This is a genomic window from Enterococcus sp. AZ128, from assembly GCF_051714485.1.
Classification (GTDB): domain Bacteria; phylum Bacillota; class Bacilli; order Lactobacillales; family Enterococcaceae; genus Enterococcus_A.
In genome coordinates this window covers 95,172-210,514 of the sequence record NZ_JBIORZ010000004.1, presented here as the reverse complement: position 1 = coordinate 210,514, position 115,343 = coordinate 95,172, and the positions used below count along the sequence as shown (strand labels likewise).

The 115,343-nt window shown below is 40.9% G+C and carries 113 protein-coding genes and 1 pseudogene (1 of these 114 only partly in view); 95 read left to right on the top strand and 19 right to left on the bottom strand.

What is annotated here, in order from left to right; genetic code table 11:
- From IGI38_RS22240 to IGI38_RS22185, 12 genes are all read left to right on the top strand, one after another.
- A protein-coding gene (locus tag IGI38_RS22240; RefSeq protein ID WP_438734077.1) for a GrpB family protein crosses the window boundary here: on the top strand, window positions 1-166 show its 3' portion. 413 nt of this gene lie to the left of the window's left edge; the window shows 166 of its 579 coding nt (coding positions 414-579); its start codon lies beyond the left edge, outside the window; its stop codon occupies window positions 164-166.
- Between the two features lie 55 nt (window positions 167-221).
- Entirely contained in the window at window positions 222-803 is a 582-nt protein-coding gene (locus tag IGI38_RS22235) for an SGNH/GDSL hydrolase family protein (RefSeq protein ID WP_438734076.1), read from the top strand.
- Between the two features lie 4 nt (window positions 804-807).
- Window positions 808-1,407: a class I SAM-dependent methyltransferase gene (locus IGI38_RS22230; RefSeq protein WP_438734075.1), complete on the top strand. Its 600-nt coding sequence runs from the start codon at window positions 808-810 to the stop codon at window positions 1,405-1,407.
- Window positions 1,408-1,542: 135 nt separating this feature from the next.
- A complete protein-coding gene (locus IGI38_RS22225; RefSeq protein WP_438734074.1) occupies window positions 1,543-2,490 on the top strand; it encodes a sugar-binding transcriptional regulator in 948 nt (315 codons plus the stop codon).
- 83 nt (window positions 2,491-2,573) lie between these two features.
- A complete protein-coding gene (locus IGI38_RS22220) occupies window positions 2,574-3,440 on the top strand; it encodes a helix-turn-helix transcriptional regulator (protein WP_438734073.1) in 867 nt (288 codons plus the stop codon).
- Window positions 3,441-3,561: 121 nt separating this feature from the next.
- On the top strand, window positions 3,562-4,035 hold the full coding sequence (locus IGI38_RS22215; RefSeq protein ID WP_438734072.1) for a hypothetical protein: 474 nt from the start codon (window positions 3,562-3,564) through the stop codon (window positions 4,033-4,035).
- Window positions 4,036-4,309: 274 nt separating this feature from the next.
- The gene (locus IGI38_RS22210; protein WP_438734071.1) at window positions 4,310-5,110 is read left to right on the top strand and encodes an SDR family oxidoreductase; all 801 of its coding nucleotides are present in this window, start codon (window positions 4,310-4,312) and stop codon (window positions 5,108-5,110) included.
- 67 nt (window positions 5,111-5,177) lie between these two features.
- Window positions 5,178-5,591, top strand: a complete 414-nt coding sequence (locus tag IGI38_RS22205) for a PTS sugar transporter subunit IIA (RefSeq protein WP_438734070.1) — start codon at window positions 5,178-5,180, stop codon at window positions 5,589-5,591.
- 1 nt (window position 5,592) lies between these two features.
- Entirely contained in the window at window positions 5,593-6,081 is a 489-nt protein-coding gene (locus tag IGI38_RS22200; protein ID WP_438734069.1) for a mannose/fructose/sorbose PTS transporter subunit IIB, read from the top strand.
- A gap of 102 nt (window positions 6,082-6,183) precedes the next feature.
- Window positions 6,184-6,996 carry a PTS mannose/fructose/sorbose transporter subunit IIC gene (locus IGI38_RS22195; protein ID WP_438734068.1) on the top strand — a complete coding sequence of 271 codons (813 nt, stop codon included), beginning with the start codon at window positions 6,184-6,186 and terminating at the stop codon, window positions 6,994-6,996.
- 12 nt (window positions 6,997-7,008) lie between these two features.
- A complete protein-coding gene (locus tag IGI38_RS22190) occupies window positions 7,009-7,872 on the top strand; it encodes a PTS system mannose/fructose/sorbose family transporter subunit IID (protein ID WP_438734067.1) in 864 nt (287 codons plus the stop codon).
- A 115-nt stretch (window positions 7,873-7,987) separates the two neighbouring features.
- The gene (locus tag IGI38_RS22185; RefSeq protein WP_438734066.1) at window positions 7,988-9,214 is read left to right on the top strand and encodes a zinc-binding dehydrogenase; all 1,227 of its coding nucleotides are present in this window, start codon (window positions 7,988-7,990) and stop codon (window positions 9,212-9,214) included.
- Between the two features lie 124 nt (window positions 9,215-9,338).
- Here the strand turns inward: IGI38_RS22185 and IGI38_RS22180 are convergent, their stop codons facing one another.
- The gene (locus tag IGI38_RS22180; RefSeq protein ID WP_438734065.1) at window positions 9,339-10,106 is read right to left on the bottom strand and encodes an alpha/beta hydrolase; all 768 of its coding nucleotides are present in this window, start codon (window positions 10,104-10,106) and stop codon (window positions 9,339-9,341) included.
- A gap of 195 nt (window positions 10,107-10,301) precedes the next feature.
- Between IGI38_RS22180 and IGI38_RS22175 the strand changes: the two genes are divergently transcribed.
- The 20 genes from IGI38_RS22175 to IGI38_RS22080 all read left to right on the top strand — a co-directional run bounded on the left by IGI38_RS22175 (window position 10,302) and on the right by IGI38_RS22080 (window position 29,103).
- Window positions 10,302-11,318, top strand: coding sequence for a LacI family DNA-binding transcriptional regulator (locus tag IGI38_RS22175; protein ID WP_438734064.1), 1,017 nt, complete (start codon window positions 10,302-10,304; stop codon window positions 11,316-11,318).
- A gap of 139 nt (window positions 11,319-11,457) precedes the next feature.
- Window positions 11,458-12,759 (top strand): pyrimidine-nucleoside phosphorylase, encoded by a 1,302-nt coding sequence (locus IGI38_RS22170; protein ID WP_438734063.1) that lies wholly within the window; start codon window positions 11,458-11,460, stop codon window positions 12,757-12,759.
- Window positions 12,760-12,823: 64 nt separating this feature from the next.
- On the top strand, window positions 12,824-13,486 hold the full coding sequence (deoC, locus tag IGI38_RS22165; RefSeq protein ID WP_438734062.1) for a deoxyribose-phosphate aldolase: 663 nt from the start codon (window positions 12,824-12,826) through the stop codon (window positions 13,484-13,486).
- A gap of 17 nt (window positions 13,487-13,503) precedes the next feature.
- Window positions 13,504-13,896, top strand: a complete 393-nt coding sequence (locus IGI38_RS22160; RefSeq protein ID WP_438734061.1) for a cytidine deaminase — start codon at window positions 13,504-13,506, stop codon at window positions 13,894-13,896.
- A 59-nt stretch (window positions 13,897-13,955) separates the two neighbouring features.
- Window positions 13,956-15,050: a BMP family lipoprotein gene (locus IGI38_RS22155; RefSeq protein WP_438734060.1), complete on the top strand. Its 1,095-nt coding sequence runs from the start codon at window positions 13,956-13,958 to the stop codon at window positions 15,048-15,050.
- 199 nt (window positions 15,051-15,249) lie between these two features.
- Window positions 15,250-16,785, top strand: coding sequence for an ABC transporter ATP-binding protein (locus tag IGI38_RS22150; RefSeq protein ID WP_438734387.1), 1,536 nt, complete (start codon window positions 15,250-15,252; stop codon window positions 16,783-16,785).
- Window positions 16,778-17,908, top strand: a complete 1,131-nt coding sequence (locus tag IGI38_RS22145; RefSeq protein WP_438734059.1) for an ABC transporter permease — start codon at window positions 16,778-16,780, stop codon at window positions 17,906-17,908. The genes IGI38_RS22150 and IGI38_RS22145 overlap by 8 nt, the downstream gene beginning before the upstream one ends.
- Entirely contained in the window at window positions 17,908-18,861 is a 954-nt protein-coding gene (locus IGI38_RS22140; RefSeq protein WP_438734058.1) for an ABC transporter permease, read from the top strand. The genes IGI38_RS22145 and IGI38_RS22140 overlap by 1 nt, the downstream gene beginning before the upstream one ends.
- Window positions 18,862-19,354: 493 nt before the next feature.
- Window positions 19,355-20,527: a phosphopentomutase gene (gene deoB / locus IGI38_RS22135; protein ID WP_438734057.1), complete on the top strand. Its 1,173-nt coding sequence runs from the start codon at window positions 19,355-19,357 to the stop codon at window positions 20,525-20,527.
- A gap of 26 nt (window positions 20,528-20,553) precedes the next feature.
- Window positions 20,554-21,372, top strand: coding sequence for a purine-nucleoside phosphorylase (locus IGI38_RS22130; protein ID WP_438734056.1), 819 nt, complete (start codon window positions 20,554-20,556; stop codon window positions 21,370-21,372).
- 156 nt (window positions 21,373-21,528) lie between these two features.
- Complete coding sequence (gene deoD / locus IGI38_RS22125; protein ID WP_438734055.1) at window positions 21,529-22,233, top strand: purine-nucleoside phosphorylase; 705 nt, start codon at window positions 21,529-21,531, stop codon at window positions 22,231-22,233.
- Window positions 22,234-22,454: 221 nt separating this feature from the next.
- Window positions 22,455-23,081 (top strand): ketohydroxyglutarate aldolase, encoded by a 627-nt coding sequence (locus tag IGI38_RS22120; protein WP_438734054.1) that lies wholly within the window; start codon window positions 22,455-22,457, stop codon window positions 23,079-23,081.
- Between the two features lie 15 nt (window positions 23,082-23,096).
- On the top strand, window positions 23,097-23,576 hold the full coding sequence (locus IGI38_RS22115) for a PTS system mannose/fructose/N-acetylgalactosamine-transporter subunit IIB (protein WP_438734053.1): 480 nt from the start codon (window positions 23,097-23,099) through the stop codon (window positions 23,574-23,576).
- A 19-nt stretch (window positions 23,577-23,595) separates the two neighbouring features.
- Window positions 23,596-24,345 carry a PTS mannose/fructose/sorbose/N-acetylgalactosamine transporter subunit IIC gene (locus IGI38_RS22110; protein WP_438734052.1) on the top strand — a complete coding sequence of 250 codons (750 nt, stop codon included), beginning with the start codon at window positions 23,596-23,598 and terminating at the stop codon, window positions 24,343-24,345.
- A complete protein-coding gene (locus IGI38_RS22105; protein ID WP_438734051.1) occupies window positions 24,342-25,178 on the top strand; it encodes a PTS system mannose/fructose/sorbose family transporter subunit IID in 837 nt (278 codons plus the stop codon). Before IGI38_RS22110 ends, IGI38_RS22105 begins: the two co-directional genes overlap by 4 nt.
- Before the next feature lie 12 nt (window positions 25,179-25,190).
- Window positions 25,191-26,132: a phosphoglycerate dehydrogenase gene (locus tag IGI38_RS22100; RefSeq protein WP_438734050.1), complete on the top strand. Its 942-nt coding sequence runs from the start codon at window positions 25,191-25,193 to the stop codon at window positions 26,130-26,132.
- 14 nt (window positions 26,133-26,146) lie between these two features.
- The gene (locus IGI38_RS22095; RefSeq protein WP_438734049.1) at window positions 26,147-26,554 is read left to right on the top strand and encodes a PTS sugar transporter subunit IIA; all 408 of its coding nucleotides are present in this window, start codon (window positions 26,147-26,149) and stop codon (window positions 26,552-26,554) included.
- Window positions 26,555-26,572: 18 nt separating this feature from the next.
- Window positions 26,573-27,457 carry a 4-hydroxy-tetrahydrodipicolinate synthase gene (gene dapA / locus IGI38_RS22090; protein WP_438734048.1) on the top strand — a complete coding sequence of 295 codons (885 nt, stop codon included), beginning with the start codon at window positions 26,573-26,575 and terminating at the stop codon, window positions 27,455-27,457.
- Between the two features lie 96 nt (window positions 27,458-27,553).
- Window positions 27,554-28,627, top strand: coding sequence for a PucR family transcriptional regulator (locus IGI38_RS22085; protein ID WP_438734047.1), 1,074 nt, complete (start codon window positions 27,554-27,556; stop codon window positions 28,625-28,627).
- Window positions 28,627-29,103, top strand: a complete 477-nt coding sequence (locus tag IGI38_RS22080; protein ID WP_438734046.1) for a PTS sugar transporter subunit IIB — start codon at window positions 28,627-28,629, stop codon at window positions 29,101-29,103. The genes IGI38_RS22085 and IGI38_RS22080 overlap by 1 nt, the downstream gene beginning before the upstream one ends.
- Before the next feature lie 4 nt (window positions 29,104-29,107).
- On the opposite strand, the gene IGI38_RS22075 is transcribed toward IGI38_RS22080, so the two are convergent.
- The gene (locus tag IGI38_RS22075; protein WP_438728510.1) at window positions 29,108-30,055 is read right to left on the bottom strand and encodes an IS30 family transposase; all 948 of its coding nucleotides are present in this window, start codon (window positions 30,053-30,055) and stop codon (window positions 29,108-29,110) included.
- A 113-nt stretch (window positions 30,056-30,168) separates the two neighbouring features.
- Between IGI38_RS22075 and IGI38_RS22070 the strand changes: the two genes are divergently transcribed.
- The 4 genes from IGI38_RS22070 (at window position 30,169) to IGI38_RS22055 (ending at window position 33,816) form a co-directional block, all read left to right on the top strand.
- The gene (locus IGI38_RS22070) at window positions 30,169-30,753 is read left to right on the top strand and encodes an SIS domain-containing protein (RefSeq protein ID WP_438734045.1); all 585 of its coding nucleotides are present in this window, start codon (window positions 30,169-30,171) and stop codon (window positions 30,751-30,753) included.
- Window positions 30,754-30,807: 54 nt separating this feature from the next.
- Window positions 30,808-31,521 carry an HAD family hydrolase gene (locus IGI38_RS22065; RefSeq protein ID WP_438734044.1) on the top strand — a complete coding sequence of 238 codons (714 nt, stop codon included), beginning with the start codon at window positions 30,808-30,810 and terminating at the stop codon, window positions 31,519-31,521.
- 153 nt (window positions 31,522-31,674) lie between these two features.
- The gene (locus IGI38_RS22060) at window positions 31,675-32,415 is read left to right on the top strand and encodes an alpha/beta fold hydrolase (RefSeq protein WP_438734043.1); all 741 of its coding nucleotides are present in this window, start codon (window positions 31,675-31,677) and stop codon (window positions 32,413-32,415) included.
- A gap of 213 nt (window positions 32,416-32,628) precedes the next feature.
- Window positions 32,629-33,816 carry an iron-containing alcohol dehydrogenase gene (locus IGI38_RS22055; RefSeq protein WP_438734042.1) on the top strand — a complete coding sequence of 396 codons (1,188 nt, stop codon included), beginning with the start codon at window positions 32,629-32,631 and terminating at the stop codon, window positions 33,814-33,816.
- A 67-nt stretch (window positions 33,817-33,883) separates the two neighbouring features.
- On the opposite strand, the gene IGI38_RS22050 is transcribed toward IGI38_RS22055, so the two are convergent.
- Window positions 33,884-34,894 (bottom strand): acyltransferase family protein, encoded by a 1,011-nt coding sequence (locus tag IGI38_RS22050; protein WP_438734041.1) that lies wholly within the window; start codon window positions 34,892-34,894, stop codon window positions 33,884-33,886.
- A 115-nt stretch (window positions 34,895-35,009) separates the two neighbouring features.
- Between IGI38_RS22050 and IGI38_RS22045 the strand changes: the two genes are divergently transcribed.
- From IGI38_RS22045 to IGI38_RS22035, 3 genes are all read left to right on the top strand, one after another.
- Window positions 35,010-35,882 carry an alpha/beta hydrolase fold domain-containing protein gene (locus IGI38_RS22045; RefSeq protein WP_438734040.1) on the top strand — a complete coding sequence of 291 codons (873 nt, stop codon included), beginning with the start codon at window positions 35,010-35,012 and terminating at the stop codon, window positions 35,880-35,882.
- A gap of 67 nt (window positions 35,883-35,949) precedes the next feature.
- On the top strand, window positions 35,950-36,564 hold the full coding sequence (locus tag IGI38_RS22040) for a TVP38/TMEM64 family protein (RefSeq protein WP_438734039.1): 615 nt from the start codon (window positions 35,950-35,952) through the stop codon (window positions 36,562-36,564).
- Between the two features lie 74 nt (window positions 36,565-36,638).
- On the top strand, window positions 36,639-37,592 hold the full coding sequence (locus tag IGI38_RS22035; RefSeq protein WP_438734038.1) for a Gfo/Idh/MocA family protein: 954 nt from the start codon (window positions 36,639-36,641) through the stop codon (window positions 37,590-37,592).
- Window positions 37,593-38,028: 436 nt separating this feature from the next.
- On the opposite strand, the gene IGI38_RS22030 is transcribed toward IGI38_RS22035, so the two are convergent.
- Window positions 38,029-39,537 (bottom strand): helix-turn-helix domain-containing protein, encoded by a 1,509-nt coding sequence (locus IGI38_RS22030; protein WP_438734037.1) that lies wholly within the window; start codon window positions 39,535-39,537, stop codon window positions 38,029-38,031.
- A gap of 421 nt (window positions 39,538-39,958) precedes the next feature.
- Here IGI38_RS22030 and IGI38_RS22025 point away from each other — a divergent pair, with 421 nt between their 5' ends.
- The 3 genes from IGI38_RS22025 to gltX all read left to right on the top strand — a co-directional run bounded on the left by IGI38_RS22025 (window position 39,959) and on the right by gltX (window position 44,937).
- Window positions 39,959-41,437, top strand: a complete 1,479-nt coding sequence (locus IGI38_RS22025) for an amino acid permease (protein ID WP_438734036.1) — start codon at window positions 39,959-39,961, stop codon at window positions 41,435-41,437.
- A 535-nt stretch (window positions 41,438-41,972) separates the two neighbouring features.
- A complete protein-coding gene (locus IGI38_RS22020) occupies window positions 41,973-43,349 on the top strand; it encodes a glutamate decarboxylase (protein ID WP_438734035.1) in 1,377 nt (458 codons plus the stop codon).
- A gap of 76 nt (window positions 43,350-43,425) precedes the next feature.
- On the top strand, window positions 43,426-44,937 hold the full coding sequence (gene gltX, locus IGI38_RS22015) for a glutamate--tRNA ligase (RefSeq protein ID WP_438734034.1): 1,512 nt from the start codon (window positions 43,426-43,428) through the stop codon (window positions 44,935-44,937).
- Between the two features lie 54 nt (window positions 44,938-44,991).
- On the opposite strand, the gene IGI38_RS22010 is transcribed toward gltX, so the two are convergent.
- On the bottom strand, window positions 44,992-45,312 hold the full coding sequence (locus IGI38_RS22010; protein ID WP_438734033.1) for a type II toxin-antitoxin system RelE/ParE family toxin: 321 nt from the start codon (window positions 45,310-45,312) through the stop codon (window positions 44,992-44,994).
- Window positions 45,309-45,560: an AbrB/MazE/SpoVT family DNA-binding domain-containing protein gene (locus tag IGI38_RS22005; RefSeq protein WP_438734032.1), complete on the bottom strand. Its 252-nt coding sequence runs from the start codon at window positions 45,558-45,560 to the stop codon at window positions 45,309-45,311. The genes IGI38_RS22010 and IGI38_RS22005 overlap by 4 nt, the downstream gene beginning before the upstream one ends.
- A gap of 431 nt (window positions 45,561-45,991) precedes the next feature.
- On the opposite strand from IGI38_RS22005, the gene IGI38_RS22000 reads away from it, so the two are divergent.
- From IGI38_RS22000 to IGI38_RS21990, 3 genes are all read left to right on the top strand, one after another.
- Window positions 45,992-46,825, top strand: coding sequence for a helix-turn-helix domain-containing protein (locus IGI38_RS22000; protein ID WP_438734031.1), 834 nt, complete (start codon window positions 45,992-45,994; stop codon window positions 46,823-46,825).
- Between the two features lie 57 nt (window positions 46,826-46,882).
- Complete coding sequence (locus IGI38_RS21995; protein WP_438734030.1) at window positions 46,883-47,347, top strand: VOC family protein; 465 nt, start codon at window positions 46,883-46,885, stop codon at window positions 47,345-47,347.
- Between the two features lie 124 nt (window positions 47,348-47,471).
- Window positions 47,472-47,693: a hypothetical protein gene (locus IGI38_RS21990; RefSeq protein WP_438734029.1), complete on the top strand. Its 222-nt coding sequence runs from the start codon at window positions 47,472-47,474 to the stop codon at window positions 47,691-47,693.
- A 60-nt stretch (window positions 47,694-47,753) separates the two neighbouring features.
- Here the strand turns inward: IGI38_RS21990 and IGI38_RS21985 are convergent, their stop codons facing one another.
- Both IGI38_RS21985 and IGI38_RS21980 read right to left on the bottom strand, forming a co-directional pair.
- The gene (locus IGI38_RS21985) at window positions 47,754-48,485 is read right to left on the bottom strand and encodes an MIP/aquaporin family protein (RefSeq protein WP_438734028.1); all 732 of its coding nucleotides are present in this window, start codon (window positions 48,483-48,485) and stop codon (window positions 47,754-47,756) included.
- Between the two features lie 217 nt (window positions 48,486-48,702).
- Window positions 48,703-49,710: an alcohol dehydrogenase catalytic domain-containing protein gene (locus IGI38_RS21980; protein ID WP_438734027.1), complete on the bottom strand. Its 1,008-nt coding sequence runs from the start codon at window positions 49,708-49,710 to the stop codon at window positions 48,703-48,705.
- A 313-nt stretch (window positions 49,711-50,023) separates the two neighbouring features.
- Here IGI38_RS21980 and IGI38_RS21975 point away from each other — a divergent pair, with 313 nt between their 5' ends.
- The 24 genes and pseudogenes from IGI38_RS21975 to IGI38_RS21860 all read left to right on the top strand — a co-directional run bounded on the left by IGI38_RS21975 (window position 50,024) and on the right by IGI38_RS21860 (window position 80,391).
- Window positions 50,024-50,650: a DUF1054 domain-containing protein gene (locus tag IGI38_RS21975; RefSeq protein WP_438734026.1), complete on the top strand. Its 627-nt coding sequence runs from the start codon at window positions 50,024-50,026 to the stop codon at window positions 50,648-50,650.
- A gap of 346 nt (window positions 50,651-50,996) precedes the next feature.
- Entirely contained in the window at window positions 50,997-52,466 is a 1,470-nt protein-coding gene (locus IGI38_RS21970) for a BglG family transcription antiterminator (protein ID WP_438734025.1), read from the top strand.
- Window position 52,467: 1 nt separating this feature from the next.
- The gene (locus tag IGI38_RS21965) at window positions 52,468-52,962 is read left to right on the top strand and encodes a PTS sugar transporter subunit IIA (RefSeq protein ID WP_438734024.1); all 495 of its coding nucleotides are present in this window, start codon (window positions 52,468-52,470) and stop codon (window positions 52,960-52,962) included.
- 22 nt (window positions 52,963-52,984) lie between these two features.
- Entirely contained in the window at window positions 52,985-53,299 is a 315-nt protein-coding gene (locus tag IGI38_RS21960) for a PTS fructose transporter subunit IIB (protein WP_438734023.1), read from the top strand.
- 347 nt (window positions 53,300-53,646) lie between these two features.
- Window positions 53,647-54,732: a PTS fructose transporter subunit IIC gene (locus IGI38_RS21955; protein ID WP_438734022.1), complete on the top strand. Its 1,086-nt coding sequence runs from the start codon at window positions 53,647-53,649 to the stop codon at window positions 54,730-54,732.
- Between the two features lie 42 nt (window positions 54,733-54,774).
- Window positions 54,775-55,626: a class II fructose-bisphosphate aldolase gene (locus IGI38_RS21950; RefSeq protein ID WP_438734021.1), complete on the top strand. Its 852-nt coding sequence runs from the start codon at window positions 54,775-54,777 to the stop codon at window positions 55,624-55,626.
- Window positions 55,627-55,650: 24 nt separating this feature from the next.
- Window positions 55,651-56,550 (top strand): ketose-bisphosphate aldolase, encoded by a 900-nt coding sequence (locus tag IGI38_RS21945; RefSeq protein ID WP_438734020.1) that lies wholly within the window; start codon window positions 55,651-55,653, stop codon window positions 56,548-56,550.
- Between the two features lie 129 nt (window positions 56,551-56,679).
- A complete protein-coding gene (locus IGI38_RS21940) occupies window positions 56,680-57,540 on the top strand; it encodes an ROK family protein (protein ID WP_438734019.1) in 861 nt (286 codons plus the stop codon).
- 151 nt (window positions 57,541-57,691) lie between these two features.
- Window positions 57,692-59,722, top strand: coding sequence for a BglG family transcription antiterminator (locus tag IGI38_RS21935; protein WP_438734018.1), 2,031 nt, complete (start codon window positions 57,692-57,694; stop codon window positions 59,720-59,722).
- Between the two features lie 15 nt (window positions 59,723-59,737).
- Window positions 59,738-60,370: a bifunctional 4-hydroxy-2-oxoglutarate aldolase/2-dehydro-3-deoxy-phosphogluconate aldolase gene (locus IGI38_RS21930; protein ID WP_438734017.1), complete on the top strand. Its 633-nt coding sequence runs from the start codon at window positions 59,738-59,740 to the stop codon at window positions 60,368-60,370.
- Window positions 60,370-60,828, top strand: coding sequence for a PTS sugar transporter subunit IIA (locus IGI38_RS21925; RefSeq protein WP_438734016.1), 459 nt, complete (start codon window positions 60,370-60,372; stop codon window positions 60,826-60,828). Before IGI38_RS21930 ends, IGI38_RS21925 begins: the two co-directional genes overlap by 1 nt.
- Before the next feature lie 18 nt (window positions 60,829-60,846).
- On the top strand, window positions 60,847-61,125 hold the full coding sequence (locus IGI38_RS21920) for a PTS sugar transporter subunit IIB (protein WP_438734015.1): 279 nt from the start codon (window positions 60,847-60,849) through the stop codon (window positions 61,123-61,125).
- Between the two features lie 24 nt (window positions 61,126-61,149).
- The gene (locus IGI38_RS21915) at window positions 61,150-62,517 is read left to right on the top strand and encodes a PTS galactitol transporter subunit IIC (protein WP_438734014.1); all 1,368 of its coding nucleotides are present in this window, start codon (window positions 61,150-61,152) and stop codon (window positions 62,515-62,517) included.
- Between the two features lie 44 nt (window positions 62,518-62,561).
- Window positions 62,562-63,707 carry a galactonate dehydratase gene (gene dgoD, locus IGI38_RS21910; protein ID WP_438734013.1) on the top strand — a complete coding sequence of 382 codons (1,146 nt, stop codon included), beginning with the start codon at window positions 62,562-62,564 and terminating at the stop codon, window positions 63,705-63,707.
- Between the two features lie 16 nt (window positions 63,708-63,723).
- Window positions 63,724-64,191: a hypothetical protein gene (locus IGI38_RS21905; protein ID WP_438734012.1), complete on the top strand. Its 468-nt coding sequence runs from the start codon at window positions 63,724-63,726 to the stop codon at window positions 64,189-64,191.
- Between the two features lie 1,064 nt (window positions 64,192-65,255).
- Window positions 65,256-66,358 (top strand): annotated as a pseudogene (locus IGI38_RS21900) (tyrosine-type recombinase/integrase).
- A gap of 514 nt (window positions 66,359-66,872) precedes the next feature.
- The gene (locus IGI38_RS21895; RefSeq protein WP_438734011.1) at window positions 66,873-68,681 is read left to right on the top strand and encodes a SpaH/EbpB family LPXTG-anchored major pilin; all 1,809 of its coding nucleotides are present in this window, start codon (window positions 66,873-66,875) and stop codon (window positions 68,679-68,681) included.
- Between the two features lie 26 nt (window positions 68,682-68,707).
- Entirely contained in the window at window positions 68,708-73,576 is a 4,869-nt protein-coding gene (locus IGI38_RS21890) for a SpaA isopeptide-forming pilin-related protein (RefSeq protein ID WP_438734010.1), read from the top strand.
- A 1-nt stretch (window position 73,577) separates the two neighbouring features.
- Window positions 73,578-74,294, top strand: a complete 717-nt coding sequence (locus IGI38_RS21885; protein ID WP_438734009.1) for a pilin N-terminal domain-containing protein — start codon at window positions 73,578-73,580, stop codon at window positions 74,292-74,294.
- Window positions 74,295-74,404: 110 nt separating this feature from the next.
- Window positions 74,405-76,168: a class C sortase gene (locus IGI38_RS21880; protein ID WP_438734008.1), complete on the top strand. Its 1,764-nt coding sequence runs from the start codon at window positions 74,405-74,407 to the stop codon at window positions 76,166-76,168.
- 13 nt (window positions 76,169-76,181) lie between these two features.
- Entirely contained in the window at window positions 76,182-78,365 is a 2,184-nt protein-coding gene (locus IGI38_RS21875; protein ID WP_438734007.1) for a glucosaminidase domain-containing protein, read from the top strand.
- Window positions 78,366-78,480: 115 nt separating this feature from the next.
- On the top strand, window positions 78,481-79,059 hold the full coding sequence (gene lepB / locus IGI38_RS21870; protein ID WP_438734006.1) for a signal peptidase I: 579 nt from the start codon (window positions 78,481-78,483) through the stop codon (window positions 79,057-79,059).
- A gap of 31 nt (window positions 79,060-79,090) precedes the next feature.
- Window positions 79,091-79,864, top strand: a complete 774-nt coding sequence (locus tag IGI38_RS21865; RefSeq protein ID WP_438734005.1) for a hypothetical protein — start codon at window positions 79,091-79,093, stop codon at window positions 79,862-79,864.
- Entirely contained in the window at window positions 79,864-80,391 is a 528-nt protein-coding gene (locus IGI38_RS21860) for a hypothetical protein (protein WP_438734004.1), read from the top strand. Before IGI38_RS21865 ends, IGI38_RS21860 begins: the two co-directional genes overlap by 1 nt.
- On the opposite strand, the gene IGI38_RS21855 is transcribed toward IGI38_RS21860, so the two are convergent.
- Complete coding sequence (locus tag IGI38_RS21855) at window positions 80,383-81,330, bottom strand: IS30 family transposase (protein ID WP_438728510.1); 948 nt, start codon at window positions 81,328-81,330, stop codon at window positions 80,383-80,385. The two genes, IGI38_RS21860 and IGI38_RS21855, sit on opposite strands and share 9 nt — an antisense overlap.
- Window positions 81,331-81,517: 187 nt before the next feature.
- Here IGI38_RS21855 and IGI38_RS21850 point away from each other — a divergent pair, with 187 nt between their 5' ends.
- From IGI38_RS21850 to IGI38_RS21835, 4 genes are all read left to right on the top strand, one after another.
- The gene (locus tag IGI38_RS21850) at window positions 81,518-82,510 is read left to right on the top strand and encodes a hypothetical protein (protein WP_438734003.1); all 993 of its coding nucleotides are present in this window, start codon (window positions 81,518-81,520) and stop codon (window positions 82,508-82,510) included.
- Between the two features lie 36 nt (window positions 82,511-82,546).
- Window positions 82,547-83,287 carry a hypothetical protein gene (locus tag IGI38_RS21845; protein ID WP_438734002.1) on the top strand — a complete coding sequence of 247 codons (741 nt, stop codon included), beginning with the start codon at window positions 82,547-82,549 and terminating at the stop codon, window positions 83,285-83,287.
- Between the two features lie 22 nt (window positions 83,288-83,309).
- Window positions 83,310-84,416, top strand: coding sequence for a hypothetical protein (locus IGI38_RS21840; protein ID WP_438734001.1), 1,107 nt, complete (start codon window positions 83,310-83,312; stop codon window positions 84,414-84,416).
- 89 nt (window positions 84,417-84,505) lie between these two features.
- Complete coding sequence (locus IGI38_RS21835; RefSeq protein WP_438734000.1) at window positions 84,506-85,267, top strand: helix-turn-helix domain-containing protein; 762 nt, start codon at window positions 84,506-84,508, stop codon at window positions 85,265-85,267.
- Between the two features lie 97 nt (window positions 85,268-85,364).
- On the opposite strand, the gene IGI38_RS21830 is transcribed toward IGI38_RS21835, so the two are convergent.
- Together IGI38_RS21830 and IGI38_RS21825 are read right to left on the bottom strand one after the other, a co-directional pair.
- Window positions 85,365-86,486, bottom strand: coding sequence for a nucleotide disphospho-sugar-binding domain-containing protein (locus tag IGI38_RS21830; RefSeq protein WP_438733999.1), 1,122 nt, complete (start codon window positions 86,484-86,486; stop codon window positions 85,365-85,367).
- A gap of 104 nt (window positions 86,487-86,590) precedes the next feature.
- A complete protein-coding gene (locus tag IGI38_RS21825; protein WP_438734386.1) occupies window positions 86,591-87,133 on the bottom strand; it encodes a biotin transporter BioY in 543 nt (180 codons plus the stop codon).
- A 212-nt stretch (window positions 87,134-87,345) separates the two neighbouring features.
- On the opposite strand from IGI38_RS21825, the gene IGI38_RS21820 reads away from it, so the two are divergent.
- From IGI38_RS21820 to IGI38_RS21790, 7 genes are all read left to right on the top strand, one after another.
- The gene (locus tag IGI38_RS21820; RefSeq protein ID WP_438733998.1) at window positions 87,346-88,272 is read left to right on the top strand and encodes an ATP-binding cassette domain-containing protein; all 927 of its coding nucleotides are present in this window, start codon (window positions 87,346-87,348) and stop codon (window positions 88,270-88,272) included.
- Complete coding sequence (locus IGI38_RS21815; RefSeq protein ID WP_438733997.1) at window positions 88,269-89,024, top strand: ABC transporter permease; 756 nt, start codon at window positions 88,269-88,271, stop codon at window positions 89,022-89,024. Before IGI38_RS21820 ends, IGI38_RS21815 begins: the two co-directional genes overlap by 4 nt.
- Window positions 89,025-89,048: 24 nt before the next feature.
- Window positions 89,049-89,381: a PadR family transcriptional regulator gene (locus IGI38_RS21810; protein WP_438733996.1), complete on the top strand. Its 333-nt coding sequence runs from the start codon at window positions 89,049-89,051 to the stop codon at window positions 89,379-89,381.
- Window positions 89,374-89,739 (top strand): DUF1048 domain-containing protein, encoded by a 366-nt coding sequence (locus tag IGI38_RS21805; protein WP_438733995.1) that lies wholly within the window; start codon window positions 89,374-89,376, stop codon window positions 89,737-89,739. Before IGI38_RS21810 ends, IGI38_RS21805 begins: the two co-directional genes overlap by 8 nt.
- A gap of 385 nt (window positions 89,740-90,124) precedes the next feature.
- Window positions 90,125-90,943 carry an efflux RND transporter periplasmic adaptor subunit gene (locus IGI38_RS21800; protein WP_438733994.1) on the top strand — a complete coding sequence of 273 codons (819 nt, stop codon included), beginning with the start codon at window positions 90,125-90,127 and terminating at the stop codon, window positions 90,941-90,943.
- Complete coding sequence (locus tag IGI38_RS21795; RefSeq protein WP_438733993.1) at window positions 90,940-91,626, top strand: ABC transporter ATP-binding protein; 687 nt, start codon at window positions 90,940-90,942, stop codon at window positions 91,624-91,626. The genes IGI38_RS21800 and IGI38_RS21795 overlap by 4 nt, the downstream gene beginning before the upstream one ends.
- Window positions 91,616-92,830 (top strand): ABC transporter permease, encoded by a 1,215-nt coding sequence (locus IGI38_RS21790; RefSeq protein WP_438733992.1) that lies wholly within the window; start codon window positions 91,616-91,618, stop codon window positions 92,828-92,830. The genes IGI38_RS21795 and IGI38_RS21790 overlap by 11 nt, the downstream gene beginning before the upstream one ends.
- A gap of 99 nt (window positions 92,831-92,929) precedes the next feature.
- Here IGI38_RS21790 and IGI38_RS21785 read toward each other — a convergent pair whose 3' ends face one another.
- Window positions 92,930-93,958 (bottom strand): NAD(P)H-dependent amine dehydrogenase family protein, encoded by a 1,029-nt coding sequence (locus IGI38_RS21785; protein WP_438733991.1) that lies wholly within the window; start codon window positions 93,956-93,958, stop codon window positions 92,930-92,932.
- An 88-nt stretch (window positions 93,959-94,046) separates the two neighbouring features.
- Here IGI38_RS21785 and IGI38_RS21780 point away from each other — a divergent pair, with 88 nt between their 5' ends.
- The 5 genes from IGI38_RS21780 to IGI38_RS21760 all read left to right on the top strand — a co-directional run bounded on the left by IGI38_RS21780 (window position 94,047) and on the right by IGI38_RS21760 (window position 98,760).
- On the top strand, window positions 94,047-94,895 hold the full coding sequence (locus tag IGI38_RS21780) for a MerR family transcriptional regulator (RefSeq protein ID WP_438733990.1): 849 nt from the start codon (window positions 94,047-94,049) through the stop codon (window positions 94,893-94,895).
- 338 nt (window positions 94,896-95,233) lie between these two features.
- Entirely contained in the window at window positions 95,234-96,271 is a 1,038-nt protein-coding gene (locus IGI38_RS21775; RefSeq protein ID WP_438733989.1) for a hypothetical protein, read from the top strand.
- Window positions 96,272-96,314: 43 nt separating this feature from the next.
- Window positions 96,315-96,764 carry a hypothetical protein gene (locus IGI38_RS21770; RefSeq protein WP_438733988.1) on the top strand — a complete coding sequence of 150 codons (450 nt, stop codon included), beginning with the start codon at window positions 96,315-96,317 and terminating at the stop codon, window positions 96,762-96,764.
- Between the two features lie 365 nt (window positions 96,765-97,129).
- Complete coding sequence (locus IGI38_RS21765; protein WP_438733987.1) at window positions 97,130-98,056, top strand: sulfurtransferase; 927 nt, start codon at window positions 97,130-97,132, stop codon at window positions 98,054-98,056.
- Window positions 98,056-98,760 (top strand): TVP38/TMEM64 family protein, encoded by a 705-nt coding sequence (locus IGI38_RS21760; protein WP_438733986.1) that lies wholly within the window; start codon window positions 98,056-98,058, stop codon window positions 98,758-98,760. The genes IGI38_RS21765 and IGI38_RS21760 overlap by 1 nt, the downstream gene beginning before the upstream one ends.
- Window positions 98,761-98,895: 135 nt before the next feature.
- Here the strand turns inward: IGI38_RS21760 and IGI38_RS21755 are convergent, their stop codons facing one another.
- Both IGI38_RS21755 and IGI38_RS21750 read right to left on the bottom strand, forming a co-directional pair.
- Window positions 98,896-99,819 (bottom strand): DUF975 family protein, encoded by a 924-nt coding sequence (locus tag IGI38_RS21755; RefSeq protein ID WP_438734385.1) that lies wholly within the window; start codon window positions 99,817-99,819, stop codon window positions 98,896-98,898.
- Between the two features lie 277 nt (window positions 99,820-100,096).
- Window positions 100,097-101,044, bottom strand: a complete 948-nt coding sequence (locus IGI38_RS21750; protein WP_438725454.1) for an IS30 family transposase — start codon at window positions 101,042-101,044, stop codon at window positions 100,097-100,099.
- 190 nt (window positions 101,045-101,234) lie between these two features.
- Here IGI38_RS21750 and IGI38_RS21745 point away from each other — a divergent pair, with 190 nt between their 5' ends.
- Complete coding sequence (locus IGI38_RS21745) at window positions 101,235-101,939, top strand: FadR/GntR family transcriptional regulator (RefSeq protein WP_438733985.1); 705 nt, start codon at window positions 101,235-101,237, stop codon at window positions 101,937-101,939.
- A 9-nt stretch (window positions 101,940-101,948) separates the two neighbouring features.
- A complete protein-coding gene (locus IGI38_RS21740) occupies window positions 101,949-102,704 on the top strand; it encodes an IclR family transcriptional regulator (protein WP_438733984.1) in 756 nt (251 codons plus the stop codon).
- Between the two features lie 74 nt (window positions 102,705-102,778).
- Here IGI38_RS21740 and IGI38_RS21735 read toward each other — a convergent pair whose 3' ends face one another.
- The 4 genes from IGI38_RS21735 to IGI38_RS21720 are packed head-to-tail and all read right to left on the bottom strand — an operon-like array spanning window position 102,779 to window position 106,656.
- Window positions 102,779-103,222 (bottom strand): MaoC/PaaZ C-terminal domain-containing protein, encoded by a 444-nt coding sequence (locus IGI38_RS21735; RefSeq protein WP_438733983.1) that lies wholly within the window; start codon window positions 103,220-103,222, stop codon window positions 102,779-102,781.
- Window positions 103,222-104,367 (bottom strand): CaiB/BaiF CoA transferase family protein, encoded by a 1,146-nt coding sequence (locus tag IGI38_RS21730; protein WP_438733982.1) that lies wholly within the window; start codon window positions 104,365-104,367, stop codon window positions 103,222-103,224. The genes IGI38_RS21735 and IGI38_RS21730 overlap by 1 nt, the downstream gene beginning before the upstream one ends.
- Window positions 104,360-105,511 (bottom strand): CaiB/BaiF CoA transferase family protein, encoded by a 1,152-nt coding sequence (locus IGI38_RS21725; RefSeq protein WP_438733981.1) that lies wholly within the window; start codon window positions 105,509-105,511, stop codon window positions 104,360-104,362. Before IGI38_RS21725 ends, IGI38_RS21730 begins: the two co-directional genes overlap by 8 nt.
- Window positions 105,512-105,516: 5 nt before the next feature.
- Window positions 105,517-106,656, bottom strand: a complete 1,140-nt coding sequence (locus tag IGI38_RS21720; RefSeq protein WP_438733980.1) for an ABC transporter substrate-binding protein — start codon at window positions 106,654-106,656, stop codon at window positions 105,517-105,519.
- Window positions 106,657-106,945: 289 nt separating this feature from the next.
- Here IGI38_RS21720 and IGI38_RS21715 point away from each other — a divergent pair, with 289 nt between their 5' ends.
- From IGI38_RS21715 to fucO, 6 genes are all read left to right on the top strand, one after another.
- Window positions 106,946-107,857: a dihydrodipicolinate synthase family protein gene (locus IGI38_RS21715; protein WP_438734384.1), complete on the top strand. Its 912-nt coding sequence runs from the start codon at window positions 106,946-106,948 to the stop codon at window positions 107,855-107,857.
- Window positions 107,858-107,878: 21 nt separating this feature from the next.
- On the top strand, window positions 107,879-108,904 hold the full coding sequence (locus IGI38_RS21710; protein WP_438733979.1) for an L-rhamnose/proton symporter RhaT: 1,026 nt from the start codon (window positions 107,879-107,881) through the stop codon (window positions 108,902-108,904).
- A gap of 24 nt (window positions 108,905-108,928) precedes the next feature.
- The gene (locus tag IGI38_RS21705) at window positions 108,929-110,005 is read left to right on the top strand and encodes a Gfo/Idh/MocA family protein (protein ID WP_438733978.1); all 1,077 of its coding nucleotides are present in this window, start codon (window positions 108,929-108,931) and stop codon (window positions 110,003-110,005) included.
- A gap of 13 nt (window positions 110,006-110,018) precedes the next feature.
- On the top strand, window positions 110,019-110,894 hold the full coding sequence (locus IGI38_RS21700; protein WP_438733977.1) for an amidohydrolase family protein: 876 nt from the start codon (window positions 110,019-110,021) through the stop codon (window positions 110,892-110,894).
- Window positions 110,895-110,908: 14 nt separating this feature from the next.
- On the top strand, window positions 110,909-111,238 hold the full coding sequence (locus IGI38_RS21695) for an L-rhamnose mutarotase (RefSeq protein ID WP_438733976.1): 330 nt from the start codon (window positions 110,909-110,911) through the stop codon (window positions 111,236-111,238).
- Window positions 111,239-111,533: 295 nt separating this feature from the next.
- Window positions 111,534-112,685, top strand: a complete 1,152-nt coding sequence (gene fucO / locus IGI38_RS21690; RefSeq protein ID WP_438733975.1) for a lactaldehyde reductase — start codon at window positions 111,534-111,536, stop codon at window positions 112,683-112,685.
- Window positions 112,686-112,802: 117 nt separating this feature from the next.
- Here fucO and rpsD read toward each other — a convergent pair whose 3' ends face one another.
- On the bottom strand, window positions 112,803-113,414 hold the full coding sequence (gene rpsD / locus IGI38_RS21685) for a 30S ribosomal protein S4 (protein ID WP_438733974.1): 612 nt from the start codon (window positions 113,412-113,414) through the stop codon (window positions 112,803-112,805).
- Window positions 113,415-113,791: 377 nt separating this feature from the next.
- Between rpsD and IGI38_RS21680 the strand changes: the two genes are divergently transcribed.
- Together IGI38_RS21680 and IGI38_RS21675 are read left to right on the top strand one after the other, a co-directional pair.
- Window positions 113,792-114,430 carry a DNA alkylation repair protein gene (locus IGI38_RS21680; protein ID WP_438733973.1) on the top strand — a complete coding sequence of 213 codons (639 nt, stop codon included), beginning with the start codon at window positions 113,792-113,794 and terminating at the stop codon, window positions 114,428-114,430.
- A 15-nt stretch (window positions 114,431-114,445) separates the two neighbouring features.
- Window positions 114,446-115,225 (top strand): Cof-type HAD-IIB family hydrolase, encoded by a 780-nt coding sequence (locus IGI38_RS21675; protein WP_438733972.1) that lies wholly within the window; start codon window positions 114,446-114,448, stop codon window positions 115,223-115,225.
- The last annotated feature ends 118 nt before the right edge of the window (window positions 115,226-115,343 follow it).

Here is a 115,343-nt window from a genome sequence, read left to right as displayed (position 1 = left end):
ACGAGAGCATCGAGGGGTCGCGCGGGAATATGAAGAATTGAAATTGTCCTTAAAAGAAAAGTATGAACACAATCGTGATGCGTATACAGAAGCAAAAACGGCCTTTGTCCAGAAGTACAGTCGAAAAGCACGGGAAGAATTCAGTGGACGCTATTTGATTAAATAAATCCTGTGTTTCGTGCTATGATAGGAAAGACTATTAGTAAGAAGGGATGACAATCATGAAGAAAATCGTTTTATTTAGCGACAGCTTACTAGCTGGTGTGATGAATGGCGAGATCAGCGATATTTTAGATAACTATATCCTTGATGAACTAACGGAGATGGGCTTTCCCGGCTATGGATTAGTGAAGTTGGGAAAACGTGGCGAGTCTTCTTCAGATGGTTTAGCTCGGGTGAATGAGGCGGTGGAAGCAGAGGGCGATTTTGTAGTAATCTCCTTTGGAACCAACGATTCATTGAAGCAAAAAAACACTGTCGAAACATTCGGTGAAAATATCAAAGAGATCGTCGAGTCTTTTGATGCATCGAAAGTTGTTTTACTGACGACTGGCTATATCAATACGGCTATTTTCCCAAATGGTGATAACGAGCGTCAACAGCTTTATGCTGAAAAAGCGAAGCAAGTCGCCGAAGAAGTCGGAGTGAATGTGATTGATCTTTATCATCACATGACCGTCTATCCAAAACCAAATGAGTTCGTACAAACATTCGATGGTATCCATCCTTCAAAAGAAGGCTACCATTTCTTGGGTGCTTTGATCGCACGAGATATTAAAGAAAAATTATTAGCAGAAGGGTAAGTTTATGGCAAATCATTATTATTCCGAAAATCCTGAGACAGCTCACGATCTGCATCAATGGTCATTTGAGTTGGCAGGAAAAACATTTCAGTTCGTTACCGACAGCGGCGTCTTTTCTCGCGATACAGTCGATTTTGGCTCGCGGGTTTTGATCGAACAATTTGAATCCGAAGAGTTACCAGAAGGAACGCTATTAGATGTGGGCTGCGGGTATGGGCCGATTGGTATGGCCTTGGCCTATCAAACGCAACGGCCAGTGGAGATGATCGATGTGAACAATCGGGCGGTCGAACTGGCACAAGGCAATGCGAAGCGCAACGGCATTGAGGCAGACATTCATCAATCGAATATTTACGAGACGCTGCATCAAAAAGAGTATGCGGCAATTATCAGTAATCCGCCGATTCGTGCTGGAAAGAAAGTCGTTCATCAAATTTTGAGTGATGCAGAACCCCTATTGAAAGTTGGCGGTTCATTGACGATCGTGATCCAAAAGAAACAAGGGGCGCCGAGTGCGAAAAGCAAGATGGAAGAAGTTTTCGGCAACGCGGAGATCGTGGCGAAAGACAAAGGCTACTATATTATTCGCAGTGTGAAGGAATAAAAGCAACCCGTTAGTTCATAATTTGAGCTGACGGGATTTTTTTCGTGATGGAAAAGGCTTGCAAGTCGAGGGAAAGAAACGCTATAATCACATTGACTCACGTTTTTCACAAATGTGATAAAAAGGAGCGAGTTTATGCAAAAAGAAGAAGATAAATTATTGGTGCGCATTGCCGAAATGTATTATCAAGAAGATAAAAATCAAAGTCAGATTTCTAAAGAGTTAAATATTCATCGCAGCACGATCAGCCGCTTGTTGAAACGGTCCCGCAATGAAGGAATCGTGAACATTTCTATCAATTATGACAAAGCAGGAACCTACAGTATCGAAAAGGAGCTGCAGGAAAAATTTGATTTAGAAAAAGCGATCATCGTTCAAGCTGGAGCGGATCTAAGTCGGACTCAAAAGGATAAAATGTTGGCACAAGGTGTGGGTGAATACCTGACAGAGATCATCAAGGATGATATGATCTTTGGTTTTTCATGGGGAGAAACAATGGCCGCGATTCCTGAAGGGCTGACAAATTATGATGTGGAAAATATTCTATGTGTTCCGATGATCGGTGGGCCTTCTGGCCGTTTGATCAGTGATTATCACGTTAATACGATTACTTATGAAGCATCGAAAAAGCTGAACGGACGCGCATTATTGATCGATTCGCCGGCTTTTCCTGAAACAGTCGCGTTGAAGAAGGCATTGATGGAAAATGAATTCAATCAAGAATTGATCGATTATTGGCGCAAGATCGATATCGCCATTCTTGGGATTGGTTCGCCGACCTTGAAGGCCAGTGAAAGCTGGAAACAGTTCTATGGCGAAGATGTCTTGGCTTATTTAGAAGGGAAAAAAGTCGTTGGGGATGTGGTATCGCGTTTCTACAATATCGAGGGTGAGCACATCGATAATACATTGGATGATCGTTTGATCGGTATCGATATTGCTGATTTGAAACGGACCCCTCATCGAATCGGTGTGGCCGAGGCCACTGATAAAGCAGATGCGATTGCCAGTGCACTAAAAGGACATTACATCAATGTCTTAGTCACGACAGAAGAAACTGCACGAGAAGTATTGAAAAGATAAGAGTGCCTGCGAATGGTAAGCGGATTGTCTAAGTGGAAATTGCTTACGTGGATAGGAGCTGGATATGACTAAAGGAGGAGTCCATGCAAGTTATTCGTTTGCTTCAAACAACGTTGATTTTATTGAGCCGCAAGCAAGTGACCGCAAAAGAGCTGGCGGAGCGATTCCAGGTTTCTGTCCGCACGATCTATCGGGATGTGGATGCGTTGAGTTTGGCTGGGATTCCTGTTTATGCTAATAAAGGCCGCAACGGCGGAATTTTTTTGGACGATTCCTATCATGTTAGTAATGCTTTGATTGAAAAAGAAGAGCAGGATGATCTGTTCTTGGCGCTGCATTTGTTGCAGTCAGTGGGATTGGCCGATACAGAGGATCTGTTGAAAAAAATGGGGACAGTTTACGATTGGAGCGAGTGGCTGGAAGTCGATCTGAGTCAGACAGAGATCACCAGCCAAACTTTTGAACAGATCAAAAAAGCGTTATTCAATCACTGTGAGATCATCTGTGTCTATCATACCGAATATGGCCAAACGCGTTTGGTGTCTTTGGCGCCGAAAAGAGTGCTGTACAAGTATCAAACTTGGTATTTGCTTGCTTGGGAATTGACTAAAGAAGACTGGCAATTATTTCCTTTAAAACAACTCAGAAATGTTGTTTTAAAGGGGCCGATCGACTATCCATTGCCCGATGAGGTCTTGGATTTCCCGCAGTTAACTGTTCATCTACGTTTTAGTAAGCGGATCGCCTATAAAAAATATGCGGAGTTCATGGACTTTGATTGGAAGGACAATGAGGACAGCAGTTTTGATGCGTCATTGACCTTTGCGGAGTTCGACGACCTGTATCGCTTCTTGATTCCATTGGGGAAAAATGTCGAAATTCTTGAACCTAGCTGGATTCGCGAAAAAGTATTGAATTATGTTGCTGCTTTTTATGAAAACCATTTTTAATATGACATGTTCTGGCATTCTCTTCCGTTACACTTGAAAAAAGGATGCCCGTTCACTATAAAAAAAGAACACTTTGGTTGAATGATCTACGGCATTCGAATTGAATATGGAGGAGATAACTATGAAATTTGAACAAATCGTTAAACCGGATCAGTGGATTCTTTCCCAAAGTTTCACTGTGAAAGTTGAAGAGATTCCACAGGTGATTGGACCGACCTTTATGAAATTAGGTGGATTTATCCAAGAGCAGGGCATAACTATTTTGAGTACACCATTCGTATCCTTTAAGAACATGGACGAGAATGGCGGATTGGATGAATCAGCTATAGAGATGGAAGTTGGTTTTCCTGTTGCTTCAGAAGTTAAGGACGCGGATAAGATCGATTGCGACAGCTATTTTTTGTCATCTTACAAGGCGCTATCTGGACTTTATGTCGGTAAATACGATGACATGACCGATCCCTATTTCGCTATGATGGACGAGATCAAGAGAATCGGCGGGAAATTTCGCGGGATTTCTTACGAATATTACCTCAGTGATGAAGAAATACCTGAAGAACAACAAGAGACAATTATGGAGTTAGTTTACGAATAAGAGTAGAACCAATCAGACAAGTTGAAAAACTTGTCTTTTTTTTTGCATTTTTTTATTTTTCAGACTCTATTTAGCTAATTAGCTACGAAACACTCGATATTTCTTTAAAAGAGCGGACATAGTCAAATTTGATAGTGCTGCTCTTTTTTTGCACTTTTGTGATTTAGTTTTAAAAAAGTTGCATAAAGTTGTTGACAACGTTTTCTTGCGCAGTTAATATAAAGGTGCAACAAATGTTAAAAAGAAATCACAAATGTTAAAAGGGGCGTTTGCAATGGATTGGTTAGATGTACAAGGAAAAACAGTGATTGTCACAGGAGGCTCATCAGGAATTGGAGCGGCCATTGTCAAAGAATTATGTGAATTAGGAATCAATGTCGTAAATGCAGATTTACGAGAAGGTGCCTTTACTCATGAAAACTTATTTTTTAGTCAAACAGATGTTACTTCACCTGAATCCGTGGAGCAGACAGTAGCAGCAGCAAAAGCGAAATTTCAGACGATCGACGCGGTAGTTAATAATGCTGGGATCAATATCCCCGCTTTGTTAGTGGATGAAGAAATGACTGAAGAGGGTAAATTCCAAATCAATGAACAGATCTTTAACAAGATGATCGCCATCAACCAAAAGGGCGTATATCTAATGGGGCAAGCGGTTGGTCGTGTAATGGTTAAGCAGGGCTATGGTGTCATCATCAACATGTCATCAGAATGCGGACTAGAAGGTTCGGAAGGCCAAAGTGTCTATGCTGCGACAAAGGCAGCGGTAAATAGTTTCACTCGTTCATGGGCAAAAGAGTTAGGGAAAAAAGGGGTTCGAGTTGTAGGAATCGCACCTGGAATCATGGAAGAAACAGGCTTGCGCACGATCGAGTATGAAACAGCGTTGGCTTACACTCGTGGGATTTCAGTAGAACAATTACGAGCAGGCTACACCAATACCAAAACAATTCCGTTGGGACGCGATGGAAAATTAAGTGAGGTCGCTGATCTAGTTGCTTACTTTGTTTCTGGGCGATCAAGTTATGTAGACGGTGTAACGGTCAATGTTGCTGGTGGAAAAACAAGAGGGTAATTTTGATTCTGCTGACCGTACAAGGTGCGGTTGGCAGAATTGTAGATGAATAAAACAGGAGGTATTTATGAACAAAGTAATTTTAGTTGCTCATGGGAAGCTTGCACACGAAATGAAAAATTCAGCCGAGATGATTTTTGGCGCACTGCCAGATTTTGAATCTGTAGAGTTTTTGAAGGAAGAAGGATTGGATACGATCCAAGAGAAAGTTTCTGCGGCAATGTGTGACCGCGAGGCTTCATATCTAGTTTTGACCGATTTATTTTGCGGTACGCCTTACAATGCCAGCTGTGCTGTAGCCATGAAAAATCCTGAACGTGAGATTGAGGTCGTGTCGGGAATGTCGTTGCCGATCGTGTTGGAGGTAGCAAGTATGCTAGGAAATAATTTGCAGGATATTGTGAATCATGCAACAAGTATTCCTTGCGATACAGTGAAAGCGTTTAAACAACAGATGATTGAAGAAGAGGAGGATTTTTAAAATGCAAATCAAATTATCACGGATTGATGATCGGTTGATCCACGGTCAAGTTGCAACGGTTTGGGCAAAAGAAGCGGGTGCGAAACGAATCATCGTCGTCAGCAAAGAAGTCGCGAATGATGAAATTCGTAAAACATTGGTGAAACAAGCAGCACCTCCAGGAATCAAAGTCAACATCGTTGATCCAGAAAAAGCGGTAAAAGTTTACAACAATCCGAAGTACGCGGATGAAACAGTCTTCTATTTATTCACTAACCCGATGGAAGTATTTGAAATGGTTCAAATGCAAGTGCCGATCAACTCGATCAACATTGGTGGAATGCAATTTAAAACGGGGCGGACACAAATTACCAAAGCAGTCTCGGTAGATCAAACAGAAGCAGATGCGTTCCGAAAACTGGAAGCAGCAGGAGTGGAGCTGGACTTGCGAGTAGTGGCGACCGATCCAAAAGGCAATTTTGAAGAAAAACTGAAAGAAGCAGGTTTCTAATTAAAAATTGGCCAGATTAATAGCGGTATACGGCTTGAAGGTAAGACTAATTTTTACGTTAGAAAAATTAATTCATTAAATTGAAATAGGAGGACACAAAAAATGGAATTATCAGCTTTGCAGATTGTACTTATTTTTCTTTTTTCATGTGTGTGCGGGATGGGCAGCGTGTTGGATGAATTTCAAACGCATCGACCGTTGATTGCATGTACGATGGTTGGTTTGATTTTAGGTGATGTGACAACGGGGATTATCTTAGGCGGGACTTTGGAGCTGATCGCTTTAGGGTGGATGAATATCGGTGCGGCGCAATCACCGGATTCCGCGTTAGCCAGTGTAATCTCAACGATCTTAGTTGTCGTGGGTCAACAAGATATTCAGTCAGGAATCGCGATCGCTTTGCCAGTTGCAGCGGCGGGACAGGTACTGACAGTTATCGCTCGAACGATCACGGTGGCTTTCCAGCATGCGGCAGATCGCGAAGCTGAGAAAGCGAACTTCAACAAAATCATTTTCCTGCATTTTAGTGCTTTATTCATTCAGGCTTTGCGTGTAGCGATTCCTGCAACGATCGTAGCGGCATTTGTTAGTGCAGAGATGGTAACGAAGATGTTGGATATGATTCCGGATGTCATCACAGGTGGATTAGCGGTTGCTGGCGGATTTATCGTAGTCGTCGGATATGCGATGGTCTTGAACATGATGAGTGTAGCTTACTTGATGCCTTTCTTTTATTTAGGATTTGTCATGGGCGGTTACTTAGAGTTTAGTTTATTGGCTTTCGGTATTATTGGTCTGATCACAGCATTAGTTTATGTACAGTTGAATCCGAACTTTAAGAAAAACGAAGTCCAAGGCAATCATGTGGCAGCAGTCGTTGCCGGCGAATTAGCCGATGATGAATTAGAAGATTAGGGGGCAAGCAAAATGGAAAATACTTCAACGGTAGCAACTAAAAAAGATATTTATGCGCAATCGCAATTGACCAAAAAAGATTTGATGACCACTTTTGTTTTTTCAAATTTCCAGCAAGCATCCTTTAACTTTGAACGAATTCATGCGCTGGCCTTCTGTGTGGATATGATCCCAACGATCCGCAGAGTTTACAAAACAAAAGAAGAACAATCCGAAGCATTGAAACGTCATTTAACTTTCTTCAATACGACACCAGCTGTTTGCGGACCGGTAATCGGCGTAACGATGGCGATGGAAGAAGCACGGGCGAGTGGCGCAGATATCGATGATGGAACGATCAATAGTTTGAAGGTCGGTTTGATGGGACCTTTGGCAGGTGTCGGGGATCCGTTAGTTTGGGGGACATTACGTCCAATCACCGCAGCATTAGGCGCTTCATTAGCTCTATCTGGAAACGTGATGGGGCCGATTCTATTTTTCGTAGCCTTCAACGCGATTCGTTTGGCGATGAAATGGTTTGGCTTGACCTATGGTTTCAGTAAAGGGATGGATATTGTCAAAGATCTATCCGGCAACCTATTGCAAAAATTGACCGAAGGCGCAACGATTTTGGGATTGTTCATTATGGGTGTGCTGGTAACAAAATGGACGACCATCAATATTCCGTTAGTTGTATCAAAAACACCTGGCGCGGATGGGAAAACAGTGATTACAACAGTGCAAAATGTTTTGGATGATCTAGTACCCGGATTGCCGGCATTAGGCTTAACCTTGCTGATGATGTATCTATTGAAGAAAAAAGTGAGCCCAATCGTTTTGATCTTTGTCTTATTTGCGGTAGGAATTATCGGTTATTGGTTGGGAATCTTAGCTTAATCGTCAGTTCTGTTTCTTGCATTGGAAAGGACAACAAAAATCAGATTCACTTTGCATAATTTTTGGAGAATAAATCAAAAAATGAGTTCGTTAATAGGAACTAGGAGGAATAGTAGTGAAAACAAAGGCAGTGCGTTTATATGGTAAGAAAGATTTGCGCTTGGAGGAATTTGAATTACCTGAAATCAAAGAAAATGAAATTTTAGCATCCGTAATCACTGACAGTATTTGCATGTCGACATGGAAGTTAGCGAACCAAGGAGCGGATCATAAGAAAGCGCCAAACGATCTTGCGGAAAATCCGATCATCATCGGCCATGAATTTTGTGGTGAGTTATTAGAAGTTGGCGGGAAATGGGCGCACAAATATAAGAAGGGTGAGCGTTATGTCTTGCAGGCGAATCTGCAATTACCAGATCGTCCGGATTGCCCAGGCTATTCGTATGCTTATACTGGCGGAGACGCTACGTACATCGTGATCTCTGAGGATGTCATGAATCAGGATTGTTTGATCCCTTATAAAGGCGAGACCTATTTTGAAGGTTCCCTAATCGAACCCTTGTCTTGTGTGATCGGTGCTTTCGAAGCGAACTATCACTTAAAAGAAGGTTCCTATGAGCATAAGATGGGAATCAAGGCTGATGGCAGCTTATTGATTATGGGTGGTACTGGACCAATGGGACTATTGGCGATCGATTATGCGCTGCATGGTCCAATCAAACCGAAAAAAATGGTCGTAACGGATCGAGACGAAGAAAAATTAGCTCGTGCAGCTAAATTATATCCAAGTCAAAATGGTATCGAAGTTTCTTATGTAAATGTAGCGGATGTCGACGATCAAGTCAGTCTATTGAAGGAAACAGCCGGTGGTGGCTTCGATGATATTTTTGTTATGATTCCTGTTGGTCCGGTTGTCAGTGATGCAGCAGCGATGTTGAATCCAGATGGCTGTCTTAATTTCTTTGCTGGACCGCAAGACAAGGAATTTTCGGCCAACGTGAACTTTTACGATGTTCATTATTCATTCACTCATTTCGTGGGAACTTCTGGCGGGAATACAGAGGACATGCGAAAAGCAGTCAAGCTGATTGAAGACAAACAAGTAAAAGTGGCAAATGTCGTTACGCATGTCTTAGGTTTAGATGCGGTAGGCGAAACGACCTTGAATCAACCAGCCATCGGCGGTGGGAAAAAATTAGTTTATACTCATAAACAGTCAGAGTTGAAGAAATTATCAGAGATTGAGACGGATTCCGAATTAGGTAAAATCTTGGCAGAAACAGATGGGATTTGGAGTAAGAAAGCAGAAAATTACGTTCTGAAATATTATCCAAATATTTAATATTTTATTTAGAAAATGAATTAATCGCTTTTTCTTACGAATGCCATTTTTTCAATGTTCGTGTTTTAAAGTGGAAATGAGAAAGATCGCCGCAGTGTATTTCTGTACCTGCGGTGATCTTTTTTTATAGATTATCTTTCAAAAATTGAACGGTTGCAAGGTATGCGAGGTCTGAATATCCTTCCCCGTGAACAGTACCGGTAATCAATTTGGTTTCGCTTGGAACGCCTTTTTCGGAAAGAGCTGCTTGTAATTTATAAACGCCGGATAAAGGAACTAGTTCTTTCAATGAATTAGCGATAAAAAGCGGACCACTGTTATTTGAGACTCGAGATAATGGATCGGCTTGCCTTAAAAGATCGCTGTTTTGGTTTACATAGTTTAAAATAAACCATTTGTAAAAGGCATCGTTTGCACCATCCTGATCGATTTTTCCGCTCGCTTGTTTATCAAAGTCAGGTTTTTGGTTCATCGCTGCTAGTACATCCGGATGTTTTTGTACCCAATCGTAGAGATCAATGATCCCGGACCATGAGGCTGCTGGAATCCCTCTTTGCAAAGCTAATTCAATGGCTAAATTACCGCCGGCTGAAGAGCCTAATGCGGCGATTTTTCCATTTATTGGAAAATCACTCTTCGTTAGCCAATCGTAAACGTTCAGTATATCATCCAGTGCGGCTGGAAAAATATGCGTCGGTGCTAATCGGTAATTAGGTGCAATTACAAGAAAACCGTCCGCTGATAAGCGTTCTGCTAGAGCAGTTTCTTTATTTTTGTCACCTCGGAACCACCCGCCGCCATGAATTAAGAGAATTGCGGCTTCAATTGTTTTAGGTTCGTAAATGTCTAAGCCCAATTGCTTTTCTTCATCATATACATAGTCTTTGATCACATTGTTCCGCTCCTTTTATCAATGAAATGCTTTTCTTCAAAAAAATCTTTTAGTGGATCTTGTGGTTTCTACAGTCTTTAATCTACGCTCTTTTCTTCACAGAGCAAGCAAGAAGTCTTGTCTTTTGTTGAAAAGGGCTTTCTTTCTAATTTTTCCTTTGCTACACTTAGAAAAAATGCAGAGAGAAGGTCCATGATGAAGATCACCATCAAAGAAATCGCTGAAATGGCAGGCGTTTCAGTTACGACTGTATCGCAAATCTTAAATAATAAGGGCAGTCGATTCAGCGAACAGACACGTAAAAAGGTCCTAGCGATCGTTGAAGAGCATCAATATAAACCGGATTTTTTTGCGGCCAACTTGATCAATCGCCATTCGAAAACGATTGGGATGATCGTACCGGATGTGACAGACTTTTTCTTCTCAAAAGTGATTGAAGGGGTAGAAAGTTATTTAAACCCATTAGGCTACATGATTATTTTATGTAATTCACGCCATGACATTGAACAAGAAAAACGTTATTTAAATGAATTGTCGCATCGTTCAGTAGATGGGATTTTATTAGCGACGCCCAACCATTTAGAGGATGAACATAAACTAGGCAGTGATTTTTACCGCAAACACCCGATTGTATTGATCGACCGTGGGTTGAATGATCGGGATTGGGGTCAGTTGCTGGTTGAGGAGTATGCGGGTGCACAGGAAGTATTACGGATGCTGGTAGATAAAGGGCATCGCCATATAGGGATGTTGAAGGAGAGTCTGGGCTATTATCAACTGACAGAACGTGTTAAGGCCTATCGTCAAGTCGTTTTTGAGTATCAATTACCCTTTGAAGAAAATTATATTGCTTCGGGAGAATTAACGATTGCTGGTGGTTATCATGCGGCCAGAGAAGTATTAAAGAATAAGAAGATCACAGCAATTTTTTGCGGGAATGACGAAATGGCAATTGGCTGTTATCAAGCGATTTATGAAGCTGGATTGAGAGTTCCAGAGGATATTTCTGTAGTTGGTTTTGATGGGTTAGAGGTCAGCAAGTATATGGTACCGCCGTTGACGACGGTATTTCAACCGAGTACTGAAATTGGTTTTTCGGCGGCTAAATTTTTAGTCGATGCGATTAATTTCCCTTCTCAGCGAATTCCGAATAAAATCTTCCAAACTAAATTAATTATTCGTGAGAGTGTGAAAGAAGTGATTCAGGGTTGACAATGGGTTCCGTACCCGTTATAGTAGCAATGGCAGCGCTAACAGAAAGCGCTTCTTCGTTAAGTAAACTGTTTTACTAAAGTGGTTTACCTTTCGCCATTTTATTGTATAATATCTTTTGAAGCTTGGAGGAAAACCTATGAGAATGGTAGATTTGATAGAGAAAAAGAGAGACGGAAATGTTCTATCAAAGGAGCAAATCGATTTTATTATTGAAGGTTATACAGACGGTAGTATTCCAGATTATCAGATGAGTGCGTTATTGATGGCGATATTTTATCAAGACATGACAGATGAAGAAATATCTCATTTAACTTTAGCTATGGCAAATTCAGGTGACATCATTGATTTATCTTCGATTGAAGGAATCAAGGTGGATAAGCATTCGACCGGCGGTGTTGGCGATACGACAACTTTAGTATTGGCTCCGCTTGTGGCAAGTGTCGGCGTACCCGTTGCTAAAATGTCTGGAAGAGGTCTTGGTTTTACTGGCGGTACCTTAGATAAATTCGAATCGATCCCCGGCTTTAAAATTGAATTATCTGATCAAGAGTTCATTGATATCGTGAATAAAAGCAAAGTTGCTGTAATCGGTCAGTCAGGAAATCTGGCTCCCGCGGATAAGAAGCTTTACGCCTTGCGTGATGTAACGGCAACGGTTGACTCTATCCCATTGATCGCCAGCTCGATCATGAGTAAAAAAATCGCAGCAGGTGCTGATGCCATCGTTTTAGACGTAACGACTGGTGATGGCGCCTTTATGAAAGACATTGAAGATGCCAAGCGTTTAGCCAAGACAATGGTACGGATCGGAAAACTAGCAGGTCGTCAGACGATGGCTGTTATCTCGGACATGTCAGAGCCATTAGGTGAAGCGATCGGAAATAGCTTAGAGATCGTCGAAGCCATAGATACGCTAAAAGGAAATGGTCCAGCAGATCTTACCGAAATGTGCTACGTACTAGGTAGTCAAATGGTGGTACTGGCTAAAAAAGCAGAGACATTGGAAGAAGCTCGAATAATGCTGGAAGAAGCACTTCATTCAGGCAGAGCATTAGAAAAATTCCGTGAGATGGTCAAAGATCAAGGCGGCGATCCAACAGTGATCGATCAGACTGATAAAATCTTGACGGCTCAATATGAAATCGAGCTGCCAGCTAAAGCTTCTGGGTATGTAACAAAACTAGTTGCTAATGAAATTGGGATCGCAGCAATGCTGTTAGGCGCGGGACGCAAGACCAAGGAAGACGATATCGATCATGCTGTTGGCATCAAGCTCCACAAAAAAATCGGTGATGAAGTGGCTGAAGGCGAATCATTATTAACGATTTATGCGAACTCGGCTGAGATTGACGATGTGAAGAAACTACTTTATCAGAATATTTCTATTGGAGCTACGCCTGAAGAACCTATTTTGATTCATGATGTTATTACAGAATAAGTATTTAAAACTTTTTTATAACAAGAAAGAATATATTATAATAAGAAGAAGCGGGGAATCATAAATGGAAATCAATCGAATGATCGACCACACAATTTTAAAAGCGGATGCACAATTAGCAGACGTGATGAAAATTATTGAAGAAGCAAAAAAATATCGTTTCTACTCTGTCTGCATTAATCCGACTTGGGTAGCTCTTGCAGCCAAAGAATTGCAAGGCGAACCAGTTGCTGTTTGTACAGTAATCGGCTTCCCATTAGGTGCAAATACAACAGAAACAAAAGCGTTCGAAGCAGCAAATGCAATCGAAAACGGTGCTGATGAAGTCGATATGGTCATCAATATCAGTGAACTGAAAGATGGAAACGACGAAAAAGTTCAAAAAGATATCGAGGCAGTTGTCGCTGCGGCTAAAGATAAAGCGTTAGTCAAAGTGATCATCGAAACGTCTCTATTAACGAATGAAGAAAAAATCAAAGCGTGTGAATTAGCGAAAGCAGCGGGCGCAGACTTTGTTAAGACCTCTACTGGTTTTTCAACAGGCGGCGCGACCGTTGAAGATGTACGCTTGATGCGTGCAACAGTTGGACCTGAAATGGGCGTCAAAGCTTCTGGCGGTATCCAAAATGCGAAAGAAGCAGAAGCAATGATCGAAGCAGGCGCGACACGTTTAGGCGCCAGCTCAGGTGTTGCCATTATGAACGGACTTTCCGGTACGGGGTACTAAGATCGGAGGCAGTACACATGAGTAAGCAAGAATGGATCGACATTGCTGTTGAGGCATTAGATAAGGCCTATGTTCCATATTCAAAATTTCCAGTTGGGGCTTGTCTGGTAACCAAAGAAGGCAAAACCTATCAAGGCATCAATATTGAGAATGCCTCATACGGCTTGACGAATTGTGCGGAACGCACCGCCTTTTTCAAAGCTGTTTCAGAAGGCGAAAGAGAATTTAGTCATTTAGTGATCGCCGGTCATACACCAGAACCAATTTCTCCATGCGGCGCCTGCCGCCAAGTCATGGCAGAATTTTGTGACCCAGCGATGCCAGTAACCTTAGTCGGTGACAACGGTGTATTAAAAGAGATGACCGTTGAAGGGTTACTGCCATATATCTTCACTGATAAAGATTTATAAACCATGTTCATTCAGTCGCAGGACTGTTGAAAAAATCATATTTAGGGGGCTTTACAGAAATGAAAAAAGCAAAATTATTTGGCCTAGGTACCGTGGCAATGGCAGCATTGCTAGCATTAGGAGCTTGCGGCGGAGGCGGCGGTTCAACTGATTCTTCAGGTGGAGCAGCTAAGGAAGATGGAAAACACAGTGTTGCGATCGTAACAGATATCGGTGGAGTGGACGACCGTTCATTTAACCAAAGTGCTTGGGAAGGTCTTCAAGCTTGGGGTAAAAAACACGATATCAAAAAAGGTAATGGCGGATACAACTATATCCAATCAAACGATGCTTCTGAATATGAACAAAATATCTCACAAGCTGTTTCAAACGGATTTAACACAGTCTTCGGGATTGGTTACTTACTAGCTGACCCAATCTCAGCAGCAGCAGATCAAAATGCAGACACAAACTTCGTTATCATCGATTCAGTGATCGATGGCAAGAAAAACGTCGCTTCAGCAACCTTTAAAGACCAAGAAGCAGCTTACCTAGCAGGTGTAGCGGCAGCTGAAACAACTAAATCTAATAAATTAGGTTTTGTTGGTGGTGAAGAAGGAGCCGTTATCGACCGCTTTGAAGCTGGTTTCGTTAAAGGTGTAGAAGATACTGCTAAAAAATTAGACAAAGACATTTCTGTAGACGTACAATACGCAGCTTCATTTGGTGATCCAGCTAAAGGTAAAGCATTAGCGGCTAATATGTACAACGGTGGAATTGACATTATTTATCATGCTTCAGGCGGTACAGGTCAAGGGGTCTTCTCAGAAGCAAAAGCTCGTAACGAAAAATTAGACGAAGCTGACAAACTTTGGGTTATCGGTGTAGATAGCGACCAACAAAAAGAAGGTAAATACACATCTAAAGACGGTAAAGAAAGCAACTTCTGTTTAACTTCAACACTTAAAGGTGTAGGTGCAGCGGTTCAAGATATCTCTACTCGTGCATTAGAAGATAAATTCCCTGGCGGCGAACACTTGTCATACGGTTTGAAAGACGGCGGTGTTGATTTAACTGACGGATTCCTTTCAGACGATGCAAAAGCAGCTGTCAAAGAAGCAAAAACTCAAGTTTCTGATGGCGATATCAAAGTTCCAGAAACTCCAGAAAAATAAACAATGAGGTGACCATAGCCTCCAGCCAAGTGAGGCTATGGTCTCTTTTTTTAAAGCAAAGCCTTCTTTTTTTAGCCAAGTCACAGCCTGTGCTGGGTTTGGCTAAGGGAAGAACGCCCTTAGCGTTGCACTGTTTTGTCAGGTTTAGAAAGCGATAGGATGTGAAAAGAAAGTGACAGAAGAGCAAAATGTCATTGAGATGCGCAATATCACCAAACAATTTGGCACATTTAAAGCAAATGACAACATCAATCTACAGATCCGTAAAGGCGAGATCCATGCACTTTTAGGGGAAAATGGTGCCGGTAAATCGACACTGATGAATGTTTTGTCCGGTTTATTACAGCCAACATCGGGTGAGATTTTGATGGACGGTCAAAAGGTTGATATCTCAAGCCCAACTAGAGCCAATCAATTAGGGATCGGGATGGTCCATCAACATTTCATGTTAGTTGATGCCTTTACCGTTACGGAAAACATTATTTTAGGCAGCGAACCCAATAAAGGCGGCATATTGGACAAAAAGGAAGCCAAAGCAGAAATCGAACGTTTGTCGCGAGAATATGGTTTGAAAGTAGATCCAGATGCATACATACGAGACATCTCAGTTGGGATGCAGCAACGGGTTGAAATTTTAAAAACCTTATACCGTGGTGCCAATGTCTTGATTTTTGACGAACCAACAGCGGTATTGACTCCGCAAGAAATCGATGAGTTGATCAACATCATGGAAGGGTTGATCAAAGAAGGCAAATCGATCATTTTGATCACGCATAAATTGGATGAGATCAAAAAGGTAGCGGATCGTTGTTCTGTTATCCGTCGGGGACAATACATCGGAACAGTCGATGTGAAGGATGTCAGCTCACAACAATTAGCGGATATGATGGTTGGCCGCTCAGTTTCCTTCAAAACGGATAAGATTGCTGCGACACCAGGTGAAACAGTTCTTTCTATTAAAGACTTAGTGGTGAAAGAAAGCCGCGGCTTGGACGCAGTTAAAAACTTGTCGTTGGATGTTCATCGAGGTGAAGTAGTCGGGATCGCCGGGATCGATGGCAACGGTCAGACTGAATTGATTCAAGCATTGACTGGTCTGAGAAAAGTCGAAAGCGGGACTGTAACGATCAACGGAGAAGATGCGACCGGGAAAGCACCGCGTCAAATCACTGAAATCGGGGTCGGCCATGTGCCGGAGGACCGTCATAAATACGGACTTATCTTACCTTTACCGTTGTCTGAAAACATTGCTTTGCAATCTTACTACCATGCACCATTCAGTAAAAATGGTATTTTAAACTACGGCGAGATCGATCGTTACGCGACACGTTTGATCGAAGAATACGATGTGCGGACGACCAGCGAAAAAGCACCTGCCGCTTCTCTTTCAGGAGGGAATCAGCAAAAAGCAATCATCGCCCGGGAAGTTGATCGTGATCCAGATCTATTGATTGTTTCACAACCAACACGCGGACTAGACGTAGGTGCGATCGAATACATCCACAAACGCTTGGTTGAACAGCGGGATAAACAAAAAGGTGTGCTACTTGTCAGTTTTGAGTTAGATGAAATTTTGAATGTCTCTGATCGTATCGCGGTTATCCACGCAGGTGAGATCGTCGGGATCGTGGATCCGAAAGAAACTTCTGAAAATGAACTTGGTCTGTTGATGGCTGGTTACAGTTTAGAAGAGGCGCGAGCAGAATTAGCAAAGGCTGGTGAGACAAATGAATGATCGCTCAGAGCGTATTAGAAACATTTTAGTACCGATTATTTCAGTAATTTTTGGATTTATTCTTGGAGCCATCTTGATGGCGATATTTGGTTTTAATCCAATCGAGGGCTATAACGCGATGTTCAGCTCAGCTTTCCAAAGCAAAATGTCGATTGGCGAAATCTTAGTTAGTGCGGGGCCTCTGATTTTTACAGCGTTAGGCTTTTCGGTTGCCAATTCAGCTGGCTTCTTTAACGTCGGGCTTTCTGGTCAGGCTTTATGCGGCTGGGTAGCAAGTATTTGGGTAGCGCTAAGCATGCCTGATTCACCGAAAATCGTTGTAGTACCATTAGCAATTATTGTTGGCGCATTAGCGGGGGCTGTAGCTGCTGCGATTCCTGGTTTCCTACGGGCGTTCTTTGGAACCAGTGAAGTTATTGTTACGATCATGATGAACTATGTGATTTTGTATACCGCAAACCATATTGTAAACCATGTGATGTCACCAGATATTATTTCTAATAAAGGGGTCACAAAAGCAGTTGGGCTGAATGCTTCATTGCGTGAACCTTGGTTGACGAATATTTTTGGTGGTTCACGAGTAAACATGGGGTTTATCTTAGCATTGATTTTCTTAGTAGTCGTTTGGTTCATAATGAAGCGTACGACATTAGGGTTTGAAATTCGTTCCGTTGGGTTGAACCCATTTGCCTCTGAATATGCTGGGATGAGCAGTAAACGGACGATCGTGATCTCAATGATCATTTCCGGCGCTTTAGCTGGTTTGGGCGGTGTCGTTTATGGTTTAGGAACATTCATGAACTACTTTGTTCAAGGAACATCAGTCAGCATCGGGTTTGACGGAATGGCTGTTTCATTATTAGGAAACGGCAGTTCAGTCGGAATATTATTATCAGCATTATTATTTAGCGTTTTGAAACTTGGCGGACAAGGAATGCAGTTCTCAGGTATTCCTAGTGAATTAGCCAATAGTGTCATTCCATTGATCATCTTCTTCGTAGCGATCAACTACATCGTACGTGTGGGTCTAGCAAAAGTAATGGGCGGTAAAAAAGAAGTTGAAACTGTCCAAGAAATAGAAAGTGCTCCGAACGAAGAATCTGAAAAAGGGGGCAAAGTCTAATGAATATGGATTTGTTGGCTTCAATTATTGCTCAGACGCTTGTGTATTCTGCACCATTGATCTTAACTGCGCTTGGCGGAGTATTTTCTGAACGAAGCGGGATTGTAAACGTTGGTTTGGAAGGAATCATGGTAGCGGGTGCCTTCAGCTCCGTTGTATTTAATCTGGCTTTTGCCGATCAGTTCGGTGCGATGACACCATGGCTCGGCGTTTTAGTCGGCGGTTTAGCCGGAATGGCGTTCTCATTGCTGCATGCAGTGGCGACAGTTAGTTTCCGAGCCGATCACATTATCAGTGGTACTGTAATGAATCTGTTAGCTCCTCCGTTAGCGATCTTCTTGATCAAAGTAATTTACGGAAAAGGGCAAACAGATACGATTCAACAACAATTTGGCTACTTTGATTTTCCAGGATTGAGTAAAATCCCTGTTCTGGGTGAGTTGTTCTTTAAAAATACGAGCTTACCAGCCTACTTCGCGATTTTAGTCGCTGTAATTTCTTGGTTTGTCATTTTCAAAACACGTTTTGGTTTACGCCTGCGTTCTGTCGGTGAAAATCCACAGGCAGCAGATACGCTGGGAATCAATGTTTATGTATTGCGCTATTCTGGTGTTTTACTATCTGGTTTCTTAGGCGGAATGGGTGGAGCAGTCTTCGCGCAATCAATCGCAGGACGTTTCGCAGCAACGACGATCGCTGGACAAGGATTTATCTCATTGGCAGCGATGATCTTTGGTAAATGGAACCCGCTAGGTGCGATGGGTGCCGCGATCTTCTTTGGTTTCGCGCAAAACTTGAGTATCGCAGGTTCGAACTTACCAATCATCTCACAAATCCCAGACGTGTACCTGCAATCAGCACCATATGTATTGACCATCATCGTACTGGTTCTCTTCTTAGGAAAATCAGCCGCACCAAAAGCCGATGGCGTCAACTACATCAAATCAAAATAATTCTTTTGTTTTTAAAGGGCGGGACTATGGGACAATGTTTCTTAGTCACGCCCTTTTTTGCCAGTCCAACTTTTCGCAGTTGCTCAAAGTCGGACTGGCAAAATGAAGGTTTAAAACTATATATTGATACGCGCTCTTTAGTTGGATGGTATGCGTACGAAAATAAAAGAATTTTTACGACAGCAAAAATTCTTACTATACTTGTGAGCTAGCTGCCAGTCCAGTGTCTGCTCTAAGCTCAGTGGAACGGCATATGTGGTGAGAATCAAACTGATTTTTTCGTTTTTTGAAAAATGATTTCCTTACTAGTGAGCTAGCTGCATTCCTCATTTTGGGGGTATAGCAAAGACACTTAATAGCTTTTATTTTACGGAACACAAGCAACCCAATATACTGGAAGTGGCACTAGTTTCAAACAGAAGCATCGTTAAATCATGAGCGGGAGTTTCTGCTTGCTCATTTAGATATAAATCAATAGAAAGAGGGAATAGAAATGTTTAAGCGCATTCACTTAGTCGTTATGGATTCTGTCGGTATCGGAGAAGCACCAGATGCTGAAAAATTTGGAGATGTTGGTTCAGATACATTAGGTCATATTGCTGAAAAAGCTGGATTGAATATTCCGCATTTGGAACAGCTTGGTCTTGGAACGATTCGTCCGTTGAAAGGTGTTAAGGATGTAGCGGATCATGATGGTTACGCTACGAAATTAGAAGAAATTTCTGTGGGTAAAGATACGATGACTGGTCATTGGGAAATTGCTGGCTTGAATATTCAAACACCATTCCGTGTTTTCCCAGAAGGTTTCCCGCAGGAATTGCTGGACAAAATCTCTGAATTTTCTGGTCGCGGCATTATTATGGGCGCGAATAAGCCTTATAGTGGTACTGAAGTAATCAAAGATTTTGGCGAAGAACAAATGAAGACAGGCGATTTGATCATTTATACTTCTGCTGACCCTGTATTGCAGATCGCAGCACATGAGGAAATCATTCCGTTAGAAGAATTGTACAAGATTTGTCAGTATGTTCGTGATATTACTAAAGACGATCCTTATATGATCGGCCGTATTATTGCTCGTCCTTATCTAGGGGAACCAGGCGACTTTACTCGTACCAGCAACCGTCATGACTATGCCCTTGATCCCTTTGGCAAAACTGTTTTGGATTCATTGAAGGACAATGGCAAAGATGTGATCGCAGTTGGTAAGATTAACGATATTTTCAACGGACAAGGGATCACAGATGCGGTTCGGACGAAGAGCAACATGGATGGCGTCGACAAGCTATTAGACGTAATGAAGACTGATTTCACTGGGTTGAGCTTTACGAATTTAGTTGATTTTGATGCATTGTTTGGTCATCGCCGCGATGTTGTTGGTTATGCTCATGCAATCGAAGAATTTGATTTACGGCTTCCAGAAATTTTAGATGCGATGCAAGAAGATGATCTGTTGATGATCACTGCCGATCACGGAAATGATCCAACCTTTGCAGGAACAGATCATACGCGTGAGTATGTGCCGTTCTTGGTTTACAGCAAAAAAATGGCGGAACAAGGAAAGTTACCGCAAGGCTACTATTCAGATATCGCTGCGACGATCGCGGAAAACTTCGATGTACCAGCAACTGAAAATGGCGAAAGTTTCTTAAAATTATTGAAATAAAAAATACTCAGAAAAAGGAGCATTTTATGACAGACTTACAGGACAAAATTCAACAGACGGCTAGCTACATTCAGGACAAAGGGGTTGCGGATGTCGCGTTTGGTTTGATTTTAGGGTCAGGACTAGGCGAATTAGCAGAAGAAATCGAAAATCCAGTAGTGATCCCTTACAATGAAATCCCGCATTTTCCAGTATCAACCGTAGTTGGTCATGCTGGACAATTAGTTTATGGCAGCCTAGCGGAAAAAAATGTTTTGGCGATGCAAGGCCGTTTCCATTATTATGAAGGAAATACGATGGAGACAGTAACATACCCCGTTCGTGTTATGGCTGCACTAGGCATTCATTCAGTAGTCGTAACAAATGCAGCTGGCGGCGTGAATGAAGGCTTCCAACCAGGCAATTTGATGTTGATCACGGATCATATCAATTTCATGGGAACCAATCCATTGATCGGTCCAAATGATGAAAACATGGGGCCGCGCTTCCCAGATATGAGTGCAGCTTATACGAAAGAATATCAAGAAAAAGCACGAGAAGTTGCGAATAAATTAGCGATTGACCTGCAAGAAGGTGTTTATCTTGGCATGACTGGACCAACTTATGAAACACCAGCAGAAATTCGGATGGCGCGAACGATCGGTGCGGATGCGGTCGGTATGTCGACTGTTCCAGAAGTAATCGTAGCGGCGCATAGCGGACTGAACGTTTTAGGAATTTCTTGTATCACCAACTTAGCGGCTGGTATGCAAGCCAACTTGAATCACGCGGAAGTTGTCGAAACGACTGAACGTGTGAAAGAAGACTTCAAGAAATTAATCAAAGAAACATTGGCAGTACTTTAATTCATTCGTAGGAATAAGGATGCCAGTCCAACTTTTCGCAGTTGCCAGTTCTACTTCTTGCTTCAGCAAGAATAGTAGAATGGTCTGCGTACGAGAATCGTTTGAATTTTTACGTTAGAAAAATTCATAACTTAAATAGGAATAAGGAGGAATACAATGAGCGTTCATATTGAAGCGAAGCAAGGTGAAATCGCAGATAAGATTTTATTGCCAGGAGATCCGTTGCGGGCAAAATTTATCGCGGAGAATTTTTTAGAGGATGCAACATGCTATAACAACGTGCGAGGCATGTTAGGCTATACAGGAACTTATAAAGGTGAACGAGTTTCTGTTCAAGGTACAGGGATGGGGATGCCTTCAGCTGGTATCTACGCGCAAGAGCTGATCCAATCTTACGGCGTAAAAAAATTAATTCGTGTAGGTACATGTGGAGCATTGTCTAAAGATGTTCACGTTCGTGATCTGATCATCGCACAAGGCGCGGTGACTAGTTCATCTATGGTGAAAAAACATTTTCCAGATTTCCATTTTGCACCGATCGCTGATTTTGATTTGATGATGAAATCTTATGAAGTGGCGATGGAAAAAGGCTTCACCACTCATGTTGGCAATGTGTTGTCAGAAGATACTTTCTATAAAGATGATTTGGCACCAACATTCAAATTAGCGGAATATGGTGTCTTGGGTGTTGAAATGGAAGCTGCGATCTTGTATTACTTGGGCGCGAAATTTAATGTTCAAGCATTAGGTATCATGACAGTCAGCGATCATATGGTGACTGGAGAAGAAACGACTTCAGAAGAACGTCAAAATACATTTAAAGATATGATGTATGTTGGGTTGGAAACACTGATTGCTTAAAAATAGGACTAACGCCCTTTTTTGAATAGATTTAAATAATTTCACTACCTTCCTTATGAGAGTATTCGAACTCACAAAATAAGGAAGGTTATTTTGTGTAAAGAAAATACTTTGTACAAGTATGGTTCTAAAAAACAAAATATAGTCATTTTTTTTGTTTTTGAAGACCATATCAATATTTTTTATAACATGTAAGAATATGGACAAAGGAGATGAGTTACTTGAGAAAAATCACAACAACAAAATTTATGTATGATATCGGTGCTTTGGCAATTGTTCGAACAGAGACTTTTGAGCGGGCGTCTGAAATCGCTGAAGGCTGTATTGCAGGTGGCATTCCAGTTATGGAAATGAGTTTCACCTTGAATAATGCAGGGGAGATCATCCAACAACTAAAGAAAAAATATGGTGTTTCTTTATGTGTGGGTGCAGGGACAGTGTTAGATTCCGAGACTGCGAGATATGCAATTCTAAAAGGGGCGGATTTTATTATCTCTCCAAATTTTAACTTAAGTGTCGCACAGGTTTGTAACCGCTATCAGATTCCTTATGCACCAGGTTGTACAAGTATTACTGAAGGTGTGGACGCATTAAGTGCAGGGGCAACATTTATCAAAGCTTTTCCAATATCAGATTTTTATGGAAACCAATTAGTTAAGGTCTTTAAAACGCCAATTCCAGATATGCCAATCTTAGCTAGTGGTGGAATCACTTTAGAAAATTTAGATCAATGGATGGAAAATGGGACGGATATCTGTGGATTTGGCTCTTTACTAACTAAGGGTACATCAAAGGAAATCGAATATAATGCAAAAAAAATCGCAGAAATTATCAAAGACTATAGATAGAAAGAGGGAAAAGTAATGATTGCATTAACACGAGTAGATTTTCGCTTGATTCATGGACAAGTGATTACACGTTGGCTGAAGCAATGTGATATCAACGAAATCGTAACAGTCGATACCGAATTAAGCAAGGATACGTTCATGCAGGATGTGTTCAAGATGGCTGCACCAAAAGGAGTGAAGATTAGTGTAGTTTCTTCGGAACAAGCAGTTGCGGTACAGGAAAAAGGAGGGTTAGATAAAAATCGTGTATTGCTATTGTTCAAGAGTGTAAAAGAATTATGTTCCACTGTGGAAAAGGGATTGCAGTTAGAAGAGGTTCAAATCGGTGGTTTAGGTGGAGGGCCTGGCAGAAAAGCTGTAAATAATGCCATTACTCTAGATAGAGCCGATGCGGATCAATTGCTGGATTTAGAGACAAGGGGGATCAGCGTTTATTTTCAAACAACGCCAGATTATCCTTCTGAAACATTGAAAAATGCAGTAGCAAAACTATAAAAATGAAAAGGAGATTGTCATGGTTATTCAATCAGCGTTAGTAGGACTTATTTATTGGATCGCAATGGGAAGGGCGCAGTATTTCTTCTCTTTTGCTTTTCGTAAGCCGGTTGTTTTAGGCGTATTTATTGGGTTAGTTTTTGGGGATGTTCAGCAAGGACTATTGTATGGAGCAACGATCCAACTGATTTACATGGGTGGGATCGAAGCTGGAGGAAATATTCCAAGTGACCAAGCATTAGCTGCATGTATCGCCATTCCGGCGGCTTTATTAAGTAATTTAGATGCGAATGCTGCGGTGGCATTAGCTGTTCCTTTTGGTGTATTAGGAGTATTGATCAACAATGTGCGTCGTACGTTCAACTCTTTTTACAATACGCGAGCAGATAAATTAATTGAGGAAGGCAAATATGATCAGCTGTCCTTGTATTCATTCTTGATTCCGTGGCTTACAAATGGCATCTTATATTTTACTCCGGTATTCATTTCAACATTATTTGGAGCAAATGTCGTCAAAGCGTTTATCAATGTGATTCCTGAATGGTTGATGAATGGTTTGTCCAATGCCGGTGCAATGCTTCCAGCTTTAGGATTTGCGTTAACACTAGTAGTTATGGGTAAGAAGCAATATTTACCATTCTTTGTTTTAGGTTTTTTCGCCTATTCAGTAATGGGCTTTTCGATGCTGACAGGTGCTGTCTTCGCTGTATGTATTGCGATGATCAGTTCTTTATTCAAACAAACTTCTGATGAGGAGGATTACGCATGAGCGAAGTAGGTACAGTTTCAGAAAAAAGAGTTACTCGCATGGATTTATTCAAAGCTTGGTGGAAATGGACATTGGCAGTGGAAGTTCCCGTAAGTTTTGACCGGATGCAAGCGTTGGCTTTCAGCTATTCTTTAAATAAAATTTTGCAAAAAATCTATAAGGATGATCCTGATGAGCTGCAAGCTTCGATGAAGCGTCATGTTCAAATGTTTAACACCAACTGTGATTGGGGAAGTGTCATTCACGGAATCATCATTTCACTGGAAGAGCAACGTGCGATGGGAAATGAAGAGATCACACCTGAGATGATGGAGTCGTTGAAAATTGGGTTGATGGGTCCTTTAGCTGGGATCGGTGATAGTGTGGATCAAGGAATCGTTGCAACAATCCCACTAGCGATTTTTGTTCCGATGGCATTGGAAGGATCTGTATTAGCTGCTTTTATTCCAGGACTGATTTATCTTGCATGGTCTTACGGCTGGTCATGGTTCTTATTTAACAAAGGCTATTCATTAGGTAAAAACTCGGTTATGACGATTCTACAATCGGGAGCGATCAAGAAGGTTATCGATATTGCGAGTATTGTAGGCTTATTCATGATCGGTTGTCTATCGGCTGCTTATGTCAAATTTGAGACGATTTTAGAATTTGTGAGTAAAACGGAAACAGTTTCTGTTCAGGAAATTTTGAATGGGATGCTGCCAAATCTTCTGCCATTCTGTTTAGTAATGGCCATGTATTTCTACATTATTAAAAAAGGACCGAAGTATTTAAACATTATTCTTGTAACGATGGCATTAGCTATTTTACTGACGTTCTTAGGAATCATTTAGAGGAGGGGCTAGATGAAAGTCTTAATAACACCACGAGGGTTTGCCGCTTATGGTTTAGATTATGTGGAGAAAATGCAGGCGGCCGGCTTAGAGGTTCACTACAACGATACTGGATTAGCCTATTCGCCAGAAGAATTTGCCAAGCTTGCTAAAGATGCAGATGCAATCATTGTAGGCGTAGACAAAATGGATCGAGCATTGATCGACAATTGCTCGAAATTAAAGGCGATTTGTAAATTCGGTGTGGGAACGGATAACATCGATGTCGCGTATGCGGAAAGTAAAAATATCTATGTAGGCAGAACGATCGGTTCTAATTCGAACGCGGTAGCCGAGCATGTGATGAGTTTTATCTATTGCGAGTCGAAAAATCTATGGACGACGATTCGTGAGGTGAAGAATCATGGGTGGGCAAAACCCACAGGCTTTGAAGTGCGGGAGAAAGTATTGGGGATCATCGGTTTTGGGGCAATTGGAAAACAATTAGCCAAACAAGCAGTAGGCGTAGGCATGACTGTCCAAGTAAATGATGTGTTCGATATTCCAACAGAAGTATTAGACGAGTACCAAGTTGAAAAAGTCGAATTGGAACATTTACTGGAAAGTTCAGATTATATCTCGCTACACCTACCATTAATCAATAATACCAAAAATATGATCTCAACAAAAGAATTTAAAAAAATGAAAAACAACGCCTGTTTATTGAATGCTGCAAGAGGCGGTATCGTAGATGAACAAGCGTTGTATCAAGCATTGAAAACAGGAGAAATCAGAAGTGCCTGCTTTGATGTGTTCAGTACAGAACCACCAGCGGAAGACGAGCCGTTGTTGGATTTGGATAATTTCTTATTGACCTCTCATACTGGAGCACGAACCGTGGAATCAGAAAAACGGACCTGTGAATATTCATCAAGAATTATTATGGAACAATTACAAGTTGTATGTCACGAATGAAAAGAGGAAACGAAATGGCGAAATTGAACATCATTGTAGCAACACACGGGCAGTTCGGTGAAGAGTTGGTAAAATCAGCAGAAATGATCATCGGATCAACAGAAAATGTCTATAATCTATCGCTGCTTCCTGAAAAATCTTTTGAGGATTTTTATCAAGAAGCACGGACGCTTTTTGAACAAATCGAAGGACCGACCATTGCTTTAGTCGATTTATTTGGCGGAACACCATCCAATGTTTTGACTGCGTTGACGAAGCAATATGAACATAAAGTATTAAGTGGGGTTAATTTACCTTTGCTGATCGAACTATACATGAAGGGCATGACCGCAGAAAGTCTTGATCTGGATCAGGTCGTGCAAGATGGATTTAAGGTTTTTAACGAAAGCATGATTTTGACCAACGAACGGTTAGAAGTCTAGAAAGTAGGAGGAATCAGCATGTTTGAAGGAATCATCACTCCGATTGTCACTCCGATAAATAGAGATGCAGCAGAGAGTTTAAATTTAGAAGCAATGAAACAATTGGTCGATCATTTGATCGAAAAAGGGGTATCAGGCATTTTTCCATTAGGTAGCAATGGGGAATTTCATGTTTTAAGTAATCAGGAAAAAATGGATTTTGCAAAAGCGGTGATTGCACATGTTGATGGGCGTGTCCCAGTTTATGTGGGTACCGGGACTTGTTCGACTACCGAAACGATCCAGTTATCGAAACAAGCAGAAGCACTCGGGGCGGACGTACTATCGGTGATCACTCCCTATTTTTTGCGGCCGACAGATGAAGAGTTGATCCAGCATTATACACAAGTCGCTGCTAGTGTGAAAATTCCCATCATTTTATACAATATCCCAAAAGCTACCGGAGTGAATATCTCTACAGATGTATTGAGAGCACTGGGCAAGGTTGAGAATATTTGTGGAATCAAGGATAGCAGCGGGGATTTAGATAATTTGAAAGGGTATATCGAAGCAGTCAAAGGGAGCGATATCAACGTATTAGTTGGTTCAGACTCTAAAATTTTAGCAGGATATCAGCTAGGAGCAACGGGTGCGATTGCAGGAACAAGTAATTTGATAACTGAAACTTTAGTGGATTTAGACCATGCTTATCATGCAAGTGATTTTGAGAAAGCTCAAAAACTACAGCAAGATATAGAAGAACTGCGAAATGTATTACCATTAGGAACTGTTCCTTCGATATTGAAACGAGCGATAGAAATGGCCGATATAGCAGATGTTGGTCCTGCAAGAAACCCGGTTCAAGAACCCGGTTTGCAAGCTGAAAATAAAATTAGAGATATGCTCACGTATTATAGTTTATAAGAGAAAATGAGTAGTTGACTTGGTTTTCGAGCAGTGAATGTATCTAACTGGACATATGGTATATTTAAATCAAAAATAGAATTTTTGGTGATCAAAATGAAACTAGGGAAAATTTTTAAAGAGTTCATTCATGTAGTTCAAGAAAACCCCGACTATATCATTGGGTTACTGAACGAAAAAGGTAGAATAATATCGTGTAGTTTGGAAGAAAAAATTGATGAGAAAGTGGCGATTGACGGCAATGCCCCTGATCATCGAATATATAAAATTGTTGTGTCCAATCGTCAGTATGGCTATTTATGGATCAACGGACCTAATCAAGCCATTGACGTTGTTGGAAAACTGCTTTTTGACTCCTTGAAAACCCGGATTCAATATGAGTTGAATCAAAAATCTGCTAAAGAAATCCTTTCGGTAGATGATAAGTTGATCAAGGAATTTTTAAATGAGGAGCAATTCAATTATAGGCAGATGGAAGAGTTGATGGTAAAAATCAATTTTGATCAATCGCTTCCTCGAATACCAATCTATATCATTAATGAAGAAAAGTTTGACAAGGAAGAAATTACTGGATTGAAATATAAAATCAATGATAAGAATACAATCTATTCTTTATTGGACAAAAACTATTTATTAATTTATAAATCACTGCCTAAAAAAACAGAAAAAAGTACAACAGAATATTTGAACGAGTTCATTCAAGAGATGATCGAATGGGGATTGTCAGATTGCTATTATACTGTTGGATCGATTCAAGTGGATATCGATTTATATAGCTTCAGTTATCAGAACTGCCTTTGGCTACGTGAGAATATTTCGTTGAAAAAAGATGAACCGGTCTATTTTGAGGATCATTTATTTTCTTATTTCACAATGAATGCTACAAGGAAGCTTACCTCGAATGTTTTTGATTATTATAAAAAGAAAACAGAACAGTTGGATGTAGGGGAATTTATCCAAGTTGTTGATCAGCTTTATGCGAATGATTTCAGTGTCAAGAAAACATCTGAACGACTGTTTCTGCACAAAAATACTTTACTATACAAAATAAAACGTTATGAGGAACTATTTAATTTGGATATTCGGGGAAGTTTCCAAGGGAAAATGATGATTTATAGTTTGGCAAATTTTCTAAAAAGCCAAAGTAGAAAGCAAGTGGGTGAAAAGTAATGAGTGTGAAAATCAAATTAGTTCGTGTAGATAATCGGTTGTTGCATGCGACAGTCGCATTGAATTGGAACAGCTTTGTGAATGCTAATTTTATCGCAGTAGTCGATCCTACTCATGTCGATGATCCTTTTCTTGCAAAAGTTCTACAGCTAAGTTTTCCGAAAAAGAACGGCGTTGGAATCTTTTCAGTCGATCAGCTGATTGAGTTTCTCCAGAAAGATCGGGAAGAAAAGTGTAACCTTATGATCATCTTTAAAGATTTGGAAGTATTAAAAGAAGCGATCGATAAAGGCTTTGAAACTTCCGAAGTTCAACTACCTTATCCTGCTAGCAGAGTAATGATCAAGCAATTGGATGCTTACTATAGTACTGAAGAAATCAAGGCTATTCGCTATGTTCAGAATCAAGGCACGAGATTTTTCTTACAAACTGCACCTTATGATTCAAAAGATTATTCTATCTTTAAACAAAGCTGAATTGTCAAATTAATTGCAACATTTCTTCTTGAAAGACTTCCCAACAATTTTTCCAGTTCAATGTTTTTTTAGGACGCATATTTATCTTGCGTAATGCTTCCTGTTTCTCCGTAGGGGTTACCTTTGAAAAATCAGTTCCCTTAGGGAAGAATTCTCTAAATAAACCATTCCCATTTTCGTTAGATCCGCGTTGCCATGGGGAGTATGGATCACAAAAATACATAGGTACGTCTAAATCTTTCTCAATTTCTTTCCAGCAAGAAAACTCTTTCCCACGGTCGACCGTAAAGCTTAAAAATGCCTTGTGACTCCCTAGGTCTTGCACAAAAGCTTTAATCGCTTGTGCCATTGACTTCGCGGTACGATCCCTCATTGAGATCGCCCAATAAAAGCGTGTTTTCCGTTCAATAAACGTTGCTTCGCAGGCTTTACTTTCCCCTCTGCTAGAAACAACTGTGTCCAACTCCCAATGTCCAAATTCTTCTCGAGTTGACACAGAAGCTGGGCGTTCATCAATGGTATGCCCTACAGTCATTTTGCCTCGTGCCTCTTCTTGTTTTTCTTGTCTTCTGCCTTTATGTCTCAGACACTGTTTAGACACATTAAGAATACCGGCATAGAGCCAATTGTAAATGGTTTTGAATGAAACTATTTGACGATCATTCGCAATTTGTTCAGGGGACCAGCTGTCTTCAAGATCACATTCAATCTGATAAGCGAATTCAGAAGTCCATTTGGACTTCGCACCACAGGCACTGCGCTTCATTTCCGCATCTAATTGCGCATTGTCGGCATTATAGATCAAATCTTCGGGTACTCGTTTCAACTCACGATCAATCGTTGTTCGGCTAACACCAATTCTGTCCGCTATTTCTTGAATACTCTTGGCATCATAAATCATCGTCTCTATACATTTTCGATTATCTCGTGTAAGCTTTTTGTGTGAACCCATCAAAATCACTCCTAGTAGTTTGTTATCCTAAACTCATTTTACTAGAAATTTTTGATGGGTTCTTTGTTGCGATTAATATTACAATTCAGCCAAACAAAGAAAGATGGTTGATTATGATAGAAAAATTTGAACAAACTATAAAGAATGAGATTAATGAGTTATTTGATACACTTGATTATCAAATGCTAAATAATGCGAAAGAATTGATTTTAGTTTCAGAAAACAAAGGAGGTCGAGTTCACGTAACCGGGATCGGCAAGCCGTCTTATGTTTCTGGTTATATTGCTTCTCTACTTTCTTCTACCGGAACCCCGGCCTATTTTTTAGATGGAACAGAAGCAGTACATGGATCGAGTGGTCAAGTGAAGGAGGGAGACGTAGTAATTGTAGTCTCGAATAGTGGTGAAACTGCGGAGCTGTTGTATACAGTTCGAACAGTGAAGACTAATGGCGCTAAAATCATTGGTGTATCTAAAAATCGTGGGTCTTCTTTGAGCCAATTGTCAGATATTTGTTTATGTACAAGCACCAAAGAAGAGGGTGATGATTTGAACAAACCACCTCGTGCATCAATTATCAAACAAACTTTGTTGTTACAAAGTTTATCAATTCTTTTGCAAAAAGAACGAAATTTAAGTCCTGAAGATTATGTTGCTTGGCATCCAGGTGGAGCGATTGGCGAGTCATTAGGCGCATAAAAAGAAGGATCTGGCGATGTCGTCAGATCCTTCTTTTAGAATTAGGAGGGAAAAATGATCAAAGCGATTGTGTTTGATTTGGATGATACTTTGTATCGACAAGAGCTTCCAGTTATTGCAGCCATAAAAACAGTTTTTCCTCAGCTGATGGAGAAAGACTTGAGTAAATTCTATAAGTTATTTCGAACAATTAGTGATCAACTCTATGAACAAACAAAACAGAAAAATAAAAATTCAATGCTTGAAGTAAATAGGCTTCGCTTAGCAAAAACAATGGAAACAAGTTTCGGATTGAAAATAAGTGATGATTTAGTTGTGTCTTTTGAATCAGAATATATTCAGCAGTTGAATCAGATTTGTTTAGCGATTCCCTTAAGAAATGTACTAAAAAAATTGACAAAAACCTATAAATTGGGGATTATTTCGAACGGTTATCCTCAGCGTCAAGAATTAAAACTTGAAGCACTTAAAATTAAGGAAGTTATCCCAAATAAAAAAATATTAATTTCTGGAAAAGTAGGTATAGAAAAGCCCGATCGACGAATATTTGACCGAATGGCTCAAATATTAACAATTCATGAAACGAGAGAAATCATCTATGTCGGAGACAATTATAAAAATGATGTTATGGGAGCAAAACAAGCTGGCTGGAAAACATGGTGGTTCAATCATCAACAAAGGCCAATACCTGAAGGAGAAATAAAAATGTACGATAAAGAAGTCCGTTCTTTTGATGATTTAATTAGTGAATTGTCACTTCTTCTTTAAACGGATAATACGATTTAAAACTAGTTATAAATTTTTTCCATTCTTCTGATATTCATAAAAATCTTTGTTTTTACTTTACTAAGGGCGTTTATTTTTACCCTTTCATACTTTATTCGGTACAATAAGTTTAATAGTAAATTATGGAGGTCAACGATGAAAGTTGTTGTACGTAAACGCACGGTAGGGAATATTCCATTGCTTGAAGTCGTCGCAGAAGATAAAGTATATGAGCCCTTGCCGCTGATCATTTATTATCATGGCTGGCAAACGGCAAAAGAATTGGTTTTGACGCAGGGCCGGAAATTGGCGGCGAAGAATTTTCGAGTGTTATTGCCTGATGCGGCGAATCATGGCGAACGTAAAATGAAAACTTCCGAGATTCCCTCACTGACTTTTTGGGACAGCATCCAAACGAACCTGTACGAGTTTGGGTATCTAGTCGATTATTTTGAAAATCTTGGATTGGTGATGGGAAAAATTGGTGTCGGCGGTATTTCCATGGGCGGAATCACGACCTGTATGCTATTGACACAACATCCGGAAATCAATGTAGCGGCCTGCGTGATGGGGTCTCCTGCACCGATTAAATATCGCGATCGGATCAGTATGCATGCTGGCGAGTTGGGTTTTTATTTGCCGAAGGATTATGGTCAGCTGACCTCGTGGTTGGAGGGTTATGATCTATCCATTGCCCCAGAAAAAGTCGCGGGACGTCCGTTGTTCTTTTGGCACGGGACAGAGGATGAGAAGGTTCCGTACCAACATACCGCAGATTTTATTGAGGCGAACCCGCAGGATAACATCACTTTTATCAGTGCGAAGGAACGACATTTTGTTCAGATCGCGACGATGGATCAGATCACAGAATTTTTTTCGGAGCATTTAGGCGGCTAAATTTTTAATTTTCAAGCAGCAGGTGTAAAGCAAAACTAAGAAATTAAGGAAAGTTAGTTTCATTCTGAAAAATTTTGGCTTATGATAAATGGATACAAGGAAACAGAGATGTCCGTTCCATTTTTCGCAGTTTGGGTTGTAATAAAATTAAAGCTCAAACCGCTAGTGGAATGATATACGGCATGAGGATAAGAATAGGGAGGAAAACTAGTAATGGAGAATTTTGATTTTCATGTAACGACGGATATTCGTTTTGGGAAAGATCGCTTGGCTGAATTGCCAGAAGTACTGAACCAATTTGGCAAGCGGGTGCTGATCGTGTATGGTGGCGGCAGTATCAAGAAAATCGGTTTATTTGATAAAGTGATGGAGCAGCTGAAGACAAATGGGAATGAAGTCTTTGAATTAGCCGGCGTAGAGCCAAATCCGCGAGTTGAAACGGTACGTCGCGGTGCAGATATCTGCCGGAAAGAAGCTATCGATGTGATTTTAGCAGTTGGCGGCGGTTCAACGATTGATTGTGCCAAGGTTGTAGCGGCGGCAACAAAATTTGACGGAGATGCGTGGGATTTAGTATTACAACGTCGGAAATATCAAGGCGGCGCATTGCCGTTAGTAACGATCTTGACCTTGGCTGCGACCGGCAGTGAGATGAATAGCGGCGCGGTAATTTCTAATTTGGCAACACATCAAAAATTAGGTACTGGCAGTAAAGCGATGCTGCCAAAGGTTTCTTTCTTAGATCCGCAAAATACGTTTAGTGTGAACAACTATCAAACAGCCGCAGGCTCGGCGGATATCATGAGTCATTTGATTGAAAATTACTTTAAGCGCACGGAAGGGACAGACGTACAAGATTCTGTTTCTGAAGGCTTGATGCGTTCAACGATCAAAAACTGTCCGATCGCCTTGAAGTATCCTGAAGATTACGATGCTCGTGCAAACTTGATGTGGGCAAGCACGCTGGCTTTGAATGGATTGACTGGAAACGGCAAACCGGGTGCTTGGTCTTGCCATCCGATGGAGCATGAATTGAGTGCTTTTTACGATATTACTCATGGCGTCGGTTTAGCGATCTTGACGCCGCGTTGGATGGACTATTGCTTGAATGATGAAACGGTCGATAAATTCGCGAATTTCGCATGGAATGTCTGGAACGTGGAAGAAAAGGTTCCAATGCTGGCGGCTCGAATTGGTATTCAAAAATTATACGACTACTTCAAAGCATGCGGCATCCCAATGACTTTGCCGGAAGTGGGTATCAACGAAGAGAAATTTGATGAGATGGCGAAACAAGCTGTTGAGCATAGTACGATCAAAACAGATGCTTTCGTTCCATTGGATGAAGCGGCTGTCAAAGAGATCTACACTGCTTGTTTAACAGAAAGCAGCTTTGAGTAAAAAAATTTATGGCAACGCTCATTTTACGAAGTTGCTCCAATTTTAAATAGAACGACAAAACGACGACTCATGACGAGTCGTCGTTTTTATTTGGCATAATAAAATGTAAAATCCGGGCAAGTGTTTTTTGCAGAATCTCTGAAACTTTTGGGTGGGACAGCAGATAGGTGATGAAGCCGCTGCCGGCCACTAAGAGAATCAAATGAAGCACCGGATTTTTTTCAAATTGTGTGAATTCGACTAATGGCGCCACTAGGTAAACGTGGAGCAGGTAAATTGCCAAGGTTCGTTGTCCCCAGGTTGTGAAGAAATGAGGCTTATTGTTGACCAAGGCTAGAAAGACAAAGATAAACGCAAATCCGATCATGTATAAAAAGATGATCGTTAACAAGTTTTGCAGTAAAGGAACGGGAAAGAACGCATAGGCCCGATCTCGCCATAAAAGTTCTGGCGGCAAATTGTTCTTTGTCCAAAAATAGGCGTTAACGATACCAAAGAGGATAATACCAAAGCTAATCGTTTTTCTAAAAGGAACCTTGCGAATTCTAGCGACATGCTCGGGTGTAGTAAAATATCCTGCTAAGAAATAAGGCAGGAAGCCTAACGTTCGCGCCATTGCCATATACGTGCCAAATTCGGTCAAAAAACCAGAAAAAATTCCGATAATAAAACTTAAAATTAAGATTCGCCGAACTTTTACGAGGTCTGGTAGCAATAAACGCCAGATAAACATACAATATAAATACCAAAGGGTCCATCCAGGACTTAGGATCATGAATTGATCGATTTTACCGATGGCCAACATAATCAGAGTTAAAATTATATTTAACAACAGGTAAGGCACTAGAAATGTTTCCACCGCGGTGGAGCGGCCTTTGGCTAATTTTTTTGAGAAATAACCAGAAATAAAGATAAAAACGGGCATATGGAATAGGTAGATGAAGACATAAAGAAATTCACCGACCTTGTTATCCAAACGAAAATATTCCAATGCGTGTCCCAAGACCACAAGTAGAATCAAGATGCCGCGAATATTATCGTAAAGGTATTCGCGATTCGGTTTTGTGATTGTGGACACCTCCTTCAGATTCCGTTATGCTTAAGAAGCAGACTGCAATGGCCTACCTTGTCTATTGTAGCATGAAAAGTCGAGTTCTATGCGATTATATGGGAAATATTTGGAGGATACAGCGATGCGCTATTCAGCAAAATTTGTAAAAAATGTTTTCAAAGTAATCAATATGAAAAAACTTGTGGGAGCAACGATGGTCGATCCGCCGAAGCGCCGACGTCTAATTAGTCGTCAACTTTCGCAAACGGACATCCCGCAAAAAATTTCGGAAATCGACGGTCATCAATTGATCACGTTATTTCCTGGGCATCCGACGAGACGTCATGTCTTTTATTTACATGGCGGGGGCTATGCTTTAGAGGCTTCTCCGTTTCACAAGGAGATCCAAGAACGTTTCGTCAAGCGCTATAATCTAAAAGTAAGCTATTTTGACTATCCTTTGGCACCAGAGAATACAGCGGATAAAACCGTGCCTTTGACAGAGAGGGCATTTAAACAATTAACGTATTTGTATCCCGATGACTGCTTTTTCTTATTTGGTGATTCCGCAGGCGGCGGATTGGCAATGAGTTTGGCTCAGCATCTGCGCAATATCGAGCTGCCCAAACGGCCTAAAAAAATTGCGCTAGCATCGCCTTGGTTGGATGCTTCGTTAAGTGATCCGCGTTCACAAGAACTTCAAGAAAAAGATGTACTATTAGAAAAAGATTTATTGGCGGAAGCGGGGGAGAACTATGCCGGCGAGTTGCCATTGACTGATCCGATGGTTTCCCCGATTTATGGAAACTTTGATGAACTTGGTGAATTATTAGTAGTTGCCGGAACAGATGAAATTTTGTATCCTGATGTGCTGCGTCTGGAGGATCGGATCAAACGCAGTCATGGAACTACGATGCGTTTGGAAGTGGTGGAAGGGATGATGCACGATTTCGTCGTTTATCCATTGAAAGAATCACTTCCGTATGTTGATCAAATCGGCGAGTTCTATCAGTAGAACAATCGGATCTTAGATAGAAATAAGTTAAACTAATACAAATAAATCACCTGATAGGAGGGGAAGGATGAAGCAACAAACGAAACAACGTGCGACGTGGCAGCAGAAAGTGATCCAAGTACTGCCGGTCATTGGTTTGGCAGCGTTTATTCTTATATTGATCTATACACGGCGCTCTGGTATGTTCAGCTCTGTGGCGGATCTGCAGCACTTTATTAAAAATTTCGGGAATTTTGCCATTGCAGCGTTCATCGTTGTACAGGCGATCCAGCCGATCATCCCTTTCCTGCCTGGCGGTTTCGCGACGATCGTAGGAATGCTGATGTTTGGCAATATCCCTGGTATTCTATATAGTTACATCGGACTGGTGATTGGAGAAATCGGGCTGTTCCTATTAGTTCGGCGCTTTGGTCCGAAGTTTGCTCGTCTGGTTCTATCAGAGAAAAACTTTCAGAAGTTTGAGGCCTCCCTACAGAATCATACACAAGACATCAAAAAATTATTGATCATTTGTTTTATCTTCCCGTTCTTGCCAGACGACTTAACTTGTCTAGTTGCGGGGATGACCGATCTTTCTTTTCGTGAGTATCTGAAGATCATTATGATTTTTAAACTTTGGTCTGTCGCAGTATATGGTTACTTTTGCTTATTCGTTTTGAACAAAACATTTGCAGGTCTCTAGATAAATGAGAATAATAAAGAAAAAGAACTGGTTTTTTAAATCAGTTCTTTGCTATTTGCTTAGGAGGAATTGAAATGATTCGTTACGGAATTTTAAGTACAGCTCAAGTGGTTCCGCGTTTTGTAGCGGGAGTAAAAGAAAGTCGTGACGGTGTCGTAACAGCGATCGCTTCACGAGGAATCGAAAAAGCGCAAAAGATGGCGCAGGAATTAGATATTCCCAATGCGTTCGGCAGCTATGAAGAACTGTGTCAATGTCAGGATGTCGATATTGTTTATGTAGCAGTGTACAATAAAGCTCATTATGACGCGGCAAAATTGGCTTTATTGAATAATAAGCATGTCTTATTGGAGAAGCCTTTTACTATGACACGTTCACAGGCGGAAGAGTTATTTTCACTAGCTAAAGAGCGTAATCTTTTTTTGATGGAGGCGCAAAAGGCATTGTTCTTGCCGATTACCGAGCAAATTAAGCAAGTGATCCAAGCCGGAAAAATCGGTGCAGTCCGCTGGTTAGATTCTGTTACGACGTATCCCAATATTGATCATATTTCCTGGTTTCGTGATCTGAGTGCAGGGGGCGGTGTTTTTCGAGGCGCAGGAACGTATCCGTTGGAATATATGCAGCACTTATTAGAGGCTTCCCCCAATGAGTATAAGGGAACGCTAGTTTTTCCTGAGGGGCAGTCGGATGCACAGGCGCAAGCAACATTGAATTTTCCAGATGGGGTGGTAGGAACGATCTTTTTGACTGTGGATCTGGATTTGCCGAAACGAATGATTGTCTATGGAGACAAAGGAAAAATCACCATTCCGGATTTTTGGAAAACCGATGTCGCTGAGATTGAATACACGGATGGCCAAACAGAAAAACTGCACAGCCGACAAAAGAGCGAATTTGTTTTTGAGGTCGACCACGTAAATGAGTGTCTGAAGCAGGGCCGCTTAGAAAGTCCGGTCGTAACGAAAGAATTGACCTTGAAAACAGTAACGATCACTGAAGCAATTTATAAGAACTATCAAAAATGATTGTCAAAGACGAAGCTAGTGTGCTATAGTTTGTCTCATGCGACGAGTCGAGTGGATCTGATTTTAATGATCCTTCGATACCAGAGGCACAAAGACGCAAGTCACCTGTCGGATTTCAGGGTGTCGGAAAGAAGCTTAGTGGACGAAGAACCTTTCTATCAATTTTTTTGATACTGGTGAAGCCCCTCTTAGAATTTATTCTAGGAGGGGCTTTTTTTGTTTGCCCAGCATGAGCAAACAAAAAAGACGATCGAATATGTCGGTCGATCGTCTTTGGTAGTTAGTTTGATTTTGGAAAGAGAAACTAACTGAGGTCAGTATAGCATAAAATTATTTTTTAGATCTGGCGTGCTTTGCTAGTTGAAGCGTTCGTGAAAGGATTAGTTGCTTGATTTGGGCGAAAAGTCAGATTTGTGTTTCAAATGTCTGCGTAATTTTAGTTTGATTGCAGGTTCTTATTTTTCTCGATCATAATTTTACGAACCATCGCTTGGAAGTTTTTCAGGTCGTCATATTTATCTTTGCATTCCAAAAAGAGGATCGGTTTGTTTTGATTATTTTTGATCGGGAAAAATTTGTTTGTACTGATAATCAAATCAACGGATTCATCTGCTAGCAAAAAGCGGTTAGGATCAACAAAATTTAGTTTGACGAGTCCGCCGGTACTTTTTCTAAAGAATTTTTTTAACCAAATCGAATTGAACTCGCCTTTCGAATCATCGATGAAAATCGACAATTCATATTCTGTCATAAATTCATTGGCAATACTTAAAGCAGCGTAAAGAAAGATCGCATAATCAAGCTGCGAATAAATCAAGCTGTTTCGCGGACAGATGGTTTCAAAACGCAGGCGAAGATTTCTTTGCACGATCTCCATATCATCAGGATAAAGGTTGTGATGCTCGCCGATTGGTACATAGTTATAGAAGCTTTTGAACAGCAAACGTGTGTGAATGACATACAATTCCTTTTCCAATTCATCGTAATCAAAATTAAATTGATTGAAGAGCAGGCCAATATTTTGGATAAAGAATTGATTGGCTTGGTAAATATTCGAATCGATTTCTCGATGGTATTTTTTTAGTTCTTGGAAGAATTTCGTGTTTCGATAAAAGACCATTTTTGATTGCAGGAATAATAGCATGAAATAGAGCTCGTCTTTGAAATTCGCATAGGCTGAAACATTCTCCTCCGTAATAAAATGAAAATGCTGCACGAATTTGTTGCCAATAAGGATCGATTCGACTGGCAGCTCATTGTTTTCGATTTTATGATCAGAGAGGTAGCGGATCAAGGTGATATCCACTAAATAATCATATTGAAATTTAGTAATGGGATCGATTTGATCTGAAAGTAAAAAGCTGAGCTTCTCAAATATAAAGTTTTTCTCTGTTGAATTTTCGATGTTGAAGGGATGACCATAGCCACCATACAGCTGCCAAAAGAAGCTCAAAAAGAACAGACGAATTGTAGGTTCCAACCCAGATAAAACCAGCTCTCCATTGCGAATGTGAAGATCGATATCGACCCTTTTGAGGAAATCTCGAACTTCATAAACATCTTTTTTTAAAGTGGAGTAGCTTAAGTTGTATTTATCCATCAGAGTATCCATTGTATTCTCTGAATTTAACAATAGCCCTTCTATTAAATCGATTTTGATCGAAATATGATAGATCGCCAAGGATAGTTCCTTGTTTTCAGCATAATTCGTCTGAACAATGCGGTAGTTTCGATCTAACGTGACGAGGGGAGCTGTTCCGACTTTTTCCTTAACGTCGTCGGAGAGTGCGGCTAGCCGTTCCAAATACTTGACTGTTGTTCGTTTTTCAAAGCCGATTTGCGTTGAAATTTCATTGATATCGTGAAAACCAGGGGTTTCTTTTAAATAGGTATAAATAGAAAACAGGGCCTGACTTTCAAAATCTAGTAGTAGATCAATGCTCATAAGGTAACACTCCTTCAACTTCAATAGTATAGACGGTCATCATTAAAGGAGGACTAAGCACTATGTGAAAGTTGATTTAGAGATGTCTGCGAGGATTCTTTTTTGAGGACGCTTTATTTGTGAAATACTATCATTTGCTGAGAAAAACACCCTCCGCAGTCCAAAAGTTTGCGCTGATTTTAGGCACAATTTAAACCTTTCTGATTTTTTCTTAAAAAGCGTGTGCAAGAAGTTCTAAATTAACGGATGGACTAGTGATTATCAAAGGATTTCTTCCATTATGATGGCAGGATTTATTTTAATAATTGTTCTAATAGAGGGCTGGAACGTGGTTTGACTTTGAATTTTTTAAGGCTAATATGATGGCTGTAGTTCGGAAGTGCGCACTTCGATTGCAATGAATTTAAAGGATGTGTCACAAATGAATAACGAAGAGAATAACGCCTCTTTGAACGATCATAACCAGCTTACGGGTGTTCAATTATTCTCAATGACTACTTCAATGGTCATGACTGTATACGGATTCGCAGCCTTTGCTAAACAAGGACCAACAGCTTTGTTCTTCCTATTCTTAGCAGGTATTCTATGGTTCATTCCCGTAACGCGCTCCGCTGGTGAAATGGCTTCAGTCGATGGTTGGAGCAAAGGCGGGATCTTCACTTGGGGTCGTCACATGTTAGGCGAACGTCTTGGTTGGTCTGCACTGTTTTATCAATGGATTCATATTACAGTTGGTATGTGTACCATGATGTATTTCATCATTGGTTGTTTATCAATTACCTTCGATGTACCAGTTATCAATACAAACCCATTGTTCAAATTCATCATTATGATGGTTATCTTGTGGGGGTTGATCTTTGCGCAACAACGAGGAACAAAAATCACAGGGAAAATCGCGCAATGGAGTTTCACGATTGGTGTTATTATTCCAGTCTTTCTACTATTGTTCTTAACGATTGCTTATTTAGTTAAAGGCAATCCAATGCTGATCAAAATCAATCCCCACACGATCTTGCCATCAAGCTGGAGCGGAAATGTATTAGTTGGTTTTGTTCCATTTATTTTAGCCTTTGCGGGTGCTGAAGGATCAGCTACTCACGTAAAAGACTTAAAGAAACCGTCTGTTTATCCTAAGGTAATGATGGCTTTAGCGGTTTGTGCAATTGCTTCTGATATTATCGGAACAATTTCAATCGGTGCCACGATTCCAAATGCCAAGATCCAATTAAGCACTGGTATTGTTTATGCTTATGGGGCTTTGGTTCAACAATTCCCATGGATCAATGTTGTCTTCATTGAACGGTTGATTGGATTGTTGCTTGCGATCGGTATCATCGGTGAAATCAGCAGCTGGGTCGTTGGACCTAACGCTGGGATGTATGAAGCAGCTAAAGAAGGCTATCTGCCAGAACGTTTTGCTAAAACCAATGCTTACGGCGTTGAAACAAACGTTATGATCTTGCAAGGTGTGATCGTTTCTATCATGGCTGCACTACTAACTTTCGGTGCCGGCGGTGACAAATCTAACCTTTCATTCCAAACAGCGATGAGTTTAACTGTTGCTTTGTATACCTTAATGTATATGCTGATGTTCGTTACTTATTTAGTCTTAGTGTTCAAACATGATGATTTGAATCGGACATTCCGAGCAGCTAAAACAAAAGTAATGCGTGTCATCATGGGTGTTCTAGGTTTAGTTTTATCAGCTTTCGGGTTCGTCGTAACCTTCTTCCCGCCAGCTGCCTACAACATGCAACAAAAACATACGTATCTGACGTTACTATTAACAGCGTTTATTGTCGTGTTCTTCATTCCATTGATCATGTATCTTTTCCATGGAAATTGGACCTTGCATCATCATGACAAATCAGGAAACGATATGCATCATCAAGCGCATTAAAAAATAGGTAGATGAAAGTATAGGAAACAAACTCATTTTTCAAAAGAAAAATGATTACATTAATACGACTAAGGATGTCAGTTCCTCTTTTCGCAGTGTATTTGATACGAATGGAAATAAAAAAATTTCTAACATAAGGCGCGAGAAGTATAGAGAAATGATATACGGTATGAGAAACAAACTCATTTTTCAAAAGAAAAATGATTACATTAATACGACTAAGGATGTCAGTTCCTCTTTTCGCAGCGTATCTGATACGAATGGAAATAAAAAAATTTCTAACGTATGGCGCGAGAAGTATAGAGAAATGATATACGGCATGAGAAACAAACTCATTTTTCAAAAGAAAAATGATTACATTAATACGACTAAGGATGTCAGTTCCTCTTTTCGCAGCGTATCTGATACGAATGGAAATAAAAAAATTTCTAACGTATGGCGCGAGAAGTATAGAGAAATGATATACGGCATGAGAAACAAACTCATTTTTCAAAAGAAAAATGATTACACTAATACGAATAAGGAGACTTTTATCATGAGTACAGATTATTTAGAAAGTTCATTTTTAGGAAGCAAAGAAGCTGCACGCAGCATGCCTAAACAAGTTTTACCAAATGAGGGTATGAACCCAGACACAGCCGAGACGCTCGTCAATCACATTCGTTTAAACGAAGCGAAAGCCGATCAAAACTTGGCAACATTTTGTACCACTCAAATGGAACCACAAGCTGACCGCTTAATGCTAGGCTCTCTTGAAACGAACGCGATTGACAAATCAGAATATCCAAAAACCACAGCAATGGAAAACTATTCAATTAGTATGATTGCACATATGTGGAACATTGGTGAAGGCAAAGAATTATATAAAGACTTCATCGGAACTTCAACAGTAGGTTCTTCAGAAGGTTGTATGTTAGGCGGATTGGCTTTGTTACACAGCTGGAAACATCGTGCGACAGAAGCTGGATTTGATATCGACAACTTACATGAACACAAACCTAACTTAGTTATCATGTCTGCTTTCCAAGTTGTATGGGAAAAATTCTGTACGTACTGGAATGTCGAGATGCGGGAAATTCCAATGGATGAAAACCATATGTCATTAAATACTGACATCGTTATGGATTATGTGGACGAAAATACGATTGGGGTCGTAGGTATCCAAGGGATTACTTACACTGGCCAAGTAGATGATATTCAAAAATTAGATGAACTAGTTTCTGAATACAATAAAACAGCAAAATTACCAATCAAGATCCACGTTGACGCAGCCTTTGGCGGTTTCTTTGCACCATTTGTTGATGGGTTCAAACCATGGGATTTCCGTTTGAAAAATGTGGCTTCAATCAATGTATCAGGGCATAAATACGGGATGGTCTATCCTGGGATTGGCTGGATTGTATGGCGCGAAAATACGGAAGAATATTTACCAAAAGAAATGCGTTTCGCTGTTCCTTACCTTGGAAGCAGCGTAGATTCTATCGCTATCAACTTCTCTCACAGCGGAGCACACATCGTTGCGCAATATTACAACTTGATTCGTTTTGGCCGTGAAGGATTCACCGCTATCATGAACAATGTAAGAGAAGTATCAAAACGAATTAATACAGAATTAAAAGCGCTAGGTATTTTTGATATCATCAATGATGGTTCGAAATTACCAATCAACTGCTGGAAAATTGCGGATAATATCGAATTGACTTGGAACCTTTATGATCTAGAAGACAAGTTGAAAGAATATGGCTGGCAAGTGCCTGCATATCCACTTCCTAAAGATCTTGACGATGTAACCATCAGTCGGATCGTTGTTCGTCCTGCCATGACGATGGCTATCTGTGATGACTTCATTGATGATTTACATCGCGCAATTGACGATCTAAATCGTAATCATTTGATTCATCACGCATCTTAATTTATAATAGCATCTGTTATTAAAGCCCTAATAAAGCAATATTTTTATTAGGGCTTTTAAACTGGAGGGAATCAAATTGAAAAAAGACAAAGTAGAAGTTACCGGCGACGTACGAGTGAGATACGCACCAAGTCCAACAGGTTTTTTACATTTAGGGAATGCGCAATCTGCGTTATTCAACTATTTGTTCGCCAAACATTATAACGGCACTTGGGTTTTGCGAATCGAAGATACTGACTTGAAAAGAAATGTTCCACATGGCGAAGAAAGCCAGATGGAGAATCTTCATTGGTTGGGTATCGACTGGGACGAAGGTCCGGATAAACCGAAAGTTGAATTTGCCCCTTACCACCAAAAAGATCGTGTGAACTTATACCACAAATATGTCCAACAATTATTAGACGCTGGACTTGCTTATCGCGACTATGCGACAGAAGAAGAATTAAAAGAATTACATGAACAACAGATCGAAGCCAAAATCGCGCCCCATTATGATGGACGCTGGTATGGCGCGACAGAAGAACAAATCAAACAAGCTGAAGCAGAAGGTCGCAAGCCGACCGTTCGTCTGCATTTACCTGAAGACCATATTTACGGTTGGGATGATATGATCAAGGGCCGTGTGGAATTCAATTCAGACAATATCGGCGGAGACTTCATCATTGAAAAAAGCAACGGTATGGCAACCTATAACTTTGCTGTAGTCATTGATGACTACTTAATGAAGATGACACACGTTTTACGCGGGGATGATCATATTGCGAATACACCAAAACAAATCGCTGTATATGAAGCACTAGGTATCCCACAACCGTTATTTGGTCACATCACGCTGATCTATAGCTTGGATACGCATAAAAAATTGAGTAAACGAGACAAGAACACGTTGCAATTCATCAGCCAATACCGTAAATACGGCTACTTGAATGAAGCGCTGTTGAACTTTATCGCCTTTCTTGGCTGGTCACCAGTTGGAGAAAAAGAATTGTTCACGAGAGAAGAATTGATCGAAGCTTACGATATCAACCGAATGTCAGCATCGCCTGCTTACTTCGATCAAAAGAAACTAGACTGGACAAACGCTGAATACATCAAGAAGACTTCTGTAGATGAATTAACAAAACGCATCATGCTGTTAGTTGACGCTGCGGAAACAGACGAAGCGGAACAACTAAAAGCGATCGGCATCGAAAATGATCTTGATTTTGTAAAAAAAGTCGTAGATATCTATCACACTGAAGCCAAGACCTTGATGACATTCATGGAAAAAATCTTGTTTATCAAAAATGCCAACCAAGTGACCTTCACGTATACCGACTTGGCAGAATTTGATAGCGAAAGCGTCAAACAAATTTTGACTGCGATGTCAGCAGAAGTGAAAAATGCGTCCGATCCAGTGGATTATTCCGCAATCCTATCCGCTGTTCAAAAAGAAACTGAACAAAAAGGCCGCAAGTTGTATATGCCGTTGAACGTCGTATTCACCGACAGCAAATCGGCACCGCAAATCACGGATATCCTATCCGTAATGCCGAAAGACACCGTGCAACATTTAATCGACAATGCATTGGCCTTTTTGAATAACTAAAGTAAAAACTGCGATTCTCATTGAGAGTCGCAGTTTTTTGTCATTCATTAGGCTTTAAAATTTCAGATGCATTTGTTTCTGTTTAAAGATTTTTCCAATTAGAATTGAATGGTTCTCTTCATCAATTTGATAAAAGATTGCATAGCTTTGACCAATTAAGATTCGATAAGTTGGAATGTCAAAACCATATAAAGGAGAAACCTCTTCATGCATTTTAGAAAATAGTTTTAATAATTCTAATGAGCGATAAATTAATTGAACGAAGTGCTTGATTTTTTCTTCTGAAAGAAAAAGATCGTTTTCCCATTCTGAAATAAGCTGTATCAGACTATTTTTAAAAGAGACGGAATAAACGAGCTGATAAGATTCCATCATTCACCCCAACCATATTTGCCAAAGAGCGCAGTCATTTCTTCTTCAGAAACAGTATTATTTGTTTTAAACTCCGCAAAACTCTCTTCGATTAACTCACGATCTTTCTTTTTTGCGACTTCTTGGGCATCTAATATGAAATAATTTCCCTCTTTTTTAACATCCAAGATATCTCCTTCATGTAATCCCCATTCTTTAGGGAAAATTCCCCCAACGGAATTTCCAATCTTTCGTACTTTGATTTTTCCCATTCAGCTCACCTCTTTTTACAAAATTATAACATGTTATAACTAGTTAAGAAAGTTATGATTATCTAGTTGCAACTTAAAAAAGGATTGATATGATGAGAATAGAATGGAAGCATTAATATGAAAGAGGTTGCCAATTTTACTTTCTACTTCAGTAGATTAGTAAAATGGTATCCGGAATGAAGATCAATCAATTTTAACTAAAATTGAACCATTAATATGAAAGAGGTTGCCAGTTTTACTTTCTGCTTCAGTAGATTAGTAAAATGGTATCCGGAATGAAAATCAGTCAAATTTAACTAAAATTGAACCATTAATATGAAAGAGGTTGCCAGTTTTACTTTCTACTTCAGTAGATTAGTAAAATGGTATCCGAAATGAAGATCAGTCAATTTTAACTAAAATTGAACCATTAATATGAAAGAGGTGAGAGGATGATTGATCAAAGAGCGCTGCTTTTGTATCCGCAGAATCAGCGGGTTATTTTTCGAAATGAAGAGTGTATGTATGTGAAGCCGCATGCGGCATTGCAGCAGTATATCTCTAACTACACGTTGACTTTTCCAGGGAACCAGACGATTTCAGAGGGATACACGATCATTCCTCACGGCTGTGCGACGTTGACCTTTGCCCTGAAAAATCATGCATTCAGCAGTCGGCTATTTGGTCCGGCGACCAAGGCAGCGCGCGTGGGCGACCAAGCTGGCTCATTCGATCAAATAGTTATCGTGGAATTTCAACCAGCAGGTTTGTATCCATTTTTAAGGTTTAAGCAAAATGAAATCGCGGATCAACTCTTTCCCTTTGAGTTAGTCCAGCCTAGGCTGAATCAAGCAATACTGAACTTGCTGGAAACAGCAGAAAGTGTTCAAGAGCTGTTGTCTGGCATCGATTACTTATTTTGGCAGGCCATTTTAGCGAATTGTCCGCCGGAATTAATGGCTGCGACAAAAACGATCATCCGTCAAACTGGGAATGTGTCCTTAAAGAACTTGTCCCATGAGGCGTTTTACAGTGAGCGACATTTAACGCGGCTGTTTAATGAGCATTTGGGGATGAGTACCAAAACATTTTCTCGTCTGGTTCGGGTCAATCAAACGATTCGTTTGCTGAATCAGCCTCAAGGAGACATTACGACAGCGTACGAAACTGCCGGCTACTATGATTTTTCTCATTTCAATCGCGATTTTAAGTTGGTGACTGGGAATACACCGCAGGCCTATCAGCAAAAGATGTCCGATTTTTACAGTGAAATCGCAAAGTTCTAAAGGTATAGTTGGGAAAAAGAAAGGCGAGTCGAGCAACGGCTCTGATGGGTGATAACGATGAATTATGGCGGCGTATTATTGGCAGTAAAAGATATGACAAAAGCGAAGCAATTCTATGAAGAGGTCATGGAACAAAAAATAATGATGGATTTGGACAATGTCCATGTGACTTTTGAGAGCGGCTTTTCTTTGCAGGCTGATTATGAGGGACTGCTTGGTGTTCCCTTGAGTCCAAAAGAGCAGCCGGATAATTTTCAGCTCTATTTTGAAGTTGAGGATTTAGACAAATGGGAAGAGAAGCTTTCAAATGTCGATGGCATCGATTTTCTGCATTCCAGCAAAGAGTATCCTTGGGGACAACGGGTAATGCGGTTTTATGATTATGACAAGTACATTGTGGAAGTCTCTGAAAGTATGGCAAGTGTCGCGAGACGCTTTTTAGCTCAAGGGCTGTCAGTGGAAGAAACAGCTGAAAGAACAATGTTTCCAGTAGAATTTGTTCAACAACTGGTGACTGATTAGCAGCGAGTGAGGCAAGATAACTGGCGCTGGGTTTTGCGAAGAGAGTTGCAGGGTACAAAAGATATGCGTAAAATTGCCTTAATAAGGAAATTCTTTTGGAGGTAGTTGCAATGAATAGGATATCGTGCCGCCGATCCAGCCAAATGATTTTATCTATGAACAACAGGTGATTAAAAATGTTACGCTTGAAGACAAACAGCAACATGTTGGAATCAAAGAGATGAAGAATGAGAACGATGAAGCTATTCTGGTAGTAGTCGCTGAACCAAAGCCTGTTTCGATTGCTTTGGAAAAGGATTTGTTGATGAAGGAGAAGCGACGGGACAAAGAAGCCATCATCGACTGATCATTAATGCTAGTACAACTAAAAACACGATCGCAAAAATCATGCGATCGTGTTTTTTGGTTATATGAATAATGCTTTATATAAAGCGATGGCAACGATTGAAGCAACGATCGGTGCTAAAACGGGCACCCAAGAATAGCTCCATTGTGAATCGCCTTTATGTTTCAATGGCAATAAGGCATGCATGATACGAGGACCTAAGTCACGTGCCGGGTTCAACCCAGGTCCAGTGGGTCCACCAAATGATGCAACCAATGTCCAAACTAAGAAACCTAACGCTAAATGAGCTGTTCCTAGATTGTTTTGGAAAAAAGGCGCCTTTGTGATACCAAGTGCACCGAAGAATAAAATGAATGAACCAAAGAACTCATTCACGAATCCGTTGAATTTAGAACCAACACTATTGATCGTTGAAAATGTTCCTAAGACATGCAATTTATCTTCTGTTTGATCGTAATAGGGTTTGTAGCTGGCTACTACGACTAGTTGTCCAACCATCGCGCCAAGGAATTGAACGACGATGTAAGGAAGAACTTCTGCCCAAGGAAACATACCACTAACGGCTAAACCAATCGTAAACGCTGGGTTGATGTGATTGCCGCTGATACCGCCGAAAATCATTGCAGGAATCATAACCCCGCATCCGTAACCTACCGCAATCAACATCCAGTCACTTCCGTAACCTTTTGTACCTCTTAAATCAACATTGGCAACTGCGCCGTTTCCTAACATTACTAACAAAGCAGTCCCCAAGAACTCAGCCGCTAACCGAGTAGTCAGTGAATAATCCATAAAAACCTCCTAAAAATAATTGAAATGAAAATGTAAATGAAAATTTCATTTTATATCTTAATCCCATTTTTGGGAATTAGCAAATGTTAACCTCAGAAAAACGAGAAATTTCCATAATAAATGACAACAGTGGTTATGAAAGTGGAAGAACTGGGATTTTTTAGTCAGAATTCTGCTTACAATAAAAAAAGATCTCGTTCAAATGAACGAGATGCCATCAGTTTATTAAAACGAGATGTCGGAAGTTGGGGTTGTTTTCAATCAATTTATGGGCACCATAGAAATTTTTATCAGAAAAGCCATTTAGCTGGGCTGTTAAAATCGATTTCAACTGATTTTTTTCCCATAGATAGACGAGCAGTTCCATGATTTTACGGGAATATTCTACCCCTTCATCCGTGGCGAAGGAAGCCTCTAAAAAGTCTTCGCAATAAAAATTCAGGTAGTCTGGATCAAAATTTTTGCTTTTCTTTTTAATAAAATGCAATAGTAACACCTTGGCAGTGTCTTTGAACTCCGCTAAGTGATCGAAGCTTTTTTCCTTTTCAGTATCCAAGTTGATCACGTAATCAATCGGTGTCATGTCCTCGTTTGCCAGTTCTCGTGACAGATGAGGGGATTGTGAAAATACGACATCGGCCCCCATGTTCTTGATCCAAATCTCCGAGTTGTTCTTGTTGATAGTCGCGGCGACCTTTAGACCGGCCCATTTTGCCAGTTGGATGATGGTGGCGCCTAATCCGTCCGAAGTATTCAAGATCAATAGATTTCCTTGATTTTTTCTCGGCTGCGGAATCAGGGCCAGCTGCTTGAACAATACTTCAAAGGCCAAGAAAAAGCTGTAAGAAAAAGCAGCGGCTTCGTCAGTAGGAAAGGCGTCAGGTAATTTTACGATCGAGCGGACATCCGCGATTTGAAAATTACTATAACTGCCATATTTTCCGACTTTGTTCACATACAGTACGCGATCACCGACATTTAGACGCGGGTTGCTGCTTCCTAGCCGAGTGATGATACCCACTCCGCCAAAGCCTAAAATGTAGGGTTTCTTGGCACCTTTGATTGTTTGGCGAATCTGAGTGTCTAAAGTACTGATCGAAATGGCAGAAATTTTTATCATGACATCATTTTCCCGCACTTTCGGGAGCATGATTTTATATTGTTCAAATTTTTTGTCTTCTTTTAAACGAAATTTTTTCTCGAACCCAAATGCGTCTGAAATCATTCGTTTTACCTCCACAGAAATAAATTTCTGAATCTCCAATATAAATTGGCTACTTATAATATACTTGATTTAACAAAGAGAGGGAAATTTTTTTTTCGAATTCACTAAAGAAGCCGTCAATTTTATAAAATTTGCCGATCATTGTTTGTCAAACTGTCGAAATATACATGAAAAACCAGCCTACACTAGAAATTTTGAACGTAACTTGTGGGCTGATGGGAAGATAGGTAAAATTAGCTTATTAAGCCGCAGGTAGGCTAGCCGTTTTTTTGAATAAGAAATAAACCGATGAATAGGAACCAGGAGGAATAAAATGTTCACTGAAAAGAGTTTTACTGTTTTTGAAGTCGCGGGACTGGATGAGCGAATGACCGCGATCCGCCAAGAGATCCAACCGACTTTTCAACAATTAGATGAAGTTTTTAAACAAGTACTGGAACCGCTGTTGGATGAGGAGTTGTTTATCCACATCGCCCAGCATCGCCGTCGCACGACTTATCCGCCGGAAAATACTTGGTCCGCCTTAAGTCGCCAAAAGCGCGGCTATAAAATGGAGCCGCATTTTCAATTAGGAATCTGGCCGGAATATGTCTTTATGTGGTTGTCTTGCATTGACCAGCCAAAAAACGAGCAGGCAATTGCGCAAGCACTATTGGATAATCAAGAGGCTTTTGCCAAGCTATCCTCAGATTTTGTCTTATCCGGCGATCATACTAAACCAAAGGTGGAAGAGTTATCACCAGAAAACACGGAAAGACTGTTGAAAAGATTCCGCGATGTGAAGAAAGGTGAATTTCAAATCGGGCGGATCATCAAGCGGGACGATCTGATGTGGAAAAATCCAGAAGCAGCACAAGCGTTTATGGTAGAAACGTATGAACAATTGGCACCGATCTATCAATTAGCAATAGAAGCGAGTTTTGCACAGGTGGAAAACTAAATCATTTTGGTCTTTATGCTTCAGTATGAAGTCTAGACAGTCAAATTTTTGACAAAATAATTGGCTTTTTTTTTGAAGAAAGATTTAGTCAGGTAAGAGAAGCAGCGATTTATTCGCTGTTTTTTTTATCCGATAAAGAGGAAAAGGAATGGGAAGGAGGATTGGTCAGTCTGAAGCATTTTTTGAAGCGATCAGAAAATTTTAGCATTTCAGAAAGCAGGTTATTTTCAATGATAGTTAAAACAAGTTATTGAAAGCGTTTTATGTAAATGTCCATTTCAATGGACACAAGAAAAAATGTACGCCAATCAAAAAGGGCTATATTAAGGACAAGGAGGTTGACAAAATGCAGCTAAGCAAACGTGAAACACAATTGATCGAATTGTTTATCAAATATGGGATGACACTTACCGCTCAAGAGTTAGCTGAATTTGCCAATGTTTCCACGAAAACGATCTACCGAACGATCAAAAAAATCAATGAGGCTTCGGACGTTGGCGAGTTGATTTCAGCGGAGGTCGGGAAAGGTTTTCGTTTAGATTATGATAATTATTTAAAAGAAAGTGTGCGCAAACGAGGAGGAGATACGGTTCAAGGTCCGTTGGAAAGAAGGAATACGATCTTGCTTACCTTGTTATTCAAATCGCCCAAAAAAGTGCTGATCCAAGAACTGTTTGCTGAGTATTTTGTCAGCAGCACGGTGGTCACAAACGATTTGGTACGGATGAATGAATTTTTGCTGAAGTATCAATTATCACTGATTCGCAAAGGACAGCGGCTCTCAATCGAGGGAACAGAAAAACATATTCGCAAGGCCGTTAATCATTTGATCAGTGCGAATCGAGTATGGGAGGAAGACTTTTCCACGCAGCAGGAGAAAATCAGTTCCTATGATATCAACTTTATCACTTCTTTATTGGAGTATATCGAAAGGAAATTACAAAATGGGATCGCGTATCCATACAACAGCAACATCTTCTCTCATATCTATATCCTGATCAAGAGGGTACGTGAAGGAGAGATTCATGCGGATACGTGCGCGGAATTACTGGACCCTGATGAGGAGGAGCTGATCACGCAATATGATCAGCTATACCAGCTTTCCCGAATGGTGATTATGAAATTGAATCATTATCTGAATATCGTTTTGCCGGAAAGCGAGACCTTCTATTTATTCCAGTATTTAATTTCTTCTCGGATGGAAAAAGAACCGATCAAATTGAATCGAAAATCGAAAGAAGCCTTGACGATCACTGACTTTTTCGCGGTAGAAATGAGCCGTTTGATGGGGATGAAGGTCGACCAGCAGCCGAATCGGCAAGATTTATATGAACACATCGATCCATTATTGTATCGCTTAAAAAACGAGATCATCGTAAAAAATGATTTATTAGGAGATATCAAGCTGGAATATCCAGATGTTTTTCAACAGGTTGAACAGGTGAGCCGGGCAGCCGAAGAGACGTATCAGCTGAATGAGATTACAGAAGATGAGATCGGCTTTTTAACATTGTATTTTGTGAAATATAAAGAAATGATCCACTCGAAAAAACGCGTACTGATTATGTGCAGCAGCGGAGTGGGAACATCAGAATTGCTGAAAGTAAAGGTTCGAAAAGCGTTTCCTGAGTTAGAGATCGTGGACGTCTTATCGGCGCGAAAATTTTCTAAGGCACCGGAGAAATATCAAAACATTGATCTGATTTTGACGACGGTCCACTTGACAGTCGAAATGATGATCCCAACGATTTTAGTGAATTCCGTATTTACCAAACAAGACGAAAAACGAGTGAAAGAGATGTTAGGAGAGATGTGAGATGACAGCAGAGCAAATGATGGATGATTTCAGTATCGCTGATGTGATTACCGAAGACTTGATCCAGTTAGAAATGAAAGCGACAACAAAGGACGAAGCCATCCATGAATTGACTAGATTACTGATGGCAAATGGCGATATCGAGGACGAGGAAATTTTTGCGGCGGATGTTTTTCAGCGTGAAGCGGAAGGAATGACAGGGATCGGCAACAGTATCGCGATTCCTCATGGCAAATCGGACAGCGTCATCAAGACGTCCTTGGTAGTTGGAAAGACGACGACACCGATCAAGTGGGAATCCTTAGACGAAGAGCCGGTGCGAGTGATCATTTTATTCGCAGTCAAAAATACCGATGCGAATACGATGCATATCAAATTATTGCAAAAGGTCGCGATGCTCTTGGCCGATGAAGATTTTATCGAGAATATGGTCAATGCCGAGACAAAAGCAGAAATGATGGAATTGTTATCAAAGGATCCAATGGAAGAAGACTAAAAAGAAAATGGAGGAATAGAAGATGAAAATAGTTGGAGTCGCAGCATGTACGTCAGGGATCGCCCATACGTACATCGCCAAACAGAAACTGGAAAAAGCCGCCAAAGCACTTGGGCACACCGTCCATATCGAAACCCAAGGAACGATCGGAACCGAGGATGAATTATCTATGGAAGAGATCAAGGCAGCCGATGTAGTGATTATCGCAGCAGATATCAAGATAGGAGGAATAGAGCGCTTCGAAGGAAAAAAAGTAGTCGAGATCCCGACCAGTATGGTAATCAAAGCACCAAAAGGCTTGATCAATAAGATCGAAGAGGAAATAGTAAAGGCATAAAATCAGAATAATTTTTATATGAAAAAGGATGCCAGTTCCACTTTTCGCAGGTTATTTAGTGGAGAAAATACAGTATAGAATTAGTCCACTGCATAAGCATAGAAATCCTAGTGGAATGATATACGGCTTGAAAATCAGAATAGTTTTTCCAAGGAAAAATTAATTCTTTAATATGAAAAAGGATGCCAGTTCCACTTTTCGCAGTTTACTTGGTGGAGAAAATACAGCATAGAATTATTTCACTGCATAAGCATAGAAATCCTAGCGGAATGGTATACGGCATGAAAATCAGACTAATTTTTCTAAGGAAAAATTAATTCTTTAATATGAAAAAGGAGATGAACAAAATGTTTAAGAAGCTTCAATTGAAAAAACATGCCCTGACGGCAATCTCGTACATGTTACCGGTTGTTGTTACGGCAGGGTTGTTGATTGCAATCGGGAATTTAACTGGCGGAGGTGTCATCGAGGATTATAAGGCAGCCTATTCGATCCCAGATGCGTTAGTTTCTCTAGGTGTATTGGGAATGGGTTTGCTAGCACCTGTAATCTCAGCGGCGATTGCTTATTCAATTGCAGACCGTCCCGGCATTGGACCAGGGTTATTCATGGGGCTGATTGCTAATTCCATCGGAGCAGGGTTCCTTGGCGGCATGTTAGGTGGTTATTTGGTTGGTTTCTTCGTACTGTTCCTAGTAAAAAATCTGAAAGTTCCTGTTTGGGCGCAAGGCTTGATGCCGATGATGATCGTACCGCTCTTATCAACATTGATCATTGGATTATTGATGTTCTTTGTCATCGGTGTGCCGATCGTCTGGGCAACAGAAGCATTGACAGAATTCTTGCAAGGGCTGCAGGGCTCTGGGAAATTCTTGTTTGGTTCGATTGTCGGCGGGATGGCAGCCTTCGATTTTGGCGGCCCCGTCAACAAAGTCGCCTCGCTCTTTGCGGATGGACTGTTGCTGGAAGGTGTGCAGGAACCAGAAGCCGTGAAGGTCTTAGCGTCAATGGTACCGCCATTTGGTGTCACGATCTCTTGGGTACTGTCTAAAATCTTCCGCAAACCAAAATATTCAACTGAAGAACAAGACAATATCAAAATCGCTTTCCCAATGGGACTTTGTATGATCACAGAAGGTGTTATCCCGATTGCGGCGGTTGATCCGTTGCGCGTGATTTTATCTTGTACGGTAGGTGCGGCGATTGGCGGCGGCTTGAGTATGTCATGGGGTGTTGGTTCGCCGGTTCCTTCAGGCGGTGTCTTTATTATTCCAGCCATGACTGATCCGTTGAAATTCACGTTAGCATTATTGATTGGTTCGGCTGTAACCGGCATTCTATTATTCGCCCTTAAGAAAGAACCAGTCGAAACGGATATTAAAGACGATGAAGAAGAGGAAGAAGTCGATTTTTCTTCAATCAAAATTTCGTAAGGCAAGTGATCGATTCCTAAAACAAAAAGGAGTTTTTTGAGAATGTATGTTTCGATGAAAGAAATGCTGCAAAAGGCCAATCGAGAGAACTATGCCGTAATGGCGATCAATTGTTTCAATTTGGAAACTGCCAAAGCTGTGATCGAAGCAGCGGAAGAAATGCGTTCGCCGATCATTGTCGATCTGCTGCAGGACCATTTAAAGGAGCATTTGGACATTCGCTATGTAACGCAGCCGATCATTCGGATGGCGAACAATGCCAAAGTCGAAGTGGCGATTAATTTGGATCATGGGCAAGAGGTTGCGTTTGTGAAGCAATGTCTGCATGAAGGCTTTTCCAGTGTCATGATGGATGCTTCCATGTATCCGTTGGAGGAAAATATTCGGATTACCAAAGAAATGGTGGAGCTGGCACAAGTTTACAATGCCAGTGTCGAAGCCGAAGTCGGTGACATGGGTGCGGTGGCAGGTGATCATTTTACCAATGATGAGATGTACACCGATCCAGAGGATGCGATTCGCTTTATCAAGGAGACAGGTGTGGATTGCCTGGCACTGTCTTATGGTTCCAGTCATGGAGATTATCCAGAAGAGTATGTGCCGGATTTCCGCTTTGATATTGTGGAAAAAATCAAAGCAGCGACGAATCTTCCGCTAGTGCTGCATGGCGGTTCAGGAGCTGGCGAGAAGAATATCATCCGCTCGATCGAGTTAGGGATCAATAAAATCAATGTCGGGTCTGATTTTATGAAGGCGCAAAAAGCCGAGGTGCAAAAACAATTAACTGAAGATCCTGATGTGGATTATCCGACGCTGATCCATCAAACGATGGCGGCAGGAAAAGAAGTAGTCAAACGGTACATCGAACTTTCGGGTTCTAAAAATAAATCATAAAGATGAGAATGGAGACAAAGTCAAATGTTAATCAATATGAAGCAAATGCTGGAAATCGCTAAGGAAAACAAATTCGCCGTAGGAGCTTTCAATGTCGCAGACAGTAATTTCTTACGCGTAGTCATTGAGGCAGCGGAAGAAAATGATGCGCCAGCGATCATTGCAGTCCACCCAACGGAGTTAGATTTTACCAAGGATGAATTTTTCCAATATGCGGTATCTCGTGCAAAAAATAGTTCAGTGCCATTTGTTATCCACATGGATCATGGCGATAACTTAGCCAGCATCATGCGTGCGGTTCACTGCGGCTTCAGCTCAGTCATGATCGATGGTTCATTACTGCCATTTGAAGAAAATATCGCGATCACGAAGGAAGTCGTAGATGTATGTCATAAGATCGGTATTTCGGTCGAAGGTGAATTAGGTACGATCGGCAACACTGGAACTTCTGTTGAAGGCGGCGTGTCGGAAGTTATTTACACAAAACCAGAAGATGCGGAAGAATTTATCGAAAAAACCGGGATCGATACTTTAGCGGTAGCGATCGGTACCGCTCATGGGATTTATCCTAAAGATGTCAAACCTGAATTGAAAATGGACGTACTAGAAGATATCAAAGGCAGAGTCGACATCCCGTTGGTTCTTCATGGCGGCTCAGCAAATCCAGATGAAGAAATCGCAAAAGCCGTTCAAATCGGGATTCAAAAGGTCAATATCTCTTCTGATTACAAATATGCCTTCTATAAAAAATGTCGCGAAATTCTTTCAACGACTGAGTTGTGGGACCCGAATGCGATCTATCCAGAATGTATCGATGCAGCTAAAGCGGTCGTTAAGCAAAAAATGGAATTGTTCAATTCGATCGGCCAAGCGGCAGTTTATCGCAAAGAAAATATTCAACCTTGGAGACAAGAACAAAATTAATCAGAACAGGAGCTGTGACAAAAGTCTTGTCACAGTTCCTTTTTCCGAACAAACGGTGTGTCAGAAGTAGCTTCTCCGGAAATATGCTGACCACTTCTGTCACAACCTCATTTTTTGTAGGAGGAAGACATGTTATATGGTGGAATTGAGGCGGGCGGCACGAAATTTGTTTGTGCGGTAGCCGATGAAGAGCTCAATATCTTAGAAAAAATCAGTGTTCCAACAACGAATCCTCAAGAGACCTTCAATAAGGTTTTTGCTTTTTTTGATCGCTATTCAGTCGATGCTTTAGGAATTGGTTCTTTTGGTCCAATTGGAATTCAGCCGGATCATGAAAATTATGGGCACATTTTAGCGACGCCTAAAGAAGGCTGGGCGGGTGTTGATTTTTTAGGACAACTACAACAAAGGTACAAGGTTCCGACTGCCTGGACGACGGATGTGAATGCAGCGGCATTTGGCGAGATCAAGCGTGGCGCCGCAAGCGGGAAGCGAAGCTGCATTTACTTAACGATCGGTACCGGGATCGGCGGTGGTGTCGTGGTCGATGATGCGGTTTTTCAAGGGATGTCACATCCTGAAATGGGACATCTTTATGTGAAGCGTGCGCCCGCAGATATGTATCAAGGAACCTGTCCTTACCATAAAGATTGCTTAGAGGGATTAGCCGCGGGGCCGTCATTAGAAGCACGAACCGGAATCAAGGGAGAAGAGCTGCCGCTGGATCATCCGATCTGGGATTTGCAGGCGAATTATTTAGCGCAAGCATTAATGAGTTATACATTGATTCTGGCACCGGAAATTATTGTCTTAGGCGGTGGTGTCATGAATCAAGACCATTTGCTTAAAAAGATTCAGCAGCAATTCACTGAATTAATGGCGGGATATATGGAAACACCACCAGTTGAAGACTATATTGTTCGCTGGGGATTGCCAAACGAAAGCGGCTTGATCGGTACGTTGCTATTGGCACAAAAAGAGTTAGAATAATAAAACAACTGCACTCTTTCTTAATGAAGGATTGCGGTTGTTTTTTTGTACTGTGACAAAGACTATTTGAGGCTGTGACAAAATTAGGTTTGAAAACCAAATCAGCTCGTCTAAGATTCTCGTTATAATGAAGATGTCAGGAGGGAAAAAAATGAATGAACGGATCCGAAATATTCTGACCATATTAACAAAAAGGCCTGAAATAAAAATGGCCGAACTGACAGATGAGCTTGGATTAACCAGAAGGCAAATCAATTATGCCATCAATCAATTTAATTCTGAATTGATCACTCAGAAAATTCCAAGTATCGAACGTAATCATGCTGGCGATTTTAACGTCCCTTTAGAAGTATTACAAATGCTGGCAACACAACAAAAGCAAACGGTGATTCCTTCAGATGATGAAAGAGCGGCACTGCTTTCAATGTTTCTAATTATAAATATTGAGTATGTAAGTGTTGATCATCTCAGTGAGTTTCTAGGAGTGGGAAAGACAACGGTAGCTGAGGATTTAAAAAGAGCTGGCCAGTTGATCCATAAGTACTATTTATCACTGAAATATGATCGAGTAACTGGTTATCAAATCGAAGGCTCAGAACATAAAGTTATACAGCTTCTAGCAGATTTGGTAAAGCGCTACCCAGTCTTTAAGCGAGATGAAATGATTGACCAGCTAAGTATTCAGGTATCAAAAGAAGAAGTTATTCATTTGATTCACAACATGGAACAAATGCTGCACCTAAGCTATTCAGATGAATCCCTGGAGTACTTAAAAACTACGTTGCCATTGCTTTTAGCTCGAGGAGTTGCCGAAAGTAAGTTAGGAGTAGATGATTTTTTTGAAGGTGAGGTAAGAGACACGCCGGAATACCGCTTTTTGAATGTTTTGATCAAAGAGACTGAGTGGCAGCTTTCCAGCAGCTATTTTGAATGGATAACTTTGCTGTTCCTGATATCTAATATCTTTGAAAAGAAAACGACTCAAGAATTCGACTCGGATCGTCGTTTGAAAGAATTGATCCATGAGATGGTGGCTAACTTTGAACAGCAGACATTCATAACGATTGAAGACAGAGAAAACTTTGAGCGTCGGATTTTAAATCATCTGCGACCAGCGTGTTTTCGGATCAAGTATAACTTGAGTTTGGGTGTTTATTCTTTAGATAGCTTGATACAAGACAGCAATCATGCGATCTTGAGCGATCTGATGAAGGAACTTATTGTCCCAACAGAAAATTGGTTGAGAAGAGCTTTTCCTAATGATGAGTTAGATCTTCTTTCTTACTACTTTGGTTTTCAGTTGAGTAATCAGCATCTCATAAAAAAACAAAAGCCAAGAGCGGTTGTTGTTTGTACAAATGGCGTAATGGTTTCAAAAGTTATTCGAGAAAGTTTAGAAAAACTTTTTATCGAATTGCAGTTTCTATCATCGTTCTCTGTACGTGATTTTTATCAATTTGAAGTGGATTATGATCTGGTTTTTACGACTATCCCATTGGAAACGGATTTGCCTCAATTTATTATTGATCCAATCATGACTTATAAAGAGCAAATCAGCTTACGTTATCGGGTTTTGAATGAACTTGGAATCAATGAAGTCGATCAATCTGTTGATCGATTGATCGGGATCATTCAGAAATATTTCGATGTTCCCAGCTCTAAAGAATTAAAAGAGGAACTTCAATACTTTTTACTGCAAGAAAAACAAGATTCACCATTAGAAAATACGAAGGTCCTGCCTTCATTGACCTATTACTTGAAACCGAATTATATCACGATTATTGATGAAGAAATCCTGTGGGAAGATGCGGTAGCCTTAGCGTGCAAGCCGTTGATAGATAATCAAATTATCACTGAAGATTTTTTATCAGATTGTCTTCAGCAAATAAGGCAGCCCAACTATACCGGCTATTTTGGAGAAAAGACGTGCATCCCTCATACAACTGTTGAACATGGGATTCAAAGAGAAGGGATCAGTTTATTAATCAGCAAAAACCCGATAGCATTTCCTAATCGCAAAGGGATTCAGATTATTTTTCCATTATCGTTTCTTGATTTAACCAAACATTTGAAAGCGATTAACCAAATTGCGGATATTAGTACGAATCAGAAATTTTTAAAAGGATTATTTTCTAAAAAAGAAACAAAATCAATTTATCAATTCATTCGACATTTTACATGAGAAGAGAGGTTTGACATGAAATTAAAAGATTATCCACGTTTCACGATTATCATGCGAGGATATACTTTTCAACAAGCTGATGCAATTCTGAAAGCGATGAAAAGTTTAGAAAATGATTTTGCTGTGGAGATGACATTGAATACACCTGATGCTTTGAGTCAAATCAAACAGTTAACCGAAAAATATGGAGATATCATTCATATTGGAGCTGGGACTGTTCGGACAATGAAGGATGTTAAAGAAGCCATTCAAGCGGGGGCTGAATTTTTGTTAGGTCCGCATATTTTTACCCAAGAAATGCTAGATTACGCTAAGCAGCATGAGGTGCTTGCAATACCAGCGGCGATGACTCCTTCTGAAATCAATGAAATGTTTGATTTTGGTGCAGATATTGTTAAAATTTTTCCGGCTTCAGTACTGTCACCGCGCTTTTTCAAGGATGTACAAGCGCCGTTAGGAAAATTACCTTTGATGGGTGTGGGGGGGATTTCGATAGAGAACGCACAAGCTTTCCTGGAAAATGATGCAAGCTACTTAGGGCTTGGATCAGGTATGTTTAACAAAAGCGATTTAGAAAATTTAGATAGTGATAAACTAGCGAAATCTATGCAGAAGTTACTTTCAAATGTGGAAGGAGTAGGTGTTTGATGGAACTATTTTTGCATGAAGAATTAGTATTTAGGGACGTTTTTGCGAAAACAAAAGAGGATGTTTTGGCTTTTTTAGCGGAGAAGTTATTTGAGAAAGGCTATGTAAAGTATGAATATATTCAAGCGATACAAGCTAGGGAAGAAGAGTACCCTACTGGTTTGCCGTCTTCAGAACCTGGCATCGCGATCCCACATGCGAATTTTGAAATGGTCAACAAAACGACGTTGGCGATCGCCACGCTGAAACAACCTGTCGAGTTTTATAATATGGAAAAAAAACAAGCCGAGCTGCCGATTCAAATTGTGATCATGATGGCGATTGGCGAGCCCCATGGTCAGGTAGAAATGCTACAAAAAATTGTTTCAATTATACAGGATGAACCCTTGAGAAAAGCGATGATCAAAACAAAATCTAATAAAGAATTACTAAATCTTTTAGAACAGGCAGTTGCTTAAAATTAGGAGGAATATACAATGAAAAGAATTTTGATAGCATGTGGAAATGGAATTGCGACTTCAACAGTCGTTGCAACAAAGGTAAAAGAATACTTAACCAGTCAAGGGGTTCAAGTTGATACTACTCAAACAAAATTGATGGAAGTCCCAAGTAAAGTGCAAGACTATGATTTGTTAATCACCACGGGTGAGTTTGAAGGACAAACGGGGAACGTTCCAGTGGTTAAGGGCATGCCGATCTTGATTGGCATGGGCGCGGAACAAACGATGGAAGAAATTTTGAACTATGTTAAATAATCTATCTATTGAGGAGGGACAAAAATGAAAGTAATTATGAGTGTCTTTAACTTTCTGATGGCTGCTGGCCCGACGGTTATGCTGCCGGTAATTATTACAGTTATCGGTTTGATCTTTGGGTTAAAAATTACCAGAGCGTTTAAATCGGGTTTGACGCTAGGGATTGGATTTGCAGGGATTAAGCTGATTCTTGATTTCATGACGACCAATGTTGGACCGGCCGCAAAAGCTATGGTTGAACGGACAGGAGTTCAATTGGACGCATTAGATGTTGGTTGGGGATCGATTGCTGCAGTTACGTGGGCTTCACCAATCATTGCTTTGCTGGTCTTTGCCATTTTAATTGTCAATATTATTTTACTAATTCTTAAACGGACCAATACGCTGGATGTGGATATTTGGAATTATCATCACATGGCAATCGTAGGAGTGATGGTCTATTTCGTAACTAAGAACGTTTTGCTGGGTGTCGGTGCTTCCATTGTTATGGCGATTATTACTTTCAAGATTTCCGACTGGTCACAACCGATGGTAGAGGGCTTCTTCGGAATTCCAGGAGTCTCTTTACCAACAGTCTCGGCTTTGTCCTCGCTAGTCATTGCTTGGCCACTAAACTGGTTATTGGATCGTATCCCATTATTTCGTAAATCAACATTTACAATTAAAGATGCGCAAAAATACTTGGGCTTCTTTGGAGATTCAATGATTATGGGATTGGTAATCGGATTAGTAATCGGTGTGTTAGCAGGTTTTGACGTGACGCAGATATTTCAACTAGGAGTAAGTATGTCTGCAGTCCTTGTTTTGATCCCTAAAATGACCTCTTTGTTTATGGAGGGACTGATGCCGATATCTGATGCGGCTCAAAAATGGTCGCAAGCAAAATTCAAAGGACGTCGTCTATTTATTGGATTAGATGCAGCAGTTGTTGTGGGAAATCCAGATGTCATTACTACTGCTTTGATCATTATTCCGCTAACAATCGCAATGGCATTAGTATTGCCAGGAAACCGTGTGCTGCCATTCGCCGATTTAGCCGTTGTTCCTTTCCGGGTAGCAATGGTGGTTGCGTTGACTAGAGGGAACTTACTTAAAAATCTTGTGATCGGATTAGTTGTGACAGCTTCACTATTGTGGTGCGGGACTGCTACAGCTCCAGTTTTGACAGCGATCGCTAAATCAGTTGGAATTGAATTAGGGGCTAACGCGATGCTTATCTCATCATTTGCGGCAACCGCAATGATCCAAAGTTACTTAGTTTTCTTAGCATTTACATTTAAACCGATCATTGGTATTCCAATCTTGCTGCTAGTTTTCGCCGGGGCTTGGTATTACTTTGAAGGCATTAAAAAAATAAATGTAGAGAATATGAAAGAAGCTCAGACAAATTAAAAAGGGTGTCAAGCTAAACCTAAAATAAAAAAAGGAGTACGGTCGTGAAAATATCAAAGATAACAGTTTATAAAGTGAAGCCGCGTTGGGTATTCATTAAGGTAAGTACGGATGATGGTATCGATGGCTGGGGCGAGATGATCTCTGGAACGAAAACGGAAACGGTGGTTGCTGGGGCTTATGAAATTGGCAATCGTTTGATTGGGAGAAACCCTTTTGAAATTGAACGCCTATTTCAAGAAATGCATCGCTCTTTTTTCCGAGGTGGTCCTATCAATGGAACGATCGTTTCTGGTATCGAGATGGCTTTATGGGATATCAAAGGAAAAGCCTTTGGTGTTCCGGTCTATGAATTACTGGGCGGTGCGGCCAGAGATAATATTAAAGTCTATTCTTGGATTGGCGGTGATCGTCCAAATGAAGTGCTGGAACAAGCGCAGGATCGTTTCGATCGTGGGTTCACGGCTATCAAGATGAATGCGACATCGGAACTTCACTATATTGATTCTTATGAAAAAGTTGAGGAAGTGGTCGAACGCGTAGCGTCTATCCATAATCATTTTGGCAGCAAAATGTCGATTGGGGTCGATTTCCATGGACGTGTACACAAACCAATGGCCAAAGTTTTAGCTAAGGCGCTTGAACCGTATCATCCGATGTTTTTAGAAGAAGTGGTGCTGCCGGAAAACGAAGAACATTTCAAAGAAGTCGCTAATTCAGTCGCAGTTCCTTTGGCTACCGGAGAACGTTTATATACACGCTGGCAATTTAAAAATATTTTCAATCAAGGTGCGATCGATGTGATTCAACCGGATGTTGCCTTGTGCGGAGGTATTCTAGAAACGAGAAAAATTGCCGCGATGGCAGAAGCTTATGATGTGGCGGTTGCTCCTCATGCGCCTTATGGGCCAATCGCGTTAGCCGCAACGCTGCAGGTTGATTCATGTACGCCGAATGTGTTTATTCAAGAACAGAGCTTAGGTATTCATTATAATAAAGGCTTTGATTTGCTAGATTTTGTGAAAAATAAAGAGGTTTTCCAATATAAAGATGGCTATGTTGACTTGCCTGATAAACCGGGCTTAGGACTTGAAATGGACGAAGAGAAGATTGAAGAGATTGCACAGGAAGGTCTTGTTTGGACAAATCCTCAATGGAAAAATTATGACGGTACCATAGCTGAGTGGTAAAGGAAAGGTGAGCATGATGGCAGAGGCAGTAATAATAGCGGCTTTCTTATTGTTATTGATCGTTTTACAAGTTAGAGAGCAAAAGAAGATAAAACTAGTTGCTAAAGGCAGTTGGATCAAAAAGACTCTATCTGTGGTTTTATCCATTACTTTGACCACCATTTTTTGGTCAGATAATCTAGCGGATCAAATCAAATTGATCGCCTTTGCCGCGCTGATTTTTATGTTTGGCTTCATGAGAGAAGGCTTCAGTGAGGATCAATTGATCAAACTAGGTGTGTTAGCAGGTGATTTTCATGAGTTTAAAAAAATTCAGATTGAAGCACTATCGAATCAGGCGCAGTTTGTTTCCCTTTATAAAAGTAGAAATAACCGCCTGTCATTGACTTTTGATACTTCAAAGGAAGAATTGATTGCCTATTTTGAAGGGATGAATCTGCAAGATCGTTTAGTTATCGGGGAAGAAATAGATGAAGGAAGGTAGAAGGAAAGAAATGATTTATTTGACCTAAAGACTGACTTACATGTTTTTCATTTTATTTTAGACAATATACTTCGATTTTCGTATGTTTTAGTTGCTTGTAATTCGCCTATTCGAAAACATAATCTAGTTACTAAAAATAGGATAATATTTCAAATCAAAATGTGAATAACTAATCGATGATAAAGTAAAAATAAGAAATGCATTCAATGATTAACCACCAACGTTGATTTAATCAATATCCTCAAAGTGTTATGTTCCTATTTTACTGATTAATGTGTCTGATTAAAAGATATCTTACTTTTGCAAAATTGTTCCATGGGAGCTAATTCATAATCAGTATATCCTGGACGCTACTGATGATTATCAAGTTATATGAAAAATAATATTTTTAATGTTTTTCGAAATGTTGAGTTAATACTAACAACTCATATTTAATATGCAGCATTAATAGAATTTTAGAAGCGTATATTCACTAAGATGAAAAAAATTTAGATTGAATTAATACTCTACTGTTTAGCACGAATAAGTCTATATATATGGATTTATATTTATACATTAATAAAAGCAAATAATACAATTTTTTTTATTTTATTTGAACAGAACGAAAATGGTATACAACTATGCAGTTGTACACCATTTTTTTTATGATTTTGCCTTTAATTTGAATATGTCTTTTTGCATAAATACTTGAAAAACAATTATTTATACAAATATAATGAATGGTTCCGAAATGAATAATAACAGTTCATTTTTATTTTTGAGTGAAGACGAAAGGATGTTGAGTTTAAATGAACGTAGCTTGGTTTTGTAAAAAACTAGAAACAAGGATGATATAACGAAGTCGAATAAGTTATATAAATGTTATATCAAGAGTGAATCATAAGTTAATTATATATTATCGTTAAATAATAGGCAATGCTATTCATCAAAAAAATTACATTTGGTGAGAAGAACGATGCTGGCTCGATTGGATAACGTTTTCATACGGGGGTTTAATCGAAGAAAATAATAAAACTAAAAAAAATACACCGTCGGTAAAGCCGTCAACATAGGAGGATTTTTAAATGCGCAAAGGTGAAAATATATACTATCGGAAGGATGGTAGATGGGAAGGACGATTTCCGAAAGGGAGACAGAAGAATGGACGAATTAAGTATGGGTATGTTTATGGAAAGAGCTATTCCGAAGTAAAACAGAAGTTATATCCTCTCCGAATTCATTATCAGTCAGTGCAACAAATTCAAGGGGTGGCTGCATTTTCATTTGAAGAATGGGCTGGTGAATGGTTGAATGAGGTACAAGATGAAGTTAAACCATCAACATTTTCCAGTTATAACTATAAATTAAGAAGGTATGTTTTACCGTTGCTCAAAGATACTTCCTTAAATGAACTTTCAAAAGAAATAGGAAGAAAACTTTTGATTGAGATGCAAAAAAGATTATCACGTTCTACTGTACAAGTGATTTTTCGAATACTGAATAAATGTCTTAATAGTGCAAAAAAAAGGGGGAAAATAAATGTTAATCCATTCTCCGAGTTGAAAATTCCAAAAGCAAAGCAAAAAAAAGTTCGTGCATTATCGTTATCTGAACAAAAAAAAATAATGAAGATTGCTACTAACGAGAAAAACGGATATGGGCTCCCATCACTATTAGCTCTTTATTCTGGTATGAGAATTGGGGAAATTGCGGCACTGAAATGGTCTGATATCGATTTTAGTGCTAATTTGATTTATGTACACCACACTTATCAAAGGATTCCAACAATAAGTGGCCAAGATAAGACACAATTAATTCTGACGGACTCGAAAACAGAGGCGTCAGTTCGAATAATCCCTATCAGTCAAACATTAAAAAAGATATTGAGGAATCATCGGAAACGGTCAAAAGGTATTTTTGTATTTTCAACACAGGGCCAACCTTGTGAGCTAGATTACTTACTTATCATTTTCATCGAATACGTAGAAAAGCGAACCTTGTGCATGTGCATTTTCATCAATTGCGGCATACATTCGCTACGCGTTGTTTAGAGGCAAATAAGGATATTCCTTCAGTAAGTGCACTATTAGGTCACGCCTCAACACAAATGACCTTAGATACCTACGTTGACGCCATGTTGGAGCAACGCTTCCAGGTTATCAAACAATTGGACCGATTGATTAGTTAAATATGAATGAAATCATTTTCAAAAAGATGTTTACAACTTTTTGGTGGATTTTTTTTTTTTTTTTTGATAAAGCGCTTTAATAGTTTTTTTGCATTTTGAAACAGCGCTTCTTGCTTAATAGCTACTATATTTAAAATGAAAAACAGAAGAGGGTATAGGAGTAAAGAATAATAAGCCGTCATTCATCGTCAAAAAGTGTCATAAGTCTTGATTTACAAAGGACTTATGACACTTTTCTAGTTTTTTACAAGACTAAGAAGAACTTTGTGAGCCATCAAATTAAAGACTAGAAACACAACTATCATGAAGAAGTGTACTACAGCTTTTGAAGGGAGGTATGTTTATCGAAATACAGACATACTAGTTTTTCATTAGTTCCCAATACTAAAGGAGAATTAGTCTACTTTTAGTATTGGAAAATAATAAATGAGAGAAATGGTGACTGGCCTCTTCTCATTTATTCATTTTAGCTAATTTAAGAGTAAAAGACAAAAAATGTGCAAAGGAGTTCATTATGAAAAACAAGAGAAGATGGATAAGTAAAGCGGCAATGACTTTGGGTGTGTTAACAATGGTAGCATCTACTGGAGCAGGGGTGGGCTCGGTAGCTCTTGCAGCACCACCAACACAAAATATTAGTGCAAATGCAGTATCAGACAATACTTCGGATCGCTCAATCACTATTTGGAAATATGAGATTAATAGTACCGCAGAACTAGGTGGACGTGGAGATGGGGAATCGTTAGATCCAGCTGTAGCACCAGATTTGACTGGAAAACAAGTAATGCAGGATGTCAATTTTGAAATTATTCGTGTCATTCCTAACACAGGAGTGGATTTAACTGATCCGTTAGTGCAAAAAGAAACGACACATTACACTATTGATACGACCTTTACTGCACAAACAGGAAAAACGGCAGTCGATGGTAGTTTGAAATTTGATGTTGGAACAGGAAAAACAGCGGATGGTATTTATCTAGTTCGTGAAATCACAGATAGCAGCGGAAAGTACACATACACAAATCCAAGCACAGGAGAAACTGGCATTGAGATTACCAAACCGATGGATCCATTCTTTGTTTGGTTACCTCAAACAAAACGTGATGATACCTCTAAATTAATTTACGACGTACATGTACATCCGAAAAATATTGTAACAGAGACTGATTTGGATAAATCGATTGAAGGCGGTAAAGGCTATTCAATCAAGGCAGGGCAAGATTTTCAATGGGAAGCAACGACAAAATTACCATCTGGATTGTATAGCGAAATTACTAAAGATATGACTATTACCAATATGCATGATAAAGATGGAAATCCATTGCCAGACCAAGTGATTACAGCATCACCTAGTAGTCCATATGATTTATACGCGAATTACTTCACAGTAATCGATGATTTGGATACAAAACTATTGTTAAAAGATATTGAAATACAGGTATCCGACGATGATGGAGCGACTTGGTCAAATTTAACAATTGGTACGCATTATACCGTTGAGTTGAATGGTACCGCAGTAACGTCTCACCCTGTTACAAATATGACAGCTAATGCAGCAAAAGAAGTTGCAGTTGATTTGACACAAGCTGGGATGAAAAAAGTTACAGAAGATGGCGATACACACATTAGAGTAGTGTATAAGACAACTGTAGAAGAAGATACTAATGGTGTAATTTCCAATAAATATGATGTTAACTATTTAATTCCAGGACAAGAACCTATGACAGAAACAAGTGATGAACCTGAATATTTCACTGGTGGATTTGATATCAAAAAGACTGATAAGGCAGGCGCTGATCTATCAGGGGCAGAGTTCCACATTGCGACAAGTGAACAAAATGCTAAAGATAAAGTTTTCTTAGCTAGTGATGGAAAGTCTTATACATTGAATTCAGATGGTTCATCAACACCAGTATTACCTTCAGGAGTAACTTACCTAACGTCTACTTCAAATGCGACAGGGGAAGCGAGATTTGACGGATTAGAACTGGAATGGTTTACGGATTCAAATGGGAATGACAAACAAGATCCAAGTATTACTTCAGAAGCAACATGGGCACATACGGACATTAAGAAAGATTACTGGATAGTGGAAACGAAATCTCCAGCAGGATTTGAATTATTGAAAACAGAGCAAAAAGTAACAGTAACGTTAACTTCACATAATAATTCAACACCAGAAATTACAGTAGTCAATGAACCGAAAACAAATTTACCATTCACTGGTGGTACTGGCACGATGTTGATTATCATCATCGCGATCGGAGCAATCACGATTGGTACCGCAGCAATCGCAATTGATAAAAAACGTCGCACCGCTTAAATAGGGATAGAAAGGAAGGGCAGACAATGCGCAAAGAAATCAAAATCAAGCAATTAGTCGCCATTCTTCTTCCTATCGTGGTCATATTAGGTATTGGATATTCAATATCTAATATGATTTCATTACGGGCGGATGATTCTTCCACTAAATTGACTGTTATCAAAAATGATGAAGACATCACTGGAAAAGAAGTTAGTATTCCAGATACATCGGTGGAATTAAAACTGACTGCAAAGAAAAATCAACTCTATCGTTTACCGAATAATGGTAAACTCAGTATTTCATCTGCTGATAATGATACGAGAAAACTTCCTGTAAGAGAAGTGATGTCTTCAAGCTTTGATTTGAAAAAAGAGCTTGCTGTTTTAAATGGAGAATCAGATAACAAAAATTCTTCTGAAAGTAATAAGGAAGCAGATAAAAAGAAACTGACCAACGAATTAATTCGCGTAAAGAATTTTGAAACTGGAGAAGTAACTGCTTATCTTAAGTTGTTGAAAGACGAATCAAGGAATATTCTTTTTGCTAGGGAAACAGTTTCCGATGACGTTACTGTGAAACTTGAAAATGTTGAAGATGAGAGTAAGCAAAAATTGTTTACCTTTGCTTCAGTCAAGGTTGAAGACACTAAAACTGAATCAGAAAATGAAGATAAAACTAAGGTTACAGAAGAGTCTAAAGAATCTAATGAGTCAGATAAAGAAGAGATAGAACCTTTACGAGGCGATGAAACGGTTGAGGAACTTAAAAAGAGAAATTACTCAAAAACAGAATCCTTTAAACCAATCGAATTCCCAGACGAAGAGAATAAAGCTACAACTGAAACGACAACAACACGAGCGCCACGAGCAGCTACTTCCGTCAATGTAACTGGTGCGAAAGTCAGTGTACGTTCTGGAACTGGGACTTTTGATGGTAGTGATACTCCAGGGTATGATTTAAATGATACTAACGATTGGGTACGAACGTTTGACTCCAACATCTACTTACTTACATTTTCTGTAGAGGGAAGTGACCCAGGAATTGTGTATTCAGATATCAAATATCGTGTAGATATGGATTTGCCAAATGCTCACGGATTTGATTCTTCTGGGAAAGAACGATTCAACTATGAAATTGAAGCCGAAAATAGTGGTGGATTGGTCACTGAATCCGATAATACTAAAACGGGAAATGGTTATGTAGAATCTTCGATCAATGCTAATGGTCAGATTCTACTACCGATTTTTGTCAATGTGAATGGCGCACAACATAATACAGCTTTAAATCCAAAAATAAAAATTACGATCATCAGTGCTAAGAACGAAACTACTGGAACAGTTGAAACATTTAACAAAGTGTATGACGAGAATAATTTATCTAGTTTAACAGTTCCAACAAAGAAGGTTACTGCAAAACCATCAATTACTACTAAATTGGTTAAGGGAAAGCAAAAAAACTTTGATAATACTGTTACAGGTGGGGGCTTCAGTTCAGCCTCAAGGAATGATTGGCAAGTGGCAGGCTTAGGGGTGGGAATCTATTTGAAAACGTTAAGTGGGCGCGGTACAGATGATTTCCGTGGTTCTACTTTTCCTGCTGGTGACATAGAATTTGAGCTAGACACAGTGCAAACTATTTATCGACCAAGTTCCAGTTCCAGTGTACCAGCAGTCACCGTTCCTCCAACAAGCAGTTCGACAAGTACCACTGGCGCGTATCCGGTAAAAATTATTGCTGGAACATGGGGGTCGACAAGTACCACAGCTTCTGATTGGGACTGGCGGACACATAACTCTGCTGGACGTTCACTCAATATTGATCAGTCCACACTTAGTACAAGTATTCCTTATGGAAAAAGTCAACAGATATTGACTACTGAACCTACTTCGGGTGATAAAACCAAAATGGGTGTTTACGATACGGGGGATGTCTCTGTTCCTACAGATACCACAGTCAAGCTTTCGGGGAATGCGACTACAGGTTATCAACCCGTTTGGAATCCTTATACGTATACTATGGGTGGAGAAACAGTTAGCAAAAATGAAAAGCACTTTGCTACTACAACGCTATTAGTCGAATGGAGTAACCTTTATTTTAAGAATAAAACAGACCATGCAAAAACTTATATATCAACAGTAGCTATTGGTGATATAAGTTATGAAGGTGAGACCCATAGCGGAGGATCTGAACAAGTAGAATTATCTGTTACGACTGATCCTGGTACGGTCTCTCAACATGCATTGTTTACGTATCCACATAATGATACTACTGGTGAACAAGGTGTTTCCTTGGGTGGAATAGACAGTGAATGGAATGGGGATGGTAGTGCCAAGGCTGCTAAAGGCTATCAATTCACGGCATCAATACGTTATTCCGATATAGATCCAGTTTCTACTAAAAGTATAATTTCTTATGGGCGTTGGAATGCGAATTCAATTGAATATGATTCTACAAGAACAACACGTATGGGTCCAGGAGGAGATTCATCGTATACCTGGAAGTACGGCGTGAAGAAATCCGGTTTAGTCCCACAGAATGCACCGCTTGCCCAAGCGGCTATCGAGTCACAGTATGATTGGTATACTACGGTAGCCGCTGCAGAAGCTGCAGGTAAAATTTCTGCTGTCAGAATTGAAGGTGGTGTGGGTGCTGGGTCATTTGGATTACAAGTACCAGTTCGTGCAATTGGTCAAATCAATAATTATACAGATGGTGCTACTTTGGGTGCTGGTAATCCTAATATCCTATTGATGAATACATTCACTTCTCATGTGAATAGTAGTTATGATAATGGTGATATAACCGCTGGATATAAATTTGAAAGACCAAATGTAAGAAGAGGTTACTATTATCAGCCGAGTACATTCAATGCTTCTGGGTCTAAAACAGGCGGGCATTTTGCTAGGGATTCAGCAGGAACTAATAGAGGCGAGGCAGGAACAATGGCTTCTTACGGGGATACATTGTGGATTACAGGTGTTGGTATTACGACGACTACAGCTCCAGAAAAACCGACGTATAAAACGGATGAAACAGTTAAGTGGAAAGTCACGGGGAATGTTTCGGGTGGTAACACTGCTCATACAGTCAAGCTGACCACCACACTTCCGAAGGGACTGGAGTATGTCGCGGGTAGCGCTGAAGATGGTTCGGGGAATACTCTTACCCCTGTTAGTGTTGTAGTAAATCTAGATAAAACAACAACTATTATATGGCAGATTGATGATGTTAATCCTGAGACTGGAGATGTTCCAGAGGTTAACTTTGAAACGACTCCAGCTATTAAAGATTTGACCTTTACAGATTCTGCGGTTGCAGAAGCTACTGTGTATACAGTAGGAGAAGTATGGATAAAAGGTGATACAAGTCAAAATGACAAATCGAAAGTAAATGCTCGTGAGTCGACAGGGAAAGTTCAGCTTTATCAAATGCAGAAAATATCCTTGGAAAAAAAAGTTGTCCCTGAATATATTGAGATTGGCGAAGATGATCCAGCTAATACATCATTATCTACTGACATTAAATACACGATTAAACTAACAAATAACAGCTCTGACAAATTGGTCAAAGTAAATGTTCTAGATGCCTTACCATACAATGGTGATTCCAATGGAACATCCTTTGCGGGTTCTTATACAGTAACTAATATGAAAATGTTGCAAGGTAGTGGAACGATCAAGTATACAAACACTGCGATACCAAGTATAGAAAATAGAGATCCTAATACCATTAGTGGTTGGGGAACCTATGTACCTGGTAGTTCCTCCGTTGATTCAATTAAAAATGCTACTGCTTTTTTAGTATCACTTGATGAGATGGATGTAGGTGAAGAGCTTGAGTTTGAGATCACGATTTCACCAACTGGGCAAAAGCCCGGAGATCTTTATCGAAATAAAGCATCATTTAACAGTTCGATTGATTTACCAGTAACTAGTAATATTGTCGAGACGACAGTATTCAGTCGAGATCTTTCGGGATATGTCTGGTATGACGATGACTATGATGGCCTAATTGGTAATAAAGCTGATGGATCATCCGAAGATCCTGTTGGCAATATTCCGGTGAAATTGTATCGGACAAGCCAAGAAAATAGTAGCTATGTAGAAGAGCTTGTTGAGCATGATTTGTTAGGTAACGCGTTTATTGACGGATCGGGTGATTCGCTTGTAGTGACTGATTCGAACGGGAAGTATAAATTTGAAAATCTTCCAGAAGGAGAATACATTGCTGAATTTCAGGTGGGAGACTTGGTGGTTCGAAAAGTCGTTATCGTGACCAAGCAATTAGTCGGAAGTGACCCGACGAAGAATTCAAAAGCGGATCCTAGTGATTACAAAACACCGGAATACAATCAACCAGAATTGAAGGATTTACCTGCACTTTTGGCATCAGAGACCGATAAGATAAATCATATCACGGATGTCAACGCTGGGTTGACTCGTCTATCGAAGATTCGACTCTTCAAATATGAGGAAAGTACTGTTATTGATGATAATAACGATGGCATATTGAGTGAAGCGGAGATTGAAAATTCGGGCAAACCTTTAAAAGATGCCGAATTTGATATCTTCAAAGGAAACAGTACAGATCCAGCCGATAAAATTGGTTCTGCCAAAACGGATGCAACCGGATGGTTGGAATTTGATGGTCTTCCGCCAGGTGATTACACAATCGTTGAAACCAAAGCACCAGATGGTTTTGAACTGTTGAAAGACCCCATAAAAGTCACTGTGCCGACCTACAATTATATTGCTAAAGTACATGTCTCAAATTCCACTCAAACCTTATTACCGTTTGCCGGTGGAACGAAAGCGATGCGGATTATTTTGATCATATCCGCCTGTCTATTAGTGATTGGGATGGCTGGCGTCTTCCTACATTTTCGACCAATCAAAGTAAGGGGAGGAAAATAAAATGAAAAGAGTACGTCGTTTGTTGTTCTGTTTGTTTGCTTTCTCCCTGTGCTTTGGCGGGATGGTGTCTGCTCATGCTGAAGCAGAGACCGCCGAAACAACGGGAAGTACTGGGTACAGTATCTTTATCCAAAAATACAAGATCGAAGACTTTGCCAAGATCGCTGATACGATGCCCTTAGATGGGACGAAGGCCGATCAGGTCAAGGATGCGGATGGGAAGAATCTCGATCCTTTGGCTGGAATGTCCTATGAGATCACGCGTGTGACGCCGATTCAAGGGGCTTCGGGGTTTGAACCTGTGCAAGGGGATGGGGCGTTTCAAACAATCGTGACGACTGATGAAAAAGGGCTTGCTCAGGCAAGCAACCTTGTTCAAGGGATGTACCAGATCGTTGAGAAGGACCATACGCAGCTGAAAGATGTGATGGAACCTGTTGTTGTCGAGCTGCCCTTCCCCCAACAAACTGGTGAACCCTTGAATGAAGTCTATATCTATCCGAAATCCAGTGTCGTAGGGGATACCCCTAAGTTACCTGTGACCAAAGGACCGGATGGTACACCAATCGAGGTCGATGAGAAAGGCGAGATCCAGAAGCTGCCGCAAACCAGTGGAAATATTGGAACGGCGCAAGTCTTGATGTGGATCTTAGCGATGATTTTCGCCATGGGCGGTGTCGGGATGTTTAGTATCCATCGTAAGAAGGATGTTTTTTAAGAATTGATTTGATGCATCATTACTGAAGAAAGAATCTGGGATGCGCATAGTTTCGTATCTTTGATTCTTTCTTTCAAATTGTCAAACCCTATTGGAAAGAAGGACCTGTCATGAAGAAGCTGAAAAAGAATACGAAACCAAAAAGAAAGCATTCTTTTTTGAAAATCTTTGCGATCCTGATGATTGTGGGCGGTGTGTTGACCCTTCTTTACCCTATCGTAGGGAACTACTTAGCCAATCGTGAGCGCAGTCAAGCCGTTTCTGAATACGACGACACGATGAAAAAAATGTCGCAAAAAGAAAAAGACGAACAATGGGCATTAGCCAAAGCTTACAACGAGTATATTTACAACAAGCAAGAAGGATTACCCAAAGGTGATCCGGTTGTTTACAACAAGATCATGAAACAAGGGGATGTCATGGGGACCGTTGATATTCCGTCAATTGATATCAAACAAATGCCTTTTTTTCACGGCACGTCCTTTAAAACATTGGAAAAGGGCCTCGGTCACTTTGAACCGACCTCGATCCCTGTTGGTGGGAAAAATACCCATTCGGTGATTACAGGACACAGCGGAGTCAAGAACCAAGTACTTTTTACCGATATTCGAAACTTAAAAGAAGGCGATTTGTTTTTTATCAATATTTTAGGCAAACGCTTGGCCTACGAGATCGATTCCTTTGAAGAGATTTTGCCAAGCGATGTTGAAAAGGTCAAGATTCATAAAGGAAAAGACAAGGTTACGTTATTAACATGTACACCGCCGGGGATCAATACCTTCCGGCTGCTGGTGACAGGACACCGTGTTGATTATAAGACGGCGGTTAAAAAGAAAGTTAAGAAACGCAATACTTGGAGTTATCAAAATATCGTTTTAGCAACCTTAGGGCTGAATGTCGCAATCTTTGCCTTACTTATGGGCTTGTATCGCCGCTTCATCAAACGTTTCCGCTCCGATGATCCAGTCGTTGCGGCGAAAGCCCGAAAGAATTTGAAACGCTTGTTCTTCATTACGAAAACACTCTTCATTCTCTTGTTCGTGACGATGACGGCCGTTCTGATCACAGCGATCTACGGCTATCTCCATATGGAACAAGAACCCGCGTCTGCGGCCGTCAATATTGGGCAAAAGGAAGAATTGAATGCGTATAACATCGACAAGATCGATGAGGCGAATTATGAGGAGAAACAGATCGCCAGTGTCAAAATCTCGGATTACGCCAAGGCCAAATCTGTCGTTCAAACGACCACTAACAATTGGGGGATAGGGAAGATCGTGATTCCCGATGTGTCGATTGATCTGCCGATCTTGGCAGGAATGGCGAATGAAAATCTATTGACCGGAGCGGCAACTTATCGCTCCGATCAACAATTAGGTCGCGGCAATTACGTTGTCTTGGCCCACAATATCTTTGATAAGGATGTGCTTTTGCATCGTATCCAAGATTTAGAAAAGGGACAGCTGATTTATGCGACCGATTTTAAACAAGTCTATGTCTACGAGGTTTCTTTGAACAAGATCATTGAAGAGACCGAGGTTTCTTATGTCGAAAAAGAACCGAAGAATGGGATCGCTAAACTTACCCTCCTTCGTTGTGAAGGAGACATCGGAACGATTTATCGACGTCTTGTTCAAGGAAATCTCAAAAGTGTTCAACCCTTGCACGACGCGGAGGACGATCTGTTCAAGCAATTGAAATTGAAACGAGAAGATGGCAAGATCGACGGCACCATTGTGAAGGACGATCCGGTATCCGAACCCGAACGGGTGAGTATGACCCTGGCTGCGAAGATCATTTCTGATCCGATGCAGACGGTAGTGCCTTTATTCTTACTCTTCTTATTACCAATTTTATTTTTTAGTTTGATTTAGAAAGGAAAAATGCATGAAAAAGATAGTGATAGGTGTTTGTGGGATTCTCGTGTTTATTGGCGGCCTCGCCGGGATACGCAGCGGTGTGTTGAAAGCCGGAGAACTGGTCGAAGATTCTTCTTTAATAGTAGAAACAGGCACAAGTGACGTTTCTGTCCCAGAGAGTGTTGAGGCATCAGCGCCCGAAGTGATTTCACCAGAAGCTCCAATTGAAGTACAACCACAACCAGAAGTACCTGTGGAAGAAGCGGCAGAAACGTCTGTACCCGCTGTTAGTTCAGAGGCCGTACCAGAAGCTTCTTCGGAACCCGCTCCGGTTGAAAGCAGTACGGTAGATTCTTCAACCAGTACAGACTCGACTGCATCTTCATCGAGTTCAAGTACATCGAGTAGTTCATCGAACAGCGCAACATCAAGCACGACGAAGCCAAGCAGTTCAACAAAACCAAGTAGCAGTACCAAACCAAGCAATAGTACAAAGCCAAATCAAACAAAACCGAGTTCAACGACGCCTAGTAGTTCGGCACCAACGCAGTCGTCTACGAGTCAAGGGAACGAAGAACCACCACCAGTGCAACCCGCACCGACGCCTGTAGTACCAAGTACACCAGCTGCGGTGGCGCCAGTAACACCTGCGACACCAAGTGTTCAAGCCAATTCATCTGTCGCACCAACCGCACCGGAGGCTTTTTCAGAAACGAGTACGTTGAATCTGCCTAGCGAGTTGAAAACAACGGAAGTTGCACAATCAGATTTGAAAGGCTTTGAATTACCGCTGTTAAGCAGTTTTGAAAATAAAGCGCATGCGGCAATGATCTATGAAGGGATCAAACAATTAGGCACAGAACAAGAGGAAGAGTATAGTGCGGAGCAACTTGCCCAAGAGATGTATCAGAACTTATTTGATTCAGAAATAACTGATGAACCAGAAAAAATGCCGGAAGAAATCACCGTGGGTAGTTTGGTGTATCAGAAGAAAAAGGATAAGAATGTCTTACTAGGAATCTACATTGGAGATGACTACTACTTAACTGTGGATGATGTGGAAGTTGAAAAGGATACAGAAGAAAGTACCTCAACAGAAACTTCCAGTGAGGAAGCAGAAGAAACGACAGAACAAGAAACGCAACGCCAAGTCGTTGTGGAATCACTTGATTTAGAAGAAGACCTTTTGGTTCAAGAATTACCAGAGGTCACTTTGACCGAACACGGGGAACAGACGTTGGCGGAATATCCAGCTTCTATGAACTTCACTGAAAATGAAGGCGCGAAAACCTTCATCGAAAAAATCGCTGAAGACGCTCAGAAATTGGGTCAAGAATATGATGTGTTTGCCTCTGTCATGATCGCCCAAGCGTTATTGGAAAGTGGATCAGGCACGAGCACGTTATCACTAGAACCAAACCATAACTTGTTCGGCATCAAAGGAACGTATCAAGGGCAATCTGTTTCAATGGCAACCCAAGAGGATCGTGGAAATGGCGACTTGTATTCTATCAATTCGGCATTTCGTAAGTATCCAAATTACGCGGCTTCATTAGGTGATTATGTGGAACTCCTGCGTGGCGGAATTTCCGGCAATGATAGCTTTTACAAAAATACTTGGCGATCAGAAGCGAAGAACTATTTACGCACGACCAATGCCTTAACCGGGACCTATGCGACGGATACTACCTATGGACAGAAACTGAACTCAATTATCGCCTTGTATCACTTAACCCAATACGATCAAGTCAAAACAACTGGCAGTGATTCAGGTGTCTTTATCAAAGGCAAAGAAGAAATTCCCGAAGAATACAGCAGTCGTATGAAATACCCCGATTACAATGGCGTGGATTACAACACTTCCGGCTCGTATCCAGTAGGCCAATGCACGTGGTATGCCTTTAACCGGGTGAGTCAATTAGGTAAAACCGTCGATGACTATATGGGAAATGGCGGTCAGTGGGCAACAAAAGGCAAAGCGCTAGGCTATGAAGTCAGTCAAAAACCAAAAGCCGGCTGGTTGATTTCCTTCAAACCAGGAGTTGCCGGATCAGATGAACGGTATGGACATGTAGCCTTTGTCGAAGTCGTCGGACCCAATGGCATTCTGATTTCAGAAGGGAATGTCTTTGGCGGCACGGTGATTTCGTATCGCGTAATCGACAATGCCTTAGCTACGTCAGATCAGGTTTCATACATTAAAGCTAAGTAGAAAAGATGGAAATAGGAGCTTTCACAGTTCGGATTTCAAGATAATAAATGATGTGTTTTAAATTAATACAGCACCAAGAAATGTTCATTACTAGGAAAAAGGAGCACCGTAACTTATGGCAACTGTTCAATCACGTCAAACGAAAAAAGAGGAAAGTCCACCGAAGCGTTCCATTGGGAAAAGTCTCGTACTGACTATTTTGACACTTCTGCTCTTAGGGGTGATGTTTGTTTCAGGGCAATTGGTTCGAAGAGAGTACAGCTTTCATCCAATATCTGGGACATCAATGAGTCCGGCTCTGACGGAAAAGGACATGGTTTTAGTCAAGAAGCGCCACAAGATTTTGCGCTATGACGTGATCGCTTTTTCCGTTAAAGGAGAAGAGGGGAAATTCGTGAAGCGGGTGATTGGTATGCCAGGAGATACGATGTTTATCCGTAATGATCGCATGGTTCTAAACATCGGCGAACATGGAGATTTTGAGACGACTTACACGTTTCAACTCTCCTCGGCAGTTGCCGAAGAGTTTCAAGAATTAACGAAGATTCCAAAAGGCATGTACTTTACAACTGGCGACCATATTGATGTGTCGAAGGACAGCCGGACCTTTGGCTTTGCCAAGAAGGCAAACATTGAAGGAACTGTTCAATTCCATCTTCCATCATTGATTAGAAAGCAGGCGGATAGCGAATGAATAATGATTTCCTGCTAGAGGAGAAAACTTGATGGTCATACTAGGAATAATTAGTGCCGGGTTCGTTGTTTTAGCCCTTGGTTTAACGATTGTCCGAATTCTCTTTGAGAGGCGATTTACGGAAATTCAAAAAGAACCCGATCAAACGCCAATGTTTCGACGAAAGGTCAATCATCTAAGAAGGATCGAGCAAGCCCGACATATCCGGTATCTGCTGGTTACTTGTCTGATAGTGAGTTTAGCATTGATATTTTTTATCAGTTCTTTTCTGATTTTGGCGAATGACTATCAGGGAATACAGTCGCAAAACACGGAAATGAAGGAACGAATCTCCCAATTAGAGAAGAAACAAACAGCACTTATCGCAAGCATTCCCTTGAAGAATTATCCAAAAGAGGGCATTGGACTTAACGAACTTGAATGGACAAAGTTAGCCGGAGAAGCGAAGGATTCTGATTTACAAAAACAACTCGAAGCAACAATTTCTCAGACGACGCTTCCTTATTTTGGTTCTTCGGACACGACGGTTTCATTGGCTGTACCTAAAACACTTTCGCTTCAGTTGAGCGGTCAAGTGGATGACGATGCCAGTAAGGCAACGATTCAAAAAAACATTGATGCCTTTGCGAAGGAAGCAGAGACAATCTCTGAATTGACCGACATCCATGTTCGAATGATCACCGTTGTAGGGAAAGAAAAGAGCAGTGTTTATAGCGTGAATTATTCTCGCGAAAACGGTGAGGGTGAATTTACTAAGAAGAATGTTTCCGAACAGAAACTAAAGAATGATGGTGGGAAGGGCTAATGGCAGAAAACAAGAAAAAGAGAAAATGGCTATCAACGCAGGCCTTGAAGGAATTCATCAATGATATCACCGAAGAAGAATTGAATGCGGAGGAGCTGTACAACGAAACCATTCGTATCCCTGATCCTTTGGAAATGGGGGAAGAGATAGAGGATTCCGAAGTTGAACTTGAAGCATTGGTGCAGGAACAAGAGAGCTTCACTGAAATGGCTTCAAGTGGCCAAGAGTTAGAGACGCAGACAGAAGATGTTTCTTCTGATCAACCAGTTGAGTTGAAACAAGTTTACGACGAATTGGTCTCGTTAAAAAAGGAAGCGGAAGCTAGGATTCATGAACTAGAACTGGAAAATGATGAATTGAAAGAGAAATTGGATTTTGAACGAATCCGAGTGAATGATGAGTTAATCGAGCAAGACAAGGAATGGGAAGCGAAGGTTGCCGCGATTGTCGAAGAAAAGAAAGAAAAAGAAGCAGCGATCGCACGACTCCAACAAGAGTTAAAAGAAAAAGCTGAATTGTCAAATTAATTGCAACATTTCTTCTTGAAAGACTTCCCAACAATTTTTCCAGTTCAATGTTTTTTTAGGACGCATATTTATCTTGCGTAATGCTTCCTGTTTCTCCGTAGGGGTTACCTTTGAAAAATCAGTTCCCTTAGGGAAGAATTCTCTAAATAAACCATTCCCATTTTCGTTAGATCCGCGTTGCCATGGGGAGTATGGATCACAAAAATACATAGGTACGTCTAAATCTTTCTCAATTTCTTTCCAGCAAGAAAACTCTTTCCCACGGTCGACCGTAAAGCTTAAAAATGCCTTGTGACTCCCTAGGTCTTGCACAAAAGCTTTAATCGCTTGTGCCATTGACTTCGCGGTACGATCCCTCATTGAGATCGCCCAATAAAAGCGTGTTTTCCGTTCAATAAACGTTGCTTCGCAGGCTTTGCTTTCCCCTCTGCTAGAAACAACTGTGTCCAACTCCCAATGTCCAAATTCTTCTCGAGTTGACACAGAAGCTGGGCGTTCATCAATGGTATGCCCTACAGTCATTTTGCCTCGTGCCTCTTCTTGTTTTTCTTGTCTTCTGCCTTTATGTCTCAGACACTGTTTAGACACATTAAGAATACCGGCATAGAGCCAATTGTAAATGGTTTTGAATGAAACTATTTGACGATCATTCGCAATTTGTTCAGGGGACCAGCTGTCTTCAAGATCACATTCAATCTGATAAGCGAATTCAGAAGTCCATTTGGACTTCGCACCACAGGCACTGCGCTTCATTTCCGCATCTAATTGCGCATTGTCGGCATTATAGATCAAATCTTCGGGTACTCGTTTCAACTCACGATCAATCGTTGTTCGGCTAACACCAATTCTGTCCGCTATTTCTTGAATACTCTTGGCATCATAAATCATCGTCTCTATACATTTTCGATTATCTCGTGTAAGCTTTTTGTGTGAACCCATCAAAATCACTCCTAGTAGTTTGTTATCCTAAACTCATTTTACTAGAAATTTTTGATGGGTTCTTTGTTGCGATTAATATTACAATTCAGCAAAACAAAAAGAACTCACAGAGACAGTCGATCGAATCAAAAAAGAAACTTCGGAAAAGGAAGCCCATTCCGTTGATTTAAAAGAACTCACCCGACAGTTGAAGGACTATCAAAAGAACTATCAAGCCGCACAGGCTGAAAACGAAGCCGCCGAAAAAAAGCTGACACAGCTCACCACCGAACGTGATGAAGAGAAAGGTCGGTTTGATCAGCTAAAAAAGCAATACAGCGAATTGGAACAAGATTACCAGCAGCTACATACCCTCCATCAAAAAAATGAGGCAAAACGAGTAGAGCTTCAAGCTGAGAACGATGTGCTGGATGAATTGCTTGAAGAGAAAGAACAAGAAATCAACGCAGAATTGGCGCAACTCAAGGAAGATAACGCGAAGTACAAACAGACGATTCAACAATTAAAAGAGCAGGTTGCTCAAAAGCTTAAACACGCATTGGAGGAATCACACATGGCTATTGATGAACAAGGGCAAGTGCCAGAAGAACAGGAACAAGAACAAACAAGTGAAGAGATGGCGCAGTTTGAAGCTGAGAAAGAAGCCCTCAACAGTGCCTTGTTCGATGCGCATGAAGAAATCGCGAAGCTGGAAGAGAAAACGAATAATCTAGAACAACTAGAGGCTGAAAAGGAACGTTTGGCTAGTCGATTGGCGGATGCGCAAATCGAGTTAAGTCGGCTGAAGGAACAAAAGGCTAACGAAGAAAGCCTCGAACTGATCCAAGCGAAGAAACAAGTCGATGAATTGATCGAGAAAAATGACTGCTTGAAAAAAGAAGTCGTTCAGTCGCAACAGGAGATCGGCGAAGTCTTGATCTCGGCGAAGAAGCAAGCGAATCGAACGGTTGAAGAGGCACAAACCGAAGCGAAACAGATGATCAGTTCCGCGGAATTGGAATTAGAAAATATCAGTAACCGAGCGAGAAAAATCTTGATCGAAGTCTCTGAGTCACGAAAGAATGTGTTATCAATTTATGACGATTTGGAGTTTAAGGTCGAGGCTCTCTCAAACGGAACACTGTTAAAAGAGATAAAGAAGCAAAAGCAGGATCAGAAACGATCTGATTATTTTGAGTAAACAAGACACTACATCAGGAAAAGAGGATAACGTACTTTGATCATAAATTGGATTAGCGTCGCGCTGGTCATTTTGATACTTATTGTTTGGTTTCGGCGAATGATCATTAAGGTGCAATTACAGCGGCTCAACGTACCACCGAATACACCGTTGTCGTTTCAACGAAAGCTGGAGTACGTCAAACAAGCAGAACAAGAGAAACATGTCTCTGCCTTATTATTCTTGACAGTCTTCTTGGCGTTGGGCTTACTGTTGACCACCTATGGATTGTTTCAAATGGAGGATCAGCTGCATGTGGTCACGGAACGAACGAATCAGTTAAAAGACGAGCTGTACACGCTGAAAAAAGAACAGAAACAAATTATTAATAAGCTGCCCATCAAAGCCTATCCTAAAAAGGGCATCGGTTTGAAGGACTATCCGTGGGATGAACTATTTTCAGATGAAAACCGAGAGAAACAATACGAGATCGAAAGTGATCTATCCACGAAGGTCAGCCCTTACTTTGGGTTATCGACGACATTGATCGTGTTGGATATTCCGACGCAGACCTTGAATATCGCATTAGCAGGGGATTCCGGCAGTGAGGACAATCGCCAACAGATCAAGGAGAATGTTAAAGCCTTTGCGAAAGAGGCGAAGGATATCTCGAAATTAACGCAGATCACGTTCCAAATGAATCTAATGAACGATAAAGAGAAGAAAAAGACGTATAGTTGTACATTTTATCGGGAGAAAGCTGACGAAGAATTTTCATTGATCCAAGAGGAAGAGTAAAGAAAGAGGAGAGGGAGTTACTATGAACGCACAACAAAAGAAAAATGGCTGGTTTTTCAATAAGAACATTATTGATGAGATCAATTCGGTTCCTGAGGAAGAAATCATGATTGATGAACGAACTACGCAACAATCAGAGCCAGCTGTAAGAAAACAGCCGACGGAAGAGACCGCGGAGCTGAAACGCTTGAACGCTGAAAAAGACGATCTTTTGGAAAAACTAACAAGAGAAAGTGCCGCCGAGAAACAGCGAATCATGAAAGAAAACGAAAAATACAAACAAGCGCTACTGCGAACAGGGGAAGAAAAAGCGGAGAATCGCCGCCAGCTCCAAGAGTTAGAAGCAGAGAATCGGCGCAACCGTCAAGAAATCCAGCATCTGAAGGACAATAAAGAGACCGGTTACCTAAAAGAGCAGCTGGATCAGGCCGAAGAAGAAGTTACGACCTTAAAAGCGTCCTTAGAGAATTATCAAACACTGGAAACAGAATTGCAGGAGGCGCAGCAGCAAATCCATGAATTCACCATGAGTCAAAAAGATGAGGCCTTTCAGCATCATGAAACCCTCCAAAAATTCGAACGACAAATGGAAAGCGTTATGAATGAGCTACATGAAAAAGAAGACCTAGTGGCCCAATTGGATCAATTGATCGTGGACAAGGATCAGCTGATTCTGGAGAAAGAGGACCTTGTTCAACAAGTGATCGAAGAACAGAAGCATCAAGATTCCGCGCTTGAGAGTGAGCTTGTCGCCGAGCTGCAGCATCAGATCAATGCCCTGCAAAACGAAAATGAGCAGTTGAAGCAAGAAGCGGTTCATTCTCAACATGAAATCGGTGAAGTCTTGATCTCTGCTCGCCGTCAAGCAAACCGAATGGTGGAAAAAGCGAAATTGGATGCGCAGCGGATCGTAAAAGATTCTGAAGCAGAATTACAGCTGATTCATGATCGGGCGAAGGAAATCTCTTGTGAAGTGGACGAATCTCGTCAAACAATCATGAGTATCTATGAAGAACTGAAAAGCCGTGTAGATCAATTGGCACAAAGTGATGTCCCAGAATTAGAGGAAGTTAAAGGCCGCTATGAATATCCAAAGGTCTCTGTGATCTCACGAAAAGAGTATAAGTAAGAGTGTATGATGAAGCGTTACTATCGTTTGGGCTTAAATAAAAAGGGGAGATTATTGTGAATCAAGTGTTGATTCTGACTAGAAATGTCTTGGTTGAACAAGAAATTCAACAAAAGTTACAATCATTAGACTATGAGGTCTATTGTTCCTCAAAAATTTTTAAAAATTGTAGGCAACAACTAGAAATAAGGGAGTTTTTTAAACTCTTTCAATATGTCATTTTGAGTGAAACAATATGTGAGAGGGAGGTAACAGAACTCATCCCGCTCTTGAAGAATTATTCCATCCGAATTATTCGTAAAGTAGAAACAAATGTGACAGAGATGGATCATAGATATTTAGAGATTGAACAGCTTAATGCGATTATTTCATCTTCTGATTCTGTAGATGAATTAAGGGAATGTTTGTACAACCTGAAGGAAAAGGATGCACGAATGGAAGACATGCAACAAAATAACAATGTTGTTCAATTATCGGGTAAAGTCTCATTGATCGAATCAAATTATCTTCAAAATTCAGGAAGTTATAATGAAATAAATTTAGGCATTATTGAAACATTGCATCGTCTTTCTCAAACGGAATCAAAAATCTTATCAATTTTAATTGAAGCGGGTAATCACGTGGTTACACGTGAGGAACTCTGCCATAAAGTTTGGAACGAAGAAGTGACAAAATCACATTTAGCGTCTCTTTCCAGTACTGTAACACGGATAAAAATGAAGTTTGAACAAGCAAATTTAGAAAAAATTGCAATCCATACTTTGTGGGGAAAAGGATACAGAATTAATCAGAACTTACTTAAGTATATTCAAACAGAAGAAATTTTTAAAAGCATTGTTTCTCATGGGTGAAGGAAGCCATCTAGGAGGACTGGTTGAGAGAGATTTTAATGATGAGGTTCTTGTTTCTTGTCCTTATAGATAGTCTTCAATCGCATCGACTGCTTTTTTATAGCCGCCGGCAGTTAGGAACGATTGTTTGATCTGTTTCAGGTTGTTTAGATAGTCGGGATCGGTCTGAACGTTCTCCACAGCGTTTTTTTAATTGCGCGCTATCCACCTGTTGATAATCCAAACGAATACCTGCGTGTAATTCAACTAAGCGGTCGGCAAGAGCCGGCTGATCAGACCCCATCGGTAAGGAGACGAAAGGAACTTCATTCAAAATCAAATCGTTCATACTATTTAGACCATTATGGGTAATGGCAACATCGGCATAGTTCAATACTTCGTTTTGCGGAATGTATTCTTGAACGATGAAATTATCAGGAACGGTCAATGCTTCTAGCCCCACATGATGGGCCGCCAAGACGACTAGATACTCAGAATCACCGAAGGTATCAAAAACTTTTTGATAGATATCTTTGGCGAAATCACCAAAAATCGTGCCGAAGGAAACATACAAGACATGCTTCGCTGCATTTAATCGTTCAATCGGAAAATCGTTAATATCTTCTAAACGTTGATAGCGATCTGCGCCGACTAAAAGATATTTTTCATCAAAAAAAGCGCGTTCGTTTTCAGGCATGAAATAATCAGAGGTAAAAACGATGTTCAAAGGCTCCACATTAAAAATCAAATCGAAAAAGCGGGGCGGCATTTGGACAGCAAGTGCTTCCTCGATTTTTTTTGCTTCTAAGAGATAGGCATCGTTCAGTGTTTTGAATTTTCCGGCTAGAGGGGTTTTGTCAGGTTTCATAAAATCCTGCATTCCCATAAAAACAGCCAGCATGGAAACGGCTGGAATCATCAGGTAATCAGCCAATTGCTTGCTGAAGGGCATGGCGATGGAATGGATAACGGCATCAAACGAATCGTCTTGGAGCTGTTTTAAAATGTCTTGCATAATATCCAACCCGTGATCGACTAAGACATCAAACCCATGTTTAAAAATGTTTAAATCATAATGATAAGGGCGATAAACAGCTCCGGCCGCTTCGATCTTTTCGCGAAATTCTTCGCTTGAAAAATAGACAACTTCAACCCCTCGTTTACTTAATTCATCGACTAAACCTAATGAGGGATTGACGTGTCCATGAGTGGTCACATTTAAAAATAAAACTTTTGTCATCGTTGTTCGCTTCTTTCTTGTTTTTGTTAAGGGTACCTTATAATTCGATATAGTATGGTACCCTGATTAAAAAGTCAAGAAAAAAAGTTTCCACCAAGGGAAACTTAACGATACTCCAAATTAGTAAAAGGTAATCTTTTGCCAAGCAGCACGCCTAAATATCCGGCGGCCAGTGCTTTGATCACACCTGGCAGGATAAAAGGAATCATTCCGGCTGAAAAGGCAGCATTCCAAGGCAAATCACCACTAAATTTCAACCATAAGGACCCGAAGATCAGGGTGATAAAGGCGCCGATCACATTTGCGAAAATCGACCAAAAATAATTGAAATGTGCCTTTTCGAGGATCAAACCTGTGACGTAGGCTTGAAAAATAAACCCGATTAAAAAACCGCCCGTTGGTCCAAAGTAATGGATGAGTCCGGCAGAACCGCCTGCTAATACAGGTAATCCAATCATGCCCATCAATAGATAGATCGAAACAGCGATAGTTCCGGTCTTTTTCCCTAAGATGGTTACCACAAAACCGATGGCAAAGGTTTGCAAGGTCAATGGGATTGGCCCAAAGGGGATGGTGAATTGAGATAAAATACCGATTACTGCTGCGAATAAACCTGCTAAAACAATTTCTCGACTGCTTAATTTCAATAAACTCACTCTTTCGTTAACTTAATATTTTTTTTGGTTAACGAAAGTATAAATGATGGTTAACTAGATGTAAAGAAAAAATTTTTACTTTTTTAGTACTTAGTACAACAAAGTAGTTGACAAAACCGCTACTTAGTTTTACAGTATACCTGTACTTAATATTACGAGGTACTGAACTTGAAACAATAATTTCACTAATGGGAGTGAGTATGATGCAGGAAGCAATCAATGTTGTGGATTTGGAAAAGTCTTTTTCTGAACACAAGGTGTTGGATAAGATCAGTTTTCATGTACCGACAGGAACTATTTTTGCTTTATTGGGAACGAATGGGTCGGGAAAAACGACCACCGTTAAGATAATGACTACATTGTTGAAGCCGGACGGCGGAGCAGTAAAGATCAATGGGTTGGATATCTTAGCGCAGGCACTCGAGGCACAAAAGGAATTTAGTTTGACGGGACAATTTGCGGCGGTGGATGAGGTATTAACGGGACGAGAAAATTTAGTTTTGATCGCAAAACTTCGTCATTTGAAAAACTATTCGCAAAAGGTTGATGAACTGTTGACAGATTTTGATTTGCAAGATGCCGCTGATCGACCAACACAGACCTATTCTGGCGGAATGCGGCGCAAATTAGATTTGACGATGAGCTTGATTGACCCGCCAAGGATTCTTTTCTTAGATGAACCGACGACAGGATTAGACCCGCAGGCACGGGCAGCTCTTTGGCAGATGATCCGTACTTTGAAAAAAGCTGGCGTGACGATTTTTCTAACTACACAATACTTGGAAGAGGCTGAACAACTAGCGGATACGGTAGCCATTTTGAATCGCGGGAAGATCGCGATCCAAGGCACGATCGCCGAAGTGAAGAAACATTTGCCAAAAGAAACGTTGGAATTGACCTTCGCGGATGAGGGGACTTTGGAAGCCGCAGAGCAGCTTGTCGGCGGCAAGATGAATAAGGAACTGTTGGCACTGAATGTCGCTACGAACAGCGAAGTTGAAAAGATCACTGAGGTTTTGAATCAGCTGCAGGCGGCTAAGATCGAGATCTTGACATTTACTCAAAAGCAAGCTTCATTGGATGATGTCTTCTTCATGATCGTGGAAAATAGAAGGGCGGGAGAAAAATGAATGTATTCGCGGATACAATGGTATTAACGGGACGAATGATGAAGCATATGACTCGAAGCGTGGATACCATTATGACAGTCGTATTGATGCCGATCATGTTGATGCTGGCATTTATCTATATTTTTGGCGGCGCAATGACGATTCCGCCAGAAACCTATAAAGGATTTATTGTTCCGGCGATCTTATTATTTACAGTAGCTAGCGGGGTGGGCTATACGGCCTTTCGCTTAAATACGGATGTTCAGAATGGGATATTTGAACGGTTTCACTCAATGCCGATCGCTAAATCAGCCATTTTGAATAGTCACGTAATGACCAGTGTTACCTTCAATTTTCTCTCGGCTATGATTGTGCTGTTCAGCAGTATTTTGATCGGATTTCGACCAAAAGCCGATGTTCTGGAAGGACTCGTAGCGATCCTTCTGCTGCTAGTTGCGACCTACGCGCTTTCCTGGATTGCTGTTTTCTTCGGCCTGATTGCTAAGAATAATGAAACGGCGATTGCTTTTTCTTATTTACTGATCGGTTTATTGTTTATCAGTTCGGGTTTTGTTCCGACAGAAACGTTGCCAAAGGTTTTAAGAGGCTTCGCCGATCATCAACCAATGACACCGATCATCAATTCTTTACGGTCACTTTTGACAGAAGGGCAGATTCCTTCAGCTATTTGGGTCGCACTCGCATGGAGTATTGGCACAATCGTGATTTTCCAAGTATTATCTATATATATCTATCGGAAAAAATTACGTTAGCAACAATTGGGAAGGGTGATAACGGTGAACGGGATTACTGAGATGCTGAAGGGTGTACTTGAGGGGATGATCTTGGAGATCATCGATCAACATGAGACCTATGGCTATGAGATCACAAATAATTTACAAAAATATGGGTTTGAAGATATTGTTGAGGGGACAGTTTATACTGTTTTACTAAGGTTGGAGAAGAAAAATTTAGTGAGTGTCACAAAGAAAAAATCTTCCGTTGGTCCAATGCGGAAATTCTATTCATTGAATGACGACGGCAGAAAAGAGCTGGATTTGTTTTGGCAGCGTTGGGCCTTCATTTCTGGTCAGATCGATAAATTGAAAGGGAGCAAGGACAATGGCTGAGAAGAATCTATTTAATTATCTTAAACAAATGCGTGTGGATAAAGTGGAATACAATGAGCAGATGGCCGAAGTAAAAAAATTACCTCAGGACTATCAAGTTGTGTACAAAGAAGTACAAAAATTTTTGTGGGAATTTACGGAAGGTTCTGGAATGGATATGCTGCAGCCGATGTATGAATTGCTAGCCTTCTTTCAAGAGGGGGCCAGCAACAAGGTTCCAGTGTTGGAGCTGGTTGGTGAAGATGTCGGAGAATTTGCGGAGAACATGCTCCATGAGATCCAAGCAAAAACGCGGATCAATGAATTGAAGCGTAAAATGAACGAACGTGTCGCAAAGGAAATCGAGAAGGAAAAATAAACGAAAGCATCGTTGGGAGAAATTCCGGGGATGCTTTTTTTTACATTAAAGGAAGTATAAAATTTTTACATGAATAAGTCGCTATACAGCAGGTATATCCATGTTCGGCTTCACGAACTAGCTTTTCTACGCATACAGTCGCTGCTAAATTTCATTAGGCAGAGCTGATGTGGAACAGTACCTAATCGGTGCTCAAAAGCTGAGCGAATTCGTGAAGCCTTCCTATGCTGCTTTTTACATCCATTAAAAAAACAAATGTTCTTCGGTCTAAAGTCTTATCTATACTTTGTACTTTCGTTGGAAGTAGCGGCTCGGACTTTGATCTAAAATTTAAAGAGTAATCAACAAGCGAACGAATTTTAAGATGGAAGGAATGGAGTCAAAAATGAAAAAGATTATCATTGGTATCGGAGTGTTAGTGGTTGCGGGGGCTGGATTTTTTCTCTATCAAAACACCCAAGCAAATGCAAAGGATGATACCTCGGTGGAAATGTACCAAGTCAGCAAACAAACACCGCTGCATTTAAAAGGGCAGGTACAATCAACGAAAAAGCAAACAGTGCTAGTAGATACAGAAAAAGGGCAGGTTCAAACGATCCACGTAAATGAAGGGGATCATGTGGCGAAAGACACGATTTTAGTGACGTATCGCTGGGGTGAAGTGATTCGTGCAGCGAATGATTCTGTCGTGACCGCGTTGAATGAAGACGCAAAAAATGACCCACAGCAGGCGTTGATGGTCTTGAAGAGTGAAGAATCAACGATCAAAGGAACGGTAACAGAATATGATCGTTCGAAGGTTGCCTTGAATGAACCGATCGAAATCAAATATGCCAACAACGAGAAAACAGTCAACGGCAAGATTACTTCATTGGCGGAAATGAATAACGATCCGGCAAAGGAAGAAAAATCAAGCCTGGTAACGTACAACTTTACTGCGGTTCCTGATGAAGCGATCCCGGTTGGTTATTCTGTTGAGCTGTTGATTCCTCGTAATGAGATCCATTTGCCGTTGAAGAGTGTAGTTGAAAAGGACGGCGAGCAATCTGTTTATACTGTTGCTAAAGGCAAGGCTGAAAAACAGACGGTAACTGCTGAAAAAGGCAATGGCTATTACGTTTTACGGGAAGGGCTGAATGAAAACGACAAAATCGTCAAAGATGCGAAAGGCATCAAGGATGGGATGGATGTGACGGTTGAATGATTGTGATGGAAAATATCAACAAATTCTATACCGCCGATCAGGAGCGTATCCATGTGTTAAAAGACATTAGTCTGACGATCGATGAGCATGACTTTGTGGCGGTGATGGGGCCGTCAGGTTCAGGGAAATCGACTTTGATCAATACGATCAGTTTTTTAGACGGCGACTTTGAAGGGACCTATCGTTTCGAGGGGCAGGATGCTTATCGTTTTAATGATGAAAAGCTTTCAGCATTGCGGAATAAATCAGTCGGCTTCGTTTTTCAAGCCTTCCAGCTGATTGATAACAATACAGTGCTGGAGAATGTAGCGATGCCGCTGCTGTACGGCGGAATGAAGCAAAAGCAAACCAAGCCGTTAGTTATGGAAGCTTTGCGAAAAGTTGGGATCGCGGATAAATACAACAAGCTGCCAAAACAGCTTTCAGGGGGCCAACAGCAACGGGTGGCAATCGCCCGCGCCATCGTTGGAAATCCGAAGTTTATCGTGGCGGATGAGCCAACGGGCGCGTTAGACAGTCATACCTCTGAAGAAATCATGCAATTATTTAAACGATTGAACGAAGAAGAAAAAGTTACGATCTTGATGGTGACCCATGATCCAGATGCCGCGGCGTATTGTCGTCGAGTGATTACGGTAAAAGATGGAGAAATCTTGGAAGAGGGTGTTGCACATGCGGTTTAGTGAAGTATGGAAGACTTCTTTCAAGGCGATCGGTAAAAACAAACGGCGCAGCTTCTTGACCATGATCGGATTGATCATCGGGGTCTCTGCGGTCATCACGGTCTTTTCAATTGGGCGGGCCTTTGAGGATTATGCTTCGGAATTTATTGGTTTGGATCAATTTGACGGCAGTGTCGGCTATACGTTTTCAGCGAAGGATGACACCTTTAGTGAGAATGGCTTGAACGGTTTTACCGAAGAAGACATCAATACCATCGAAAGTATTCCTGGGGTTCAATCGGTGAGCTATTATGATAATTCACGCAATGGGATCAAATATGCGGATCAAACCTTTGATGATATCGGGAATGATGGTCGCTGGAATTGTTTCAAATTGTTGAAAAATGAAGGCAGCAAGGTAATCTACGGCCGAGGTATTCAGTCGAGTGATTATTATAATGAAAATCCTGTCGTAGTAATCGACCAAACTGCTGCTAAAGCGATCAAAAAAGAAGAACCTGCATCTTTGATTGGCCAAAGTATCAAAATTGGCGGCCATTTGTTTGAAGTAGTGGGAATTATGAAGGATCGCAGCGGCGGCACGATCGTTTCAACACAGGAAGATTACGTTGTCGCGGAATTACCGGAAAATGTATTCGAGAGCTATTTCAATTCGGAAGATCGCAACATGATCCAAGTGAAGATGAATCAAACAGCGAATGTAAAAAGTGTCTCGAAGGAAGCTGAGGAAACACTTAAGAAATATGGAACATGGAAAGACTTGGGCAGTTACAAGACTGAGGATTTAGCAGGGCAAGTTGATCAGCTGCGGATGCTTTTGACCAGCATTACTCTATTGATCTCGGTGATCGGCGGAATCTCCCTCTTCATCTCAGGGATCGGGGTCATGAACATGATCTACATTTCTGTTTCTGAACGGACGAAAGAAATCGGTGTACGGCGAGCGATGGGCGGCACGAAGGGCAACATTATGATGCAATTCTTGCTGGAAGGGATCTCGTTGACATTGGTCGGCGGTACGATCGGATATCTAATCGCGATGCTGTTAGGCTTTGCGATCAGTATGTTCACTCCACTGTCTGTACGACCGGATCTGTTCACGGTGACGTTAGCCTTTGGCTTGTCTGTCGTGATTGGGATCGTCTTTAGCTGGCTGCCGGCTAAGAGTGCAGCGAAAAAGGATATTGTTTCATTGCTGCGGTAATGAAGAAAAAGAAGGTGTGAACTTTAGTCACACCTTCTTTTTTGATGGATAGAATGACGAATCGATCTAATGCAGAACGAAGTCATAAATTGTTTTTTCTTACAAATACATATGCATTGGGTAAGTCATATAATTCAAGCCGTCAACTTTTTCCGCTGTAATAAATCCAGCAGGGGCTTTGATGACCGATGGGATACGGTTAACAAGGGTAGCGCAAGTATGGGCTACAGTATCCGGTTTATCTAGAGAGAAGACCATGTTTGGTTCACCGATGATCTCCCAGTCACACATATCTCCGTCGGTTTCGCGATACACTTTTCCGATACATTCCACTTCCAGCTCGATACCTTGATGGGTCATGATCGTTGTTACGGCAGACATACCGATCGCATCGCCAGCTTTGATCGTCGCACCCAGAGTTTCTGAGTACAGATCTTCATCTAAGGTAAAGGGGACGCTTTTTTGAGAAATGTTTTGGATCGTCCAATTCATTTTAGAACAAATCGCTTCACCAGCATTCCACATATAAGACGGCAGACTTTCTGCTTGTGCGATTTCTTTCTCGAAACGAGGCAGGTCATAGCCGGCACCATGGGCCTCGGCTAATGCCAACCCATAATCTTCAACGTTATAGCTGACAGCACCTTTGACTTTTTTGATATCGTTCATACCCGCCATCATCAGACTAGGCATATTGATCCAATAAATGTCCTGCATCCCGGCACCCATGATCGTTACATCATTTTCCTTCGCCAGTTTATCTAATTTGTTAGTCTCTGCTGGAGACGTGTTCCATGGATAGATTGCTTCTTCACAAGTAGTGATCACATTGACTTTGTTTTTAAGACACAACTCATAAAATTCATACATTTCAGGCATATAACTAAAGATCGTTACTAAGGCTACATCCGCATCACAACTGTCAAAAACCTCTTGTGCATTGTTCGAAATCTTGACTCCTGTCGCATACCCCAACTCCGCAAACTCACCAATATCTTTTCCTACTAAATCAGGGTTTGAATCGATCGCGCCAACGATCTCAGCCCCATGTTTATACAGATAATTGATGATCACCTTCGCCATTTTACCACAACCATACTGAACAACTTTGATCTTTTGTAAACTCATTGAAATGCCTCCTTTTAATTATTGTGCTATAATTCACAATTCTAGTATAATGTCTATAGTAACTATAGAGTCAAGGGAGAGTTTGAAAATGTTTCTCAAAATGAAAATCGGCCACTTTGCGAAATACAACAACATTTCTGTCCAAACACTGCGTTACTATGAGAAAGTTGATCTGCTACATCCAATCTACATTGATGAAGAGAGTAATTATCGTTACTATCACATCAATCAATCCGCGGCGGTCGAAAACAACCAATTCTTGAAGCAGTTCGATTTTTCGCTGGAAGAGATCAAGCACATTATGAATGACACGGAAGCTTTGGCGGAATTAAGCCAGACTGTCGAGAAAAAGAAGGAAGAGATATTGGAACAGCGAAAGCTACTGGATCAGCAGTTGGAAGACATCGATTCTTTTCAGGCGGGGGCGTTGATTTTTCAAGAAAAGCAACATCAGACTGAGATCGAAGTGGCCCATTTCCCGGCGCGGCCAGTCTTGACCTATTCCATCGATAAAAATATTTATGAGATGTCGGATGAAGAATACGAATTTTATTTGCGGGCATTCAAGAATCATGTTAGTCAGCAGCAAATCCCAGTCGGGCGCTTCAACCGAGTGGGGACGATCATGTCAAAGCAGCAATTTTTAGCGGAGGATTTTATTTCCAAGGAGCTGTTTATTTTCACACCGACTCCTTTTAAACACACGGAAAGTTTAAAGAGCGGCCTGTACGCGACCTTTTATTGTCATTCTTTCAAGGAGGAATTGCCCGCTCTAAGTCAGTTTAAGGCAGCACTTCAACGGCAGAATTATCAAATCATCGGCGACTATGTTTGTGAAGTCGTCTATGAGAAGAATAAGACCGATGCGCTGAATCGCACGATGTTTATTCGGATGCAGATCCCGGTCAAGAAACGAGCAGAAAATTTATGGCAATAAAAAAAAGGCTAAAATAATCCGTCAGATAAATCGGTATCTGACGGATTATTTTCTGTTCTAAATGTCACTCCGATTATACCCGGAAAAACAAGCCGGAAATCACTGATCTGTATGACTATTCTTTTAAATTCTAGACTGTTTCTGCTATAAAAAAACGTTATTAAACTCAATTCTTTAAAAAAAATGTCAAAAAATGAGTCAGAAATCTTCAAAAAAAGTATGGTATTTTTCTTAATTGAGAGTTATTTTTGATTTGTAAACGCAACTGTCTTAAAAATGAAAGCGTATTTTTTATATGCTGTAAAAATTAAAAACCAATATATGAGGAGTGGAAGAATATGCAAACGCAACGATTAGGTCAAAGACAACTGTTCAATATGCTGAGAGGAAATCTTGAGAAACGAATAATCAAACTATACAGTGAAACAAAGGACGTTCCAGCTGTGATCGAATATGCGGTCGCGCTCCTTGTGAGGCATTCTCTGACTGTGGTTGATTTTTCTTTTATGTGTCGAGATTTAATTCGGGAAGTCTATCTTACTGCTGAACCTGGTACTGTGATGCGGCGTTTCAGCATCCTGTTTGAAGGCTATTTTAATCGCGATGAATGGAAAACAATCGTTGCTCGTTTGTATAAAAATGAAAATGACTATCTTGCGGCTACTGTGGAAGCGCGAAGGTATCAGGCGTGTTTGAAGGAAAAAGATCCCACTAGAAAGGATGAATTGGCGAATCATCAATTTATCATGAAGTCGATCTTTAAAGGGTCGAATGGGCGCAAACATACCTGGACGTTGAAAAACGCGCATCCAACAAAGAATCAGGAAGAAATTACGGGATCATTGAAGCTCTTGACGATGTTATCGATTTTTGAGACGAATGGTGTTCAGAAATTCACTGAATTCGTGGAGTTCTTCCGTGATGCGACCGCTCCCGATCTCCATTATGCCGAAGAACAGGAAGAATTGCCGGAAGCTACTGAGGAGCCTGCTGCAAAAAGTGCAGAAACAAAGGATAAAAATGAATTACCAGCAAGTGCTCTTCAGCAAACACCGCAGCAGGAAAAACAGAATCTTGATAAAGCTCCCACAATGAAAGAAACGTTGTTCGAAGAAGGAAGACAGCGGTTGGAAAAAGCGGCGGTCAGTCAGACTGCTGAGCCCTTTTCTGGAACAGTGAAAGGGTCACCTCCGAAACAGGCAGTCGGCAATGCCCGATCCTCGAGCACTCAGAACAGCGGCCCTTCCGCTGCTGAAAGTCGAGACGCCCCGGTAAATGCTTTCGGTAAAAGTAAAGAAGATATCGAATTAGGGAGAGAGGAAAGGAGATTGAATAAAAAGCTCGCGAAGTTTTTTCAGAAGAGGGGCAAGAAATAACTGAGGGCGCGTTACAAATACAAGCAGGAGAGGCTGGAAAAAAATGACAGATATAGTAGCAACTTTTAGAAATGGCGAGGACAAGACCCATCGATGGCAGTTCGCTGAGATGAATACAAACCAATCAGCAAAACAGATTCGAATGGCTTTGGAGCGCTTGACGGCAACCAAGCTCATTGACGAAGCCGGCATCGAGATATTCAACACAGTGGTTGCCGCATGTTTTGTCCAAACAGAAGAAACGGTCCTTTTTGGTACGCCAAGTAAGACCGAGCAAGAAGAAAAGGAAGAGGATGAAACGGTACAGGCCTTCGAGGTGCTGCTGCCGCAGGAAACAGGGACTCAAAAACAGACACTGGCGGAGAAGGTCGATCAGCTGGTTGCCCAATACTCAACGGGGACACGCTTAAACGACTTTCGTTTTGATGAACTGGATGATTTTGAAGAGGACGAGACAGAGCCGCAGACCGTTTTGAGCAAGATCAATAAATGACATGTTGTAAAAAGATAGCGCCTTTTATATACTTTGAATACGGGCACAAATAGTGAACGAGGGGAGGGCGTATTTTGAATTTTCATAGGTGATTATGAGCGACACTCTGCCTTAGAGTCTCTAAGAATGTGAATTTAAAATTCTCCTCTCCAGCGAACCTTCATTTACCAGCAGTGTGAGCATCTCACCTGAAGAAGTCGTTTGTGAACATACGGGGGTATGTTTCTTTTTGTCAGTTTTGCTTTTAGCAGTTTGGCCAAATGATAGGCCGAGCGAAAATGAATTCCTTAAGCAGAGCAAAAAGATGGAGATTCCTGGGCTTCGATGGCTTGTCGAAGTAAAACGACAAAGGAATGGAGAAGAAGATGAAAAAAGCAATGATTGGGCTGTTGGCGTTAGTCGCGTTAGGGTTAGCGGGCTGCGGCGGCGGTAATGAAAAGGCGGATTCATCCAAAGCCGATAAAAAGGAAGTGACAGCTTTTACTGGCGAATATATCGTGAACGCTGATTATGTGAAGCAGCATTTGGATGGGATCCTTTTAGTGGATGCACGTGGTGAAGAAGAAGCGAATAAGGGAACGATCAAAGGTGCCGTAACGCTTGGTTGGCAAGAGCTGGCCTCAGTGGAAGCAGGGGCTTCAGGCGATGAAACGTGGGGTCTGGTCTTGGAACCGGCTGAGCTTAGTAAGCGGCTAGGTGAAAAAGGACTCGCGATGAACAAAGAAGTCGTGCTGTTCGCCGGTGCGCAAAAAGGCTGGGGCGATGACGGTCGAATCGCTTGGGAGTTATTGGCGGCTGGTTATAAGGATGTCAAAATGGTCGATGGCGGCTTTGCGGCTTTGAAAAAAGCAGGACTTAAAACGGATGTCGAGGGCACCAAGTTAGAGCCGGCAACTGTCAAAATCGAGGCGATCGATCAGAAGCATCTTATTCGGACCGATGAATTGAAAAAGGATTATGACGACTACAAGGTCGTTGATGTTCGTGAAAACAAAGAGTATAAAGGTGAAGTCTTGTACGGAGAGGCGAAGGGCGGACATCTGCCTGACGCGATTCAGGTTCGCTTTACCGATTTATTTAACAAAAGTGGCACATTGAAGAGTAAAAAAGAGCTGACGAAGCTTTTTGAAGATGCTGGCTTAACCAAAGATGAGAAAATCGTTACTTATTGTACTGCCGGGATTCGCTCGGCTTACATGGAATTAGTGATGGACATGTGCGGCTTCAAGCAAGTAAAAAATTATGATGGCTCATACTATCGTTGGGCAAAAGTCGAGGATGTAGAAAAATAATGTCTAAATTAAATAAACGCACGCTTGCTCGGATCTTGCTGATCCTATTTATTCTGCTGGCGGTGGTTAGTTTTTACTTTGTTCCAGGGATTCGTTCGAAGGTTACGCAAGTCCTGATGCTGTTTCGTTCTATGAGTGTGGAAAGTATCGTAGGATATTTGCAATCCTTTGGTGTGTGGGCGGTGGTCATCTCGTTTCTGTTGATGATGTTCCAATCGATCATTGCGCCGTTGCCGGCCTTTTTGATCACTTTTGCGAATGCGGCGGTTTTCGGCTGGTGGCAGGGAGCGTTGCTTTCTTGGACGAGTGCGATGGCGGGGGCATTGGTTTGCTTCTACATCGCGCGGATCGCGGGACGAGATATCGTGGAACGACTGAACAAAAATTTTTCGTTGGAATCATTGGATGCGTATTTTGATCGCTACGGGAAGCATACGATTTTGATTTGTCGTCTGCTGCCGTTTATCTCCTTTGATTTTATCAGCTATGCGGCAGGATTGACGGCGATCAAGCCGATCCCATTTTTGATCGCGACAGGGATCGGACAATTGCCGGCGACAGTCGTGTATTCGTATGTCGGCAGTAATCTGACCGGCAGTACGAAAACGATCTTGTTTGGGTTGCTGAGTATGTTTGCATTGTTTATCGCTGTTTATGTTTTCAAGCAGCTGTATCAAAACAGACAAGCAAAAGCGAATAAATAAAAAGGGAGCTGAGACAAAAGTCTTTTAGACTTTTGTCTCAGCTCCTATTTACGAATAAATGGTGATTCATAAGTGACGTCTGCGGAAATAAGCCGAAAATTCTTGACGCTGAACACTTATGAGTCGGCCTCTTTTCTATGCTTCGATTTCGCTATGTTGTTCTACGTAGTGCTCGTAAAGCATATCTAGAAATTGGATTTCGGTCACATTTTGGTAAGGCATGATATAAAAGTTCGTAAATTGGAAGATCGCGATCAAATTCCAGAAGAAGAAGGAATAACGCAGAATCAAGAATTCCATTTTGTAGCCATGCATGATTTGCCGACTTAATAAGATCGCATCCGAAGCACTCAAGCTCTCTTCTTTTTCCAAGAGGTAATTGGTCATTGCATACGAAGCGCTTTTTACGATGCCGGGGATGACGAAAAGTAGCGACCAAAGGAAAGTATAGATCGCGATCAAGACATTGGCCTTCAGCACACGGTTCTTTTGTGATCGGATGAAATAAGCAAAAATCTGCAAGCCGTCCGCGCGATTGCCCCTCAGCGTATGGATCGCGCACCATTGCAAGACCGCTGTAGATAATGCGGAGATCAAAAACATCAAGACCAAAGCGGCCATCATCACTACGAACCACCACAGCATCGATATACCAGAAAATGGGCGGCTGTAGCCATAACCGTAATCATAGCCGTAACTATAATAACCATACGGGTTGAACAGGTTTAAGAAGCTGTTGGCAAAAAAGCGGACTTGCGCGAATTGAAAAATGAAGTTCGCGACGATATTTGCTCCGATCAGTAAAAGGATCGTTTTACACCATTCGCCGTAGCGGCCGGATAATTTTTCTTGGGCGTGCTTTTTGATTTCCGCCCGAGTAATGTTTAAGCCTTCCGCTTTTTCTAATTCTAATTCAAAATGTTCATGGGTATTCACTTGGACAAACGGCTCATTGCCATTTTCCTCAGCTGGTATGTCTTGTTCTAAATTATATCCGCAAGTCGGACAAAACTTCGCTTCCGCTCGTAATTCCGCACCGCAGTTGGGACAATATTTCATTTCTCCACCCTTTTCCTTTTTCATTCACTGTCATCTAATAATTATCATTGATAAGATAACGTTCGTCAACAATCTTTCTGTAAAAGAATTTATTCCTGCAGTAGAGCCAATATCTTTTCCGCTTCCTTTGGTGAATCATGTATCTTTAACCATGGGTGAAGTAGTTGAATGCAGTAAATCATTTTCGAGAAATCAGAGAAAGAAGGACGCTAGTCGCCAAGATACCTGAGTTATTCTGTTAGATACGGCTGAAGGCTTTTTTTGGGATGCTGAATTGTCAAATTAATTGCAACATTTCTTCTTGAAAGACTTCCCAACAATTTTTCCAGTTCAATGTTTTTTTAGGACGCATATTTATCTTGCGTAATGCTTCCTGTTTCTCCGTAGGGGGTACCTTTGAAAAATCAGTTCCCTTAGGGAAGAATTCTCTAAATAAACCATTCCCATTTTCGTTAGATCCGCGTTGCCATGGGGAGTATGGATCACAAAAATACATAGGTACGTCTAAATCTTTCTCAATTTCTTTCCAGCAAGAAAACTCTTTCCCACGGTCGACCGTAAAGCTTAAAAATGCCTTGTGACTCCCTAGGTCTTGCACAAAAGCTTTAATCGCTTGTGCCATTGACTTCGCGGTACGATCCCTCATTGAGATCGCCCAATAAAAGCGTGTTTTCCGTTCAATAAACGTTGCTTCGCAGGCTTTGCTTTCCCCTCTGCTAGAAACAACTGTGTCCAACTCCCAATGTCCAAATTCTTCTCGAGTTGACACAGAAGCTGGGCGTTCATCAATGGTATGCCCTACAGTCATTTTGCCTCGTGCCTCTTCTTGTTTTTCTTGTCTTCTGCCTTTATGTCTCAGACACTGTTTAGACACATTAAGAATACCGGCATAGAGCCAATTGTAAATGGTTTTGAATGAAACTATTTGACGATCATTCGCAATTTGTTCAGGGGACCAGCTGTCTTCAAGATCACATTCAATCTGATAAGCGAATTCAGAAGTCCATTTGGACTTCGCACCACAGGCACTGCGCTTCATTTCCGCATCTAATTGCGCATTGTCGGCATTATAGATCAAATCTTCGGGTACTCGTTTCAACTCACGATCAATCGTTGTTCGGCTAACACCAATTCTGTCCGCTATTTCTTGAATACTCTTGGCATCATAAATCATCGTCTCTATACATTTTCGATTATCTCGTGTAAGCTTTTTGTGTGAACCCATCAAAATCACTCCTAGTAGTTTGTTATCCTAAACTCATTTTACTAGAAATTTTTGATGGGTTCTTTGTTGCGATTAATATTACAATTCAGCGGATAAAAGAAATGATTTACCGCTTTCATTTTTAGTGGAATATGATAAACTAGAATTTGTTCTCATATAAGAACCGTTGGTTAAGATAGGTGGTAAAGACTTGGAAAATCAAAAAAAGCTGACTCAATCAGAAAAAATCATGAATCAAATTGCTGATCAAATTGTCTCTGGAGAACTAAAACCGGGGGAGAAATTACCGAATGAACGCTCTTTAGCAATGCACTTGGGCGTGTCTAGAGGTCAAGTCAGAGAAGCCCTGAGGGCACTTTCTTTAGTGGGATTAGTCGTAATAAAGCCCAATGATGGGACCTTTGTTTCTGAGGCGGAGCAGCCTGTACCGGAGAATTCGATCTCATGGATTTTCCAACGAGAACTGCATGATCAGGAGGAACTTTATCACGCGAGAAAATTGATTGAAACAGATGTAGTCAAATTAGCTTTCAACCATGCAACGAAAGAGAATCTTGAAAACTTAGAACAAATTACCCAAAAGATGGAGGATGCGGCATCTGAGAATAAAACTGTTGCAGAATACAATGAATTACTGGAAGAGTTTGATTCGTTTATGGGTAAGATATGTGGAAGTAAGATAATGGAAAAATTGATGCAGACAATCATTTTAATCAGAAGGGAAAGTGCGCTGAATATTTTAAGAGTACCCGGTGCGATTGAAAACAGTATCCATTATCGGCAAAAAATTGAACAGGCTTTTATTGAAAGAGATCGGAAAAAGCTTACTTATTCATTAAACGAATTTTATAGTAAATCTAAACAATACATTGATAAAATGACAAAAGAAAAGTAGGGAGTTAAAATGGCAAAAGTTAAGTCAGCGGAAAGAACCTTGCGCCTATTGGAAGCAATCGCGCATCATTCTAAAGGGTTGAGCTTTTCGGATATCCAGCAAATATTAAATACACCGAAAAGCTCAACCTTCAGTTTGATCCAAGAGCTGGTGGAAAATGATTATCTTTCCTTTAATGACAATGCAAAAAAATATGTAGCAGGCAGTAATTTCATCAAGTTGGCAGCAAATTTCATCGGCAGTGGTGACTTGGTCCAAGAATTGAAAGTGTTGACTAATGAACTGTCTATTCGAGTACGGACAACTTCTCATGCGGGGATTTTAGATGGTACGGAAGTGATTTACTTGGCTCGCAGTGAGCATTTTGAGAATTACTCTTTAATGAAGCAGATTGGCGGGCGCTTGCCGGCTAATTGTACGGCTATTGGAAAAATGCTGCTTTCGCAATATTCGGATGAAATGATTCGTGAGCTTTATCGGGATGCACCGTGGCGGATGCTGACAGTGAATTCGAAGAAGAATATCGATGAGTTGTTAGAGGAGCTGCGAGTGTTCCGACAACAAGGGTATTCAACGGAATACCAAGAAGCCAGTGAAACCTCAAACTGCATTGCGATGCCGATCGTTCAAAATGGAAAAATGATTGCTTCTTTTAGCTGTACCTTTTCAACAGAAGAGATGGAATCAGTGGACATAAACACCGTCGTAGAAATGATGAGAACCTGTAAAAATGAAATTGAGAGCCGTCTGGAGCTCTTATTATAAAAAGTGGTCAGTAGCTAATAAAAAGCAGCCTCCCTGAAGTTTTGTGGAACGACTTCTGGGAAGCTGCTTTTTTATTATGCGTGCTTTTCACACATCAAAAGATGATCACAGACCATGACGACTTCCGCTCGTTGATTTTTTACAGTCAGTGTTTCATAAACGATCCCCATATTTTTGCGTTTTGGGTGATCTTCTTTTTTTGAAATCGTTGTTATCGTTGTGATCGTATCACCAATGAAAACAGGCTTGATAAATCGCAGATGTTCATAGCCATAAGAAAAGGCCACTGGGTTGATCAGGTTGGCAGTCATCCCTACAGCGATGCTGAAGGTCAGTGTTCCATGAGCGATCCGGTGGCCAAAGGGCTGTGTTTTACACCATTCTTCATCCATATGATGCGGGAAAAAATCGCCTGTTTGACCTGCGTGAGTCACGATGTCCGCTTCAGTGATCGTTCTGCCGTAAGATGTTCTTTCGCTGTTTAATTGATAGTCCTCAAAATAGATTGCTTTTTCCATTAGTGTTCCTCCTTTATTCCAAACTTGAAATTATCCTCTCCGAGAGTGGGGGCTCCCTTTTCGGAAGTAAAGACCTCTCCATCGATTCTGATTGGGCAGCGAGTGGTATAGAAATGAGTCCCTTCACTGCTGCTGATTTCTTGCTTCATTTTCAATTCTTCAAATAGTCCGTTCTGCTCCATTTGCTGCCAATCTAAGACCTTTGTGCACCAAATATCGGCAGGCTCTAAAATAGCTAGCCAGTTTTCGGTAGGTTGAGTGAGTAATTTTGCCTGTAGTTTTCGTTTTATCTCATCACTGTCTTGTTCGACCGAATGTGTTTCCATGAAAGCTGCAAGCACTGGATAATCGAGTAATTCGGCTAACTTCACGATTGGACACATGGCGATCGCTAGATACCCATTTTTAGTTGCATAGATGCCATAAGGCGCATCAATATAGGGATTGGCATTATGAAATCCACTGCGGACAGGCAGCTGATTCCCGTTATTCAAGAAGGTCGTAAAGGATTCGAACTGCAGATCCATTAACGAAGTGAGGAGTTCAGTCTGAATGACATAGCCTTCACCAGTACGTTGTGCGTTGAACAGTCCAGCTAGGATCCCTTGACAAAGATGCTCTCCTGCGGCTAGATCAGCCATAGAAAGGGCAAAAGGAAGCGGGGCTTGTTCTCTGTCGCCATTCAAGTAGCAAATTCCAGACATTCCTTGAACCAGTAAGTCCTGACCTGGCCAACTGCTCCATGGTGAATTCTCACCATATCCAGTGATTTCACCATAAACGATTTTCGGATTGATTTTATGGATCGTTTCAGCATCCAAATTCAATTTTCTGGCGACGCCCGGCCGAAAATTGATTAGAACAACATCGGCTGTTTTGACTAGTTCCTTAAAAACATGTTGTGCTTTTTCGGTTTTTAGATCCAATTCAAGACCTTGTTTATTGCGGTTGATGGCGTGAAAAAGAGAGCTGTCATTGTCTATCTTGAAATTAGACACATATAGCTGGCGGCAAATATCGCCTCCGCCTTTCTTTTCGATTTTGATGACCTCGGCACCTAGATCAGCGAGCTTCAACCCCGCTGAAGGAGCGGAAAGAAACTGACTGCAGTCCAATACACGAATGCCTTCCAAGGGCTTAATCATTTCTTTTCCCTCCTAATGCGTTCAAAATTTTAACGTGATCCTGATCCAGCAGAGGTGCCGGTTTATCAGCAGTGCCTCTTTTTCCATTTACTCGAATAGGACAACCGGTTGTGTGAATGGAACCTTCAGGTGTTTTCAGTTGCAAATCAAATGATAAAGCTTTATAGCCTTCTTGTTTTATCAATTCCTGCCAATTATAAACAGGAGCTGCCCAATAGCCGCCAGATAGTAGAATCTCCATCCAAGCTTCAGTCGTTTTTGTCACGAGAGTATCTGCTATCTGCTGTTTTATGTCATCTCTTGAAGTGAAAGCCCGCTTTTCTTTTTCATATTCAGCAAGTTGCGGAAGAGCGATCAAACTTCCTAAGATTTCTAACGAACCCATCGCTATTGATAAGTACCCGTTCTTAGTTTGGTAGATTCCGTACGGTGCTGCTAAGTAGGCGTGTGCATTATTTATAGCCGATCTTTCCGGCAATTTTTTTCCATCGTTAAAATAAGAGGTAAGGACCTCAAATTGCAGCGATATTGCGGATTCTAACAGCGAGACTTCTACTTGCCCACCGGTAGCTGTTTTATTTCTGCGGATCAAGCAGCTTAAAATCCCTTCCGTTAAATGGATTCCTGCGAATGAATCTGCGATAGAAAGAGCAAATGGTGTGGGCGGCTGATCCGCGTTTCCGTTTAAAAAAGTAAGACCGGATAATGATTGTGCTAATAAGTCTTGTCCTGGTTTTGTCTTTAAACGATCAGCTATTCCATAGCCGGTAACAGTGGCGTAGATAAGCTTAGGGTTAAGCTGCTTCACTGTATCATAATCAAGACCAAGTTTTTTCATGATGCCCGGTCGATTGTTTTCAATTAGCACATCCGCATTTTTGATCAGCTCTAAGGTGATTTCTTTATCTGCTGGGTCCTTCAAGTTGAGAGCGATGCTTTCTTTGTTCCGATTAATGGTATGAAAAAGTAAACTGTTCTCGCCGATTTTTTGATTTTTCAATACCAAATGTCGAGAATTGTCGCCGACATTTGGCCGTTCGATTTTAATTACCCTTGCTCCTAAGTCAGCCAAACGCAATGCGCAAGAAGGACCAGCCAAGAATTGGCTAAAATCTAGTACGGTGATTCCATTTAAAAGTGACACCAAAATCAACTCCTTGCTTGATTTAATGATTCTTGATACAACGCATTTAATTTGCCTAAAACCTCTTTAGGATTTCCTCCATGGATCGCATATTCTTGAACGAGGGCTCCCGCATTGTCTTGGAAATGAAGGTAGCCATTGTAACGAGGACGGAGATAAGAATTATCCAGCGTCTTAAGTGTATTCTCAAAAAAGTTTGCGCATCGGCGATTTGTTTCTGGACTAAGCCAGGCTTTGCGATGACCGGGTTGTCCGCCAGCGTCAAAGAAGAGGGTTTCTTGAATTAACGGCGAAGCAGTATATTCCGCATATTTGCAGGCCAGTTCTAGATTTTTTGAAGCTGACGAAACCGCTAAACCGGTTCCTCCAAGAACGGTTTTTAGCGGATCGCTGTTGAAGGAAACTGTATCCGTAGCTATAAGCAGATGTTTCCCGTAGCCAGGTTTTGAATAATTGGTGTAGCCGTATGCATAAGGACAGTAAACGATGCCATCATTTTCCACCATGTAATTATGCAAATCGATCGGGTCCCATCGAAGAATATCCTCGCTGCATAAATTGACGATCTCGCGAATAGCTTCTAAAGCAATCACACCACTTTCTTCATCGATCACATTTCCATTTTCAAACATAGTGGCATTGATAGTAGCGCCGAACATATAAAAGTCCATTAAAAGGTTAATAGGAATTCCTGCGATAGCCACTTTGTTTTTCCGAGCGAGTGCTAACACATCCTGCCAGCTTTTTGGGACTGCTTGGTTTGAGAAAAATTGCTGGTTATAAACAGCGATAGGTGTAGCTGCATCCACAGCTAATGCCGATTGGAAACCGTCAAAATTATAAGAAAGATGAGACATTCCGACAGAATTGTTTTTTTGGTCTTCTAAGAAATCAGTTGATAAATGAAGCGATAAATCAGCTAAGATTCCGCTTTGTTGAGCAAAACCTGCCCACGGATGATCGATGATCAACAGATCGTATTGATCGGCAAGGTGTTGGATTGGCGCGTCAGCGAATTCTTGCAGCGATCGTTTTTCCCATTCGATTTCAACTCCAGGATGCATCTCGCAAAAACGTTGAGCGGTAGCAACAACAGATGTGAAGCCGCGACTATGGTTCCATGTAATTCCTTTAAGCTTTGTCATAAATATTCCTCCATGGCTTTATTGGTACTACCAATATATCAAAATCGATCAGAAAATCAAGCGTTTTCATGAAATGTTAAATTTAAATTATTCAGCAAGTGTAGTATTTGTAAATAATATTACCTATATAATCCTACTTTCTAGTGTCGCTATCTGAAGATTGGACTTGAAATAAAATTTAAAAAACAGGTTGACATTTTTTCGTTAAGCGGTTACATTCTAAGTGTTAAGTTCATAAAAGAGAAACAAGTTCACGAGTGAGAACTAGAGAGGCGGTTTTGTTTTGAAGATGGAATTAAAAGGGATTTATGCAGCGATGTTGACACCATTAACAGAAGAAGGAGGTATAGATGTTTCGGCGCTTAAGCGGATGGTTGATTTCTATGTTGAAAAGAACATCACTGGGCTTTTTGCGGTCAGCTCTGTTGGCGAAGCCGCGCATTTTGATGCGAAGGAAGCTCAGACTATTTTAGAGACAGTCAAGGAAGCTAGTGCTGGCAAACTGCAATTATTTGCAGGTGTAACAGCAACAGCCAGCAGTAAGGCAATTGAGGTTGGAAGAATAGCTGAGGAGCTTGGCTATGATGGGATCGTATCTGCACCGCCATATTTTTATCAACCTAGTGATGAGGCTATTTTGGCATATTTCGAGGATATCAATGCCCGTGTTGACTTGCCGTTGATCGTTTATAATGTACCGTTGTTTGCACCAGCATTGAGTAAGGATCTGTTAGTGTCAGTTGCTAAGCTCGACAATGTGGTTGGAGTAAAGGAATCTAGCGGGAATTTAGTTGACGTTCTTCATATTTTAGATATGTTGGAAGGTGAGCAGTTGGATACCTCTTTCTTGATCGGAAGAGAAGAGATGTATCTAAGTTCATTAGTAGCTGGCGCAGATGGCTGCATGGTGGCGACTGCTGGAATTATTCCAGAAGCTTATCAAAAAATCGAAGAATTGTACTTGGCTGGAAAGATCAATGAAGCGGCAGAAGTACAGAAGGCTATTTTGCCATTACTAAGAGAATGTTTCAAAGTTAATTTTCCAGCAGGATTTAAGATTGCTTTGGCGGCAAGAGGATTGGATACACCAGTCTATGTTAAGAGAAAGTTGTCAGATCAGGAGCAACAGGATCTAGCACGATCAGAAGAAACAATCAAACAGGAAGTGGCGCGGATTTTAGAATTTGTTGGTAATTATTAACCGGTATTAGGAGGAATAGAAATGGTCGGAGCTTTTACAGTACTATTGTTGGCATGCTTTTTTCAGGGGAGTTTTGGGATTTGCTTCAAAAAATACCAGCCCTTTTCTTGGGAGGCATTTTGGACACTCTTTTCTATTGTAGGCGTTTTGTTGATCCCTCATATTTGGGCCTTTATCGAGGTTCCTAACTATATGAGCTATATTATGAATACGCCGATTGATAAAATTTTCTTCGGAGCATTGATGGGTTTTTTCTGGGGAATCAGTTCGATTGCGTATAGTAAAGCGATCGATATGATCGGTGTTTCGTTAGTAACAGGAATCAATTTAGGTTTGTCATTGCTTTTGGGAAGTTTCGTACCAATGTTCATTCTTGGAAAGTTTCCGTCAACGAAGGCGTTGATTATGTTGATTTTGAGTATGGCTGTTTTGATGGGTGGTGTTTTGGTACTCTCGAAGGCCGGTTTTATGAAAAATGACGGTGATGAAGAAAGCGATGAAGAAACAACAGAAAGCGGCGTAGCTAAAAAGAACTCTAAATTTATGGTTGGTTTTCTCTTAGCGCTAGCTTCTGGAGCTGGATCAGCGGCGATCAATATTGGTGCATCTGCCTCGAATTATCCAGTTCAATTAGCGATTGATTCGGGCGTATCGCCAGTCAGTGCAAGTTTACTGTCGTGGGTGATCGTTTTTGCCGGCGGGTTTTTAGCGAATTTTGTTTATGCCATAATTGTACTTGTGAAAAATAAAACTTATACTGATTATACCAAGCCTGGTGCGGGGAAAGCCTATTTCAAGGTTTTGGTTACCTCCTTTGTTTGGTTCGCGGCTTTAGCGGTTTATGGGAAAGCGACTCACCTCCTAGGCGATCTAGGGCCTATCGTTGGTTGGGTTGGATTTAATGGCTTAGCGTTGATTATTGCTAATATGTGGGGATTTAGAGATGGAGAGTGGAAAGGATTTCCGAAGGCGCAAAGGATCGCCATTATCGGAAACGCGATCATTGTCATTTCATTAGTTTTCGTTGCCTTGGCAAATTCATTATAAAGAAAAAATTTTAGGAGGAGCAAAATGGTTGAATCTATCAAAGAATTGAATTATGTACCGGAAATGCCGGAGAACCCTCGTAATATTGTCATTATTGGAGCTGGCGGGATCGTGTCGGGCTCTCAATTACCAGCGTACAAAATGGCTGGTTATCCTGTGATTGGTATCTATGATCTTGATTATAAAAAAGCGCAGCAAACCGCGAAGGATTTTGATATTCCCCATGCTTACGATGAATTAGCGGAACTGATTGAATTAGCCAAACGGGAAAACGCGGTGTTTGATATTGCGGTTCCTGCTTCTGCGACAGCAGATATTTTACGGCAGTTGCCGGAACGTTCAGGTGTTTTGATGCAAAAGCCAATGGGTGAAAGTATCGAAGAAGCGCAGGAAATTTTGACTATTTGCCGAGAAAAGGATTTTGTGGCAGGAGTGAATTTTCAACTAAGGCAAGCACCATATATGATTGCGGCTAGAAAATTGATTACCGATGGTTTGATCGGCGAAGTCGTAGACATTGATTGGCGTGTCGTTGAACTGCACCCATGGCATTTGTGGGATTTCTTATTTGAAAAAGAACGGATGGAGATCAATTACCATAGTGTTCATTATGTAGATATGATCCGAAGCATTGCTGGTAATCCAACGAGTGTTTATTGTAAAACGATGCAGCATCCTAAAATGAAAGCGTTAAAACAGACCCGTTCTGCTATGATCCTAGATTATGGACCTGAACTGCGAGTAAATCTCCACATCAATCATAATCACGATTATGCTCCGGATTACCAAGAGTCAACATGTAAAATTGAAGGGATGAAAGGGGCTATTCGAATAACGATCGGTTTGATCTTGGATTACCCGACAGGACGCCCTGACAAAGTTGAGTATGTTCTTGATGATGGTAAAGGTTGGCGTGAATTGGAGGTCCAAGGAAGCTGGTTCAATGAGGCCTTCATTGGCACGATGGGCGGATTGATGAAGAAAATGGATGATTCGACGTATGAATACATGAATGATGTTGAAGATGCTTATCAAACAATGTGTGTCGTTGAGGCGCTCTATGCATCTAGTGATAATGGAGGAACACCAGTAAATTATTAAAAGAGGGAAAAGCATGAAGAAGATTATAGATACGCACGTCCATACGTGGGATTTAGCACAGTTGCGGCTTCCATGGTTAGATACTGAGGAATACTTGAATCAAACATTCACCGAGACGGACTATCAAAAAGCCATGGTCAGTGATCGCTTTGCGATCACTGACGCCGTATACATGGAAGTTGATTGCGCGCCAAGGGATCGCGAAAAAGAAAATACAGGAATCATCAATCAATGTGAGAGTTCCAAGAGTATTTTCAAGGGCGCCGTGATTTCCGGTGATCTGTCAGATGATTATTTCAAAGAATATATTGAAAAATATCGTTTTGACATTTCAGGACTTCGCCAAGTTCTGCATGTTGCGGAGCGAGAGAGAGTTTTTTGTCTGCAGCCGAAGTTTATCCAAAATGTCCGCTATCTGGGGGAGATCGGATTGAGCTTTGACCTATGCCTAAGAAACGAAGAGCTATCAGATGGGTATGAGCTGGCTAAAAATTGTCCTGAAACAAGAATCATTCTTAACCACATGGGGAATCCCGATATGGAAATGCTGACTCCGCCGCTGAACGATGAGAAAAAAAGATATCGTGAAAAATGGCTTAGAAATCTAAAACGATTTTCTGAACTGCCGAATGTCTATTGTAAGATTTCTGGTGTTATGGAGACAGAGAAAATAGGTTTTGAGGATTTCTCTGAGGAAATCAATCATGTAATGGATCTTTTCGGAGAAGATCGAATTCTTTATGCTTCTAACTTTCCTGTAATAGATTTAGGCGGCGGACTTAGTAAATGGACCGACTTTCTTTTAACATTGACCGACGCTCGTTCTGAAGCTTTCAAAAGAAAATTATTTAGCGAAAATGCAAAAGTGATTTATTTAAATCGAAAATAATGGAGGACTGGATGATGACTGTAACAAGATATGGCGCGATCTCTACCCTGAAGCCAGAATCGAAACAAAAATATATTGAGCTGCATGCCAACGCATGGCCGAAAGTAAACGAAATGATTAAAGAATGCAATCTGCAGAATTATTCGATTTATCAAATCGAGAATCTCCTTTTTTCTTATTATGAATATACAGGAGAGGATTATGATGCGGACATGGCGAAAATGGCCGCGGATAAAACAACGCAAGAATGGTGGGATGAATGTATTCCTTGTATGAAGCCATTAGAAGGTTATGGTGCGGAAGGTGTTTGGACTACGATGAAGGAGATCTATCATCTAGATTAATCAGAATGATATACGTGGTGAGCATCAGCTTTATTTTTCTTGAGAAAAATAATTACATTAATAGGAACTAGGATGTCAGTTCTACTCTACGCTTTAGCGTATTAAGTAGAATGATATACGTGGTGAGCGTCAGCTTTATTTTTCTTGAGAAAAATAATTACATTAATAGGAACTAGGATGTCAGTTCTACTCTACGCTTTAGCGTATTAAGTAGAATGATATACGTGGTGAACATCAGCTTTATTTTTCCTGAGAAAAATAATTACATTAATAGGAACTAGGAGGAAATAAATACATGGCAAATCGGATGATATTAAACGAAACATCGTATCATGGCAAGGGAGCGATCGAATCTGTTCCGCTGGAGTTTCAAAAGCGCGGTTTCAAGAAAGCGGTAGTGATTACGGATAAAGATTTGATCAAGTTTAATGTGGCGACTAAAGTTACAGGTTTGCTTGATAAGGCAGCAATTGATTATGAAATTTATGACGGAATCGTGCCGAATCCGACAGTGGAGAATGTGCAGGCGGGAGTAGCTTTTGTCAAGAAAGCGCAAGCAGACGTTATCATTGCAATCGGTGGCGGCTCACCGATCGATACGGCCAAAGCGATCGGTATCATTGCAAAAAATCCAGAATTTGCGGATGTTGTTAGTTTAGAAGGCGAAGTAGGGACAAAAAATCCTTCATTGCCGATTTTGGCAGTTCCGACAACTTCAGGAACAGCAGCTGAAGTAACGATCAATTATGTTATCACCGATAAATCAAAAAATCGCAAGTTCGTTTGCGTCGATCCTCATGACATTCCCGTAGTGGCTTTTATCGATAGCGAAATGATGATGGGGATGCCGAAGGGGCTTTGTGCCGCAACTGGAATGGATGCCATGACTCATGCGATTGAAGGTTTCATTACAAAAGGCGCTTGGGAAATGAGCGACATGCTTCACCTAAAAGCGATTGAAATCATCGGACGTTCTTTGCGATCTTCTGTAGCAGGAGAGGAAAAAGGACGTGAAGAAATGGCATTAGGTCAATATATCGCAGGTATGGGTTTCTCAAACGTTGGTCTAGGATTGGTTCATGGAATGGCCCATCCTTTATCCGCATGGTATAACATTCCACACGGTGTTGCTTGTGCGGCTCTTCTACCGAGCGTAATGAAATACAATAAGGATTTCACGGGAGATAAATATCGTGAAATCGCAAAGGTATTGAATGTGGAAGGTGCGGATACGCTGACGATTGAAGAAGTCAGGGATGCCACTTGTGCGGTGATTGATCAAATGAGTAAAGATGTTGGTATCCCTGCGACAATTTCAGAACTAGGCGTCAAAGCAGAAGATATTGCCAAAATTGCAGAAGACGCCTTAAAAGATGTCTGCACACCTGGAAATCCGCGTGATACGTCCCTAGAGGAGATCATCACGATTTACAGCAGCTTGATGTAAAAGAGAAAAACGGCTTCCTGCAATTTTCTGAACGATGATTGCAGGAAGCTGTTTTTTGTTTGGTCAAAAAAACACCCAAATCCCTGTTTCCAAGGACTTGAGTGTCTGTAAGAATTCTTACATTAATTTGTTGTAGTATTCAACGACTAGTGATTCGTCGATTTCTGGGTTGATTTCATCACGTTCTGGTAAACGAGAGTATGAACCTTCTAATTTTTCAGCGTCGAAGCTTACGAAAGCAGGACGACCAACAGCTGATTCAACTGCTTCTTTCACAGTAACCATGTTTTTAGATTTTTCACGGATACCGATAACTTGGCCAACTTCTACTTCGTATGAAGCGATGTCAACACGTTTGCCATCGACAGTTACGTGACCATGGTTAACTAATTGACGAGCTTGACGACGAGTTGAAGCCAAACCTAAACGGTAAACAACGTTATCTAAACGACGTTCTAGTAAGACCATGAAGTTAACACCATGTTTACCTTCTTTGATTTTGCTAGCGCGTACGAATAAGTTGCTAAATTGACGTTCGTTTAATCCGTAGATGAAACGTAATTTTTGTTTTTCTGCTAATTGCAAGCCGTATTCAGATTTCTTTCCACGGCTGTTTGGTCCATGTTGACCTGGAGCGTATGGACGACGTGCTAATTCTTTACCTGTTCCTGATAATGAGATACCAAGACGACGAGATTGTTTCCATGATGGTCCTGTATAACGTGACATTAAAAATTCCTCCAATAAATTGTTTTTTTTTGGAGTAAAATAATCCGTTGAAAAATTCATATCCGTGTAGTTCGTTCTTCAATCTTCACCTTCGCAGCCGCGGTTACACAATTGAACCAATACTGGCAACGAACTGGGGACGGGCTATTATTCCTCTGCTGCATTATTTTACACAAATGTCAGTATAACGGAAAAATGCAACCCGAGTCAAGTTCAGCAGTTGCTTTTTTGAAAAAAATGTGTTAATTGTTGGGTGCTGGCCAAAAACGATTACTTTTTTTCAAAAACAGCGAAACAATTGAATCAGAATTACGGAAGAAGTTTTTGCAAATTCTCTGAAAATTCACTACAATGGAAGGGGAAGAAGAGGTGAGTAAATGGAAGTATTGATTTTTCCAGCTCAACCGGCTATTGCAGAACCAATGGCTCGTTATATGAAAGATCTTTTTCCTTTTTGCGGCGTCAAAAAACCGCAGCGCGCATTGTTGGAACGGCCCTTTTTAAAGGAAAGTCTGACGTTGCCAATGCCGGAGTTGATCCAAGAGATTTTCCGCAACTACCGCAGGGAAGAGCGGGAGTATCAGTATTACGCGATCGATCTGGCACAAAAGAACATCAAGCGATTTTCGCTGGAGGAGTTAGCGGTACTGCTTCCTTTATTAGGAGAGAAAAGTTGGTGGGACAGCATTGATGCGTGGCGTAAAGTCTTTTCTACGTGGGTGTTGGCGCATCCCAGTGAGATAGAAAAAGTTTTTGCTTTCTTCTATCAACAGGAGAACTTTTGGTATCGCCGTGTAGCGATCAACCTGCAGCTGATGTTCAAAGAAAAGACCGATACAGAATTATTGACCAAAGCGATCTTGGCGGATTTGACGACGGATGAGTTTTTTATCCAGAAGGCGATCGGCTGGGCATTGCGAGATTATAGTAAAGTAAACCAAGAATGGGTCAAACGTTTTATGGAACAACAGGCTTTAAGTAAGTTAGCCCTACGTGAGGGCAGCAAATACATTTAAATGGAGAGAGATATTTTGGAAAGAAAATTAATCGCACTAGACATTGACGGGACCTTATTGAGCAGCCAAAGAGAACCTTTGGACAGCACGATAAAAGCGTTGAAGGCATTACGCGAGGCTGGACATTTAGTGACTATTGCGACGGGACGTTCCCGCTTATTAGCTGGTGGTGTGATTCATCAATTGGGATGCTCGAATTACATCATCTGTAATGGCTCTGCTGGATTTTTAGATCATGAGCAGGTTTATAAGCATACACTTGACCGTGAAGCCATGACTCGGATGATCGATTTTGCCAGTGAACGTAACATCGACATCATTCTCTTTGGCTTAGATTCCTTTGGACGCGTAACGAACTTCGATGGTGCGAAGGTCAGTAATGCGATGTCCTCCTTTGGACAGCAAGCTCCTGAGTACGATGCCGATTATTTCTCTCAGCATGAAGTGTATCAAGGCTGTGCCTTTTATGATCAGTCGATGGACAAAGAATTTGAAGCGGCCTTTCCAGAATTTCGTTTGGTTCGTTGGCATGAAAATAGTGTCGACATCATTCCAAATCCTGGGTCAAAAGCCCAAACGATTTTAGCATTAGCGAAAAAAGTTGGCATCAAACCAGAAAACATCGTCACTTTCGGCGATGGCAACAACGATATTGAAATGTTGAACCTGGCCGGCACGGGTATTGCGATGGGAAATGCTGCAAGCCATGTCAAAGAAGCTGCGAATATCGTAACGGATACAAATGACCAAGACGGTATTTACAAAGCGTTACGTCAACTGGAGTTGGTTCGTTAATCAAGTCTGTATAAAGAATCGGGAATCTTTTCCTGATTCTTTTTTTGTGCCGTTTAGAAAATAAAACAATTTAAAGAATAGTTGGTTGGATTCTCTATAGTTAGACTATTGAATGTAG

What these genes read in the sequence shown, in the direction of transcription:
- IGI38_RS22235 (WP_438734076.1), top strand. Translation starts at nt 222, where the DNA reads ATGAAGAAAATCGTTTTATTTAGCGACAGCTTACTAGCTGGTGTGATG.
- IGI38_RS22230 (WP_438734075.1), top strand. Translation starts at nt 808, where the DNA reads ATGGCAAATCATTATTATTCCGAAAATCCTGAGACAGCTCACGATCTG.
- IGI38_RS22225 (WP_438734074.1), top strand. Translation starts at nt 1,543, where the DNA reads ATGCAAAAAGAAGAAGATAAATTATTGGTGCGCATTGCCGAAATGTAT.
- IGI38_RS22220 (WP_438734073.1), top strand. Translation starts at nt 2,574, where the DNA reads ATGCAAGTTATTCGTTTGCTTCAAACAACGTTGATTTTATTGAGCCGC.
- IGI38_RS22215 (WP_438734072.1), top strand. Translation starts at nt 3,562, where the DNA reads ATGAAATTTGAACAAATCGTTAAACCGGATCAGTGGATTCTTTCCCAA.
- IGI38_RS22210 (WP_438734071.1), top strand. Translation starts at nt 4,310, where the DNA reads ATGGATTGGTTAGATGTACAAGGAAAAACAGTGATTGTCACAGGAGGC.
- IGI38_RS22205 (WP_438734070.1), top strand. Translation starts at nt 5,178, where the DNA reads ATGAACAAAGTAATTTTAGTTGCTCATGGGAAGCTTGCACACGAAATG.
- IGI38_RS22200 (WP_438734069.1), top strand. Translation starts at nt 5,593, where the DNA reads ATGCAAATCAAATTATCACGGATTGATGATCGGTTGATCCACGGTCAA.
- IGI38_RS22195 (WP_438734068.1), top strand. Translation starts at nt 6,184, where the DNA reads ATGGAATTATCAGCTTTGCAGATTGTACTTATTTTTCTTTTTTCATGT.
- IGI38_RS22190 (WP_438734067.1), top strand. Translation starts at nt 7,009, where the DNA reads ATGGAAAATACTTCAACGGTAGCAACTAAAAAAGATATTTATGCGCAA.
- IGI38_RS22175 (WP_438734064.1), top strand. Translation starts at nt 10,302, where the DNA reads ATGAAGATCACCATCAAAGAAATCGCTGAAATGGCAGGCGTTTCAGTT.
- IGI38_RS22170 (WP_438734063.1), top strand. Translation starts at nt 11,458, where the DNA reads ATGAGAATGGTAGATTTGATAGAGAAAAAGAGAGACGGAAATGTTCTA.
- deoC (WP_438734062.1), top strand. Translation starts at nt 12,824, where the DNA reads ATGGAAATCAATCGAATGATCGACCACACAATTTTAAAAGCGGATGCA.
- IGI38_RS22160 (WP_438734061.1), top strand. Translation starts at nt 13,504, where the DNA reads ATGAGTAAGCAAGAATGGATCGACATTGCTGTTGAGGCATTAGATAAG.
- IGI38_RS22155 (WP_438734060.1), top strand. Translation starts at nt 13,956, where the DNA reads ATGAAAAAAGCAAAATTATTTGGCCTAGGTACCGTGGCAATGGCAGCA.
- IGI38_RS22150 (WP_438734387.1), top strand. Translation starts at nt 15,250, where the DNA reads ATGCGCAATATCACCAAACAATTTGGCACATTTAAAGCAAATGACAAC.
- IGI38_RS22145 (WP_438734059.1), top strand. Translation starts at nt 16,778, where the DNA reads ATGAATGATCGCTCAGAGCGTATTAGAAACATTTTAGTACCGATTATT.
- IGI38_RS22140 (WP_438734058.1), top strand. Translation starts at nt 17,908, where the DNA reads ATGAATATGGATTTGTTGGCTTCAATTATTGCTCAGACGCTTGTGTAT.
- deoB (WP_438734057.1), top strand. Translation starts at nt 19,355, where the DNA reads ATGTTTAAGCGCATTCACTTAGTCGTTATGGATTCTGTCGGTATCGGA.
- IGI38_RS22130 (WP_438734056.1), top strand. Translation starts at nt 20,554, where the DNA reads ATGACAGACTTACAGGACAAAATTCAACAGACGGCTAGCTACATTCAG.
- deoD (WP_438734055.1), top strand. Translation starts at nt 21,529, where the DNA reads ATGAGCGTTCATATTGAAGCGAAGCAAGGTGAAATCGCAGATAAGATT.
- IGI38_RS22115 (WP_438734053.1), top strand. Translation starts at nt 23,097, where the DNA reads ATGATTGCATTAACACGAGTAGATTTTCGCTTGATTCATGGACAAGTG.
- IGI38_RS22110 (WP_438734052.1), top strand. Translation starts at nt 23,596, where the DNA reads ATGGTTATTCAATCAGCGTTAGTAGGACTTATTTATTGGATCGCAATG.
- IGI38_RS22105 (WP_438734051.1), top strand. Translation starts at nt 24,342, where the DNA reads ATGAGCGAAGTAGGTACAGTTTCAGAAAAAAGAGTTACTCGCATGGAT.
- IGI38_RS22100 (WP_438734050.1), top strand. Translation starts at nt 25,191, where the DNA reads ATGAAAGTCTTAATAACACCACGAGGGTTTGCCGCTTATGGTTTAGAT.
- IGI38_RS22095 (WP_438734049.1), top strand. Translation starts at nt 26,147, where the DNA reads ATGGCGAAATTGAACATCATTGTAGCAACACACGGGCAGTTCGGTGAA.
- dapA (WP_438734048.1), top strand. Translation starts at nt 26,573, where the DNA reads ATGTTTGAAGGAATCATCACTCCGATTGTCACTCCGATAAATAGAGAT.
- IGI38_RS22085 (WP_438734047.1), top strand. Translation starts at nt 27,554, where the DNA reads ATGAAACTAGGGAAAATTTTTAAAGAGTTCATTCATGTAGTTCAAGAA.
- IGI38_RS22080 (WP_438734046.1), top strand. Translation starts at nt 28,627, where the DNA reads ATGAGTGTGAAAATCAAATTAGTTCGTGTAGATAATCGGTTGTTGCAT.
- IGI38_RS22075 (WP_438728510.1), bottom strand. Translation starts at nt 30,055, where the DNA reads ATGGGTTCACACAAAAAGCTTACACGAGATAATCGAAAATGTATAGAG.
- IGI38_RS22070 (WP_438734045.1), top strand. Translation starts at nt 30,169, where the DNA reads ATGATAGAAAAATTTGAACAAACTATAAAGAATGAGATTAATGAGTTA.
- IGI38_RS22065 (WP_438734044.1), top strand. Translation starts at nt 30,808, where the DNA reads ATGATCAAAGCGATTGTGTTTGATTTGGATGATACTTTGTATCGACAA.
- IGI38_RS22060 (WP_438734043.1), top strand. Translation starts at nt 31,675, where the DNA reads ATGAAAGTTGTTGTACGTAAACGCACGGTAGGGAATATTCCATTGCTT.
- IGI38_RS22055 (WP_438734042.1), top strand. Translation starts at nt 32,629, where the DNA reads ATGGAGAATTTTGATTTTCATGTAACGACGGATATTCGTTTTGGGAAA.
- IGI38_RS22045 (WP_438734040.1), top strand. Translation starts at nt 35,010, where the DNA reads ATGCGCTATTCAGCAAAATTTGTAAAAAATGTTTTCAAAGTAATCAAT.
- IGI38_RS22040 (WP_438734039.1), top strand. Translation starts at nt 35,950, where the DNA reads ATGAAGCAACAAACGAAACAACGTGCGACGTGGCAGCAGAAAGTGATC.
- IGI38_RS22035 (WP_438734038.1), top strand. Translation starts at nt 36,639, where the DNA reads ATGATTCGTTACGGAATTTTAAGTACAGCTCAAGTGGTTCCGCGTTTT.
- IGI38_RS22030 (WP_438734037.1), bottom strand. Translation starts at nt 39,537, where the DNA reads ATGAGCATTGATCTACTACTAGATTTTGAAAGTCAGGCCCTGTTTTCT.
- IGI38_RS22025 (WP_438734036.1), top strand. Translation starts at nt 39,959, where the DNA reads ATGAATAACGAAGAGAATAACGCCTCTTTGAACGATCATAACCAGCTT.
- IGI38_RS22020 (WP_438734035.1), top strand. Translation starts at nt 41,973, where the DNA reads ATGAGTACAGATTATTTAGAAAGTTCATTTTTAGGAAGCAAAGAAGCT.
- IGI38_RS22010 (WP_438734033.1), bottom strand. Translation starts at nt 45,312, where the DNA reads ATGATGGAATCTTATCAGCTCGTTTATTCCGTCTCTTTTAAAAATAGT.
- IGI38_RS22005 (WP_438734032.1), bottom strand. Translation starts at nt 45,560, where the DNA reads ATGGGAAAAATCAAAGTACGAAAGATTGGAAATTCCGTTGGGGGAATT.
- IGI38_RS22000 (WP_438734031.1), top strand. Translation starts at nt 45,992, where the DNA reads ATGATTGATCAAAGAGCGCTGCTTTTGTATCCGCAGAATCAGCGGGTT.
- IGI38_RS21995 (WP_438734030.1), top strand. Translation starts at nt 46,883, where the DNA reads ATGAATTATGGCGGCGTATTATTGGCAGTAAAAGATATGACAAAAGCG.
- IGI38_RS21985 (WP_438734028.1), bottom strand. Translation starts at nt 48,485, where the DNA reads ATGGATTATTCACTGACTACTCGGTTAGCGGCTGAGTTCTTGGGGACT.
- IGI38_RS21980 (WP_438734027.1), bottom strand. Translation starts at nt 49,710, where the DNA reads ATGATTTCAGACGCATTTGGGTTCGAGAAAAAATTTCGTTTAAAAGAA.
- IGI38_RS21975 (WP_438734026.1), top strand. Translation starts at nt 50,024, where the DNA reads ATGTTCACTGAAAAGAGTTTTACTGTTTTTGAAGTCGCGGGACTGGAT.
- IGI38_RS21970 (WP_438734025.1), top strand. Translation starts at nt 50,997, where the DNA reads ATGCAGCTAAGCAAACGTGAAACACAATTGATCGAATTGTTTATCAAA.
- IGI38_RS21965 (WP_438734024.1), top strand. Translation starts at nt 52,468, where the DNA reads ATGACAGCAGAGCAAATGATGGATGATTTCAGTATCGCTGATGTGATT.
- IGI38_RS21960 (WP_438734023.1), top strand. Translation starts at nt 52,985, where the DNA reads ATGAAAATAGTTGGAGTCGCAGCATGTACGTCAGGGATCGCCCATACG.
- IGI38_RS21955 (WP_438734022.1), top strand. Translation starts at nt 53,647, where the DNA reads ATGTTTAAGAAGCTTCAATTGAAAAAACATGCCCTGACGGCAATCTCG.
- IGI38_RS21950 (WP_438734021.1), top strand. Translation starts at nt 54,775, where the DNA reads ATGTATGTTTCGATGAAAGAAATGCTGCAAAAGGCCAATCGAGAGAAC.
- IGI38_RS21945 (WP_438734020.1), top strand. Translation starts at nt 55,651, where the DNA reads ATGTTAATCAATATGAAGCAAATGCTGGAAATCGCTAAGGAAAACAAA.
- IGI38_RS21940 (WP_438734019.1), top strand. Translation starts at nt 56,680, where the DNA reads ATGTTATATGGTGGAATTGAGGCGGGCGGCACGAAATTTGTTTGTGCG.
- IGI38_RS21935 (WP_438734018.1), top strand. Translation starts at nt 57,692, where the DNA reads ATGAATGAACGGATCCGAAATATTCTGACCATATTAACAAAAAGGCCT.
- IGI38_RS21930 (WP_438734017.1), top strand. Translation starts at nt 59,738, where the DNA reads ATGAAATTAAAAGATTATCCACGTTTCACGATTATCATGCGAGGATAT.
- IGI38_RS21925 (WP_438734016.1), top strand. Translation starts at nt 60,370, where the DNA reads ATGGAACTATTTTTGCATGAAGAATTAGTATTTAGGGACGTTTTTGCG.
- IGI38_RS21920 (WP_438734015.1), top strand. Translation starts at nt 60,847, where the DNA reads ATGAAAAGAATTTTGATAGCATGTGGAAATGGAATTGCGACTTCAACA.
- IGI38_RS21915 (WP_438734014.1), top strand. Translation starts at nt 61,150, where the DNA reads ATGAAAGTAATTATGAGTGTCTTTAACTTTCTGATGGCTGCTGGCCCG.
- IGI38_RS21905 (WP_438734012.1), top strand. Translation starts at nt 63,724, where the DNA reads ATGGCAGAGGCAGTAATAATAGCGGCTTTCTTATTGTTATTGATCGTT.
- IGI38_RS21895 (WP_438734011.1), top strand. Translation starts at nt 66,873, where the DNA reads ATGAAAAACAAGAGAAGATGGATAAGTAAAGCGGCAATGACTTTGGGT.
- IGI38_RS21890 (WP_438734010.1), top strand. Translation starts at nt 68,708, where the DNA reads ATGCGCAAAGAAATCAAAATCAAGCAATTAGTCGCCATTCTTCTTCCT.
- IGI38_RS21885 (WP_438734009.1), top strand. Translation starts at nt 73,578, where the DNA reads ATGAAAAGAGTACGTCGTTTGTTGTTCTGTTTGTTTGCTTTCTCCCTG.
- IGI38_RS21880 (WP_438734008.1), top strand. Translation starts at nt 74,405, where the DNA reads ATGAAGAAGCTGAAAAAGAATACGAAACCAAAAAGAAAGCATTCTTTT.
- IGI38_RS21875 (WP_438734007.1), top strand. Translation starts at nt 76,182, where the DNA reads ATGAAAAAGATAGTGATAGGTGTTTGTGGGATTCTCGTGTTTATTGGC.
- lepB (WP_438734006.1), top strand. Translation starts at nt 78,481, where the DNA reads ATGGCAACTGTTCAATCACGTCAAACGAAAAAAGAGGAAAGTCCACCG.
- IGI38_RS21865 (WP_438734005.1), top strand. Translation starts at nt 79,091, where the DNA reads ATGGTCATACTAGGAATAATTAGTGCCGGGTTCGTTGTTTTAGCCCTT.
- IGI38_RS21860 (WP_438734004.1), top strand. Translation starts at nt 79,864, where the DNA reads ATGGCAGAAAACAAGAAAAAGAGAAAATGGCTATCAACGCAGGCCTTG.
- IGI38_RS21855 (WP_438728510.1), bottom strand. Translation starts at nt 81,330, where the DNA reads ATGGGTTCACACAAAAAGCTTACACGAGATAATCGAAAATGTATAGAG.
- IGI38_RS21840 (WP_438734001.1), top strand. Translation starts at nt 83,310, where the DNA reads ATGAACGCACAACAAAAGAAAAATGGCTGGTTTTTCAATAAGAACATT.
- IGI38_RS21830 (WP_438733999.1), bottom strand. Translation starts at nt 86,486, where the DNA reads ATGACAAAAGTTTTATTTTTAAATGTGACCACTCATGGACACGTCAAT.
- IGI38_RS21820 (WP_438733998.1), top strand. Translation starts at nt 87,346, where the DNA reads ATGCAGGAAGCAATCAATGTTGTGGATTTGGAAAAGTCTTTTTCTGAA.
- IGI38_RS21815 (WP_438733997.1), top strand. Translation starts at nt 88,269, where the DNA reads ATGAATGTATTCGCGGATACAATGGTATTAACGGGACGAATGATGAAG.
- IGI38_RS21805 (WP_438733995.1), top strand. Translation starts at nt 89,374, where the DNA reads ATGGCTGAGAAGAATCTATTTAATTATCTTAAACAAATGCGTGTGGAT.
- IGI38_RS21800 (WP_438733994.1), top strand. Translation starts at nt 90,125, where the DNA reads ATGAAAAAGATTATCATTGGTATCGGAGTGTTAGTGGTTGCGGGGGCT.
- IGI38_RS21795 (WP_438733993.1), top strand. Translation starts at nt 90,940, where the DNA reads ATGATTGTGATGGAAAATATCAACAAATTCTATACCGCCGATCAGGAG.
- IGI38_RS21790 (WP_438733992.1), top strand. Translation starts at nt 91,616, where the DNA reads ATGCGGTTTAGTGAAGTATGGAAGACTTCTTTCAAGGCGATCGGTAAA.
- IGI38_RS21785 (WP_438733991.1), bottom strand. Translation starts at nt 93,958, where the DNA reads ATGAGTTTACAAAAGATCAAAGTTGTTCAGTATGGTTGTGGTAAAATG.
- IGI38_RS21780 (WP_438733990.1), top strand. Translation starts at nt 94,047, where the DNA reads ATGTTTCTCAAAATGAAAATCGGCCACTTTGCGAAATACAACAACATT.
- IGI38_RS21775 (WP_438733989.1), top strand. Translation starts at nt 95,234, where the DNA reads ATGCAAACGCAACGATTAGGTCAAAGACAACTGTTCAATATGCTGAGA.
- IGI38_RS21770 (WP_438733988.1), top strand. Translation starts at nt 96,315, where the DNA reads ATGACAGATATAGTAGCAACTTTTAGAAATGGCGAGGACAAGACCCAT.
- IGI38_RS21765 (WP_438733987.1), top strand. Translation starts at nt 97,130, where the DNA reads ATGAAAAAAGCAATGATTGGGCTGTTGGCGTTAGTCGCGTTAGGGTTA.
- IGI38_RS21760 (WP_438733986.1), top strand. Translation starts at nt 98,056, where the DNA reads ATGTCTAAATTAAATAAACGCACGCTTGCTCGGATCTTGCTGATCCTA.
- IGI38_RS21755 (WP_438734385.1), bottom strand. Translation starts at nt 99,819, where the DNA reads ATGAAATATTGTCCCAACTGCGGTGCGGAATTACGAGCGGAAGCGAAG.
- IGI38_RS21750 (WP_438725454.1), bottom strand. Translation starts at nt 101,044, where the DNA reads ATGGGTTCACACAAAAAGCTTACACGAGATAATCGAAAATGTATAGAG.
- IGI38_RS21740 (WP_438733984.1), top strand. Translation starts at nt 101,949, where the DNA reads ATGGCAAAAGTTAAGTCAGCGGAAAGAACCTTGCGCCTATTGGAAGCA.
- IGI38_RS21735 (WP_438733983.1), bottom strand. Translation starts at nt 103,222, where the DNA reads ATGGAAAAAGCAATCTATTTTGAGGACTATCAATTAAACAGCGAAAGA.
- IGI38_RS21730 (WP_438733982.1), bottom strand. Translation starts at nt 104,367, where the DNA reads ATGATTAAGCCCTTGGAAGGCATTCGTGTATTGGACTGCAGTCAGTTT.
- IGI38_RS21720 (WP_438733980.1), bottom strand. Translation starts at nt 106,656, where the DNA reads ATGACAAAGCTTAAAGGAATTACATGGAACCATAGTCGCGGCTTCACA.
- IGI38_RS21715 (WP_438734384.1), top strand. Translation starts at nt 106,946, where the DNA reads ATGGAATTAAAAGGGATTTATGCAGCGATGTTGACACCATTAACAGAA.
- IGI38_RS21710 (WP_438733979.1), top strand. Translation starts at nt 107,879, where the DNA reads ATGGTCGGAGCTTTTACAGTACTATTGTTGGCATGCTTTTTTCAGGGG.
- IGI38_RS21705 (WP_438733978.1), top strand. Translation starts at nt 108,929, where the DNA reads ATGGTTGAATCTATCAAAGAATTGAATTATGTACCGGAAATGCCGGAG.
- IGI38_RS21700 (WP_438733977.1), top strand. Translation starts at nt 110,019, where the DNA reads ATGAAGAAGATTATAGATACGCACGTCCATACGTGGGATTTAGCACAG.
- IGI38_RS21695 (WP_438733976.1), top strand. Translation starts at nt 110,909, where the DNA reads ATGACTGTAACAAGATATGGCGCGATCTCTACCCTGAAGCCAGAATCG.
- fucO (WP_438733975.1), top strand. Translation starts at nt 111,534, where the DNA reads ATGGCAAATCGGATGATATTAAACGAAACATCGTATCATGGCAAGGGA.
- rpsD (WP_438733974.1), bottom strand. Translation starts at nt 113,414, where the DNA reads ATGTCACGTTATACAGGACCATCATGGAAACAATCTCGTCGTCTTGGT.
- IGI38_RS21680 (WP_438733973.1), top strand. Translation starts at nt 113,792, where the DNA reads ATGGAAGTATTGATTTTTCCAGCTCAACCGGCTATTGCAGAACCAATG.